Source organism: Catenuloplanes niger, from assembly GCF_031458255.1.
Lineage (GTDB): Bacteria > Actinomycetota > Actinomycetes > Mycobacteriales > Micromonosporaceae > Catenuloplanes > Catenuloplanes niger.
Genome location: NZ_JAVDYC010000001.1, coordinates 7,417,513 through 7,530,961, shown reverse-complemented (window position 1 = coordinate 7,530,961; position 113,449 = coordinate 7,417,513). Strand labels below are relative to the sequence as shown.

The window sequence follows — 113,449 nt, the reverse complement described above, 5'->3', positions numbered from 1 at the left end:
ACCACCACGAGGACGATGATGTGCCACGGCTTGAGGAACTGCATTTCGTTCTCCAACTCGGTGTCGAGGGCGACCCGTCGACGTCAGGCGCCGAGCCCATGGTACGTGCGGAACAGCCGGTTGCCATCGGGCCCGCACGCCTTCACAGGGTAAAGACAGCGTTGACATGAAAGACCTTGCTGGACGTAGTCTCTGCCACACCGAACCCGCACGTCAACAGGCTGCCAGCCACCAAAACAGCACGAAACCGGCTGTTTTCGCACCGGTCCTCGAGGGTTAAGGCTTGCCGGCCCGGATGACGGCGACCTGGTCGGCGGCCTCGCCGGCCTTCTCCGCGACCGCGAGCGAGCGTTCCTGCAACGCCTCGGCCTTGGCCTGCAGCCGCTCCAGGGCCTCCTGCTTGAGCATCAGCCGCCGCACGGCCCGGTACAGCTCGGGCACGCGGGCCAGCACCGGCCGGACCGCCAGCCCGAGCACGACGAGGGAGAACAACGCGACGCCGAGGATGATCCACAAAATCATGACCCAAACCCTATGCCGAGGGTACGGAGTACGCAGCCAACGCCGCCGCGGCCTGCTCGCGGATGCCGGTGATCAGCTCCGGTGGGCTCACCACGGTCACCTCCGGGCCGAGGCCGAGGATCAGCCGGCGCGCCCAGCCGAGGTCCGTGACCCGCATGGTGACCAGCCAGTCCTCGCCGGAGGCACCGCGCTCGACCGACTCGCACGGGTAGTACTCGGTGATCCACCGCTCGGACCGGCCGACCCGCAGGGTGATCAGCGGCAGCTCCTCGCCGGGGCGGAACACGCCGGCGCTCAGGTCGTGCGGGCGCGCCTCGGCCGGGGGTACGGCCGGCTCGTCGAGCTCGGTCCAGCCGTCGATCCGGTCCACCCGGAACAGCCGGGTCGCCTCAGCCCGGCGGCACCACGCCTCCAGGTAGGCCCAGCCGTCGACGTTCACCACGCGGATCGGGTCGATCACGCGGTCGGTGGTCTCGTCCCGGGACGCGGTGTAGTAGGTGATCCGCAGGGCCTTGCCGCTCTCCAGCGCGCCGCGGACCCGGTCCACCTTCTTCGCGTTGCCGCTCATCCGGACCGCGACCGGCGCGTCCGCGTCCGCGCCGGCCGCCGACTCTATCTTCGCCAGCGCGCGCTCGATCGCGTCGCGGTTGCCGGTGCCGGGCGTCTCCGCCAGCATGCGCAGCGCCACGACCAGCGCGAGCGCCTCGTCCGGCGTGAGCCGCAGCGGTTTGCCGATGCCCGCGTCGTAGGTGATGGTGACGTTGTCACCGTCGAACGCCATGTCGATCAGGTCGCCGGGGCCGTAGCCGGGCAGCCCGCAGACCCAGAGCAGCTCCAGGTCCTCGCGCAGCTGCTTCTCGGAGACGCCCAGGTCGGCCGCGGCCTCGACGATCGCGATGCCGGGCCGGGCCAGCAGGTAGGGCACCAGGTTGAGCACGCGGCCGAGGCGGTCGGCGGACGCGCGCGAGGCGGACGGCGCGGCGGTCACGCGGGCACCTCCTCGGTCCGGGAGACGATCTCCTTGAGCCGCTGGATGACGGCGTCGCGCAGCTCCGGCGGGTCCAGCACCTGCACCTCGGGACCGTAGCGGACCAGCGTGCCGGCCAGCCGCTCGGTGTCCCCGTACCGAATGGTGATCTTGTCTTTGGGGTGGTCGCCCTGCCCGGGCTCGATCACCCGTGCCCAGCGGCGCAGGCCGGCGCCGACACCCGGCGTGACCAGCAGCGTGGCCCGGCCGGTCCACTCGACCGGCCCGGAGAAGCGCGAGACGTGGCTGATCAGGTCGAGGTCCGCGGGCGGCGTGAACGCGCCCGGCCGGCCGGTCGACCGGACCTTGCCGAGGATGCGGGAGAGCCGGAAGCAGCGGACCGCGTCCCGGTCGAGGTCGTGACCCACCACGTACCACCGGCCGCGCCAGCAGACCACGCCCCACGGCTGCAGCCTGCGGGTGGCCGGCTCGTCGCCCTCGGGCGCGCGGTAGTCGAACGCGACCGCGCGGCGCCCCCGGGCGGCCGTGGTCAGCGGCGCGAACGCCGGGTCGACCGTGACGACCGGCTCGACGCCCAGCGTGGCCTGCGGATCCATGTCGATGCCGGCGGCGCGCAGCTTGGCCAGCCCGGAGGAGGCGGCGGCGGCGAGACCGTGGTGCTGCCACAGCCGGCCGGCGATGCCGACGGCCGCGGCCTCGTCCGGTTCGAGCGGGATGTCCGGCAGCGCGTAGTCGCGGTGGGCGATCCGGTAACCGGGCTCGGCGTCGAAGACGCTCTCCGTCCCGGTCTCCAGCGGCACGCCGAGCTCCCGCAGCTCCGCCTTGTCCCGCTCGAACTTGCGCTGGAACGCCTCGTGCTCCTTCGGGTCCTCCGGATCGTGCTCGTAACCGGGCACGGTCGCGGCGATCTGCGCGGCGGTCAGGAACCGGCGCGTGGACAGGAGGCAGATGACCAGGTTGACCAACCGCTCGGTGCGGATGCGCGACACGCCCGCAAAACTAGCAGTGCCGCCCGGCATGCCGCGCCCCGCGTCCGGTCAGCTTTCCCTCATCCGGGTATACGGGGCCCCCATGGTTCACGTTCGTCGCCGGGGCCGGGTTCTCGATCACGCAGGGTCGACTTCACCGACCCCGTGTCCGGCGCGGAGATCGAGCCCGTGCCGGCCGGGCCGTACGCGCGACCGCTACCCGAACATCGCGTACGCCTTCCTCGACCCGGCCCGGGGCGCTGTATAGGGTTGCTCCTCGTGATTCGGTGGCGGGCGGGGACGGTGACGGCGCTGCGGCGCAGCTGGGACGGGGCCAGCGAGCTGTCGGTGACGGTGGACGGCGACCAGGACTCGATCAAGGCGCTGGCGTACACGCCGCTGGTCGGCGAGCCCGCGGTCGGCGACCGGGTGCTGCTCAACGTGGGCGCGCTCGAGATGGGCCTCGGCACCGGCGGGTACGCGCTGGTGGTGGCGCTGCCGGACAACCTGCCGGCCTCGGACCTGGCGGACAGCCGGGACGGCGGCCACCTGGTCAAGGCCCGGTACACACCGCTGCAAGCGATCATGATGGGCGTGGACGAGGAGGCCTCCCCGCACCGCGCGGTGCTGGCCGAGGCGGACGACCTGGAGGGCATGCCGGTCGTGCTGGCCGACCTGCACTCCGCGCTGCCCGCGGTGCTCGCCGGGATCGGCACCGGCCCCCGCGTCGCCTACCTGATGACGGACGGCGGCGCGCTGCCCGCCTGGTTCTCCCGCACGCTGTCCGCCCTCAAACCCCACCTCGCCGGTACGGTGACCGTGGGCCAGGCGTTCGGCGGCGACCTGGAGGCGACCACCGTGCACAGCGGGCTGCTGGCCGCCCGGCACGTGCTCGGCGCGGACGTCACGATCGTCGCGCAGGGCCCGGGCAACCTCGGCACCGGCACGCGCTGGGGGTTCTCGGGCGTCGCGGTCGGCGAGGCGGTGAACGCGGTCACCACGCTCGGCGGCCGCGCGGTCGGCTCGCTGCGCATCTCCGACGCCGACCCGCGCCCCCGGCACCGCGGCATCTCGCACCACAGCGTCACCGCGTACGGCCGGGTCGCGCTGACCCGGGCCGACCTGGTCGTCCCCACTCCCCTGCCGGCATCGGTCGCCGAGGACGTGGAGTCGACGCTGCGGCTGCTGGCCGAACGCCACACGATCGTCCGCGTCCCCACCGCCGGCCTCGACGACGCGCTGCGCGCCTCACCGGTGCCGCTCTCCACCATGGGCCGCGACCTGGACGGCGACTACGCCTACTTCGTGGCGGCCGCGGCCGCCGGCCGGCACGCCGCCTCGCTCCTGCCGGCCGCCTGACCCGCGGGTCCTCCGCGACCCCGCGCGGAACCGGCAGGGAGGAGCGCCAGCGACGACCGGTGCCCGCGGGAGCACCGGGAGCCGGCCACGCCGGAAGCGGGAAAATCGGTTCTGCGCAGGTCGGTCCGAAGCGCGTCAGCGGTTCTGCGCAGGTGGTCCGGAGCGTGTCAGCGGTTCCGCGCGGTCGATCCGGAGCATGTCAGCCGAAGATGACGAACAGCGTCCAGCCGACCACGATCACGCCGAGGATCGCGGCGTAGACCCAGGTCGGCACGCGGTACTCACCACGCCGGTTGGCCTGCACCTCGGCGACGATCTTCGCCCGGCGCCGCTCGAACCGGTTCTGCTGGTGCTCAGGTGTGGTCATAGTCCTGCCAGCGTAAACGGGACCCCGGGTCCGGCACCCGGGGCCCCGCCTCGCTCACATGCTGGCGATCAGCCGTTCCACGCGCTCGTCGTGCGCGCGGAACGGGTCCTTGCAGAGCACGGTGCGCTGCGCCTGGTCGTTGAGCTTCAGGTGCACCCAGTCGACCGTGAAGTCGCGCCGCTTCTCCTGCGCGTGCTTGATGAACTCGCCGCGCAGCCGCGCCCGGGTGGTCTGCGGCGGCGTCTCCTTGGCCTCGTAGATGTCCAGGTCGTTGGCGATCCGGTCGACCTGCTTGCGCCGCTCCATCAGCCCGTAGAGGCCACGGCCGCGCCGGATGTCGTGGTACGCCAGGTCCATCTGCGCGATCCGCGGGTGGGACAGCGGCAGGTCGTTCTTCGCCTGGTAGCGCTCGATCAGCTTCAGCTTGCTGACCCAGTCGATCTCCCGCGCCACCGGGTCGAGGTTGCCGCTCTCCACCGCGTCCAGCACCCGGCCCCAGAGCTCCACGACCCGCTTGGCGGTGTCGTCGCCGCCGCGCCGCTCCACGAACTCGGTCGCCTTCGCCAGGTACTCCTGCTGGATCTCCAGCGCGGAGATCTCCTTGTTCGACGCCAGGCGCACCTTGCGGCGGCCGGTGACGTCGTGCGACACCTCGCGGATGGCCCGGATCGGGTTCTCCAGCGACAGGTCGCGCATGACCACGCCGGCCTCGATCATGCGCAGCACGATGTCCGCGGTGCCCACCTTGAGCAGCGTGGTCACCTCGTTCATGTTCGAGTCGCCGACGATCACGTGCAGCCGCCGGTACCGCTCCGCATCCGCGTGCGGCTCGTCGCGGGTGTTGATGATCGGCCGGGACCGCGTCGTCGCGCTGGAGACGCCCTCCCAGATGTGCTCGGCCCGCTGGGACAGGCAGTAGACCGCGCCGCGCGGCGTCTGCAGCACCTTGCCCGCGCCGCAGATCAGCTGCCGGGTCACCAGGAACGGGATCAGCACGTCCGCCAGGCGGCCGAACTCGCCGTGCCGGGACACCAGGTAGTTCTCGTGGCACCCGTACGAGTTGCCGGCCGAGTCGGTGTTGTTCTTGAAGAGGTAGATCTCGCCCGCGATCCCCTCGTCGTGCAGCCGCTTCTCCGCGTCGACGAGCAGGCCCTCCAGGATCCGCTCGCCGGCCCGGTCGTGCGCGACCAGATCGAGGACGGAGTCGCACTCGGGCGTCGCATACTCCGGGTGCGAACCCACATCCAGATAGAGCCGGGCGCCGTTACGCAGGAAGACGTTGCTGGACCGCCCCCAGGAGACGACCCGCCGGAACAGGTAGCGCGCCACCTCATCCGGTGACAAACGCCGTTGACCTCGGTAGGTGCACGTGACGCCGTATTCGGTCTCAAGACCGAAGATTCGCCGCTCCATGACCGAACATTAGCCCCACGTGACCCTGTTGTGGCACCTGTGTGACCCGCCTCGGGGGTGGGGCGCGAAAAAATCTGCTCGGTGGGGGGTTTTAGCCCACTTTGTCATGTGCGAGCGGCGCTTCAGCGTTCCCAGTCGAGCAGACGCAACAGGTATTCGCCGTAGCCGCTGCGGCGGAGCGGGGCGGCCAGCGCGCGAAGCTGATCGTCGTCGATGCGGCCGGCCCGCCAGGCGGCCTCCTCGATGCAGCCGATCTTGAAGCCCTGGCGCGCCTCTATGACGCGCACGTACTCGGCGGCGTGCACCAGGTCGGCGAACGTCCCGGTGTCCAGCCAGGCGGTGCCGCGGTCCAGGACCGTGACCGTGAGGTCGCCGCGCCGCAGGTAGGCGTCGTTGATGCCGGTGATCTCGAGCTCGCCGCGGGCGGACGGGCGCAGGCCCTTCGCGATGCGGACCACGTCCGCGTCGTAGAAGTAGAGGCCGGGGACCGCGTACCGGGACTTCGGCTTGTCCGGCTTCTCCTCGATGGAGATGACCTTGCCGGACTCGTCGAACTCGACCACGCCGTAGGCGGTGGGATCCGCGACGGGATAGGCGAAGACGCGGCCGCCGGCGTGGGCCGCGTTCTCCTTGAGCCGGGTCGGCAGGTCACCGCCGTGGAAGATGTTGTCGCCGAGGATCAGCGCGACGTCGTCGCCGGCCAGGAACTCCTCGCCGATCAGGAAGGCCTGCGCGATGCCCTCCGGGCGGGGCTGCTCCGCGTACGTCAGGGACAGGCCCCACTGCGTGCCGTCACCGAGCAGGCGGCGGAACTGGGGCTGGTCGTCCGGCGTCGTGATGATCAGCACCTCGCGGACGCCCGCGGTCACGAGCGTGGTCAGCGGGTAATAGATCATCGGCTTGTCGAAGACCGGCATCAGCTGCTTCGACACCGCCTGGGTGATCGGCCACAGCCGAGACCCGGTTCCACCTGCCAAAAGGATCCCGCGCACCGGCGAATAGTACTCACGTGGAGCCACTACCGGCAGTCACTTCGCAATGAAGCTGTAATCGACGCGAACCGGAGCGCGACCGGCACCGGCTCCGGTCCTGGTACCGTGGCTTGCGCTCCTGGCCGGAGCAGAGACAGAGCTTTCCTGGGGGGCCGGCACAATGACCCGTTGGCTGATCACCGGCGCGGGCGGGATGCTCGGCCGCGATCTCGTCGCCGCGCTGACCGAGCCGACCGCGCCCTACGGCCGGCACGCCCGGCGCAGCGAGACACCCGTCGAGATCACCGCCGCGACCCGCGACATGCTCGACGTCACGGACGCGGCCGCGGTCGCCTCCGCGGTCTCCGGCCACGACATCGTGATCAACACGGCCGCCTGGACCGACGTCGACGCCGCCGAGGACCACGAGGACGTCGCCACCGACATCAACGGCCGCGCGGTCAACAACATCGCGGCCGCCTGCACGGTCAACGGCGCGAAACTCATCCAGATCTCCACCGACTACGTGTTCGACGGCACCGCCACCACGCCGTACCCGGAGACCCACCCGACCGCGCCGATCAACGCGTACGGTCGCGGCAAGTCCCTCGGCGAGCAGCTCGCGCTCCGCACCGGCGGCTACGTGGTCCGCACCGCCTGGCTCTACGGCGACCACGGCCCGAACTTCGTCGAGACCATGCTGAAGCTGGCCGCGTCCCGGCCCACCGTCGACGTGGTCACCGACCAGATCGGCCAGCCGACCTGGACCGCCGCGCTCGCCGAGCAGCTCGTCCGCCTCGGCACCGCCGCGCTCGCCGGCACCGCCCCACCCGGCATCTACCACGGCACCGCCACCGGCGAGGCGTCCTGGCACGACCTGGCCCGCACGCTCTACGACCTGGCCGGCCTCGACCCGGACCGGATCCGCCCCACCACCGCGGAGAACTTCGCCCGCCCGGCCCCGCGCCCGGCCTACAGCGTGCTCAGCCACGACGCGTGGGCGGCCGCGGGCATCCCGCTCCAGCCCGACTGGCGCGTCCAGCTCGACCACGCACTCAGCGAACCCGGCTTCGCCGACCTGGCCAAGGCCGCACGGTCCTAGAGGCCCGCCGCCCGTCGCCAGCCGCAGCGCCCGGATAGTCCCTGCCGCAGCGCCCGGCTGATCGCCTACCGCAGCGCCCGGCTGATCGCCTACCGCAGCGCCCGGATGGTCGCCTACCGCAGCGCCCGGATGGTCGCCTGCGCAGGCGGCCGGATGATCGCCTGCCCAGGCGGCCGGAGCCGGCAACGCGCTACACGAGCCACGGAGCATGCAGGTCGTGGCATCGCCGCGTCGAAGCATGACCTGCCCCAAGAGTGTGATCCACCCCGGTAGGTGATGATCCTTTCAAACCTGTATTGCCGGTGTACGCGTCCGGAACAGCAATACAGGCTGGAAGGATCGTCACCCCGTTGATCAGCGGTAGCGATCCTCGCTCGAGGTATCCCTCTATGGCTGTTCCCGAGGATGCTCGGGCCCGTGACGCCGTCGGGACGCATGGAAACGGTGTGAGACCGGACCGGAAGCTGGGATCAGCCACTCCACGGGCCTGACATTCCGGACATTGGCGCTGAAGGCTCCACGGGCGAGCGAACGACGGGTCCTCCGTCGCCGGTAACTGTTTCCTGGGGCAGGAAACGACCGCCAGCGACACGGGAGCATCGTTCGGTGCCGTGCGTTGCGTCGCGTGGCAGCGCGCCGAAGCGGCCGGAAACAGCAGCGCGGTGGACGAGCGCCTGCAACAGCAGAAAAGAGCGGGAACTCGTCGACTCACCACGATCGAAACAGGCCGAGTGGCGTCGGGCACCGGTGGCGCGGAAACCCACACCGGCGCACCCGGGCGGCTCTCCGGGCCAGCGATCCCGGGCGGCACCGGCGCAGCTCTCCGGCCGCCAACCCGGGCGGCACCCACGCAACCCTCCGACCGCCAACCCGGGCAGCACCCACGCAACCCTCCGACCGCCAACCCCGCGCGATACCGGCAAGAGCCGATCCGGCCGCGGCCGGCGATCGCACCCGGCGATCGCACCCGACCATCGCACCCGGCGATCGCACCTCGCGATCGCCCGCAGCGGCGGCACGAGTCGAATCCGCCGAAGCCGCCCAGGCCGCAACCAGCGATCACACGCGACCAACCGCGCGCGACGCCGACACGAGCCGAACCCGCCGAAGCCACCCAGGCCGCAATCAGCAAGCACGCACGGCGGATCGCGCGTGGCGCCGGCGCGGGCCGAGCCCGGCGCGCGGGCCCGGAGTTTCGCGGTGCCGGCGGGCGGCCGGTGGCGAACCGTCAGGCGGGGAGCGCCGGTCCCGCGGCTGACGGCGGCACCGGTGGGCGAAAACACGCGGCGGCCGCCGGGGGCGACGGATTCGCCCCCGGCGGCCGCCGGTGGAACGCTTACTTCTCGGCCGGGCCGCCCTCGTCGACCGCGGCGGACTCGCCGGCGGTCTCCAGGTCGGCGGAGGCCGCCGACACCGTCGGGGTGTCCGGGCCCGGGGCCGGGTCGGCCGGCTTCTCGACCGCGTCGGCCGGGAGGTCGCCGCCCTCCAGGAGCGCGGTCAGTGCCTCGCCGGTGATGCGGCGGAACGTGCGGCCCCTGCGGGTGCGGTCCAGCACCGCGACCTCGAGCTGCTTGGACGTGATCGTGCGCGGCGACCCGTTCTCGCCGCCCACGCTGGCCAGGGACTTGACCGCGAGCTTCAGCGCGTCGGCGAGCGACAGCGTGAACGCGTGGCCGTCCTTGAGCGTGCTGGAGATGGCCTCGGCCTGGCCGCCCATGGCCATGAAGCCGGGCTCGTCCTGGACCGAACCGTCGTACATGATGCGGTAGATCTCGTCCTGGTCCGCGGACGCGCCGACCTGGGCCACGCACAGCTCGACCTCGAACGGCTTCTGCTGCTCCGTGAAGATCGCGCCGAGCACCTGCGTGTACGTGCTGGCGAGCGCGCGGCCGGTCACGTCCCGCCGGTCGTAGCTGTAGCCGTCGATGTCGGCCTTGCGCACACCGGCCCGGCGCAGGTTCTCGAACTCGTTGTAGCGGCCGACGGCGGCGAAGCCGATCCGGTCGTAGATCTCGCTGACCTTGCGCAGCGACGTCACGTTCTCCGCGACGAGGAGGACCCCACCCGCGTAGCTGAGGACCACCGCGCTGCGGCCCCGGGCGATGCCCTTACGGGCCAGCTCGGAGCGGTCGCGCATGATCTGCTCGGGTGAGGCGTAGAACTGCATTGCCACGGCGGCTCTCCTTCGTGATCTTTGGCGTCAGAAGCGGTGGGGAACCGCTTCTCAGCCGCCGGGGTTCTCGTGGCGGGCGTTGACGACGGCCTCGGCGATCGCGGAGACCTCCTCCTCGGTGAGCCGGTTCGTGCCCTCGGCCGACGCGGTCATCACCACCGGGTAGATCTTGCGGACCAGGTCGGGGCCGCCGGTCGCGGTGTCGTCGTCCGCGGCGTCGTAGAGCGCCTCGACCGCGAGCCGGGCCGCCTCCTCCGCGGAGATGCCGGGCCGGTAGCGCTTCTTCAGCGCGGCCTTCGCGAACAGCGAGCCGGAGCCGATCGCGTCGTAGCCGGTCTCCTCGTAGAGGCCGCCGGCCACGTCGAAGCTGAAGATCCGGCCGACCCGCGCCGGGTCCGTGCCGGCCTGGTCGTACCCCGCGAAGAGCGGGATGACCGCGAGGCCCTGCAGCGCCGCGCCGAGGTTCTGCCGGATCATGGCGGCGAGCCGGTTGGCCTTGCCGTCCAGCGAGAGCATGACGCCCTCGATCTTCTCGTAATGCTCCAGCTCGACCTGGAACAGCCGCATCAGCTCGATGCCGACACCGGCCGTGCCGGCGATGCCGATCAGCGAGTACGCGTCCGCGGGGTGCACCTTCTCGATGTCCCGGCTGGCGATCATGTTGCCCATGGTCGCGCGCCGGTCGCCGGCGAGCACGACGCCGCCCGCGAACGAGATCGCCACGATCGTGGTGCCGTGCGGCGCGACGTCACCGGCGGAGAGGCCGGGCGGCAGCGGCCGGCGGCCGGGCAGCAGATCGGGGGCGGCGACGCTCAGGAACTGGGTGAAGGAGGAGGTCCCCAGGTTGGTGAACGCATCCGGTAGGCGCCCTGATGGATCAAAACCCGTAGCCACGTATGTCCCTTCAGCTATGTCGATCGCCCTGGCGTGCTGGGACGCCGGAGCCGCCGTTGTGGTGGAAGCACCCTATACCGCGTGGGGTCACGCAGTGGTGATCATCTGTTACGTGTTCCGGGTCAGGTGCGTTACACACCCGACCCGGCAAGTCACCTTAAAAACGGACACAAACGGTCATTGACCGCCCTTTTGCACGTATCCCCTGACGAATTCCTCGGCGTTCTCCTCGAGAACCGAGTCGATCTCGTCGAGGAGGTCGTCGACCTCCTCGGTCAGTTCGGCGACGCGCTCGGCGGTCTCCGGGTTGGCCTCGACCGTGGCCTCGTCGACCTCACCCTGCTGGCTGCTCTTGCTGGATTGCGACTGTCCGCCGGTGTCCCTGGTAGCCATCCCGGTCCCTCCCTCGCCTCGTGCCGCGGGACTCGACCGCCCCGGCAACATCAGGTACCTAAAACCTACCCCGCCGTTATGACGAAAAGGCTCGCCCAAGCGCGTGTTTCGCGCTCAGCCGAGCCCTTTTCGATCATTCGCGGAAGTTCTACGTCGTGGGCTTCGCGTTGCCGGTGAGCGCCTCGAGCAGATCCTTGGCGCTCTCGCACCGGTCGAACAGCGCTCCGACGTGCTTCTTCGTGCCGCGCTCCGGCTCCATCATCGGCACCCGGACCAGCGACTCCCGCCCGATGTCGAAGATCACCGAGTCCCAGCTGGCCGCGACCACCTCGGACGCGTACTGCGCGAGGCAGCGGCCGCGGAAGAACGCCCGGGTGTCCTCCGGCGGCTCCACCATGGCGTCCCAGGTGTCCCGCTCGTCGAGCAGCGTCTTCATCGAGCCGCGCGCCACCAGCCGGTGGTAGAGCCCCTTCTCCGGCCGCACGTCGGAGTACTGCAGGTCGACGAGCTGCAGCTTGTGCGACGCCCAGCCGAGACTCTCCCGCTCGCGGTAGCCCTCCAGCAGCCGCAGCTTCGCCACCCAGTCCAGCTCGTCCGCACAGGACATGACGTCCCGGCCGAGCTTGTCCAGCACGTTCTCCCAGCGGTTCAGCACGTCCGTGGTGGCCTCGTCCGCGTCGGTGCCGAGCCGGTCGTCGACGAACTGCTTGGCCCGCTCGAAGAACGCCCACTGCAGGTCCAGCGCGGTCAGCTTGCGGCCGTCCCGCAGCCGGACCAGGTGCTGCAGCGACGGGTCGTGGCTGATGTGCTTCAGCTCGGAGACCGGGTCGGCGATGCCGAGCTCACCGGTGAGCGCCTTCTCCTCGATCATGGACAGGATCAGCGCGGTGGTGCCGACCTTGAGGTACGTGGAGATCTCGGACAGGTTCGCGTCGCCGATGATGACGTGCAGCCGCCGGTACTTGTCCGCGTCCGCGTGCGGCTCGTCGCGCGTGTTGATGATCGGGCGCTTGAGCGTGGTCTCCAGCCCGACCTCGACCTCGAAGAAGTCGGCGCGCTGGGAGATCTGGAAGCCGGTGCCGGAGCCGTCCTGCCCGATGCCGACCCGGCCGGCGCCGGTGACGATCTGCCGGGTGACGAAGAACGGCGTCAGGTACGCCACGATGTCCGCGAACGGCGTCTGGCGCCGCATCAGGTAGTTCTCGTGGGCACCGTACGACGCGCCCTTGTTGTCGGTGTTGTTCTTGTACAGATGGATCGGGTGCGTGCCCGGGATGGTGGCCGCGCGCCGGGCCGCCTCGGCCATCACGCGCTCGCCGGCCTTGTCCCACTTGACCACGTCGAGCGGGTTGGTGACCTCGGGTGTGGAGTACTCCGGGTGGGCGTGGTCGACGTAGAGCCGGGCGCCGTTGGTGAGGATGACGTTCGCCAGGCCCAGGTCCTCGTCCGCGAGCGCCTCCGCGGGGTCGTAGGCCGCGCCGGAGTAGGTGAAGCCGCGCGCGTCGCGCAGCGGCGACTCCTCCTCGTAGTCCCAGCGGGTGCGCCCGCCGCGGTTGAGCTCCGGCCGCGCCCCGTAGGCGTTGACCACCTGCGAGGAGGTCACCATCGGGTTGGCGCCCGGCTGTCCGGGCACGGAGATCCCGTACTCGACCTCGGTTCCCATGATCCGACGAACAGACATAAAGCGTCCTCCCCATTGACCCGTCGAGAGAAGCCTAGCCCCTACAAGGGGTGACGAAACGTGTCGGCGCATGGATAGTTGCGATCCTCGCCGAACCGCGACCGGCCGGTGCTGGCGGACAAAAGAAACGGGCGGCCCACCCGGGGCCGCCCGTTTCACACCGACTTACAGATATTGACCCGTGTTCGACGCGGTCTCGATGGACCGGCCGGCTTCCGCACCCTTGCCGCCGGAGACGAGCGTGCGGATGTAGACGATCCGCTCGCCCTTCTTGCCGGAGATCCGGGCCCAGTCGTCCGGGTTCGTGGTGTTCGGCAGGTCCTCGTTCTCCCGGAACTCGTCGACGCACGCGTCGAGGAGGTGCTGCAGGCGCAGGCCCTTGCGTCCGGAGGAGAGGAACTCCTTGATCGCCATCTTCTTGCCGCGGTCCACGATGTTCTGGATCATGGCGCCGGAGTTGAAGTCCTTGAAGTACAGGACCTCCTTGTCACCGTTGGCGTAGGTGACCTCGAGGAACCGGTTCTCCTCGGTCTCCGAGTACATCCGCAGCACGACCGACTCGATCATGGCGGCGACCGTGGCGGCCGTGTCGTTGCCGTGCTCGGCCAGGTCGTCCTCGTGCAGGGGCAGGCCCTCGAGGATGTACTTGCTGAAGATGTCCTTGGCCGCCTCGGCGTCCGGACGCTCGATCTTGATCTTCACGTCCAGCCGGCCCGGGCGCAGGATGGCCGGGTCGATCATGTCCTCGCGGTTGGAGGCGCCGATGACGATGACGTTCTCCAGCCCCTCCACGCCGTCGATCTCGGACAGCAGCTGGGGGACGATCGTGTTCTCCACATCGGAGGAGACGCCGGTGCCGCGCGTGCGGAACACCGAGTCCATCTCGTCGAAGAACACGATGACCGGGGTGCCCTCGCCGGCCTTCTCCCGGGCGCGCTGGAAGATCAGCCGGATGTGCCGCTCGGTCTCGCCGACGTACTTGTTGAGCAGCTCCGGGCCCTTGATGTTCAGGAAGAAGCTGGTGTGCTTCTCCTTGCCCTGCCGCTCGGCGATCTTCTTCGCCAGCGAGTTCGCCACGGCCTTGGCGATGAGGGTCTTGCCGCAGCCGGGCGGGCCGTAGAGCAGGATGCCCTTCGGCGGGCGCAGCTGGTGCTCCCGGAACAGGTCGGCGTGCAGGAACGGCAGCTCGACCGCGTCGCGGATCTGCTCGATCTGGGAGTGCAGGCCACCGATGTCGGAATAACCGACGTCCGGCACCTCCTCCAGGACCAGCTCCTCGACCTCGCTCTTCGGGATCCGCTCGTACGCGTACGCCGACCGGGGCTCGATCATGAGCGAGTCACCGGCCCGCAGCGCGGAGCCGATGAGCGTGTCGGCGAGGTGCACGATGCGCTCCTCGTCGGCGTGCGAGATGACGAGCGCGCGGTCACCCGGGCCGCCGTCCGGCGACTCCAGGATCTCCTTGAGCATCACCACCTCGCCCACGCGCTCGAACCCGAACGCGTCGACGACGTTGAGTGCGTCGTTGAGCAGAACCTCCTGCCCGCGCTGCAGCTCGTCGACCTCCAGAGAGGGTGACACCGCCACGCGGAGCTTGCGCCCACCGGTGAAGACGTCGACGGTGCCGTCCTCATGGCGGGTCAGGAAGACACCGTAACCGCTCGGCGGCTGCGCCAGGCGGTCGATCTCCTCCTTCAGCGTGACGATCTGGCTGCGGGCCTCCTTGAGGGTGGCCACCAGTCGCTCGTTGTTCTCGGACAGCCGGGAGAGCTGCGCCTGCGTTGCCGCGAGCCTCTCCTCGAGCTGCCTCACGTGACGGGGGCTTTCGGTCAGCTTGCGCCGCACCAGAGCGAGTTCCTCTTGAAGAAACGCGACCTGCGTGGAGAGATCGTGGGCCTCTTTCTCCCACCGTGCGGCGCGCTGGTCGGCGTCGTCGCTACGTGCCACGTCCCACCTCCCCGGGGGCTCGAACGTCTTGCCATAACACTAGCCGCAAACGCCGGGATTCCAACCCACGCAACACCCTCGTCACCGAAGCTTGATCAGATGTGTCCATGCGATCACAACCGGTCACCGAGGCCGGAACCTGCCCGCGGAGTGCGAAAACATCCCGCGCATGACGCGAAAACCCCCGAAGAACCCCAACCCACATCCTTGGTACGGAGTGAGTCCGCCCACGGCTGAATTCACGTGATTCACGCGGGAGAGTCCGCGGGCGTCACAGCGTCGGGCGGCCCACCAGCGACGCGATGACCCGGGCGAACTCCTCCAGGCGGGCGATCTGCCCGGCCCCGCCGTCGTCCATCGTCTTGCCGAACCGCAGCGCGTCGTGCCGGACCGGGGGCCGCTCGCCGTCCTCCAGCGTGCCGCCGCTCGGCGCCGCCTCGTCCATCGTGCTGAGCAGCAGGTAGACGTCGACGCTGCCGACCTGGGCCTGCCCGTTCGGCGTGCGGGTGAGCTGTCGCCGGCAGCCCACCTCGGTGACCGTGGACAACGGCACCACGCGCAGCGACGACGTCATCGAGCCGGGCGGGCCCTCACCGAGCGGTATGTCCTCACCGTGCCACAGTATGAGCCGGTTGCCGTCGCAGACGACGACCTCCTGCCACACGCCGTTGACCTCGTTGACGAACCGTTCCAGCGTGAAGCACAGCACGTCCGCGCCGCGCAGCACGCCGCCGAGCGACTCCAGCGCCACGTCGGGGTCGCGCAGGTAGGCACGGGCCGCCGAGTCGAGGTCGTGGTAGGGGGACCAGTCCGGGAAGACGGCCGGCAGGTCCCCTCCCCCACCCAGGCTGTGGCTCACTCGACCTCCGGGGAGTCGGGCTGGTCCGGGACGGCGGACGCCTGCATCGCGGCCTTGCGCACCGCGTACGCCTCGGCGCCCTTGGAGGGCTTGCGCCGCCGCGGCGGGGCCTGCACGCCGGGCGCGAGCTTGCGGGCGGAGACCAGGAACGCGGTGTGCGCGATCATGCGGTGGTCCGGCCGGACCGCGAGGCCCTCGGCGTGCCAGTCGCGCACCAGCGACTCCCAGGCGCGCGGCTCGGTCCAGCCGCCGCGCTCGCGCAGCGCCTCGACCAGCTCGGACAGCTGCGGGGTGGTCGCCACGTAGCCGATGAAGACGCCGCCGGGCACCAGGCACCGCTCGACCATGTCGAGCGCCTCCCACGGCGTGAGCATGTCCAGGATGATCCGGTCGAACCCGGTCTCCCGGTTGTCCGCCACGTCGCCGTTGTGCAGCTGCCAGGCCGGGTGCGGCGCGCCGAAGAACGCCTCCACGTTCTTCCGGGCGATGGCCGCGAAGTCCTCGCGCAGCTCCCACGAGTGCAGCTCGCCGCCGTCGCCGACCGCGCGCAGCAGCGAGCAGCTCAGCGCGCCGGAGCCGGCGCCGGCCTCGAGCACCTTCGCGCCCGGGAAGATGTCGCCCATCTGCACGATCTGGGCGGCGTCCTTCGGGTAGATGACCTGGGCGCCGCGCGGCATGCTGAGCACGTAGTCGGACAGCAGCGGGCGCAGCGCGAGGTACGCCGTGCCGTTCGCGGACGTGATCACGCTGCCCTCGGGCAGGCCGATCAGGTCGTTGTGCTCCAGCGCGCCGCGGTGCGTGTGGAACGACTTGCCGGGTTCCAGGACAACGGTGTGCATCCGTCCCTTCGGGTCTGTGAGCTGGACCCGGTCCCCGGCCCGGAACGGCCCGCGGCGCGCGGGCACCGGCTGGTCGGTCGGGACGACGGCGGTGGACGGTACGGTCACGGTGTTCCTCTTCCTCGGTCTTGCTATCTCTATTGATACGGGCGCGAACACCGTATCGGGGGTCAAACGGCCGGGTTGCCCCGGCCACGGCGTGGTTCGAGCACCTCGGCCAGGTCGATCAGGTGCAGCACGCCGACCACGTCCTCCCCGGCGGTCACCAGGTACTGCGCGCCCGGGTGAGTCTGCACCACGCGCACGACCTGCTCGCCGGTGAGGTCGACGGACATCGCCGGGATGCCCTCGACGCCGCGCGCGACCGCGTCCACACTGACCCAGGGCCGCCGCTCGGCCGGGACCGCAGCCGCCCGGGCGCCGTCGACCAGCGCGACCACCCGGCCGGACGCGTCCGCCACGGCCAGCGCGGCGTTGCCCGGCCCGGCCTCCTGGCCGCGGCGCTGCGCCTCGGCCAGCGGCGTGCCGGCCGGGACCGCGAAGACCGGCCGGGCCAGGTGCGACAGCTGGATCATCGGGAAGCGGCGGCTCATCCGGGCCAGCCGGATCGACTGCCCGGCCCCCTGCCACAGGGTCAGCGTGACCAGCAGCATGAAGATCACGCCGAAGATCGTCAGCCAGCCCAGCGCGTACGTCACGAGCACGCCGGCCGCGGTCAGGCCGGCCAGCGCCCGCCCGGACCAGCCGGCGATCTCGGTGGCGGTGTGCCGGTCGCCGTGCACGGCCCAGATCGCGGCCCGCAGCGCCCGGCCGCCGTCCAGCGGCAGGCCGGGCAGCGAGTTGAACACGGCCACCACCAGGTTGCTGACCGCGAGCTGGAACGCGATCTGGTCGGCGAGCGTGCCGTCCCGCAGCAGCAGCGCCGCGACCGTGGCGAGCACGCCGAGGACCAGCGACACGGCCGGGCCGGCCAGCGAGACCGCGAGGTCCACCCGCGGGCGCGGCGCGTCCCGGTCCATCTCGGTGTAGCCGCCGAGCAGCTCGAGCGTGATGCCGCGGACGCCGATGCCGAACCGCCGCGCGGTCAGCGCGTGGCCGAGCTCGTGCAGCAGCACGGAGCCGAGCAGGCACGCCACGAAGCCGAGGCCGACCGCGTAGCCGGCCGGGCGGGACAGGTCGAGCGCGCCGCGGACGAACTCGCCGTAGAGGACCGTGACCGCGACGGCCAGCAGCAGCATGGACGCGTTGAGATGGACGGGAACGCCGAAGACCCGCCCCACCGTGACGCCGGCGCGACGGCCCGGCTCGGGCGCCTCGTTGTCCACCGTGCCGATGCTACGTGGGATGTCCGCGGTGGCGCTGACCGCGTGCGCCCACTGAAACCGTCGTACCTCCGCCGTATCTTTGTGGGCATGACGACGGAGACGGAGGCGGCACACTTGCAGACAGGCCGTAACACTGCCACGCCCGCGGAGCTCGCCGAGCCGGACTGGACCGGCCCGTCGCTCTCCCCCTCCAGGGCCGGCGACTTCAAGACCTGCCCGCTGCTGTTCCGCTTCCGCACCATCGACCGTCTTCCCGAGCTGCCGACCGCCGACCAGGTGCGGGGCACGCTGGTGCACGCGGTGCTGGAGCGGCTCTACGATCTGCCGGCCGCCGACCGTACCCCCGATGCGGCTTTCGACCTGGTCGCCCCGTCCTGGGAGCGGTTGCTCGAGGAGGACCCCACGCTGTCCGTGCTCTTCGAGGCGCCGGCCGCGGCGGGGCCGCAGACCGAGGTCCTGATCGAGGTCCAGCCGGGCGAGGCGCCGGTGGCCGGGCTCGACGACTTCCTCGGCTCCGCGCGTGACCTGCTCAAGGGCTACTTCACGCTGGAGGACCCGCGCCGGCTGGAACCGGCCGAGCGCGAGCAGCTGATCTCCACGGTGATCGACGACCGGCTGCGGCTGCGCGGCTTCGTCGACCGGCTGGACGTCTCACCGGACGGGCAGATCCGGGTCGTCGACTACAAGACCGGCGGCGCGCCGCGCGAGGCGTTCGAGGCGAAGGCGCTGTTCCAGCTCAAGTTCTACGCGCTGGTGCTGTGGCGCACCCGCGGCGTGGTGCCGCGGGTGCTGCGCCTGATCTATCTCAAGGACGTCGAGGTCTGCGACTACTCGCCCGACCTGGAGGAGCTGCAGCGCTTCGAGCGCACCGTGCTCGCGCTGGCCAAAGCGATCGAGGCGGCCACCGCGGCGCGCGACTTCCGGCCGCAGCCGAGCAAGCTGTGCGGCTGGTGCAACCACAAGGCGCTCTGCCCGGCGTACGGTGGGACGCCCCCGCCGTACCCGGAGGCCGCCGCCCCCGTGCCCGCCGCCCCCGTGCCCGCCGCGCCGGCTCAGCGGGCGTAGGCGCGCCGCCGTTCCTGAGCCGCCACGTAGTCGGCGATCAGGTCCTCGGCCTGCGTGGTCAGGTTCATGAAGAGCAGCCGGTGCACGTTCACCGGGTCCAGGCCGGGCAGCACCTTCGCGTTCACGGTGACGAACTGGCCGGGCAGGTCCAGGCGCCCGGGCAGCGGCTCGCCCGGCTCCGGCCCCCGGCCGAACGCGAGCGCGCCACCCAGCGACAGGTTCCGGGTGGTCAGCGAGAACGGGCCGCCCTCCGGGCCGTTCAGCGTGAGCGGCACCGTGGCCGGCACCCGCAGGCTGCCCCGGCGCTGGATGCCGGTCTCCACCCGCGTCGCCCGGACCCCGATCGTCGCGTCCGTGGCCCGCACCACGCACCCGGTGCCCTCGCCGCCCCGCCCCTCCGCGGTCCACACCAGCTCGACGGTCGCGCCCTCCTCCAGGCCGCCCGGCAGCCGGAAGTTCCAGACCTTGTCCGGGGTACGGACCACGCTCAGGTCCCGGAACGTCCTCTCGCCGATCACCAGCGTCACCAGTTCGGCGTCCTCGGGCAGGTCGACGAACGCCTCGGCCTCCGGCATCCGCCGCTTCCAGGGCAGTCGCAGTGCCATCTCCGATCGCCTCCTGATCGCGGTGTCAACCCGTTGCGGTTCGGTGATCGGCACATTCCGCGGGATTGTTAGCGCTGTGTGCCAGATCTCGTCTCCTCCTCCAGCAGGAGGGGCGGGTCGGCGCGCGGGCCGATTCGCCGGGCGCCGCGGGCGGATAGGTTCCGACGTGATGAGAACAGTGCAGGACTGGTTCGCGGCCGGTCGCAGCCGGCGGCCGCGGCGCGCGTTCGTCTGGGACCTGCGGCTCGCGCTGCTCGCGCTGGCCGCGGACGTGCTCGTGCTCTGGATCGACCGCGAGGAGCAGGGCGACCCGCGTGCCGTGGTGCTGCTGACGGTGTGGCTCGCGGTGCCGATCGCGCTGCGCCGGGTGCTGCTCTGGCCGGCGCTGCTGATGCTGCTGCCGGCCGTCGCCGCCCCGGCGCTCGTCCCCACCCAGCCGCTGACGCTGCCGATCGCGTTCATCGTCCTGACGTACACGGCCGGCTCCCGGCTGTCGCTGCGCGGCGCGATCACCGCCGGCCTGCTGCTCTGGGTGCCGGTCGTGTTCGCCCCGCTGGCCGTCCCCATGATGGTCGACGGCTACCAGCTGCCGGTCGCCTACCTGGCCCTCAACAACACGCTGATCGGCCTGGTCGTCTTCCTGGTCGGCCGCGCCGTCCACGGCCGCCGGGTCACTGCCCGGGCCCTCGAGGACCGCGCGGTCACCGCCGAGGCCAACCAGCGCGCCCTCGCCGAACAGGCCGTCGCGGACGAACGGCGCCGCATCGCCCGCGAACTCCACGACGTGGTCGCGCACAACGTCAGCGTGATGGGCGTGCTCGCCACCGGCGCCCGCCGCGTCCTGCGCACCGACACCGACGCCGCGGACGGGGCCCTCACCACGATCGAGGAGACGTCCCGCTCCGCCATGCGGGAACTGCGCCGCATGCTCGGCGTGCTGCGCACCGAGACCGAGCCGGCCGCCGAACTCGCACCGCAGCCCGGCATCGCCGGCCTCGAGGCGCTCGCCGAACAGGTCCGCGACGCCGGCCTGCCGGTCACGCTGCGCGTCGACGGCACCCCGGCGGAACTGGAACCCGGCGTCGCGCTGACCGTCTACCGGATCGTGCAGGAGGCGCTGACGAACGCGCTCAAGCACGCCGGCCCCGCCACCGCCCAGGTCCGGCTCAGCTTCGGCGTCTACTGGCTGATCGTCGAGGTCTTCGACACCGGCCGCGGCCCGCTCCCCGGCTCCGAACACGGCGCCGGCCACGGCCTGGTCGGCATGCGCGAACGGGTCGCGCTCTACGGCGGCACGCTGCGCGTCGGCCCCCGCCCTGGCGGCGGCTTCCGCGTCTACGCGAAGATTCCCGTGGACTGAGCGTTCGCCGACCACCCCGGGCCGCGTACGCCCGACGCCAGGCCGGACAACGCTCATCAAGGAGGTATTTTCGTGACGGACGCACGGCCGGTGCGCATTCTGCTCGCCGACGACCAGCCGCTCCTGCGGACCGGTTTCCGCATGGTGCTCGGCGCCGAGGACGACCTGCACGTCGTCGGCGAGGCCGGCGACGGCGCCGAAGCCGTCGACCTGGCCCGCCGGCTGCTGCCCGACGTGGTCCTGATGGACATCAGAATGCCCCGCCTCGACGGCGTCGCCGCGACCAAGGCCATCGTCGACGCCCGGCTCCCGGTCCGCGTCCTGATCCTCACCACGTTCGACCTCGACGAATACGTGGTCGGCGCGCTCCGTGCCGGCGCCAGCGGCTTCCTGGCCAAGGACGTCCCCGCCGAGGACCTGGTCACCGCGATCCGCACGGTGGCCGCCGGCGAGGCCGTGGTCGCCCCCCGCATCCTGAAACGACTGCTGGACCGCTTCGCGGTCGTCCTGCCCGACCCGTCCGCGGAACCCCCACGAACGCTGAACTCCCTCACCGAACGGGAACGTGAGGTGCTGATCCAGGTGGCGAAGGGGCTCTCCAACGCGGAGATCGCCCGCGCCCTGACGGTCAGTGAAACCACGATCAAAACCCACGTCGGCCATGTACTGACGAAGCTGGGCCTGCGCGACCGGGTGCAGGCCGTGGTCCTCGCGTACGAATCCGGCCTGGTCCGCCCGGGCGCCTGACGCTCACGAGCCGCCTTCCGCCGCCGAACCGCCTCCGACGTTCCACGAAATGCATCGCAAAAGCGCAAAGTAGCCCACCCCGCCCCCGCCCCTCCTCCTTGAGGAGGAGGCACCCCCGTCCGGTGGGCGGGGTGCGGAACCGTCCGGCGGCGGACGGCCGGGGAGCTTCCGGCCCGTACCGTCGTATGGGCAGACCGGGAGCGGGGAGCGAAATGATGTCGGAGAGCAGCGTGGCGGCGGTTTCGGCCGTGGACGTGTGGAAGGTCTATGGCAGCGGTGAGGCGCAGGTGATGGCTCTCGCCAGCATCACCACGCGGTTCGAGAAGGGGCGCTTCACGGCGATCATGGGGCCGTCCGGGAGCGGTAAGTCGACGCTGATGCACTGTCTCGCCGGTCTGGACACGGTCACCCGCGGGATGATCCATATCGGTGAGACGCCGTTGACCGGGATGAATGACACGCAGCTGACGAAGCTGCGGCGTAACCAGATCGGCTTTGTCTTCCAGCAGTTCAACCTGTTGCCGACGCTGACGGCGGAGGAGAACATGCTGCTGCCGTTGTCGATCGCGGGCCGCAAGGTGGATCCGGAGTGGTTCGAGACGATCGTGACGACGGTGGGGCTGAAGGACCGGCTGGGGCACCGTCCGACGCAGCTGTCCGGTGGTCAGCAGCAGCGCGTGGCGTGCGCGCGGGCGTTGCTGGCCCGGCCGGACGTGATCTTCGCGGACGAGCCGACCGGCAACCTGGACAGCCGGGCGGGCGCGGATGTGCTGTCCTTCCTGCGGAACAGCGTGCACGAACACGGGCAGACGATCATCATGGTTACGCATGATCCGGTGGCGGCGTCGTACGCGGATCACGTGATCTTCCTGGCCGACGGGCGGATGGTGGACGAGCTGTCCGCGCCGACGGCCGAGGGTGTGCTGGACAAGCTGAAGAGCCTCGACACCGAGCCGGTGCACTGAGATGCTGCGCGCGACGATCAAGAGTCTGCTCGCCCGGAAGCTGCGGCTGGTCCTGTCCGGGCTGGCGATCGTGCTCGGTGTCATGTTCGTGTCCAGCGCGTTCGTGCTCACGGACTCGCTGGGCAGCCGGTTCGAGCGGTTGTTCCAGACCGTCAACCAGGACACGGCCGTGCAGGTGCGGGCCGAGGACGCCACGGACGGCCGGACGCTGACGGACGCGGACGTCGCGCGGCTCGGGCAGGTCGACGGGGTGGCGCGCGCGTCGGGGGACGCGTCCGCGCAGGGCGTCGTGCCGTTCCGGGCGCGGGACGGCAAGGCGGTGCCGTCGACGGGCGCGCCGCAGCTCGGCGTCGGCTGGACGGACGGCGGCGACCTGCTGGGCGTGGCCGAGGGGGCGACGCCGGCGAACGACTCGGAGGTGGCGTTGACCCGGTTCACGGCCGAGCAGGCGGGGGTGGGCGTCGGCGACCGGGTGAAGGTGTACGTCGGGCCGCGCTACGAGTCCCGGGAGTACACGGTGACCGGCGTGCTGGAGTACGCGGGCGGCCGGCCGTCGCTGTCCGGCGAGACCATGGTCGCGTTCACCATGCCGGAGGCGCAGCGGCTGTTCTACGGGCGGACCGGCGTGTACGGGGGCGTGTCGCTGACCGCGGTGGAGGGGATCTCCGACGCCGAGCTGCGGGACCGGGTCGCGTCCGCGGTGCCGGCCGGGTTCGAGGCGGTCACCGGCGCGGAGGTCGCGGACGAGCAGGCCAGCGCGTTCAAGCAGCTGCTGACGTTCGTGAACTGGTTCTTCCTCGGGTTCGCGCTGATCGCGCTGCTGGTCGGGATGTTCCTGATCTTCAACACGTTCAACATCATCATCGCGCAGCGGGCGCGGGAGCTGGCGCTGTTCCGCGCGCTCGGCGCCGGCTGGGGTCAGCTGACCGGGTCCGTGCTGGTCGAGGCGCTGGTGGTCGGGTTCGTCGCGTCCACGCTGGGGCTGCTGGCCGGCGTCGGCGTCGCGTACGGGTTGCAGGCCGTGGCCGGCGCGTTCGGGCTCCCGCTGCCCGAGGGGGACCTGGTCGTCGGCGTGCTCGCGATCGTGGTGTCGTACCTGCTGGGCATGCTGATGACGGTCACCGCCGCGCTGATCCCGGCGATCCGGGCCGCGTCCGTGCCGCCGATCGCGGCGATGCGCGAGGTGGTCCGGCCGGACAAGCCGATGCTGGGGCTGACCGTCACCGGCGCGGTTCTCACCGGGCTGGGCGTGGCCGCGATCGCGGCGGCGCTGCTCGGCGCGCCGCTGGCCGCGGTGCTGATCGGCGCGGGCGTGCTGCTGTCGATCATCGGGGTGGCGCTGCTGTCGCCGGCGCTGACCCGGCCGGTCGCGGGCGTGATCGGCCGGCTCGTCGCCTGGGGCACCGCCGGTGAACTGGGCCGCCGGAACGCGCTGCGCAACCCGCGCCGCACGTCCGTGACCGCGGTCGCGCTGATGATCGGCGTGGCGCTGGTCAGCACGGTCACCGTGATCGGCTCGTCGTTGCGCTCCACCGTACGGGACCTGGTGGAGAACGACATCGGTGCCGAGGTGATGATCCTGACGAACTCGCAGCAGCTGCCGGACGGCCGGGAGGGCTTCGACCCGGCCCGGCTCGCCCAGGTGGACGCGCTGCCGGGGGTGCGCGAGTCGGTCGCGTACCACTTCAGCATGGCGACCGTGAACGGGCAGCCGCAGCAGTTCGTCTCCGCGACGGACCTGACCCGGGCCGGGCCGATGTTCGCGCTGGTCGAGGAGTCCGGCACGGTCACCCCGGCCGGCGCCACGGACGCGCTGATCGACACGAACACGGCCGCGGCACTGAACCTGCGGGTCGGCGACACGGCCACGGTCGAGGCGGCGAAGGGCGGCCCGGTCGGCTACACGATCGCCGGGATCTACTCCAGCCAGCTCACGGCCGGACTGCTGCTGCCGGAGTCGGCGGTGCGGACCTTCGCCGGGCCGCTGGCCATGCAGGGGTTCGTGGCGCTGGACGAGGGCGCGGACACCGACGCGGTCGTCGCCGGCGTCGAACGGATCATGGCGGACTACCCGCTGGTCACGGTCGGCGACCAGGAGTCGTTCATCGCACAGCAGAACGCGCTGGTCGACGGCGTGCTCGCGGTCTTCTACGTGCTGCTGGCGCTGGCCGTGATCGTGGCGTTCCTCGGCATCGTGAACACGCTGGTGCTGAGCATCCACGAACGGACCCGCGAGCTGGGCCTGCTCCGCGCGATCGGCACCACGCGGCGCCAGGTGCGCGGCATGGTGCGGGTGGAGTCGCTGCTGATCGCGGTCTACGGCTGCCTGCTCGGCATCCTGCTCGGCGTGGGGCTGGGCGCGGCCGCGTCCCTGGCACTGCGCCAGCAGGACCTGCTGTCCGTCGTCACCATCCCGTACGCGCAGCTCGCCGGCCTGCTGGTCGCGGCCGCGCTGGCCGGCGTGCTCGCCGCGATCCTCCCCGCGCGGCGCGCGTCCCGGCTGAACGTGCTGGACGCCATCGCGTACGAGTAGCCGGCGCACGGGCCGGGGCGTCCCGCACGTCGCGGAACGCCCCGGCCCTCGGCGGGGTGACCGGTCGGCTGTGGACGAACCGGCGGGGAGCGGCTCCCGGCCGTACCCTCGGAGATGTGCGAAGACGTGTGGTGGCCACGCTGGTCACGGGTGCGGTGCTGGCGCTGGGCTGTGCGGTCGGCACCGCACCGGGCGACCGGCCGGAGGCGCCGGCCGGCGCGGCCGACAACCCGGGCGCCGCGGACACCGAGGACGAGTTCGCCGAGGACATCGAGTCCGCGGTCACGGTCGCGGAGCAGTACTGGGGCGACGTGTTCCGGCAGAACGGGCTGGCGTTCGAGCCGGTCCGCCGGGTCGCGCCGTACCGGGAGGACGGCGAGGTCGCCTGCGGGCAGGAACCGATCCCGGCGCAGAACGCGGTCTACTGCTCGGCCGGCGACTTCATCGCGTACGACATCGACTGGGCGTTCGGCGCGTTCCGGCGGATCGGTGACGCGTTCGTCTACTACCTGCTCGGCCACGAGTACGCGCACGGCGTCCAGGTCCGGTTCGGCCTGCAGTACGAGTACACGATCGAGCAGGAGTTGCAGGCCGACTGCATGGCCGGGGCCTACATCGGCGGCTCGGTGCAGGCCGGCCGGCTGCAGATCGAGGACGGCGACCTGGAGGAGCTGCGCGCCGGGCTGCTCGCGGTCGGTGACGACCCCGGCCAGCCCTGGTTCGCCCCGAACGCGCACGGCACCGCCGAGCAGCGCGCCGACGCGTTCTTCACCGGCTACGAGCGCGGCCTCGAGGCGTGCGACATCGGCTGAGCGCACCGCCCCGGGAGAACCTCCCGGGGCGGTAGTGTTCGCAGTGCGCTCCGCGGCGCCGTCCGCCCCGGCTCGCGGCCGCCCCTCGGGAGCGAGGCGATCCGGGCGTCGGTGCCGTGCTGCTCATCGGCCGCCGTCGCGGGGGCCTGAGCCGATCCGCTCACACTCCGTGGCAGTTGCCGCCGAAGATCCGGACAATGGGCGGGTGAGTGACTTGCGCACCGAGACCCAGTCCCCTGCCGTCCTCCGCCCGGCCGCCGTGCTCTTCGACATGGACGGCACCCTGATCGACAGTGAGAAGGTCTGGGAGATCGCGATCATGGAGCTGGGCCGCTCCTACGGTGGCGAGGTCTCCGAGCAGGCCCGCGCCGCGATGGTGGGCGCCGCCATGGCCGAGTCGATGCGGATCATGCACGAGGACCTCGGCCAGTCCTGGCGCGACCCGGAAGCCGGGGTTCGCGAGCTGGAGGACCGCGTCGCCGACCTGTTCACGTCCGGCCTGGTCTGGCGCCCCGGCGCGATGGTGCTGCTGGCCGCGGTCCGCGCCGCCGGCATCCCCACCGCGCTGGTCACGTCGACCAGCCGCCGCCTGGTCGAGGTCGCGCTGGACACGCTCGGCCGCGACTCGTTCGACGTGGTGATCTGCGGTGACGAGGTCACGGCGAACAAGCCGGACCCGGCACCGTACCGGATGGCCGCGGACGCGCTCGGCGTCGACGTCACCGCGTGCGTCGCGATCGAGGACTCCCCCGCCGGCATCGCCTCCGCCCGCGCGGCCGGCGCCACCGTCCTCGCCGTGCCCTGCGAGCTCGACCTCAGCCACCTGCACGGCGAGACCGGCATCCACCTCCGCAGCTCACTCGACGACGTCGACGTCCCGCACCTCGCCACGCTGCTCGTACCCTCGAAAGCCTAAAGGTCCATAAAGGCCAATTGCGGCATTGTACGCAATGCGCCCGGTCCGTCCCCGGCGGCGCGGCCGACAAGCCAGTTTCGGCGGCGGGACGTAGGCTGCTTGGGGTGAGCATGGAAAGGGTGATGGCGTGACGGAGTTCGACGGGCTGCCCATGCTGCGATCCCCGGTGGCGGTCGTGGCTTTCGAGGGGTGGAACGACGCGGCCGACGCGTCGACTGCCGCCGTCGAGCACCTGGAACAGGTGTGGGACGCACGCAAGGTCACCGAGCTTGACCCGGAGGAGTTCTACGACTTCCAGGTCAGCCGCCCGACGGTGACGATGACCGAGGGCGAGACGCGCAGCATCGAGTGGCCCAGCACCAGGTTCATGGTGGCCAGCCCGCCCGGTGCCGAGCGCGACGTGGTGCTGATCCGCGGCATCGAGCCGAGCATGCGCTGGCGCACGTTCTGCGAGCAGATCCTCGAGGTCTGCCACAGCATGGAGATCACCAAGGTGGTCCTGCTGGGTGCGCTGCTGGCCGACGTGCCGTACTCGCGGCCCCTGCCGATCAGCGGCGGCGCCACCGAGATCGGCGCGGCCGAGCGGTACAAGCTGGTCCCGACCCGCTACGACGGGCCGACCGGGATCGTCGGCGTGCTGCACGACGCGGCCACCCGGGCCGACCTGGAGGCGGTCTCGTTCTGGGTGCACGTGCCGCACTACGCGAACAATCCGCCCTGCCCGAAGGCGACGCTCGCGCTGCTGCACCGCATCGAGGACGTGCTCGACATCCCGGTCCCGACCGCGGACCTCGAGGAGGAGACCGCGGAGTGGGAGGAGCGCGTCCGCGCCGCCGCCGAGCAGGACTCGGAGCTCGGCGAGTACGTGCGGGAGCTGGAGGAACGCTCCCAGGACGCCGGCATCCAGCCGCTGTCCGGCGACGAGATCGCCAAGGAGTTCGAGAAGTACCTCCGCCGCCGCGGCGGGTCCACCGGCCCCACGGCCGGTTCCTGGTAACCGGGTCGCCCCGAACAACAGCCGGGCCGGCCGGGTCCGGCACCTCGTGATCAGGGCCGTTCCGCACGTCATCCGTGACGTACGGGACGGCCCTGATCGTGAAACCCGAACCGCAAACGAACGGCAGTCGCGGCACCCGCCGCGCAGTGGCGGCCCGGTCACGGGCGAGTCGCGCCGGGAGGCCGGCCGGTGCGGTCGCGCCGGCGGCCACGCCCAGGAACGCCAGCGTGATCGCGTGCGGACCCGGACCCGCCGGGAACGGGTGGAGGCGGAGCCGCCGGGCTCAGGGGTTGACCGGCTCCGGTTCGACGATGCCGTGGCGGGCCATGATCGTCGCGCGGCGGCGGGCGTTGACCGTGCGCACCCGGCGCCGGATGAAGAAGACGTCGGCCAGCGTCCAGACGCCGAGCCCGCCCAGCGTGAACAGCATCGCGGCCGACTGCGCGGTGTCGCCTAGGTAGAAGCGGTGGCCGCCGAAGACGCCGGTGACGACCCACAGCGCGAACGCGACGCGGGCGTCCTTCGCCACCGACGCGTACTCCGCCTCGGCTCGCGTGATCCTCAGCCGTTCCCACTCCGGCAGCATCACCGACAACCATAGTGGGTTCCCGCGCCCACCGTGAGCCTCGTGCGGACCCGTGACGCCTTCCGGGTCGGGCCCCGCGCGGAGCGGCACGATCACGAAACCGGCGCCCGGGGCCCTACCGAGCGTGTCGGGGTGGCGCCCGCCCGGGTGCGTACGGCATCCTAGGAACCTAGCCGCTAGCGAAGGGCAGGTCGCATGGCCCAGATCAATCCCGGCGCCGCCGAGTTCCCGCACCGGCAGATCGCCGACCAGCTGAGGGCGCAGATCCGGCGGGGTGACTGGCAGCCGGGCGAGCGCCTGCCGTCGATCCCGGGGATCGCCGAGCAGTACGGCGTGGCGAAGCAGACCGTGCAGCGGGCGATCGACCAGCTGCGCGTCGAGGGCATGCTGATCACCAAGCCGGGCTCGGGGACGTACGTGCGGGGAACGAAACGGCGTCTCAACCGGCTCTCCCGCGGGCGCTACGGCGGGCATCGCGGTTACCACGCGGACCTCGCGGCCCGGTACCGGCAGCAGCTGATCGAGGTGACCCGGGCGCCGGCGCCGGCCGAGGTGGCGGACGCGTTCGGCGTGCAGGACGGCGCCGACCTGATCGTCCGGCGGCACCTGGTGCGGGTCGACGACGCGCCGGTCGAGGTGGGCGCCGCGTGGTTCCGGCCGCAGGACGCGGCCGGCACCAGCCTGGAGCGGATGGAGGCGTTCGGCCGGCCGCTCTACCAGGAGGCCGAGGAGGTCATCGGCCGGCGGTACGCGTCGGCCAGCGACGTGATCAGCGCGCGGCAGCCGTCCCGCGAGGAGGCGATGATCCTGCAGATCCGGCCGGACACGCCGGTGCTGCACCTGCTGCACGTGGCGTTCGACCCGGCGCACAAGCCGATCGAGGTGTCCCAGGCGACCTGGCCGGGACCGCAGACCACGCTGACCGAGGAGTACACGATCCCGGGACCGGCACCGGACCCCGACCCGGATCCGGGACTCGCCCTGGCGTAGGTCCCCGCGAGGCCGCGCCCGTGGGTACGGGCGCGGCCGGTTCGCGGTACGTCAGAGACGCACGCCGAGCAGCGCGTCCACGGTCTCCGTGACCAGGCGCGGGGCCTCGGCGTCGGTACGGTCGCCGTGCAGCGCGGCCGCCGCCCACTCGTCCACCGCGGCCAGCGCACCGGCCGTGTCCAGGTCGTCGGTGACCCGGGCGCGCACGGCGTCCAGCAGCGCGGCGCCGGACGGGCCGCCGGTCAGCGTGACCGCCTCGCGCCACCGGGCCAGCCGCTGCTGCGCGGTCTTCAGCAGGTCGTCGGTCCACTGCCGGTCGGACCGGTAGTGGTCGGCCATCAGCGCGAGCCGGATCGCCATCGGGTCGACGTGGTCGGCGCGCAGCCGGGAGACGAAGACCAGGTTCCCCCGCGACTTCGACATCTTCTCGCCGTTCAGGCCGATCATGCCGGCGTGCGTGTAATGACCGGCGAACGGTTCCACCCCGGTCAGCCGCTCCGCGTGCGCGGCGGAGCACTCGTGGTGCGGGAAGATCAGGTCGTTGCCGCCGCCCTGCACGTCGATCCGGTCGCCGAGCAGGCCGAGCGCGATCACGGCGCACTCGATGTGCCAGCCGGGCCGGCCGGGGCCGAGCACGCCGCCGTCCCAGGCCGGCTCGCCCTCGCGGGTGCCGCGCCACAGCAGCGGGTCGAGCGGGTCCTTCTTCCCCTCGCGCTGCGGGTCACCGCCGCGCTCGGCGAACAGCGGGAGCATCTCGTCCCGGGTCAGCCGCGACTCGTAGCCGAACCGGGGCGCCGCGGCCGCGATGTCGAAGTACACGTCGCCGGTGCCGTCCGCCAGCCGGTACGCCGCGCCCTCGGCCAGCAGGCCGGAGACCTTCGAGGCGATCTCCGGGATCGACTCGACCGCGCCCACGTAGTGCCGCGGCGGAATGATCCGCAGCGCCTCCATGTCCTCGCGGAACAGCGCGGTCTCCCGCATCGCGAGCACCACCCAGTCCTCACCGTCGCGCTCCGCGCGCTCCAGCAGCGGGTCGTCGATGTCCGTCACGTTCTGCACGTAGTTCACGTCCCGGCCGGCGTCCCGCCACGCGCGGTTGACCAGGTCGAACGCGATCATCGTCGCCGCGTGCCCGAGGTGGGTCGCGTCGTAGGGGGTGATGCCGCAGACGTACATCGACGCGGGCTCGCCGGACGCCGTCACCGGAAAGACGCCCTGCCGGGACGCGTCGTACAAGCTCAGCGGCCGCCCGTCACCCGGCAGCCCCGGCACCTCGTGCCCGGTCCATGGATCCATGGCGCAAGCCTAACGACCGGGGTGCGCGTTCGGTCCATACCACCGGGTGATCAAGCGCTCAGCCGCACGGCGGAGGAGCGCAGCGCCCGCAGTTCCAGCGCGATCAGCCAGGTCCAGCCCAGCACGTCGGTCAGGCGCTGCCAGATACCCAGCGTGTCCGGGAACGCGACGCCGGCCAGGAAGACGAGGGGCACGGCGACGCCGACCGTCAGGCAGTACCGGCGCCAGGACCGGCCCGGGCGCCACCGGGCGGCCGTGAAGCAGGCCGCGATCAGGGCCACGGAGCTCACCGTGCCGGCGACGGTGTGGATCAGGCCGGGCCAGGTCATCACGGCGGCCGGCACGGGGTCGGTCGGGACGACGCCGGCCAGCGCGAGCCCGGCGCCGGTGAGCGCGACCAGCCGGCCGGTCCAGCGCGTCGACGTCCGGGACAGCGCGGCCGAGGACGCCGCGATCAGCAGCCCGGAGACGACGAAGTTGGCGCTCTGGAGCCAGCCGCCCGGCCCGATCGCCGCCTCGCTGACCGCGTCGCGTACCGGGTCGTAGTCCGGCTTGATCAGGTCGTTCAGCAGGAACAGCGCGATGAACAGCGCCGCACCGGCGGCTCCACCGGCGAGCATCCGCACGGGTGTCTCCCCTCGTCGCCCGCCCGGGGTCGGGCGGTCTCACCGACAAGGGGCCCGCGGCGAAGTGTTTCTGCGCCGCGGGGGATGTGAGACGTGCCTCAGATCGGCGGCCAGGGTACGGCGGGCCAGCCCTCGGGCGGGTCGGGGAACGTGCGGCGCGCGTTCAGGCGGGCGACACGGCGGCGGGTCGCGTCGACCTCGGCGGTGGTGAGGTGCTCGTCGAGCGCCTCGCCGAGGTCGCCGCGCAGACCGGACCTCAGCTCCTGCAGCGCGGCCAGCGCCCAGTCGGGCAGCCGCTTGCCGCTCCAACCCCACAGCACGGTCCGCAGCTTCTCCTCCGCGTGGAAGCAGATGCCGTGGTCGACGCCGTAGATCCGGTCGCCGGGGCCGAGCAGCACGTGACCGCCCTTGCGGTCCGCGTTGTTGAGCACCGCGTCCAGCACGGCGAGCCGGGCCAGCCGCTCGTCGTCCGCGTGCGCCAGCGCGTACCGCTCGCCGTCGTCGTCCTCGGCGGACGCCACCCGGAACCAGCCGGACGGCAGCTCCCACATCGGGATGAAGCCGACCACCTGCTCGGCGTCCTCCTGCTCGTCGATCCACAGCTGGCAGGCGCCGGGGCCGAGCGGGCCGTCGCGCAATATGGTCGGCGGGATCAGCGCGAAGCCCGGGTCCCGCTCGGCCATCCAGGACGAGACCAGGTAGGCCGAGACCTCGCGGCCCGCGAGGGTGCCGTCCGGGAAGTCCCAGAGCGGCCGTTCGCCGCGCACCGGCTTGTAGACGCAGCGGCGGGTGACGCCGTCGAGCGTCACGAATGCGCGCAGCGTGGTGTTGGAGGCGTCGACCAGGCGACCCTCGAGCTCCAGTTCACCGCGGCGCAGCAACCGGAGCGCGTCCGGCTCGTCGAGTACGCGGTCGATCTCAGTGGACGTCACGCAACGGCCCGGTCAGCGGTGGTAGCCGTTGTGGCGCGGGCAGAGGTGACCCTTCGGGTCGAGCGGCTGGCCGCACAGCGGGCACGGCGGCCGGCCGGCGGAGAGCACGCGGCGGGCCCGGTCGATGAACGCGCGGGTCGCCTCCGGCGTGAGCCGGACGCGGAGCCGGTCGAGGTCGTCGTCGGGCTCCTCGGCCTCGTCGTCCGCGTCGTCGTCGTCGCCGATCAGCTCCTGCTCGCCCTCACCGGCCGCGATCGCCTCGATGATCACGGTGGCGGTGTCCACGTCGAACGCGAGGCCCAGCGTGCCGACCCGGAACTCCTCGTCGACCGGGGTGTCCAGCGGGTCGTTGTCCGGGTCGCCGGCGGTGGCGAGCACGGGCAGGTCGACGCCGAAGCGACGGTGCGCCTCGGCGAGCAGCTCCTCGAGCTTCTCGGCGAGCAGGGACACCTGGACCTTCTCCAGCGCCACGCTGACCACGCGACCGCCACCGCGGGCCTGGAGGAAGAACGTCCGGTCCCCCGGCGTCCCCACAGTCCCGGCGACGAACCGATCCGGCGGTTCGAACGCATGCACCTGGTGGGTCATACGGAGAACCCTATCCGCCCGAACGGTCACGCGCGTAGCGCACAGGGCCGAATAAGACCGAACCGATCGGCGGATTCCGGGCATTCCGCGCCGTTTACGGAGGACCGCCCGGCGTACCCGTGGCCGTGATCACTCCGGGCGCGGAACCGGAGCGGCGAGACACGCCAGCGCGGACTCGCGGAACGCCTCGACGAGCGGATCGCGGTCCGCGCCGCGCGTGACGACCACCACCCGGCAGGGCGGCGCGTCGCCGATCGGCACGGCGGTCAGCTCCGGGTGCAGCGTCACGCGGCGGTCACCGGCCGGCACCACCAGCAGCGCGCGGCCGTCCGCGACCAGCTCCAGCGCCCGCGCCCGCGCCGGACGTTGAATCGATCCTGTCGTTCCGCACTCGAAAGGCAACGCAGATGAGCAGGTACGACGGGAAGCATGTGGTGGTCACCGGCGGCGGCAGCGGGATCGGTCTGGCCACCGCGCGGCTCCTGGCCGGCGCGGGCGCCCGGGTCATCAGCACCGGCCGGACGCAGGCGACGCTCGACGCGGCCGGACTGGACGGCACCGTGACCGCGGTGCGCAACGACTCCGGCTGGATGGCCGGCGTCGAGGCGCTGGCCGGCCGGGTGGCGGACGGGTTCGGCACGCTGGACGCGCTGGTCGTGAACGCCGCGATCGGCGGCTTCGTGCCGTTCGGCCGTCTCGGCCGGCCGGACGAGGCGGCCCGCGCGATCGCGTTCCTGGCCTTCGACGCCACCTTCACCACCGGCGCCGAGCTGCCCGTCGACGGCGGCCTCTCGCAGCTCTGAGCGGGCGGGCCGGGCGGGCCGGCCGGTGGGCGGCCCGCCGGACCGGCCGGTTCAGGGCCGGCCACGGCCGGACCGCGTCGTTCAGGGCAACCGGCCACGGCCGGACGGCGTCCTTCAGGGCAACCGGCCACGGCCGGACCGCACGCGGGTCAGGGCAGCTGGCCGCCGCCGGCGCCGCCGCCCACCGCGGCGTCCGACTCCGCGGGTGCCACGGCGCGCCGGGACCGGCGCTTCTTCACCGGCGGCGGCGGGACGAGCGAGGCCAGGTTGCCGCCGGTGTCGTTGGAGCGCAGCACGAACGGGCGGGTCGCGGTGTAGCGGATCGCGGTCACCGACGCCGGGTCGGCCACGATCCGCTGGAACTGGTCCAGGTGCAGGCCGAGCGCGTCCGCCGCGATCGCCTTGATCACATCGCCGTGGCTGCAGGCCAGCCAGACCGCCTCCGGGCCGTGCTCTGCGGTGATCTTCTCGTCCCAGCGGCGGATCGCGGAGACGGCTCGGGACGCCATCGTGGCCATCGCCTCGCCGCCGGGGAACACGGCCGCGCTCGGGTGCTGCTGCACCACCGGCCACAGCGGATCCTTGGCCAGTTTCTTCAGCTCCTGGCCCTCCCAGGAGCCGTAGTCGCACTCGACGATGCCGTCCTCCAGCTGCGGCAGCACGTCCGGCAGCGCGAGCGACAGCGTCTGCCGGCAGCGCAGCAGCGGGCTGCAGACCACCGCGGCCAGCGGCAGCCCGGCCAGCCGGGCGCCGACCGCGGCGGCCTGCGCGCGGCCGGCGTCGTCGAGCTCGACGGGCTGACGGCCGGCGAGCGCGCCGGAGGCGTTGGCGGTGGTCCGCCCATGACGAAGGAGAAGGACGGTAGCCACAGCGCTCCACACTACCCAGCCCGCCGCACCCGTGCCGCCCAGCCCGAGGTGCCGTCCGCCGCGCCCGACCGGTGCCTAGGCGACTCCCGCCGCCTCGTAGGCCTCGGCGACCGCGCGCAACGTGGTGATCGAGGACTCCCGGTCCGTCGCGAACAGGTGCAGCGACAGCGTGGTCACGCCGCTCTCGGCGTACCGCTGGATGTGGTCCTTGATCCGGTCCTTCGGCCCGAGCAGGGACGTGCGGTCGATGAAGTCCTGCGGGACCGCGACGGCCGCGTCCCGCTGCCGTCCGGTGAGGTAGAGCTCCTGCACCTCGGCCGCCTCCGCGGCGAACCCCATGCGGACCGCGATGCCGTTGTAGAAGTTCTGCTTCCGGCTGCCCATGCCGCCCACGTAGAGCGCGGCGTGCGGGCGGATCACGTCGGCGCAGGCCGCCACGTCGTCGCCGAGCACGGTCGGCACGGACGCGACCACGTCGAAGTCCTTGACGTCCAGGCCGGCCCGCGCGCGGCCGGCCGCGATCGAGGCGAGCTGGCCCTCGACCAGGTCCGGCGCGACGAAGATGCCGAGCCAGCCGTCGGTGACCTCACCGGCCAGTTCGAGGTTCTTCGGGCCGACCGCGGCCAGGTAGACCGGGATGTCCGCGCGCAGCGGCCGGAAGCCGAGCTTGAGCGCCTTGCCGGGCCCGTCCGGCAGCGGCAGCGTGTAGTGCTCGCCGTCGTACGCGAGGACCTCGCGGCGCAGCGCGCGGCGCACGATGTCGACGTACTCGCGGGTGCGGCCGAGCGGCTTGTCGAAGCGCACGCCGTGCCAGCCCTCGGAGACCTGCGGCCCGGAGACGCCGAGGCCGAGCCGGAACCGGCCGCCGGAGAACGTGTCGATGGTGGCCGCGGTCATCGCGGTCGCGGCCGGCGTGCGGGCCGGGATCTGCATCACCGCGGAGCCGACGTCGATCCGCGAGGTCTGGCCGGCGATCCAGGACAGCACGCTCACCGAGTCGGAGCCGTACGCCTCGGCCACCCAGACGACGGAGTAGCCGAGCCGATCCGCCTCCTGGGCGAGCGCGAGATGGTCCGCGGGCGTGCTCCACCGCGACTGGTAGCTCAGGCTGAGTCCGAGTTTCACCGCGTTCAACCCCTTTAGCCGATTTCGGATACCGACGAGTAACGTCAGAGTGCCGCCGAGGATATCCGTACGGCACAGTTCTTAATAAGGTTCACCCATGCAACAGCGACCGCTCGGCCGAAGCGGGCTGGCGGTTTCCCGGCTCGCGCTCGGCACCATGACGTGGGGCCGGGACACCGACGCCGACGACGCGGCCGCGCAGTTGAAGAGCTACCTCGACGCGGGCGGCAACCTCGTCGACACCGCGGACGTCTACGGCGACGGCGACGCCGAGGCGGTGATCGGCTCTCTGCTGGGCGGCCTGGTCCCGCGCGAGGACCTGCTCATCGCCACCAAGGCGGGCGTGCGCCCCGGCACCGGCCGCCGCCGCGACTGCTCACGCGGCCACCTGCTGCGCAGCCTGGACTCGTCGCTGCGCCGGCTCGGCACCGACTACGTCGACCTGTTCCAGGTGCACGGCTACGACCCGGCCACGCCGCTGGAGGAGACCATGTCCGCGCTCGACCACGCCGTGACCAGCGGCCGGGTGCGCTACGTGGGCCTGTCCAACTACTCCGGCTGGCAGACCGCCCGCGCCGCCGTATGGCAGGCCGCCTACCCCGGCCGCGCCCCCGTGGTCGCCACCCAGATGGAGTACTCGCTGCTGGAGCGCGGCGTCGAACGTGAGGTGCTGCCCGCCTGCGCCGCGCTCGGCCTCGGCCTGCTGCCCTGGTCCCCACTCGGCCGCGGCGTGCTCACCGGTAAGTACCGCAACGGCCGCCCCGCCGACTCGCGCGCGGTCTCGCCGCACTTCGCCGCGTTCGTGGAGAGCTACCTCGACCCGCGCAGCTCCAGCATCGTGGAGGCGGTGGTCACCGCGGCCGGTGGGCTCGGCGTGTCACCGCTGGAGGTCGCGCTGGCCTGGGTCCGCGACCAGCCCGGCGTGGTCGCGCCGATCCTCGGCGCGCGCACCGTGGGCCAGTTGCTCGGGGCGCTGCAGGCGGAGTACCTGGAGCTGCCCACGGAGATAACGCTGGCCCTCGACGACGTCTCCGCGATCGGCTACGCGTACCCGGAACGGGACGACTGACGTCCGGGACGCGGGTCACGAATCCCGCGCCGTCATGGGATGCGAGCGGGCCGGAGGGGTGCGCCGCCACGTGGCGGAAGAGCTTGTCGGTAGTCGCGCCGAGGGAGCATCCTGGTCGCCATGGACTACGAATACGCGCCGTTGCGGTTGCCGGCGAATGTCGATCGGATGACCGCCACGGCGCAGTTGGCGATCCAGGCCGAGTTCTCGGGCTGGGAGCTGGCCCGGGTGCGGCTGTACCGGGACGGGACGCGGCAGGTCATGCTGCGCCGCCGGGTCCGGGAGCAACCGCAACCGGGCCTGTCGATCTAGGGCCGAGGGCCTAGCGCTCCTCGTCCGGGGCCTCGAGGAACGGGTGCTCGTCGAGCCGGCCGAGCAGGCGGTCCTCCGGGCCGGGGGCGAACGGGCCGTCGCCGTCCTCCTCCTCGAACGCGTCGAGGTCCAGCGGTGCGGCGACCTCGGTCACGGTGACCAGGCCGTCGAGCGGCTCCAGCTCGGGGATGTCCAGCTCGCCGAGCGAACCGTCGCCGCTCTGCAGCAGCTCCAGCACGGCCTCGCCGACCGAGGTGATCGGCTCGCCCAGCTCGGCGTCGTCGGTGTCCGGGCCGGCGGCGGCGCGGCGGGCGGACTCGGCGACCCGGATGAGCGCGGAGACGCTCGGCACCCGGTAGTCGCGGCGCTGGCGGACCGCGATCGCGTGCGGGAACGGGTCGGACGGCGCGTCGTGGTCGTGGTCGTGGTCGTGCGCCGCCTCGTCCTCGTCGATCGGCTTCACGTCCCACGGGGTGACCTCGTTGAACGCGTCGAGCAGCAGCTCGTCGTACTCGAACGAGGCGTTGTTCAGCGCGACGTACGCCTTGCCGACGTTGTCGTCCTCGACCGCCCCACCGCTGGCCCGGACCGCCGCGAGGTGGGCCCGCGCCGCCTCGAACACCCGCTCCAGCGCGGCGTCGAGATCGGTCGATTGCACATCAGTCATTGAAATTTCCTCAGATCTAGGGGTGTACTCAGCAACCGCGCAGGAATCGGTCCAGCACTCGCGTGCCGAACTCTAGACCCTCCACCGGAACGCGCTCGTCGATGCCGTGGAACAGCGCGGAGAAGTTCAGGTCGGCCGGCAGCTTCAGCGGCGCGAAGCCGAAGCAGCGGATGCCGAGCCGGTTGAAGTGCTTGGCGTCGGTGCCCGCGGACAGCATGTACGGCACCGCCCGCGCGCCCGGGTCCTCCGCCTTCAGCGCGGCCGCCATCGCGTCCACGATCGCGCCGTCGAACGACGTCTCCAGCGCCGGCTGCGGGTCCCGGGAGTCGATCTCGATGTCCGGCCCGATCAGCTCGCGCAACTGCTCGTAGAAGAGCTCGTGCTGGCCCGGCAGCGTCCGGCAGTCGATGGTCGCGGACGCCCGGCCGGGGATCACGTTGTCCTTGTAGCCGGCGTCCAGCCGGGTGGGGTTCGCGGTGTTGCGCACCGTGGCGCCGATGATGTTCGCGATCGGGCCGAGCTTCGCGATCGCCTTCTCCGGGTCGTCCAGGTCCAGTTCGATGCCGAGCAGCTCGGTGGTCTGCTCCAGGAACGTGCGCACGGTGGGAGTCACGGTCAGCGGGAACTTGTGGTTGCCGATCCGGGCGACCGCCTCGGCGAGCGCGGTCACCGCGTTGTCGTCGTGCACCATCGAGCCGTGCCCCGGGCGGCCCCGGGCGTGCAGCCGCAGCCAGTCCATGCCCTTCTGCGCGGTCTCGATCAGGTACAGCCGCAGGTCGTCGTTGACGGTGAACGAGTAGCCGCCGACCTCGCCGATCGCCTCGGTCACGCCCTCGAACAGGTCCGCCCGCTCGTCGACCAGCGCCTTCGCGCCGTACGTCCCGCCCGCCTCCTCGTCCGCGGTGAACGCGAGCACGATGTCCCGGGGCGGCACGTACCCCTCACGATGCCACCGGCCGACCACGGCCAGCACCATCGCGTCGAAGTCCTTCATGTCGACCGCGCCGCGGCCCCACAGGTAGCCGTCCCGGATCTCGCCGGCGAACGGGTCCACGGTCCACTCGCTCGCGTCGGCCGGCACCACGTCCAGGTGGCCGTGCACGAGCAGGCCGCCGCGGCCGGGGTCGGCGCCCGGGATCCGCGCGACGAGCGAGGTGCGGCCCGGCAGCGTCTCGTGCACGACCGGCTCGATCCCGGCCGCGGTGAGCTTCTCCGCCACGTACTCCGCGGCCGCCCGTTCGCCCTTGCTGGTCTCCGGATCACCCGTGTTGCTGGTGTCGATCCTCAGCAGGTCCCGGCAGATCCCGACAACCTCGGCCGCTTCGCTCATGCGCCCTTCTTACCATCCCGCCCGACCGGGCCGGAGTTTGCCGGTTGAGCGCGCCGGGAATCACGCGTCCGCATCCGTCGCCCCCTCGAGGAGGACCCGTGACACTCCCACTCCCCCCGCTCCCCGACGTGCCCGGCGACGAGTCCTGGAAGCCGGCCGGCGAGGAGATCGTCACCGTGCTGACCGGCGAGCACCGGCGCATCGCCGAGCTGTGCGCCCGGCTGACCGACCCGGCCACGCCCGCCGAGGAGCGCACCCGCGTGGCCGAGGTGGTGATCGCCACGCTCACCCGGCACCTCTCCGCCGAGGAGCAGTACCTCTACCCCGCGGTCGCGGGCACGCTGGAGGACGGCCGGTCGCTGGCCGAGCGGGAGGTCGCCGAGGACCGGGAGATCCTGCTCACGCTGCAGACGCTCTCCTCGACCAAGCCGGCCGACCCGGAGTTCGACCGGCTCGCCGGGGACATCTGCGGCAAGCTCGCCCGGCACGCCGAGGTCGCGGACGGCCGGCTGCTGCCCGAGCTCGCGGACGTGGCCAGCGAGGCCGACCTGATCCGGCTCGGCAACCGCATCGAGGTCGCGGAGGAGGCGGCGCCGACCCGGCCGCACCCGGGCACGCCGGCCACGCCGCCGTGGAACAAGGTCGTCGACCCGGCGGTCGCGGTGGTCGACAAGGTCCTCGACGCGGTCACCGGCCGCCCGACGTACCCGAAAGACCTTTGAAATTCCCGTTTTCCCGCTTCCGGCGTGGCCGGGGCCCGCATGCTCCCGCGGGCACCGGTCGGCCGCGGGCGGCCTTCCTGCGCGATCCGTGGGCGGAGAAAGACCACGGCGGAGCACACGAATGTTACCGGCATTGACCTACTCGAATTGCATTCCGGATAATAGGTAGACGATCTAGAGCGCGACTACCGGTTGTCTCGGCAACGGTCTCGCTCGATGGGAATGGCGACACCGCAAGTCCCCGATCGAGTGATCCCCACCGTCCCACGGCGCGTCCGGACACCACGGAGATCAGCAGGTGGGAGCGGGATTTCCCTTGTTCTGAGCCGCCCGCCGAGGGTGCGGCGCGCGCTACCGGCGGGTTGGCGCAGCACATCGCGCTGGTGAACGGCTCAGCCGGACCCGACGATCCACGACTCGTATTTTCGGCCGGACTTCACCGCCTGAAACTCTTTCGCTTACCCCCCGATCGTCCTACCGTCACGCTATGAACCTGGAGCTGCGGCATCTCAAGGTGGTCTGCACGATTGCGGAAACGGGGAGTGTCACAAAGGCGGCCTCGACCTTGGGGCTCGCCCAGCCCGCGCTGACGGCGCAACTGCAACGGATCGAGCGCGCGCTCGGTGGCCCGTTGTTCGACCGGGACCGGCGCGGCGCCCGGCCGACCGCGCTCGGCGAGCTGGTGCTGGCCCGCGCGCGGGTGCTGCTGCCGGCGATGAAGGGCCTGCAGGACGAGGCGGCGCGGCTGGCCGGCAACGGCAGCGCGCTCACCCGGTACCGGATCGGCTCGACCATGGGGCCGATCGTCGGCGGACTGCTGCGCCGGCTCGCGGAGGACCAGCCCCAGGCGCAGATCACCACGTACTCCACGTGGCTGCGGGACGAGCTCTACGAGAAGCTGGCCGGCGGCCGGCTGGACTTCGCAATGCTCGGCATGTGCGGCGACTCGTCGCCGTCCGCCGAGTTCGGGCTCGCCTGGACCGCGGTCGCGGTGGACGGCGTGTGCGTGATGCTGCCGGAGAGCCACAAGGCGGCCGGTGCGGACGAGGTCGCGCTCGGCGAGCTCGCGGACGACAACTGGGTGGCCGCGCCCGGCGACGGCTGCTTCGCGGACTGCTTCGCCGCCGCGTGCGCGCGGGCCGGGTTCACGCCGCGCCAGGTGTTCGAGATCGACGTGCGGGCCGCGATCGACATGGTCGAGTCCGGCGCCGCGATCGGCATCTGCCAGCCCACCTTCCGGCCGCCGCCCGGCCTGGTGACGGTGCCGCTGGCCGGCACGCCGCTGCGCTGGCGGCACCTGGTCGGCTGGCACCCGGAGAGCGGCGCGGCCGGTTTCGCGCACCGCGTGGTCGAGCTGGCCACCGAGTCGTACCTGGACTCGATCGCCCGCAACACGCGGTACCTCGACTGGGTGGCCGGCAAGCCGCGGCTCGGCGTCCAGAGCCCCGGCCCCGCGGCCGCCACCGTCCCGCACGAGCCGGGCCGGCCGCACGTCGCCCTGGCGACATGAGGAACGTCCCGCTCCGGGTGCGCGGAAACGCGGGCCGCGCGGCCTAGGGTGGACCGCATGACGTTACTGCTGGTCGACGGGGCGAACGTGGTCGGCTCGGTCCCGGACGGGTGGTGGAAGGACCGCGCCGGCGCCGCCGTGCGGCTGCGGGAGCGACTGCGCCCGCTCGCCGCCGCCGGGCTGCCCGGCCTGCCGCCCCCGCTGGACGTGGTGCTGGTCGTCGAGGGCCACGCGACGGGCATCGGCGCCGCGCCCGAGGTGTCCGTCGTGGACGCGCCCGGCTCCGGCGACGACACCATCGTGGATCTCGTCCGGGACGCGGACGATCCCGCCGTCGTGGTCGTCACCGCGGACCGCGGGCTGCGGGAACGCGTCACCGCGCTGGGCGCCGAGGTGCTCGGGCCGCGCTCCGTCCGATGACTGATCCGGGATGAACAACTATTCACTTCGTTTCAAGTAGCACAACCAGACACTTGTGGTTACGGTTGCCACACGCAGAGTCGCGCAGACCCAAGTCCGGCGATTCGGGGTAAATGCCCTACGAGACCGCTTGGGGCGCTCCACGGACGATCTCGGTCTCCGTTAGGATCTCCCCGCAGAGTGGGAGGGGTTCGAGTGGCCAGTGTTGCTGAGGTTCGCGCCGCCATCGAAGCCGCGATCCAGCAGGTGACCGAGTCCCAGGTGGCGATCAGCGCGGCCAACGAGAAACTCTCGGAGGCGCAGATGAGTCTGGCGACGGCATGGGACGGCTCCGGCCATCAGGCCACGCAGGCGGCGTACGCGTCGCTGCAGCAGGCCACGGTGGACCTGGAGAACTGCTACACCGCCACGCTCGCCGCGGTGGAACAGGCGCAGACCTACACCGCGACGCTGTAGATCCACGTCATGTCTCTGCTCGAAGAGCTGGGCGCGCGCATCCGCGCCACCAACGACGAGCTCCCGGTCGGGCTGGTCCTCGCCGCGCTGGAGCGCCTCCGGGTCGCGTCCGAGCTGCTGGCCTGGGTCCGCCAGGCGTCCTCCCAGCCGATGGGCGTGCCGCAGCTGGCCAACGCCACCGAGCACGCCGAGCACGCCGCGTTCGCGCTGCGCAGCGCCCAGGACGCGATCTCCGAATACCTGGCCGCGATCGGCCTGAGCCACGACGCCACCCGCGGCGCGGACGGCAGCTGGCGGGACGCGGTCGCGTTCGAGGAGCGCGACCGTCCCCAGGAGACACCGCAGACGCCGGACGCGGCGCCGCTCGGCCGCTGGTGGAAGGCGCGCGTCACGGTGCTCACCGGTGGCGAGGCGAGCGAGGACGAGTCGGCCGGCGCGGCCGGCGGCCCCGGCCGTGCCACGCCCGGCGAGCGGGACCGGCACGACCGGGACGCGGCCACGGACAGCGCGGACCTGCTGCGCCGCGTCGCCGCCTCGGTCGGCTCGGACAGCCCCGGCCGCATGCGCCGCGAGCTGGGCGAGGTCGAGCCGCCGGTCGGGCTGGGCCTGGCCGCGCTCTCCCCCGCGCTGCTGCACCGGCTGACCGCCGACCTGCTCGGTCACGAACCCCGGCCCGAGGACCTGCCGCGGGTGCGCAAGGAGGCCGAGCAACTGCGCGAACTGCTGCCCGGCCTGCCCGCGAACACCATCGACGTGCTCGCCGAGCGCGTCTGCCGGGTCCCGCCGGAGCAGCGCAGGTCCCGGGAGAACGACAGCGGCGACGACGACGCGGAGCGCACCGAGGACGGCCGGCGCCGCAACGAGGCCGAGCGCGCGCACCCGGCGGACGCGGCCGTGGCCGGCGCGGTGCTCACCGGCGTGCTGCTCAAGCGCCTCGGCCGGGACCCCGGCTCGCTGAACGCGGCGGCACCGGAGACGGTGCCCACCTACCGGGAGCCGGACGCCGATGGCTGACTCGCGGGCCGGCGTCGCCGGTCAGATCCGCCGGACGCTGTCCTACGCGCTCGGCCGGGCCCGCGGCGACCTGGCCGAGGCGGAGCGCGAGCTGGACGCCGCGCTGTCCCGGCTGGACCGGCTCGCCGCGGCCGCGGACGAGGTGCCGGTCCGGGCCGCCCGGCAGCGCGACGCCCGGCTGGCCGAGATCGACCAGATGTACGCGGCCCGGCTCGCGCAGCTGACCCGCGCCGCGGCGGAGGCCGGGGACCGGGAGGCGCCGGGCGCGGCCGGGGACGGCTGGGACGAGTGGAAGCCGACACCGGCCGAGCGCGGGCACGTGGCACCGGAGCTGCGGATCGGCGCGGTCCGGATCGCGCGCACCGTACCCGTACCCGCGCTGGTCCCGCTTCTCGATCGTGCGCACGTGCACCTGTCCGACCTGCCCGCGGCGGAGGACGCGGCGACCGCACGGCAGATAGGGCCGGGCGACGCCGATCCCGCGCACGCGCCCGGTTACGCCGAGACCGGTGACCGGGTGGTCACCACGCTGCTGCTGCGCGCGCTCGGCAGCGCACCGCCGGGTCAGGTGCACATCACCGGGTACGACCCGGAGCAACTCGGCGGCGGGCTGGCCGGTTTCGCGCCGCTGGCGAACGCGGGCCTGCTCACGTTCGTCGGCCCCGGTGGCCTGTCCGCGCTGCTGGACGGCCTGGTCGACCACATCCGGCGGATCAACGAGAAGGTGCTCGCGGGTGCGCACACGTCGCTGCGCGAGCTGGCCGAGACCGAGGGCCGGCGCCCGGAGCCGTGGCGGATCGCGGTGCTGCTCGGCGCCGGCCGCAAGGACGAGCTGACCCCGCACGAGCAGGCGCAGCTGGAACGGATCGCGCGCACCGGCGTGGCCTGCGGCGTGCACCTGATCGTGCGCGGCCTGCCGATGCCGGCCGGCCCGTCCGTGGAACGCGTCCGCACCGGCGCGAACGGCCGGGTGCGCGTCGGCGGGCTCGGCGGCCTGCCGGTGGTGCTCGACCCGCCGCCCCCGCCGCGGCTGGTCACCGAGACGTCCGCGACGCTGGCCCGGCGCGCGGCCGAGGGCCCGGCCCCGGTGCGCTTCGGCGACCTGCTGCCGGCCGAGTTCTGGCGCGAGTCGTCCGCGGAGGGCCTGGTCGCGCCGGTCGGTGAGGACGCGCAGGGCCGCCCGGTGCCGGTGACGCTCGCCGACTACCCGCCGCACGCGCTGATCGCCGGCCCGTCCGGCACCGGCAAGACCAACCTGATCTACGCGTGGATGGGCGCGCTCGCCGCCCGCTACTCCCCAGCCGAGCTGGAGTTCTACCTGCTCGACTTCAAGGAGGGCGTGTCGTTCGCCCGGTTCGCGCCCGGCCGGCGGGATCCGAGCTGGCTGCCGCACGTGCGGCTGGTCGGCGTGAACGTCAACACGGACCGGGAGTTCGGGCTGGCGCTGCTGCGCTTCCTCGGCGAGGAGCTGCGTCGGCGGGCGGACGCGGCCAAGGCGTTCGACGCGACCAAGCTGCCCGAGCTGCGCGCGGAGGACCCGGCCGGGCACTGGCCGCGGATCGTCGCCGTGATCGACGAGTTCCAGGTGCTGCTCAACGGCCGGGACGCGGTGGTCACCGAGTCGGTCAACCTGCTCGACGACCTGGCCCGGCGCGGCCGCTCGCAGGGCATCCACCTGATCCTGGCCAGCCAGGACGTCTCCGGCATCGAGGCGCTGTGGGGCCGGCCGTCGCTGGTCGCCCAGTTCTCGCTGCGGATCGCGCTTCCCAAGGCGCGCAAGGTGCTGCCCGAGCAGAACACGGCCGCGGACACGCTGCCCCGGCACCACGCGATCGTCAACCCGGACTCCGGCGCGCCGGAGGCGAACCGCATCCTGCGCGTGCCACCGGCCGGCGACCGGGAGGCCTGGGGGTCGCTGCAACGCGAGCTGTGGACGTCCCGGCCGGAGGGGTCGCTGCCGCCGCGCCTGTTCGACGGCGACGCGATCCCGCGGCTCGAGACGGCCCCGGACTTCCTTGCGCTGGCCCCGGGCGCGGACCCGGCCGGGCGCCGGTGGAGCGCCGGCGCACCGGTCGCGCTGCTCGGCGAGGCGATCGACGTGCAGGCCCGGTCCGCGCGACTGACGCTGAACCGCGCGCCCGGGCGCAACCTGGCCGTGCTCGGCACGCGGCCGGACGAGGCCTGCGCGGTGCTGAACGCGGCCGCCCGGTCGCTGGCGGCCCAGTACCCGGACGGTGGCGCGCGGTTCTCGGTCGCGGTGCTGGACGCGTCCGCCGCGCTGGCCGTGGACGCGCTGCACGGCATCCTGCCGCCGGACCGGACCGCGGTCTACCACGCGGACAACGTGACCGCGCTGCTCCGGGCGACCGCGGCCGGACTGGAGGACGACGGCGACGAGCCGCACTTCCTGCTGCTCTACGCGGTGGACGCGGTCACGCCGCGACTGGCCCGCTCGGGGCCGGCCCCGGCGCAGCGGCGCGGCATCATCCCGCCGGTCGGCGCGCACGCGGGCGCCGGCGCGAGACCCGCCGGCCCGGAGCAGCCCGCGGCCGCACCCACCGGGCTGGACGACCTGCGCCGGATCCTGACCGCCGGGCCGGAGCACCACACGCACGTGCTCGGCTGGTGGCGGCAGCCCGGCCGGCTCCGCGACGACCTGGGCGGCATCGGCTCGCGTACCGACGCGATCGGGTCCTGGCTGGCGCTGGACGTGCACGGCAGCGAGCTGTCCCAGTTCTACCCGGACGGGCGCGGCCCGGCCTGGTACCCGCGGCCGTGGCGCGGGCTGTTCTTCGACCGGGCGGTGCACCGCGTCGCCGAGGCGATCATCCCGTACGGGTGGACCTGATGACGTCCTATCGCGAGCTGATCCGCAGCCTGGCCGGCATCGACGCGGAGGTCGACACGCACCGCGCCGAGGCCCGCGACTGGTACGAGCGGACCGTGGCGAACGCGGAGGCGAAGTACCGCGAGGCCGAGCAGCGCGCCGCCGCGGCCGACGCCCGGCTGCGCGACGCGAACCGGCACGCGGACGACATCGACATGCGCGTCTACGACGCCTGGGGCGAGACCACCGCGCGGTTCGGCCGGATCGGCGCCGCACCCTCGGCCGTGCTGCCGCCGGACGGCGACCGGCGCGGCGCGGAGGAGTGGCTGATGGACGCGCACGCGCAGCTGGCCCGCTCCGGCCGCCGCGCCGGCCTGCCGGAGCAGACCCGCAACATCCTGGTCGCGCTCGGCGTGCTCGGCGGCGTGCTGGCCGGGCTGGCCGGCTTCGGCGTGCGCGCGGCCGGCGACTCGGTCGGCGGTGACCTCGCCGTGGTGCTCCCGGTGCTGGCGCTGCTGCTCACGCTCGCGCTCGGCCCGATCATCGCGCTGCTCGCCGCGAAGGTCTACGCGGACCGCCGCGGCGCGGTGCTGGAGTCCGGCGCGGTCTCCGTGCTGGTGGTCTCCGCCCTGGTCACGGCCGGCCTCGCCATCGTCGTGCAGAACGTCTGACCCCGCAGCGGCCCCGGCCCCCGGCGTACCGTGGAGATCATGGGTTTCGCGGATGCGCTGGCCACCGGCCCGCTGGTGCTCGACGGTGGGCTGGCCACGCAGCTGGAGGCGGGCGGCGCGGACCTCTCCGGCGAGCTGTGGTCGGCCCGCCTGCTGCGCGACGACCCGGCCGCGATCGTCGCCGCGCACACCGCCTACCTGCGGGCCGGCGCGGACGTGCTGACCACCGCGAGCTACCAGGCCACGCTGCCCGGCTTCGCCCGTGCCGGGATCGCCGCGCCCGAGGCCGCCGCGCTGCTGCACCGCAGCGTGGCGCTGGCCCGGGAGACCGCGCGGGGGCGCGCGTGGGTCGCCGCGTCCGCCGGACCGTACGGCGCGATGCTGGCCGACGGGTCGGAGTACCGCGGGAACTACGGCCTGAGCGTGCGCGAGCTGGCCGCGTTCCACCGGCCCCGGCTGGAGATCCTCGCCGAGGCCGCGCCGGACGTGCTGGCGCTGGAGACCGTCCCGGACGCCCGCGAGGCCGAGGCGCTGCTGACCGCGCTGGACGGTCTGGGCGTACCCGCGTGGCTGTCCTTCACCGTCGCCGGCACCCGCACCCGCGCCGGCCAGCCGCTCGCCGAGGCCGTCGCGCTGACCGCCGGCGTCGACGCGATCGTGGCGGTCGGCGTGAACTGCTGCGACCCGGCCGACGCGGCCGCGGCCGTCCCGGTCGCCCGGCAGGCCAGCGGCGGGAAACCCGTGGTCGTCTACCCGAACAGCGGCGAGACCTGGGACGCGACGGCACGCGCCTGGACCGGGGACCCGCTCCCACCCGAGATCCCGCCGGGTGCCGCGCTGGTCGGCGGCTGCTGCCGCGTCGGCCCGGCCGCGATCGAGGCGGTCGCGCGCGCGATCGGCGCGGACCGGCGGTAGCCGGAACGGGGTAGCCGGAACGGGGTCGGCCGAACAGCGGGCATCCCGGGCGTGACAGCGGCCAATACGCTGCGTGGGTGGCCACCTCACGCCGCCTGTCCGTCGATGCGCTTCCGCACGGGTCCGGGCTGACCTTGCACAGCGTGCGGGACCTGCAGTACCGGGAGTGGTCCCGGCTCGGCTGGTCCTGCGACGGCCGGTTGCTGTCCGCGATCGGGCAGGACCTCGGCCTGTGCCTGTGGCTGGTCCCGGCCGTGCTCGGCCCGGAGTCGCACGTGGCGGAGCGGCCGGTGGCTCGGCAGACGCTGCTCCGCGCGTACTGCTGGTCGCCGGTGGCGAACCGGGAGATGGCGGTGGTCAGCTCCGGCCGGGTGACCATGCTGGACGTGCAGACCAACCGGGAGCGGTGGGACCAGAGCCTGCCGGACCGGGGCACGCACCACGCGGTGACGATCTCGCCGGACGGGCGCCGGGTCGCGGCCACCGCCGGGCACTCGGTGACCACGGTGGACAGCGCCACCGGCCGGGCCCGTTCGTCGTTCCGGGTGTCGCCGCACACCGAGGGGCTGTCCTGGTCGCCGCGCGGCCGGGCGCTGGCCAGCCGGCACCGGGACGGGGCGGGCGCGGTGCTGCTGCACCCGGCCGGCGCGCCGGAGCAGGCCACGACGCTGCACGCCGGCCCGGCCGACGCGATGATCTGGATGCCGAACGGTGTCGAGGTGTGCCTGGCCCTGGACGCGACGATCGGGGTGGCGAACAGTCACACCGGCACGCTGCTGTCCTGGGCCGAGGGGCACACCGCGCCGGTGATCGGGCTGGCCGCGTCCGCGGACGGCAGCCTGCTCGCGTCCGAGTCGGAGGACGGCGAGCTGCGGCTGTGGCGTACCGACTCGCTGGAGTGCCTGGCCGTGGTGGACCTGGCCGGCGGTGGCGAGGAGTCGGCCGACGGGCTGGCGTTCCACCCGGAGCGGCCGCTGCTGGCGTTCCGCAGCCACCGCAACCGGCGGCTGAACCTGCTGGAGCTGGACGTGGAGCGGCTCTACGACGCGCCCCGGCAGGACTCGTCGCGCTACCGCAACGCGAAGGTGGTGCTGCTCGGCGACACCGGGGTCGGCAAGTCCGGGCTCGGGCTGGTGCTGTCCGGGCAGCCGTACCGGGCGACCGACTCCACGCACGGGCGTCAGGTGTGGCGGTTCAGCGAGGAGACCGCGCAGCAGCCGGACGGCGGCACCGAGACCCGCGAGGTGCTGCTCTGGGACCTGGCCGGGCAGCCCGGCTACCGCCTGGTGCACCAGCTGCACCTGGCCGAGGCCGCGGTCGCGCTGATCGTGTTCGACGCGCGCAGCGAGGTGGACCCGTTCTCCGGCGTGCGCTACTGGGCGCGGGCGCTGCGGCACGGCCGCCGGCCGGTGCACACGCTGCTGGTCTCCGCGCGCGAGGACCGCGGCGGCCCGCAGGTCAGCCGGGGCCGGATCAACGACCTGGTCCGGGAGCTGAAACTGGACGGGTACGCGGAGACCAGCGCGCGGGAGCTCCGCGGCGTCGCGGACCTGACCGGCGTGATCGCGTCCGCCATCGACTGGTCCGCGCAGCCCCAGTCGATCTCCACGCGGCTGTTCGAGACGATCAAACGGTTCCTGATCGACGAGAAGGCGGACTGGCACGCGCTGTCCCGCGCCGACGACCTGTTCCGGCTGTTCCAGGCGCGGCACCGGGAGCTGGCCGGCGAGCCGGAGCTGCGGGCCGGCTTCGACACGTGCGCGGGCCTGCTGGAGAGCCGCGACCTGATCCGCCGGTTCACCTTCGGCGGGTACGTGCTGCTGCGCCCGGAACTGCTCGACGGGTACGCGTCCGCGCTGATCAACGCGGCCCGGGCGCAGCCGGACGGGCTCGGCTACCTGGCCGAGGAGGAGGCGCTGGCCGGCCGGTTCCCGATCCCGGAGGAGACCCGGCTGGCCGAGCCGGGCGAGGAACGGCTGCTGCTGATCGCCATGGTGGAGGAGCTGCTGCAGCACGACCTGGCACTGCGCGAGCCGAACGACGGCGGCGTGGACCTGGTGTTCCCGTCCCAGCTGACCCGGGACCGGCCGGACGCGCCCTACCTGGGGCCGGCCGACGTGGAGTTCCTGTTCGAGGGCGCGCTGCAGAACGTGTACGCCACGCTCGCGGTCCGGCTCTCGCACGCGGCCACGTTCGTCAAGCACGAGCTGTGGCGCGGCGCGGCCGTCTACGTGACCCGGGCCGGTGGCCGGTGCGGGTTCCGGCTGACCGAGCCGGACGAGGGCGTGGGCCGGCTGGAGCTGTGCTACGCGCCCGGCACCGCCGAGGAGACCCGGCTGATCTTCGAGGACTACGTGGCCGACCACCTGGCCAAGCGCGCGCTGCCGGACACCGTGGTCCGCCGCCGCGTGTTCACCTGCCCGCGCCCGGACTGCGGCTACCAGCTCGACGAGGAGCTCGCCCGCCGCCGGCTGGCCCGGGGCGACGCCGCGATGGAGTGCCCGGCCTGCCTGTCCGGTGAGATCTCGCTGCGCGAGCGGGACCGGATGGTGCCGGCGGTGGCGGACGAGGTCTCCGCGATGAACGCGAGCGCGGACCTGCGGCGCCGCCGGGAGACCGCGACCGCGACGGTCCGCGGCAAGCGCGCGGTCGGCGACTTCGACGTGTACCTGGCGTACCAGGCGACCGACCGCGGCACCGTGGAACGCCTGCGCCAGCAGCTGCTGGACGAGGGCCTGCTGCCGTGGATGCACGGCGAGGAGACCGGCGCCGGCCCGGCCGAGCGCGCCCGGATCGGCGTGGTCGTCATGGTGCTCGGCGCGCACGGCGGCCCGTGGGACGACGAGTCGCAGCTGGCGACCGTGAACGAGTTCATCGCGCGCCGGGTGCGCTTCGTGCCGGTGGTGCTGCCCACCAAGGCCGAGGAGCCGGACCTCCCGCCGTTCCTGCGCGACGTGCCGCCGGTCGACTTCCGCGTCGCCGAGCCGGACCCGGTACGCCGCCTGATCTGGCGCATCACCCGCGAACACCGGCGCGGCGAATGACCGGCCCACCGCATGCTCGGGGCGTCCCGCCCGCCGTTCCGGACGGCCCGCGGGACGCCGCCTCGCTCACGGCCGGGAGCGCAGCTGGTCCCGGAGCCAGCGGAAGCTGGTCTTGGGGGTGCGGGTGCCGGTCGGGTAGTCGATGTGGACCAGGCCGAAGCGGGGGCCGTAGCCGCGGGCCCACTCGAAGTTGTCGATCAGCGACCAGTAGAAGTAGCCGCGCACGTCCACGCCCGCGTCCATCGCCTCGCGCACCGCGGCCAGGTGGCCGGCGACGAAGTCGATCCGTTCCGGATCCGGCACCGGGCCCGGGGCCAGCTCGGCGCGGCCGTTCTCGGTGACGTAGACCGGCGGCAGTGCCGGGAAGCGGCCGGCCAGGCCGGTGAGCGTGGCGCGCAGGCCCTCCGGCTCGATCGGCCAGCCGAGGTCGGTGACCGGCACGCCCTCGGGCTTGAACGTGCGGACCGCGATGTCGTACGCGGAGCGCTTCGCCGGGTCCGGCTCGGCGAACGGCGCGTCCGCCACGTGGATGCGGTAGTAGTAGTTGACGCCGAGGAAGTCCAGCGGCGCGGAGATGATCTCCAGGTCGCCGTCCCGCCGGAAGCCGAAGTCGGTCACGCCGGCGTAGAGGTCGGTCAGGCCCGCGGGGTACTCCCCGGCCAGTACCGGGTCGGTGAACTGGCGGTTGACCAGCAGGTCCTGCCGGTCGGCCGCGGCTCGGTCGGCCGCGCTGCCGCTGGCCGGGACCGCGGGTGACAGGTTGAGCGTGATGCCGACGCGCGCGTCCGGGCGGCGCTCGCGCAGCACCCGGGTGGCCAGGCCGTGGCCGAGCAGCAGGTGGTGCACGGCCGCGAGCGCGCCGTGACCCTCGCGCGCGCCGGGCGCGTGGCGGCCCTCCGCGTACCCGGTGATGCTGGTGCAGTAGGGCTCGTTGAGCGTGATCCAGTCCTGCACCCGGTCGCCGAGCGCGTCCGCGATCACGCCGGTGTACTCCGCGAACCGCTCCGCGGTGTCCCGGGACCGCCAGCCGCCCAGGTCCTCCAGCGCCTGCGGCAGGTCCCAGTGGTAGAGCGTGACGAACGGGCGGATGCCGCGCTCGCCCAGCCGGTCGACGAGCCGCCGGTAGAAGTCGAGCCCGGCCTGGTTGACCGGGCCGGCACCGGTGGGCAGCACCCGGGACCAGGAGATCGAGAAACGGTACGCGTCCGCGCCCAGCTCGCCGAGCAGGTCCACGTCCTCGGCCCAGCGGTGGTAGTGATCGCAGGCCACGTCGCCGCTGCTGCCGTCCGCGATGGCGCCGGGCACCCGGGTGAACGTGTCCCAGATCGACGGCCCGCGCCCGTCCTCCGCGGCACCGCCCTCGATCTGGTACGCGGCCGTCGCCGCGCCCCAGACGAAGCCGGCCGGAACGTCCGGCAGCCTCGGCTTTTCACGCTCGTCTATCTCGATCAGACTCATGGCCCGATGGTACGCTGCCTGAAACCGGTTACATAGCCCCCGTGTGGTGAGGTGGCGTCATGGCGACGATCCGCGAACTGGCCCGGCACTGCGGCGTCTCCGTGGCCACGGTGTCCCGCGTGTTCAACACGCCGGAGGTGGTCAGCCGCGAGACCCGGCAGCGCGTCGAGGCCGCGGCCGTGGAGATCGGCTATCTGCCGAACGAGTCCGCGCGCACGCTCGCCACCAAGAAGTCGAACATGATCGGCCTGGTCTGGGACACCGACCACCGGCGCACCGGCTGGCGGCACCCGTTCCTGCAGGAGATCCTGGTCGCGCTGAAGACCGCGCTCTCCGCCCACGGCCTGCACCTGTTGCTGCTCGCCACCGGCGCGGACGAGCCGGACCGGCACCTGCGGGCGGTGCGGCGGCACAACCTGGACGGCGTGGTCCTGATCGACAACGGCAGCCGGGACCCGGCCGTGCTCGGGCTGGCCGAGGCGGGCATCCCGTGCGTGGCGCTGGACCTGCCGCTGAGCGGGCCGTGCTGCACGTACGTCACGTCCGACAACGCCGGCGGCGCCCGCCAGGCCGTCGACCACCTGGTGCGACTCGGCCACCGCCGGATAGCCACGATCGCCGGCCCGGCCCGCACCGGGCCCGGCACCGACCGGCTGACCGGCTTCCGTGCCGCGCTGGCCGCGCACGACGTCCCGCTGCCGCCGGAGTACGTGGTGACCGGCGACTTCTACCTGGACAGCGGCCGGGCCGCCATGCGCGAGCTGCTGCTGCTCGGCGCGCCGCCCACCGCGGTCTTCGCGGCCGGCGACGAGATGGCGATCGGCGCGCTCCAGGCCGCCGCCGAGGCCGGCCTGCGCGTCCCGGACGACCTCGCGATCGTCGGCTTCGACGACATCGAGCCGGCCGCGCTCATCCCGCCCGGCCTCACCACGGTCGCGCAGGACCGCGCCGGCTTCGGCACCGCCGCGGCCGAGGCGCTGATCGCGATGATCCAGGCCGCCCCGGACACGCCCGCACCGGCCCCGATCACGCTGTCCACCGCGCTGGTGCGCCGCGGCACGGCCTGAGCCCCCGAGTTTGGGTAACTCCAGTTACCATAAGTGGAGTTACCATAAGTGCGGTTACGGCCGGGGAGGTTCCGTGGCGCTGTCGAGACCGGCGGGCATGTTCGACCGGGAGCGCGAGTGGCGTGCGCTCACCGCCTTCGCGACCGACCCCGCCCCCGGCGCCACGCTCGGCGTGGTCTCGGGCCGGCGCCGGCAGGGCAAGACCTACCTGCTGCGGGCGTTGTGCGCCGCGACCGGCGGCTTCTACTTCGGGGCCGACGAGGCCACCGACCGGGACTCGCTGAACCGGCTCGGTGCCGCGCTCGCCGAGCACGGCGGCGCACCCGCGCCGTTCGTCTTCGACGGCTGGCACACGGCGATCGACGCGCTGCTCGCGCTGGGCCGGGAGCGCCGGGTCCCGGTCGTCATCGACGAGTTCCCGTACCTGGCGCGCGCCAACCCGCAGCTGCCCTCGATCGTGCAGAACGCGTTCGCGCCGCTGCGCCCGGAACGGGACGACAGCCGGGCCGCGCTGCTGCTCTGCGGCTCCGCGATGTCGTTCATGGGGAAGCTGCTCAGCGGCAACGCGCCGCTGCGCGGCCGGGCCGGGCTGGAGCTGGTCGTCCCCACCCTCGACCATCGGCTCGCGGCCGAGTTCTGGGAGGTCGCCGACCCGGTGACCGCGCTGCGGGTCAACGCGATCGTCGGCGGCACCCCCGCGTACCGGCGGGAGTTCGTCCGGGACGACACCCCCGCCGGGCCGGACGACTTCGACGACTGGGTGCTGCGCACGGTCCTCTCCCCCACCAGCCCGCTGTTCCGCGAGGCCCGCTACCTGCTGGCGGACGAGCCCGAGCTGCACGACATATCGCTCTACCACTCCGTGCTCGCCGCGATCGCGTCCGGCAACGCGCAGCGCGGGGGCATCGCGAGCTATCTCGGCCGGAAGAGCAGCGACCTGGCGCATCCGCTCAACGTCCTGGAGGACAGCGGGCTGGTCACGCGCGAGCCGGACGTCTTCCGGGACAACCGGACCACGTTCCGGATCGCGGAGCCGCTGGTCACCTTCTACCACGCGGTCATGCGCCCGATCTGGTCCGACCTCGAGCACACGCGCGACGCGACCCGGCTGTGGCAGCGCAGCCAGCGACGGTTCCTGGGCAGCGTGCTCGGGCCGCACTTCGAGCAGGTCTGCCGGAGCTGGGCCCGGCACATGGCCCCACCCGACCTGTTCGGCGACTATCCGAACGTGGTCGGCACCGGCGCCGTGCACGACCCGGCCGGGCGGACGTCGCACCAGGTCGACGTCGTGGTGTTCGGCCTGGACGACGACGACCGCCGGCCGTTGCTCGCGATCGGCGAGGCGAAGTGGGGCGAACGGATGGGCCTCGGGCACCTCGACCGGCTGCGCCGGATCCGCACGCTGCTGACCGCGCAGGGCCGGTTCGGCGCGGAGCACGCCCGGCTGGCCTGCTTCAGCGGCGTGGGGTTCCACGACGACCTGCTCGAGGCCGCCCGCCGGGACGACAGCGTCGTCCTGGTCACCGCGGCCGACCTCTACCGGTCCTGACCGATCCACCCGGGGCGCGGCGGAGCGCGGTGACCGGCGGGTGATCTGCCGGACCACCCGGGAACCGGAAGGGAGGCCGCCCGCGGCCGACCGGGGCCCGCGGGAGCATGCGGGCCGCACCACGCCGGGAGTGGGAAAATCATGATTTGTGGGTAATCACCGAAGGTGATCGTCGTCGGGACGTCCGGGTGGCAGTACAAGGACTGGCGGGGCCGGTTCTATCCGATGCGGCTGCCGCAGCGGCTGTGGCTGGAGCACTACGCGGAGCGGTTCGGGGCGGTGGAGGCGAACGGGGCGTTCTACCGGCTGCCGGAGCGGGCGACGTTCGCGGACTGGCGGGCGCGCACGCCGCGGGACTTCCGGGTGGCGGTGAAGATGAGCCGGTACCTGACGCACGTGAAGCGGCTGCGGGAGCCGGCCGAGCCGGTGGCGCGGTTCATGGAGCGGGCCGAGGCGCTCGGCGAGAAGCTCGGGCCGGTGCTGCTGCAACTGCCACCGACGCTGCGGGCCGACCACGACGCGCTGGACGAGACGCTGCGGCAGTTCCCGCGCGGCGTGCGGGTGGCGGTGGAGCCACGGCACCCGAGCTGGTGGACGCCCCGGACCCGGCAGCTGCTGGAACAGCGGGGCGCGGCGCTGTGCTGGGCGGACCGGCGCAGCCGCCCGCTGACGCCGCGCTGGCGGACCACGGACTTCGGCTACCTGCGGCTGCACGAGGGGCGGGCGGCGCCGTGGCCGCACTACGGGCGGGACGCGCTGGCGTCCTGGGTGCGGCGGCTGACCGAGACGTTCGGGGACGAGGACGCCTTTCTGTTCCTGAACAACGACCAGGGCGGCGCGGCGGTCGGCGACGCGATGACCGCGGCCCGGGCCGCGGCGAAGGCGAGCAGAACCGGAGTAAAAGGCTCAGGCCGCGCCTGAGCGGGCCGATGGGACACGCGGTGGATACCGCGAACGGCCCGGAGGGGACCCACGTGAAGCATCGGCTGGTGACCCGGAGCGACTTCGACGGCCTGGTCTGCGCGGTGTTGCTGCGCCGGCTCGACATGATCGACGACGTGCTCTTCGTGCACCCGAAGGACGTGCAGGACGGCGTCGTGGACATCCGGCCGACGGACATCCTGACGAACCTGCCGTACGCACCGCAGGCGCACCTGGTCTTCGACCACCACCACTCCGAGACGCTGCGGGTCGAGGGCAAGCCGGACAACCACATCATCGACGCGAGCGCACCGTCGGCCGCGCGGGTGGTCTACGACTACTACGGCGGGGTGGCCCGCTTCCCGGACCTGTCGTTCGACCTGATGGACGCGGTCGACAAGGCGGACTCGGCCGCGTACAGCGTGGACGAGATCCTCCGGCCGACCGGCTGGACGCTGCTGAACTACCTGATGGACAGCCGCACCGGGCTGGGCCGCTTCCAGAACTTCCGGATCTCGAACTACCAGCTGATGATGCAGCTGATCGACGCGTGCCTGCACCACCAGGACGTGGAGCAGATCCTGGCGCTGCCGGACGTGGCCGAGCGGGTGCGGCTCTACCGGGACCAGTCGGAGCTGTTCGTGGCGCAGCTCAAGCGCGTCACCACGCTCCGGAACGACGTGGTCGTGGTCGACCTGCGCGACGAGGAGATCATCCACGCCGGCAACCGGTTCATGGTCTACGCGCTCTTCCCGGAGGCGCGCGTCTCCGTGCACGTGATCTGGGGCCGGCAGAAGCTGAACACCGTGTTCGCGGTCGGCAAGTCGATCGTGGACCGCAGCTCGCCGGTGGACGTGGGCGAGATCTGCCTGCGGTACGGCGGCGGCGGTCACCTCGCGGCCGGGACCTGCCAGGTGCCGCACGACGACGCGGAGCGGGTGCTCGGCGAGATCATCGCCGCGTGCAGCGCCCCGCGCGTGCCCGCCTGACCCCCGAGCACGTCACTCCCGAGCACGGTTACTCCCGAGCACGTTTAAGGCCCCGGGCGCGACGCCCGGGGCCTTCGTACTGCGTGATCTCAGAACGCGCGGCGCTCGCGGTTGCTCTTGCAGGCGACGCAGGTGGTGGCGGACGGGAAGATCGCCAGCCGCTCCACCGCGATCGGCTTCGCGCACGACTCGCAGTACCCGTACGTGCCGGCGTCCAGCGACTCGAGCGCGCGGGCGAACTGGTCACGGCGGTCCAGCACGGTCTGCAGCAGCAGCGCCGCGGCCTCCCGCTCGGCGACCTTGGTGCCGCTGTCCGCGCTGTCGTCACCGGCCGCGTCGTCCATCTCCGCGAGGCGCAGGGCCTGGCTGTCGGCGAGCGCGGTCTCGTACTCCGCGGCCAGCTCGTTGAACCGGTCCTGGAGACTCTGCCGGATCTGGTCGGTCTCGTGCTCCGGCCGCGCGGTCTTGGTGCCACCGGTCATGACGCTGTTGACGAGCATGGTCCCCCCTCTTGCCTTCGGTGTGGGTTGATGTGTCGCCTCGGCCTTCGTCCCCCGCACGAGGAGCCCGCATGCCGTCGCTGTTGTGAGGTCGGCCAGGTACCCCGCGTAATCGTCCTCCAAACCGGATCTCCCGGGGAAAGATCACGCATTCTCGACCAGTGCGGGGTGCCGGGGATCGTCCATCCGGACAACGACGTCGGCGAACGTGGCGGGCGCGACCTCGTCGTCGTACCGGGCGAACGCCGGCACCGTCCACAGCTCACTCGCGGGGGTCCGCCGCGCGAGTGCCGCCGCGGACTGGGTCAGATGCACGGCCACGTCGAACGCGAGCAGCCCGCCGAGCAGGAACTGGCCGCTGACCAGGACGATCCCGTCCGCCGGGAGCTCCCGGTAGGGCGCGCGGGTGGCCCGGTCGGTCACCGGGTCCCACAGCGACGGCAGGATCCGGCCGGGATCGACCGGGTCCAGCACCTCGCGCATCAGCCCCGCCTCGTCCAGCCAGCCCTCGTAGAACGCGTCCGGGTTGTGCCGCCCGAACTCGAACCGCAGCGACGCGGGCCGCAGGAACCCGCTCGCGGGCACGTGCACGGCCGCCCGGCCCCGCACCCGCAACGGATCGACCAACGCCGCCGCCAGCGGGTCCGGCCCCGCCGACGCCGGACCGTCCACGGCGACACGCAGGCGACCACCGGGCGCGTCCGCCGCGAGACGGTCGGCGAGCTCCGCCACCAGCTTCGCCGGGGAGATCGGCCGGATCATCATGCGCAACATCGTGCCCGCCGAACCTGATGATTACCTGTGCCGCGGCCCTGACTTCCTCCCCAGGGGAGGACCACACAACCCTCCTTCTTCCCACTCCCGGCGCGGCCCGGCCCGCATGCTCCCGCGGGCACCGCTCGGCCGCGGGCGGCCTCCCTTCCACGTCCGCGGTGGTCACCGAGAACCGGGGCGCCGCGGGCGGGATGGGCGGGCTCGGCTCCCGGCGCCGGGCGGGCCGGTGGCGGCCACGGCCGGAGCCGTGGCCGCCACCGACCCGTGTTTCCCGGCCCGCGCTGTCCGGCCAGTGTTTCCCGGCCCTGGTTGTCCGGCCGGGGTTATCCGGCCGGGATCGGGGTGGGGCCGGCCTCGTCGGGTGGGTGGTGAGGGCGGTGGGTCATCCGTTCAGCGCGGTGGTGGGTGGTGTGCGGGCGGCCCGGACGGCCGGGTAGAAGCCGGCCACGGCGCCGATCAGCAGCGTGGCCGTGACCGCGATCGCGAGCGTTGCCGCCGGCAGCGCGAACGGCCACGTGTTGAGCAGCGCCACGGATTGGGTCACGGCCGCGCCGAGTGCGCAGCCGGTCAGGCCGCCGAGGACGGACAGCAGCAGCGCCTCCGTGAGGAACTGGGCGCGGATGTGGCCGCGGGTCGCGCCGAGCGCGCGGCGCAGGCCGATCTCGCGGCGGCGCTCCAGCACCGAGATGATCATCGTGTTGGCCACGCCGATGCCGCCGACCAGCAGCGCGACCGCGCCGATGCCGACCAGCAGGCCGGTGAAGGCACGGTCGGCCGCGTTCCGGGCGGCGAGCGCGTCCGAGGGCCGGGACACCTCGACCCGGTCCGGTGCCTGCGGGAGGACGGTGCGGGCCAGCAGCGTCCGCACCCGGTCCACGGCCTCGTCCGCGGACCGCTCGTAGATCGTCGTCGGGTTGCCCTCGAAGCCGAACAGCGCGGTCGCCGGCGCGGCGCCGATCAGCGCGGCGTCGTCCAGTTCCGGTGCCAGCGCCACCGGGTCCAGGATGCCGGTCACGGTGAACATGACGCCGCCGAGCGAGATCTGGGTGCCGGGCGAGACCACGCCGAGCCGGCGCGCCGCGGCGTCGCCGAGCACCGTGGCCGGGAACTGCGCGGTCGCCGGGTTCAGCCAGGCGCCGGTCCGGACGCTGCCGGACACCACCTCGAGCAGGGACAGGTCCGCGACCGTCGCGGTGATCCCGCCGGTCTCGTTGCGGTCGGTGAGCGTGCTGCGGTAGACCGGCTCGGTGAGCGCCGCGGTGCCGCTCGCCGACTCCACCCCCTCGATCATGCCGACCGCGGCGACCGCGTCCGGGCTCAGCACGGCCGGTTCCCCGGTCAGCCCGGTCCCGGCCGTCGCGGTGAGCAGGTTCGTGCCGAGCCGGTCTAGTTCCGCGTTCAGCCGCGCCTGGCTGGACGCGGAGATGCCGACCACCGCGATCATCGCGGCGATACCGATCGCGATGCCGAGCGCGGAGAGGACCGCGCGGGCCGGCCGGGCGCGCAGGCCGGTCGTGCCGAGCCGGAGCAGGTCCGGGCCGCGGAGCCGGGATCTCATTCGATCACCCGCCCGTCCCGCACCGTGATCCGGCGGGGCAGCCGCGCGGCCAGTTCGACGTCGTGGGTGATCACCACGATCGTCGTACCGTGCCGGTTCAGCTCGTGCAGCAGCGCGACCACGGACGCGCCGGCCTCCGTGTCCAGGTTTCCGGTGGGCTCGTCCGCGAGCAGCAGCGGCGGGTCGCCGACCACCGCGCGCGCGATCGCGACCCGCTGGCGCTCGCCGCCGGAGAGCTGGTGCGGCCGGTGGGTGAGCCGGTGTTCCAGCCCGACCCGGCGCAGGGCCTCGGCCGCGCGGCGGCGGCGCTCCGCGACCGGCGTGCCGGTGTAGAGCAGCCCGTCCGCGACGTTCTCCACCGCGGTCGTGCCCTCCGCCAGGTGGAACTGCTGGAAGACGAAACCGATGCGGTACGCCCGGAGCGCCGCGAGGGCCCGGTCGTCGAGCTCCGCCACGTCCCGCCCGTCGATCCGGGCGACGCCCGCGGTCGGCCGGTCGAGCGTGCCGATGATGTTGAGCAGCGTGGACTTGCCGGAGCCGCTCGGCCCGACGATCGCGCACAGCTCGCCGCGCGCGATCGTCAGCGAGACGCCCGCACAGGCGAGCACCGGCGGGTCGCCGTACGCGCGTTCCACGCCCTCCAGGGAGACGATCGTGCTCATCGGCGCGGCACCACCACGCGCTGGCCGGCGGAGACGCCCTCGCCGGAGATCTCCACCCGGCCCGCGGCGAACAGCCCGGTGGTGACCGGCACCCGGCGGGTGGTGCCGTCGTCCGCGACGATCTCCACGCCGAACCGCTGCGCGTCGATCGCGAGCAGCGCGCCGACCGGCACGGAGAGCACGTCCGTGCGGCGCTCGCTCGGCACGCTGACCGTCACGGACGCGGCCTGCAGCGGGCCGGCCGCCGCCGGGTCGTCGAGCGCCACGACCACCGGGACGACGGTCTGTTTCGGTTCGCCGCTCTCCACCGGCGTACCGACCGAGGAGATCTTTCCGGTGGTGCCGGTGCCGCCGGGGAGCTGGAGGCCGACCGGGGTGCCGACCACCGCGAGGCGCTGGTCGGCGAGCTTGAGGTTCATCTCCACGATCTGGGTGGTGCCGGTCGCGGTGTAGAGGCCGGTGCCCGGCCCGACCAGGTCCCCGATCCGCGCGGTCGCGGCGCCGGCCCGCAGGTCGCCGTCCGCGAAGAGCACGGAGCCGAGCGGGAGCGTGCCGGTGCGGTCCAGGCCGGCCGACTTCTGCCACCGGTCGATCGCGTCCGCGGTGGCCCAGGTGAACGCGGGGCCGGGCGGGCGGCGCAGGTGTCCGAGCCGGTGCAGGCCCCGCTCCAGCTGGGTGACGTCCGGGCCGTCGGCCATGCCGATCACGAAGTCCCGCCACGCGGGCAGGGCGCCGTGCAGCAGCGGCACCGGCACGTTGTCGACCGCGTAGAGCCGGCCGCCGAGCCGGATCACGGTGCCGGGCGCGGGCAGGCCGGTCAGCGTACCCGCGCGGGCGGCCTGGACGGTGCGTTCGCCGGCGAAGCGCAGCGTGCCGGTCGCGGCCGTGCTGCCGGCCAGGTCGCCCCGCACGATCGTGTCGGTGTCGCCCCGGAAACCGGGGGCGGTGTCGTCCGGCTCCCGGCCGGACGCGCGTGCGGCGCGGACGCCGGCGCCGGCCGCGGTCGCGGCCACCCCACCGGCGACGATCCGGACCAGGGTGCGGCGGCGCATCAGTTCGCCCCGGGGACGGGCAGGCCGCAGGCCTCGAGCGCCTCGGCCGGCCAGCTCAGGTCGAATGCCAGGCCCTGCCCGGGCTGCGGGTCCGGCACGTCGACGCCGTGCTCGCGGAGGCACTGCACCATCTTGAGCTGCTGTTCCTCCCGCTCCTGGTCGGTCTTCGGCGCGCCCTCGGCCGCCGGCGGATCGCCGAGCCGGGCCCGGCAGGCCTGCGACGCCTCGACCGTGGCGTCCGCGCCGGGTCCGCCCATCGGCATCGACAGGCCCTCCCCCGGCTTCGGGTCGGGCATGTCGACGCCCTGCTCCCGCATGCAGGTCGCGTAGGCGAGCGACCATTCGTGATAGGTCGCCGGGGGTCCCGCGTCCCGGTCGGGCTCCGCGGCCCCGTCCCGGCCGCCGCACGCGCCGAGCAGCGCGATCGCGGTGGCGAGGGTGGCGATCATCAGCGTCCGCTGTCTCACAGTCGGGCTCCATCGTGTTCTCGGCCGCGGCGGGGATGCCGCGGCGCCGACCAGTCGAGCACCGCCCGCATTGTCAGGATGTTCAGGAATTCCTTTACGTTTTCTCAATGCCTGGTGTGGTTGGCTGCCGGTCATGCGGGTCCTGATCGTCGAAGACGAGCCCTATCTCGCGGACGCGATCCGCGCCGGCCTGCGCCGGGCCACCATCGCCGCGGACGTGGTGCACGACGGCGCGGCGGCGCTGGACGCGGTCGCGGCCGGCGGGTACGACGTGGTGGTGCTCGACCGTGACCTGCCCGTCGTACACGGCGACGAGGTCTGCGCGCGGCTCGCGGCCGGCCACCCCGAACTGCGGGTGCTGATGCTCACCGCGGCCCGCACGCTCCGGGACCGGGTGGCCGGCTTCGAACTGGGCGCGGACGACTACCTGGCCAAGCCGTTCGAGTTCGCGGAGCTGGTCGCGCGGCTGCGGGCGCTGGAACGCCGGATCGCGCCGGCCCGGCCGCCGGTGGCCGAGTCGCACGGCGTGCGGCTGGACCCGTTCCGGCGCGAGGTCTACCGGGACGGCCGGCTGGTCCGGCTCACCCCGAAGGAGTTCGCGGTGCTGCACGTGCTGATGAACGCGGCCGGCGGCGTGCTCAGCGCGGAGACGTTGCTGGAGAAGGCGTGGGACGCGAACGCGGACCCGTTCACCAACACCATCCGGGTGACGATCTCCAACCTGCGCAAGCGCCTGGGCGAGCCGTGGGTGATCCGGACCGTGCCCGGCGCCGGTTACCGGTTCGGGGACTGACCGGTGCCGCGCCTCACCGTCCGGGCCCGTCTCACGCTCACCTACGCGGCGCTGGTGGCCGGCTGCACGGTCGCGCTGACCGCGGCGGTCTACCTCTTCATGCGGTACGTGCCCGCCTACCACGTCGCGCTGGCCGTACCGGGCGTGGACAGCGGGACGGCGGCACCGGCGGGGGCCACGCGGGTCCGGCGGCTCGGCGAACTCGACGGGATCTCGATCGCCACCGCCGGCGACTTCCTCAACACGCTGCTGCTGGCCTCGTCCGGCGCGCTGGTGCTGCTGACCGCGGCCGGCGTGCTGGCCGGCTGGATCATGGCGGGCCGCATCGTCCGCCCGCTCGCCACGATCAACGCGGCCGCCACCCGCGCCGCGACCGGCACGCTGGACCACCGGATCGCGCTGTCCGGCCCGCGCGACGAGATCCGTGACCTGTCCGACACGTTCGACCGGATGCTCGCCTCGCTCGAACGTTCCTTCGCCGCCCACCGCCGCTTCGCCGCGAACGCCTCGCACGAGCTGCGTACGCCGCTGGCCACCACGAAGACCATGCTGGACGTCGCGCTGGACGACCCGGGCACCGACGCCGCCGCGTTCCGGCAGCTCGCGGAGCGGCTGCGGGAGGTCAACCGGGCCAGCATCGAGACCGTCGACGCGCTGCTCGACCTCGCCGACGCGCAGTCCGGCACGACCGTCCGCGAGCCCGTCGACCTCGCCGCCGTCGCCGCGTCCGCGGTCGCGGAGCTGCGCGCCGAGGCGTCCGCCGCCGCGGTCACGCTCGCGGACCCGGCCGGCGCGGCCACCGCGATCGGCGACCCGGTCCTGCTCCGCCAGGCCGTCTCCAACCTGCTGCGCAACGCGATCCGGCACAACCACGCCGGCGGCCGGGCCGCGATCGTGCTGCACCGTGCCGGCCGGCACGCCCGGGTCACGGTCACCAACACCGGCCCGCGGGTGCCCGAGTCCGCCGTGGCCACGCTGACCGAGCCGTTCACCCGCGCGGCCGGCCGGGCGCTGACCCGCGGCGCCGGCCACGGCCTCGGCCTGCCCCTGGTCGCCGCGGTCGCCTCCGCGCACGACGCCGTCCTCACGCTGCTGCCCAATCCCTCCGGTGGCCTGACCGTCCTGCTGGACCTGCCCGTACCGGAATCGACCGCTCGCTGAGCGGGCCGGGGTTACGCTACGACGATCACGCATCGACAGGTGTCGCGATCGCCGCGGCGCCGGAACACGGAGGTTCCGATGTCCGGTCTGCCCATCCACGGCGGGCGCTCCGCGATGACCTGCCGCTACCGGTGCGGGAACGCGTGCGCGCACGCGGCGCCGAACGGTTCCGGCAACCCCTACTTCGGTGACCTCGTCGCGAGCCGCCGCACCCTGTTCCGGGCCGGCGCAGCGGGCGCGCTGGTCCTCGGCGCGGGTGGCGCGCCGGGGCCGGCCGGGGCCGCACCGGCCGGCGGGACCGGTTCGGCCGGCGGCGCGCTGACGTTCTCGCCGGTGCCGCCGAACGTGCTGGACCGGGTCCTGGTGCCGGCCGGGTACGAGTCCGCCGTGGTGATCCGCTGGGGCGACCCGATCCTGCCGGACGCGCCCGCGCTCGACGTGCACCGGCAGACACCGCGACGGCAGGAACGGCAGTTCGGCTTCAACAACGACTTCCTCGGCGTGCTGCCGCTCGGCCGGGACCGGGCGCTGCTGGTGGCCAACCACGAGTACACCAACGAGGAGCTGATGTTCCCCGGCTTCACCTCGCTGGAGGCGATGACGGTCGCGCAGGTCGAGGTCGCGATGGCGGCGCACGGGATGTCCGTGGTGGAGATCGAGCGGGCCGGCCGGAGCGGGCGGTGGCGGCCGGTGCGCGGGCGCCGGCCGTACAACCGGCGGTTGACCATGCTGTCCACGCCGTTCCGGTTCGACGGGCCGGCCGCGGGCAGCGCCTGGCTGCGCACGGCGGCGGACCCGGCCGGGCGCACCGCGATCGGCACGCTGAACAACTGCGCGGGCGGCGTCACGCCGTGGGGCACGGTGCTGTCCGGCGAGGAGAACGTCAACCAGTACTTCGTCGGTGGCGACGCGGCCCCGGAGGCGCTCAAGCCCCGGCTGGCCCGGTACGGCTTCCCGGTCGCCACCCGGTTCCCGGAGGACTCCCGCCGGTGGGAACGCGCGCAGGAGCGCTTCGATCTGGCCCGGCACCCGAACGAGGCGCACCGGTTCGGCTGGATCGTGGAGGTCGACCCGTACGACCCGGGCAGCGTGCCGCGCAAGCACACCGCGATGGGCCGGTTCAAGCACGAGGGCGCGAACGTGATCGTGTCCCGGCGCGGCAACGTGGCGGCGTACATGGGCGACGACGAGCGCTTCGAGTACCTCTACAAGTTCGTCTCCGCGGGCCGGTACCGGCCGGGCGACCGGCGGCACAACCTGTCGCTGCTCTCCGCCGGCACGCTCTACGTCGCGCGGCTCACCGGTGACAGCCCGCCGTCCGAGATCGACGGGACCGGCACGCTGCCGTCCGACCGGGCGTTCGACGGCACCGGCCGGTGGATCCCGCTGGCGTCCGGGAACCGGTCGTTCGTGCCCGGGATGACGGTCGAGGAGGTGCTCACGTTCACCCGGCAGGCCGGGGACGCGGCCGGCGCGACCAGGATGGACCGCCCGGAGGACGTGCAGCCCAGCCCGCGCACCGGCAAGATCTACGCGGCGCTGACCAACAACGTCGAGCGGGGCATCGGCGGGCGCCCGGACGTGGACGAGGCGAACCCGCGCCGGGAGAACCGGCACGGCCAGGTGCTGGAGATCGCCGAGGACCACGGCGACCACACCGGCGAGACGTTCACCTGGTCGCTGCCGATCGTCTGCGGTGACCCGGACGACCCGAACACCTACTTCGCCGGGTACGACAAGTCCGCGGTGTCCCCGATCTCCTGCCCGGACAACGTGGCCTTCGACGCCGCCGGCAACCTCTGGCTGGCCACCGACGGCAACGCGCTGGGCAGCAACGACGGCCTGTTCGCCACGCCGGTCGAGGGGCCGGAGCGCGGTCACCTGCGGCAGTTCCTGACCGTGCCGCCCGGCGCGGAGACCTGCGGCCCGTTCCTGACCGGCGACGGCCGCTCGGTCTTCGTCGCGGTGCAGCACCCCGGCGAGGTCGACGGCGCGACGCTCGACTCGCCGGCGTCCCGCTGGCCGGACGGCGACTTCGCCAAGCCCGCGGTCACGGTCGTCTGGCGCCCGGACGGCGGGCGGGTGGGCAGCTGACCGGTCCGGACCGTTCGGCTCTGCCGTTCCGGGCGCCGGTTCACTAAACTCCGTCGATGGCGTCGGGGACGACTCCCGCGTGGGAGCGCTGGCTCGAGGCGGGACGCGACCGCCTCGCCGCCGCGTTCCTGAGTGGCCAGTACACGGTGTGCCGGAACATCGCACGCGACCTGATGGACACGCCGGAGTTCGCGAACCTGGACACGGCCAGCGGTAACCGGCAGACCACGGCGTTCACGCTGGCGCTGGCGGACCAGGAGCAGATCGCGGCCGACACCGAGACCGTGCGCAACCAGCGTCCGCTGGTCCTGGTGGTGCCGATCGCCGCGATCACCGCGGTCCTGCTGCTGGAGGCCGGTCAGGCGGTCTGGGCCGACCTGCGGGTCCTCGCCGACGCGGCGCTCTCCCCGGCCGACAGCGTGGCCGCGCACTGGCACTGGGCGGACGCGGTGCGCGCGTCCGGCCTCGGCGTGCCGGACCTGGTGGCCGGCACGGCGTGCCTGGCGTACTGGTGCTGGCGCTGGTTCCGGTTCGCCGGGCGGGTCACGCTCGCGGCGGTCCGCGCGGCGCGGCGCTGGCGGGCGGCGCTGACCGAGCTGATCGCGGAGCGCCTGCGCGCGGCGTACCACCAGCTGATCAACTCGGCGGAACAGCGGGTCCTCACGTTGCAGACCGCGCGTGGTCTCGGCGGCGGTGCCGCGCAGGCGCTGCTGATCCGCCGCGAGATGCGGCGGGTGGAGACGCTCGCGCAGCACCTCGGCGCCGGCGCGATCGCGATCAGCGGCGGCCGCGGCGTCGGGAAGACCACGCTGCTGTCCATGCTGGGCTCCGCCGACCGGTCCGGCCCGCTCCTGGTCGGCGTCGCGGCGCCGGTGCACTACGACGCACGGGATTTCCTGCTGCACCTGTACGCGGAACTGGCGCGCGCGGTGCTCCGGCGCTCCGGCGTCCCGCCCCGGCGCCGGTGGGTGGCCCGCCTCCGGGTCCTGGCCGTGCGGTCGGGGACGGCGGTGCTCCTGGCGGCCGCGGGCGCCGCGATCCTCGGCGTGCTGTCACCGGCGTTCGCCGGCTGGCTCGCCACCGGCCGGCCCGCGCCGACCGCCCCGGTGGTGCTGCTCCTGCTCGCGGTGACCCTGCTCCGGGTGTCGCTGCGCGGCGGCCCGCCGCGCCTGGTCCGCGACCATTCGCTGGCCGCCGAGGCGGTGCGGCGGCTGGAGCAGACCCGGTTCCTGCAGACGCTGTCGATGGAGCATCAGGCCGCGCTCGCCCGCGGCGTCCTCCAACTGGGCAGCCGGCGGTCGCGGCAGCTCGCGGAGCAGCCGCTCACCCTGCCGGAGATCGTGGCGAGCTACCGCGAGTTCGCGGGCCTGGTCGCCGCCGGGCGGCCCGGCGCGCCGGAGGCCACCCGCCTGGTCATCGCGATCGACGAGATCGACCGAATCGTCGACGCCGACCTGGCGGAACGATTCCTCAACGAGATCAAGTCGATCTTCGGCGTGCCGGGCTGCGTGTACGTCGTCTCCGTCTCCGAGGAGGCGCTGGCGAACCTGGAACGCCGGGTGCTGCGCGTGCGGACCGCGTTCGACAGCGCGTTCGACGAGGTGGTGCGGCTCAACCCGCTCAACGCGAACGACTCGGTCGAGCTGCTGCGGCGGCGGCTCACCGGCGTGCCGGACTCCTTCCTGGTGCTCTGCCACTGCCTGGCCGGCGGGATGCCGCGGGACGTGGTCCGCGCGGCCCGGCGGATGATCGACCTGAGGGCGGAGCACAACCGCCCGCTGTCGCTGCCGGACCTGACGCGCAGACTGGTGCACGAGGAGGTCACCTCGGTGCGCCGGGGCTTCCTCCAGGACGCGCAGAACCGGGACGTGGACGCGGAGCTGCTGGCCCGCATCCACCTCGACCCGGAGTGGCCGGGCACCGATCCGGACGGCATCCGGACGGCCGCGGCCGCGCTGCCGGATCTGCGGCCCGTCGCGGTCGCGCTGCACTTCTACGCCACCGTGCTGGAGATCTTCACGGAGCGGCCCGGCACGGTCGACGAGTGGGCGATCCTGCTGCGCCGGCCGGCCCGGCTGGAACCGCCGGCGCCGCCGATGCGGGCCGCGGCGTCGCTCCCGCCGGAGGAGTTCGCGAGCTGGCTGGCGGCCGCCGTCGGCGTCCCCGAGTCGGCGCTGCCGCCCGGCTCCCTCGTGGAACTGGACCTGCTCTGTTCCGTGCACCGGCTGCTGACGCTCCACCCGGCCGCCGCGATGACGCTGCTGACCTCGGTCCGCGACCGGCTGGGCCTGCCCGCGACGACCGGTCCGGCCACCGGCCACGGCGAGCCGGGCACCGGCCCCGGCGGACCGGCCGGCGGATTCGACGCACCGGGCGACGACCCCAGCGCGCCGGACGACGACCCCGGCGGACCGGTCAGCGCGACCGGCGCGCCGGCCGATCGCGACCGGCCGGCGCCGGTCGTGGCGGCCCGTGCGCCGGTCGGGGCCGACCGGTCCTCAGAGCGCGCCGGCGCCGGTGGTGATCAGGGCGACGCCGATCGTGAGGAGGCTGAGGGCGAGGACCGCGGCGCCGGCCCAGAGCAGGGCGATCAGCGGGCCGGGGCGCCGCGGATCACGGCCGAGCACGCTGAGGAAGAAGCCGGCCGGGATGAGGATCGCGGCGCCGAGGACTCCGACGTAGGAGTAGGACCACGGGCCGGTGACGTCGCCGGCGGTGAGCAGCAGCGCGCAGACCAGACCGAGCGTGACCAGCACGCCGGCGTGGGCGTGCCCGGCTCGGAAGAACGACCTCTGCAGGTCGTTGGCGGGGTGGCCGCCGGTGACGACGCGCAGCACGAACGTACCGCCGAACGCGATGGAGACGACGGTGAGGACGGTGGCGCCGGTGATGATCAACGAAATCGGAGACATGGCGGATGAACCCCTTCGGATAGCCGGACTATCCAATTATGGATAGTTCAGCTATCCGGGGCAACCCCGGGGCTCAGCCGTCCGTGCGAATCGTGACCCGGGCCTCGTCGGCGAGGCGGTAGCCGACGCCGTAGACCGTGGTGATCAGCGGGAACTCGGTGCCGAGCTTCATCCGAAGGCGGCGGACGTGCACGTCGACCGTGCGGACCCCGGCGTGCTCGTATCCCCAGACCGCGGAGAGCAGCTGCACCCGGCTGAAGACGCGGCGTGGGTTGTCCGCGAAGAAGTGCAGCAGGTCGAACTCGAGGCGGGTGAGCGCGAGCGGCTCACGCCCGGCGAAGGCGGTCCGGGACCCGGCGTAGACGGTCAGCTCCGCCGGGTCCGCGACCACTCGCAGCTCCGGCTCGGCCACCGCGCCGCCGAGGTCGGCGAGCGCGGCTGGCCCGCCGGACTCGGCGAGCGCGGCGGGGCCGGGCGCGTCCAGCACCGACACCTGGCCCCCGCCCAGCGCGGCCAGCTCCCGGATCACCTCCAGCAGGCGCGTGTTGTCACCCGCGCCCAGCGGGATGGAGAGCGTGACGGTCACGGCCGGGCGGCGGGCGCCGGGGGTGGTGGCGCGGCCGAGACCGGCGGCGGGCCGCTGGTGACGGGGGGCGAGAGCGATGACCGACATGTCTCCTCCTACGGGAAACGGCGAACGTCAGGCGGGCTGATAGCTGGGTTGCAACCGGGGTGCGTTGGCGGGCGGGAACGCGGGCAGCCCGGCGTTGCGCCAGGCGCGGAAGCCGCCGGTGAGGTCGGTGGCCAGGTGCAGGCCGAGCTCCTGGAGCGCGGCCGCGGCCAGCGAGGACGTGTAGCCCTCCTGGCAGAAGACGATCACCGGCAGGTCGTACCGGTCGGCGAACGGCAGACGGGCGTCGGAGCGCGGGTCGAGCCGCCACTCCAGCACGTTCCGCTCGATGGTCAGCGCGCCGGGGATCTCACCGGTGGCCGCGCGCTGGGCGGCCGGCCGGATGTCGACCAGCAGCGCGCCGGCCCGGGCGGCCAGGTGCGCGGCCTCCGGCTCGAGGCGGCGGAGCCCGCGGCGCGCGTTCTCCAGCACGTCCGCGATGCCGACCGAGCCGCTCGGCGGGGTGTGGTGGGCCGGACACGAACCGAGGACCGAGCTGTTCCAGGGCGTGATCACCAGGCCACCCCCGCGCGGTCGATCTCCAGCACGCGCAGCGCGCCGTCCGCCAGCCGGTACCGCGTCATCTGCGTGAGCGCGGGGCCGTAGACGTGCAGGCTGATCGCGGGCCCGGCGGAGGCGTTGACGATCCGGTGCACGTGCTGCGACCCGAACGGCCGCACGTCACCGGCGGTGAACGACGCGCTGCGGAGCACGGCCGCGCCGCCGGCACCGGCGCGCACGGTCTCCTCGGTCAGCTCGCCCGCGACCACCGCGAACGCGCCGGCCGAGCCGCCGTGGTCGTGCAGGTCGGTGGACTGCCCGGGCAGCCAGGTCAGCAGCCAGGCCTCGTGGTCGGCCGCGGCGAACAACCGCGTGTACCACCGGCTGACCGGGTCGAACCGCGGCGTCACGCCCCACGACTCCGGGGCGGCGGAGACGTGCCGGGCGATATCGCGCAGGCGGCCGACGCGGCCGGGCGTTTCCAGGTCCAGTGCACTCATCGTTGAGGTCCCTCAGGGCTCGTCGGAACAACCGAAGTACACCGAGTGTAGCCGATAAAGCCTATCGGTTTGATAGGGATGCGGGACACAAAAACGGAGGCGCCCGCACGGGTGACCGGGCGCCTCCGCTCAGCGACTCAGGCGCCGCCCTCGGTCAGCGTCACCGTGGCCGGCGTGAAGCCCGCACCCACCACGTCGGTCCCGGCACCGGCCAGCGAGTCGAGCGCCTTCTGGATGAACTCGTTCGTGTACGCCGTGCCCTCCGGCCGCGTGGTCAGCACGGTCTGGCCGTCCTGGTTCCGCGTGGTCATCGCCAGGTCGACCGTGGCGTTCCAGGCCGCCTCGTCGATCAGGCCGGCGCGCGACGCGGACGGCCAGATCAGCTTGTTGACCTCGTTCATCTGCCAGAGCTGGTGGCTGGCGCCGAGCTTCGACCCCTTGGCCACCACGATGTCCCGGCACTTCTCCGCGTTGTCCCGGCAGAACGCCCAGCCCCGCACCGTACCGGCGAGGAACTTGACGGTCGTGTCCTGATAGGCCGGGTCGGTGAGCCGGTCCGTGGACGCCCACACCGCGTCCTGCAGCATCGCGGTGCCGACCGTGTTCCAGTCCAGCACGGTGAAGTCGGACGGCTGGTAGAGCTGCCCGGTCCGCGGGTTCCTCGCCTCCAGCAGCTGGGCGTACTCGTTGTAGCTCATCGCCTGGGCCGCGTCGATGTCGCCGGCGAGCAGCGCCTGCATGTCGAACTGCTGCTGCACCAGCGTGACGTCCCGGCCGGGGTCCAGGCCGGCCTTCGTCATGGCCGCGAACAGCTCGAACTCGTTGCCGAAGCCCCAGTTGCCGACCTTCTTGCCGCGCAGGTCGGCCGGGGCCTTGATGTTCGACGACGCGAACGACACCTGGTACGTGCCGGACCGCTGGAAGACCTGCGCCACCTGCGTGATGCCGGCGCCCTGCTCGCGGGAGGCGAGCGCCTTCGGCACCCAGGCGATCGCGTAGTCGGCCTGCCCCTGGGCGAGCACGGTCTGCGGCACGATGTCGACGCCGCCCTCGAGAATCTGCACGTCGAGGCCCTGCTCGCGGTAGAAGCCCTGGTCCACCGCGGCCAGGAACCCGGCGAACTGGGCCTGCACGAACCACTGCAGTTGCAGCTTGACCGGGGTCAGCCCGCCGCTGCCGCCGGGCGCGGGACTGCCCTGGTCGGCGGTCCCGCAGCCGGTCAGGGCCAGGCTCGCGGCCAGCACGGCGCTCATCAACAGACGTTTCCTCATGAATGTCCTCCGGGGGAAGTCAGCGGGAGCGCCACGGCGTCGCCAGCCGCTCCAGCAGCAGCGCGATGAGGTAGAAGACGAGTCCGAGCACGCACGCCCCGAGCACGAACGCCCATGCCCTGGGGTACGCCGTGTTGGCCGCCGCCGAGGTGATCCGCGAGCCCAGGCCGTCCTGCAGACCGCCGAAGTACTCACTGACCACCGCCGCGATCACCGCCAGGGAGGACGCCTGACGCAGACCGGTGAAGACGAACGGCAGCGCGCCGGGCAACCGCACCAGCCGGGTGAACGCCACACCGCTCGCGGCGTAGCTGTCCATCAGCTCCCGGTGGACGGGGTCGACCTCGCGCAGCCCGCGCAGCGTGTTGATGAAGACGGGGAAGAACACCACGATCGCGACCACCAGCCGGCGCGGGATGTTGCTGGTGGCCGAGAACATGTTGTTCAGGATCGGGGCCAGCGCGATGATCGGCAGCGCGTTGAGCGCGGCCGCGACCGGCACGGAGGCGTCGGCGAGGAACCGGGACTGCGCGGCGGCCATCGCGGCGAGCAGCGCGACGATCGTGCCGAGCACCAGGCCCACCAGCGCGTTCGTACCACTGGCCAGCCCGGTCTTGATGATCGTGTCCAGATTGCGGGTGAACTGCTCCCCGATGGCGGACGGCGCGGGCAGCACGAACGGCGCCACCCGCCCGAGCGTGACGACCGCCTCCCACGCGGCCAGCCCGGCGACCGCCACCAGCAGCGGAGGCACGACAACCCACAGGCCATCAGCGGTACGCCGCCGGCCGCGCGACGGCCCGGCCGGGTCCGCCGCGAGCGCCCTGTCGACCGGCGCCGTCACCGGTCCGCCCCCACGATCCCCGCCGTCGTGCGGGTGCCGCGCAGCGCCGCGCGGACCGTGGTGATGCCGGTGAAGAAGGCGGGTGACTGCCGGGTGGCCTCGGTGCGCTCCCCCAGGTCGATCGGGACGACGTCGGTGATCCGGCCCGGCCGCGCGCTCATCACCACCACGCGGTCGGCCAGGTAGACCGCCTCCGGGATGGAGTGGGTCACGAAGATCGTGCTGGTGCCGGTCGCGCCGCAGATCCGCAGCAGCTCGTCCTGCAGCCGCTCGCGGGTCATCTCGTCCAGCGCGCCGAACGGCTCGTCCATCAGCAGCAGCGGCGGGTGCACCGCGAGCGCGCGGGCGATCGCGACCCGCTGCTGCATGCCGCCGGACAGCTGCGCCGGACGGTGCCGCGCGAAGTCGGCCAGCCCGACCAGCTCCAGCATCTCCTCCGCGCGGGCCCGGCGCTCCCGGCGGCCGTGACCGCGCAGTTCGAGCGGCAGCTCCACGTTGCGCAGCACGGTCCGCCACTCGAAGAGCCCGGCCTGCTGGAACGCGATGCCGTACTCCTGGTCCAGCCGCGCCTGCCGAGCCGGCTTGCCGGCCACGGTGACCGTGCCGGAGGTCGGCGCGATCAGGTCCGCGACCAGGCGCAGCAGCGTGGACTTGCCGCAGCCGGACGGGCCGATCAGCGCGACGAACTCGCCGCGCGCGATGGTCAGGTCGACGCCGGTGAGCGCGGGTACCTCGCCCGTGCGCCCCTCGTTGAAGATCTTGTTGACGCCGCTCAGCTCCACGGCCGTCTCGGGTGCGGTCATCTGTCTGCGCCTTCCGTGGCGAGCCGGCGGGGATCGGTCAGCGCGCGAGCGCTGGGTGCCGCGGGGTTCAAGCGCGGGAGCGCTGTGCGGCGGGTGGGTCAGCGCGGGAGCGCTGTGCGGCGGGGTTCGGTGGGCCAGCGCGGGAGCGCCGTGCGGCGGGGTCCGGTGGGTCAGCGCGGGAGCGCCGTGCGGCGGGTGAGGAACAGCTCGGCGAGCGCGAGCGCGCCGGCCACCGCGAGGCCGAGCAGTGCCGCGCCGATCATGGCGGTGTAGACCTTCGCGGGGTCGCCGGTCGCCTCCCGGGAGTACTCGATGATCAGGCGGCCGATGCCGCCGCGGGTGCCGGTGGAGATCTCGCCGACCACGGCGCCGACCACCGCGGACGCGCCGGCCAGCCGCAGCGCCGGGAACAGGTACGGCGTGGACGCGGGCAGCCGGAGCTTCCACAGCGTGCGCCACCAGCCGGCCGCGTAGCTGCGCATCAGCTCCTCCGCGATCGGCGCCGGGCTCTGCAGACCGCGCAGCGCGCCCACCGCGATCGGGAAGAACGCCAGGTAGGCCGCGATCACCGAGACCGACATCCAGGGCTGCCACGGGTACGGCCCGAGCGACAACCGCCCGCCCCAGCCCGCGATCACCGGTGCGAGCGCGATCAGCGGCACGGTCTGCGACAGGATCACGTGGGGCAGCAGGCCGCGCTCGGCGATCCGGAACCGCTGCATCAGCACCGCGAGCAGCATGCCGATCGCGCCGCCGGCGACCAGCCCGGCCACCACGCCGCGCAGCGTGAACAGGCAGGCGGCCAGCACGACCAGCCAGAGCGGGTCGCCGCCGGCCAGTTCCGCGCGGCCGAAGCGGGCCAGGACGTCCCAGACGTGCGGCATCGCGGCGTCGCTCGCGCGCGGCAGCAGCCGGACGCCGAACAGCTCGGTGCCCCGCGGGTCGCCGATCGCCTTGTAGCCCTCCCAGAGCACCACGCCCACGACCAGCCCGGCACCGGCCGCGAGCGGGGTCCCGGCCCTCATCCGGCGAAGGCCGGGACGACGTGCTTGCCGTACTCGGCGAGCGTGTGCTCCTGGTCGTCGTGCTGCAGGTAGAGCGCGAACTGGTCGACGCCGAGCTCGCGCAGCGCGGTGAGCTTCTCCAGGTGCGCCTCGATCGGGCCGAGCACGCAGAACCGGTCGACGATCTCGTCCGGGACGAACTCCGCGTGGCTGTTGCCGGCCCGCCCGTGCTCGGCGTAGTCGTACCCCTGGCGGCCCTGGATGTAGTCGGTGAGCGCCTGCGGCACCGCGCCGGCCGCGCCGTAGCGCGCCACGATGTCCGCGACGTGGTTGCCGACCATGCCGCCGAACCAGCGCGTCTGCTCCCGCTGGTGGGCGAGGTCGTCGCCGACGTAGGCCGGGGCCGCCACACAGAACGTGATGGCCATCGGGTCCCGGCCGGCGTCCGACGCCGCGTCCCGGACCGACTTGATCATCCAGGCCGCGATGTCCGGGTCGGCGAGCTGCAGGATGTAGCCGTCCGCGACCTCGCCGGTCAGCTTCAGCGCCTTCGGGCCGTAGGCGGCGACCCAGACCTCCAGCGCGGCCCGGTCCGGGATCCACGGGAAGTGCACGTCGTTGCCGTTGATCGTGGCGGGCCGGCCGTTGCCCAGCGCCTGGATCACCTGGACGCACTCGCGCAGCTCGGCCAGCGTGGTCGGCTTCAGGCCGAGCGTGCGGACCGCGGAGTCGCCCCGGCCGATGCCGCAGACCGTCCGGTTGCCGTAGAGCTCGTTGAGCGTGGCGAAGGTGCTGGCCGTGACGGTCCAGTCGCGGGTGCTCGGGTTCGTGACCATCGGGCCGACGATCACCCGCTCGGTGGCGGCCAGGATCTGCGAGTGGATGACGTAGGGCTCCTGCCAGAGCAGGTGCGAGTCGAAGGTCCAGACGTGACTGAAGCCGGCGGCCTCGGCCTGCTGGGCCAGCTCCACCACGCGGCGGGCCGGCGGGTCACATTGGAAGACGACACCGATGTCCATGTACCACCCTCTCAGTGCAGGTAGGTGGAGAGTCCGCGCTTGACGTACCGCCCGTGGCCCTTCCGGCCGTGGTACTCGCCGTTCGCGACCAGGACGGTCCCGCGGGAGATGACCGTGTCGACCCGGCCGGCGATCTCCCAGCCCTCCCAGGCCGAGTGGTCCATGTTCATGTGGTGCGTCGCCGCGCTGATCCGGGTGCGCCCGGCCGGGTCGTAGAGCACGATGTCCGCGTCGGAGCCGGGCGCGATGACGCCCTTGCGCGGGTAGAGGCCGAACATCCGGGCCGGCGTGGTCGCGATCGTCTCCACCCAGCGCTCCAGCGACAGCTTGCCGTCGACCACGCCCTGGTAGAGCAGGTCGACGCGGTGCTCGACGCCGCCGATCCCGTTGGGGATCTTGGAGAAGTCGCCGACGCCGAGCTCCTTCTGGTCCTTCATGCAGAACGGGCAGTGGTCGGTGGAGACCACGGCCAGGTCGTTGCTGCGCAGGCCCGTCCACAGGTCGCGCCGGTGACTCTCGTGCTTGGACCGCAGCGGCGTGGAGCAGACCCACTTCGCGCCCTCGAACCCGGGCGCGCCGAGCTGGTCCTCGAGGGAGAGGTAGAGGTACTGCGGGCAGGTCTCGGCGAACACGTTGCGGCCGGCGTCGCGCGCCTCCGCGACCGCCGCCAGCGCCTTGCTCGCGGACAGGTGCACGATGTAGAGCGGGCAGTCCGCGGCCACGCCGGCCAGCCAGATCGCCCGGCTCGTCGCCTCCGCCTCGAGGGCCTCCGGCCGGGTCACGCCGTGGAAGTACGGCGCGGTCTCACCGCGGGCCAGCGCCTGCTGGACCAGCACGTCGATGGCCGGGCCGTTCTCCGCGTGCATCATGATCATGGCGCCGTTGTCCCGGGCCTTCTGCATCGCGCGCAGGATCTGCCCGTCGTCGCTGTAGAACACGCCGGGGTACGCCATGAACAGCTTGAAGCTGGTGATGCCCTCGTCCGCGACCAGCACGTCCATCGCCTTGAGCGCGTCGTCGTCCACGCCGCCGAGGATCATGTGGAACGCGTAGTCGACGTGCGCCTCGCCGGCCGCCTTCGCGTGCCAGGCGGCCAGTCCGTCCTGGACCACCTCACCGGTGCGCTGCACCGCGAAGTCGACGATCGTGGTGGTGCCGCCGAACGCGGCCGCGCGGGTGCCGGTGTCGAACGTGTCGGACGCGTGCGTGCCGCCGAACGGCAGCTCCATGTGCGTGTGCGCGTCCACGCCGCCGGGGATGACGTACTTCCCGGTCGCGTCGATGGCCGGCACGTCCGCGGGGCCGGTGCCGGGCGCGAACAGCGCGACGATCCTCTCGCCGTCGATCAGCACGTCCGCGGGGTGCCGGCCGGTCGCGGAGACGACGGTGCCGCCGGTGATCAGCGTGGTCACGGCGCCACCAGCCCGTCGTAGGTGTCCGGCCGGCGGTCGCGGTAGAACTGCCACCGGTCGCGGACCGTGTCGAGCAGGCCCAGGTCCAGGTCGCGGACGATCAGCTCGGGCTGGTGCGCGTCGCCGACCGCGCCGACGAACTTGCCCTCCGGGTCGACGAAGTACGACGTACCGTAGAAATCGTTGTCTCCGAGCTCTTCGATTCCGGTGCGGTTGATCGCGCCGATGAAATACTCGTTCGCCACCGCGCTGGCCGGCTGTTCCAGCTGCCACAGATAGGCGGAGAGACCACGACTGGTGGCGGACGGGTTGAATACGATCTTGGCGCCGGCCAGGCCGAGCGCGCGCCAGCCCTCCGGGAAATGCCGGTCGTAGCAGATGTAGACACCGATCCGGCCGACCGCCGTGTCGAAGACCGGATATCCCAGGTTGCCGGGACGGAAGTAGAACTTCTCCCAGAACCCCTTCACCTGCGGGATGTGGTTCTTGCGATATTTACCGAGGTAACTGCCGTCCGCGTCGACCACGGCCGCGGTGTTGTAGAGGACGCCGGGCTGCTCCTGCTCGTACATCGGCAGCACCATGACCATGCCCAGCTCACGGGCCAGGGCCTGGAACCGCTCGGTGGTCGGCCCGGGGATCGACTCCGCGTACGAGTAGAACTCCGTGTCCTGCACCTGGCAGAAGTACGGCCCGTAGAACAGCTCCTGGAAACAGATGACCTCGGCGCCCTGCGCGGCGGCCTGCCGCGCGTACTCCTCGTGCGCTTTGATCATGCTTTCTTTGTCGCCGGTCCAGTTCGTCTGGACGATGGCGGCGCGAACGACGTTTCGGCTCGAAGGATCAGAGTCTGCCATGCTTCCCCCCAAGGGTCGCTGATATATGCAGTCTTGTGTTCGTAGAGGCCGATGGCGTAGGACTTTAACGACACAAGTTGAGGCGGACAATGGCGAATTTGTTACAGCCTATTGCGGAGAAGTAACATGCTGCAGCTCATTGCCGGAGCGGTCAATGACCGCTCCGCGCGCGGAATAGCCGCCGCGGTCAGCCGGCTCGTCCACACCGGGGAGATCCCGGCCGGCACCCGCCTGCCCACGGTCCGGTCCGTCGCGCGCGAGCTGGGCATCAGCCCGACCACGGTCAGCGAGGCCTGGCGCAGCCTCGCCGGCGCCGGCGCGATCCAGACCCGGGGCCGGTCCGGCACGTTCGTGCTGACCCCCGGCCGGCCCCGGCAGAAGCTGCGGTACGCGCGGGTCACGGCCGGGCCGGCCGTGCTGCCGCACGACTTCTCCACCGGCGTACCCGACCACGACCTGCTGCCCGACATCTCCGGCGCGCTGCGGCGGATCGGCGACACCCGGTTCACCACGTCGTACCTGGAGGAGCCGGTGCTGCCCCGGCTGGAGGCGGTGCTGCGCGACCGCTGGCCGTTCCCGCCGCACCAGCTGACCGTCGTCGACGGCGCGCTGGACGCGATCGACCGGCTCACCTCCGCCGTGGTCCGGTTCGGCGACCACGTGCTGGTCGAGAACCCGGCGTTCCCGCCCGTGCTGGACCTGCTCGAATCCGTGGGCGCGATCACCGTACCGGTGGCGATGGACTCGGTCGGGTTGCTGCCACCGGCCCTGCGGGCCGCGCTCGACGCCGGTCCGACCGCGCTCTACCTGCAGCCCCGGGCGCACAACCCGACCGGCGCGTCGATGACCTCGGAACGGGCCGAGCAGCTCGCCGCCGTGCTCGCCGCGCACCCGCTCGGCCGCGGCGTGACGGTGGTGGAGGACGACCACGCCGGTGACATCGCCACCGCGACCGCGGTCAGCATCGGCGCGTGGCTGCCGGACCAGACCGCGCACGTGCGCAGCTTCGCCAAGTCGCACGGCCCGGACCTGCGACTCGCCGCGATCGGCGGGCCGAGCGCGCTGATCGCGGCGGTCGCGGACCGGCGGCTGCTCGGCCCCGGCTGGTCCAGCCGCATCCTGCAGGCGGTGCTGCTCGACCTGCTCACCGACTCGGCCACGGCCCGGCAGGTGGCGGTGGCCCGGCGGGAGTACGCGGCCCGGCGCACCACGCTGCTGGCCGCGCTCGCGGAGCGGGACGTGCGGGCGACCGCGGCGGACGGCATCAACATGTGGGTGAGCGTGCGGGACCAGCAGGTGGCGATGCTGAGCCTGGCCGCGCACGGGATCGGGGTGGCGCCCGGGACACCGTTCGAGGTGGAGCCGCGGGACGGTGACCACATCCGGATCACGGTCGGGCTGATCCGGGACGGCTTCGACGACCTGGCGGACATCGTGGCGGAGGCGGCCGGCGCCCGGCACCGCACCAGCGGCCGCCGGACCCGCTCACTGCGCCGCGGCACCCGCTGACCCGGGCCGTCCCGGGAGTGCCGGGTGCGATCCCGGGTACGTCGGCGGATCGTCCGTCACTCTGCGCAATGTTCGGCGTGTCGGTGCCGGGCTAAGATCCCGGTCCATGGATGCTGGCGGCCAGGTCATGGCGCCCGCGAGGTCGCTCGGTGAGCGGCTGCGCGCGGCGCGCGACCGCTTCTTCGTCGGCCGGGAACGCGAGCTGGACGCGTTCCGCACCGTGCTGCGCGACGGCGGTCTCCTCGGGCTGCACGGCCCCGGCGGCATCGGCAAGTCCACGCTGCTGCGCCGGCTCGCGGACGAGGCCCGGGACGCGGGCCGGACCGTCGCCGAGGTGGACGGCCGGGCGATCGAGCCGACGCCGGTCGCGTTCGCCGCGGAGGTGGACCGGGCCGGCGGCTCCGTGCTGCTCGTCGACGCGTTCGAGCACTGCCAGGGCCTGGAGGGCTGGCTGCGGGACGTGTTCCTGCCCCGGCTGCCGGCCGGCAGCGCCGTGGTGATCGCGGGCCGGGAGCCGTGCGTGCCCGGCTCCCGGGAGCTCGGCGACCTGAGCCCGGCGGAGGCGGACCGGCTGCTGGAGCTGCGCGGCGTGCCCGCGGAGTCGCGGCCGGCCGTGCTGTCGTTCGCCGGCGGGCACCCGCTCGCGCTCAGCCTCGCCGCCACGCTCCCGGACGGCTCGCTGCCCGGCCGCGCGACCTTTCCGGCCGGCCCCCGTCACCCGGCCACCGACCCGGCGCCGCCGGCCGGCCGTTCGGCGCCCGCAGCCGGCGGCCCGGTTCCGTCCGCCGGTGGCGCGACCGCGCCGGATGATGCCGCTGCGCCCAGCGATTCGGTCACGCCCGGTGATCCCGCTGCGCCCGGTGATCCCGCTGCGCCCGGTGATCCCGCTGCGCCCGGTGGTTCCGCTGCGCCCGGTGACGCGGGTGCGCCGGGTGCGCCGGGCAGCGTGCCTTCGCCGGGTGGTGCGGTCTGGCGACCGGCGCCCGAGGTGCTGGCGTCGCTGCTCGGCGCGCTGATCGGCGACGTGCCGTCCGAGCGGCACCGGCGTGCCCTGGAGATCTGCGCGCACGCGCCGCACACCACGGAAGCGCTGCTCACCGCGGTCCTCGACGGGCCGGCCGGTGTCGGCCTCCCGGGCGGGCCGGACCCGGCCGACGCCGGAGCGCTGGTGCGCTGGCTGCGGGCGCTGCCGTTCGCCGAGGCCGGACGGCACGGCGTGGCGCTGCACGAGATGGTGCGCGAGGCGGTCGACGCGGACCTGCGCTGGCGCGATCCGGCCGCGTACGAGCGGATGCACCACGCGATCGGCGACCACCTGCTCGCCCGGGTGCGGGCGGCGGGCACCCCGGCCGAGTCGCTCGCCGCCGCCCGCGCGCTCGCCCACCTGCAGCGGTACGGCCCGGCCGCGGAGTGGCTGACGCTGCTCCCCCGGCACGGCGACGGCTACGAGGACGGCCTGCGCCCCGGCGACCACGCCGCGATCGTGGCGATGGCCCGGGCGGCCCAGGGCGACGAGGCGGCCGCGGTCGTCACGCACTGGCTGGGCGTCCAGCCCGAGTCGTTCCGGGTCTACCGTCGCTCCACCGACGACTCCGCGGCCGGTTTCCTGCTCTGGCTGCGCCTCCCGGCCGTGGGCCCGGACGGCTCCCCGGACCCGGCCGTGCTCGCCGCGGACCCGCTCGCCGCCGCCGCGCTGGCGCACGCGGAGCGCACCCGTCCGCTCGGCGCGGGCGAGCACGTCGGGATGATGCGCTTCATGCTGGACGGCACCGGGCACGACGAGATGACGTCCGCGATGCACACGCTCCAGCTGCGCGTCTACGCGCTGTGGATCCGGTCCGACCGCCTCGCGTGGACGTACGTCCCCGCGGCCGGCGCGCACCGGTGGGAGCGCCTGCTCGGCCTGGTCGGGCACCGCCCGGTCGACGGCACCGTCACGGTCGGCGGCCGGGCGTACACGTTGTTCGCCTGCGACTGGCGGGTGACCCCGCACGACGTGTGGTTCTCGCTGGCCCCGCCGCCCGCGTCGCCGCGACCGCCGGCCGTGCCCGCGCTCGCCCGGCCGGACTTCGACGCCGCCGTCCGTGCGGCGCTGCGGGACTTCCACCGGGCCGCCGCGCTGGCCGCCAGCCCGCTGCTGCGCACCCGCATGATCGTGGCGGCGTCCGGCGGGACCGGTGACCCGGTCGAGGCGCTCCGTGAGCTACTGACCGACGCGGTCGACACGCTCCGCGACGACGCGCGGGAGGCCCGCCTGCACCGCGTCGTCGCCACCACGTACTTCCACCGGCTCCCCACCCAGGCCGCCGCCGCGGATCGGCTGGGGCTGTCGTTCAGCACCTACCGCCGGCACCTGCACCGCGGCCTCGACCTGGTCTGCACCCACCTCTGGCGCCACGAGTCGGCCGCTCCGTAACCGGTTACCCCACCGGCCGGGACGGACCCCGGTCTCCCGCAGGAACACGGCCGAGAAGTGGGCGGCGCTGGAGTAGCCGCAGCGTGCCGCGACCACGGTGACGGTGCGGCCGCGTTCCAGCAGCCGGCACGCCGCGTCGATCCGCAGCAGCGTGAGATGGCGGTGCGGGGTGCGGCCGACCTCGCGGGTGAAGACCCGCACGAAGTGGTACGGGCTGAGCAGCGCCTCGCGCGCCAGGTCGGCGACGGTCAGCCGGTCGCCGAACCGCGCCTCCATGCAGGCGACGGCCCGGCTCACCCGGAGGTCTGTGGTGGACACGTCCCGATCGTGGCCGCGGGCACCGCCGCCGCACAGCCCGCGCGGTGCCCGTCCGGTGCCCGGCGCCGATCACTCGTGCGGGCGGATCTCCCGTTCCCACAGCCGGTCCGCGATCCGGGCGACGGCCCGGTCCCGGTGCCGGCGGTAGGTGTTGAACGACAGGTGCAGCCGCTGCGCGACCCGCTCCTGCGTGGTGGTGCGGCGCAGGAACGTGTGGTCGACGAGCCGGGCCAGTGCGTCCGGCAGCGTCGCGGTCGCCGCCTCGATCAGCCCGCGGAGCGCGGCCGCCGGGTCCGGGCCGGCCCCGCGCACCAGGCGCGACCGCAGCAGCGGGTTGCCGTCGAGCCGGTCCAGGTCGCGCAGCGCGGCCCGGACCGCGTCACCGAACTCGGCGCGGGAGAGGACCGGGTCGCCGGCGTCCACGGCGGCGGGCGGCGCGGACGCACCGGCGTGGCGGGCCCGGACCCGGCGCATCCACTCCGGGACCCCGGTGCGGCGCCAGTCGTGCGCGTAGACCGGGTACCGCGTGCCGCCGACCCGGTAGGAGCCGGCCCGCCAGAAGCCGAGGTTGTCCAGCGTCGCGTCCCAGCGCTCCGGGTCCGCGTAGGCGCCGACGAGCGTCCAGGCGACGTCGTCCGAGGTGAGGATGTCCAGCGTCTGGCAGGCCGCGAAGAGCGTCACCGACGGGGACGGCGACTGGCCGTGCTCGCGGTCGAGGTAGAAGCGCCAGGCCCGTACCCGCTCCCCGTCCCGTGGCGGCGCGTGCTCCCGCACGTACCGCCACATCGCCTCGGCGCCCGGGTCACCGCCGGAGTCCGCGGTCAGGTCCAGGCAGGCGGCGTAGCCCCGGACCGCGCCGGACGGCGTGCGGAAGACCCGGAACGCACCGGGGTCGCGGTCCATCCAGGACGCCACCAGTGTGGCCTGCTCCGCGCCCTGCCACCGGGCGGTCATCTCGGCGATCGGGGCCCGGTCGCCGTCGCGCAGGTCGTCGACGTACGCCCGGGCGGCCGGCGACGGCGTCCAGCAGCTCTCGATCCGGGAGCGGGCGCCGGCGACGACGATGTGGTCGACGATCAGCCGGAGGCGTTCCCGCCGGTCTCCGGCCGCGCGGATCCGGGCCAGCGTCGCCGCGGAGAGCGCCCGGTCCAGTTCGGCGTAGCGGTCCGGGTCGCGCCAGCGCAGGTCGGCGTCGAGCACGTCACGGACCACGTCGTGCGGATACAGCCCGTACGGGCCCTCCGCGACGAACGGCAGCGTGCGCAGCCAGGCGAACAGTTCGCCGGCGTCGTCGCCGGTCACCGCGCGCAGCAGGTCCTCGGTGGTGGCCGGGACGTGCGCGCACACCTCCAGCGCGGCGCGGTGCCGTGGGCTCGGTGCCGCCTCGACCAGCTGCGTCAGCAGCGCGCCGACGACGTCCGGCAGGTCGGCGAGGGTACGGGTCTGCGCACCCCGGTGCACCGCGTCGGCCAGCATGGACAGCGTGAGCGGGTGGCCGTGGCCGATCTCCAGCAGCCGCTCCCGGGCGGGCTCGGGGACGCCGCGCGCCGCGAGGTACCGCCGGCCGTCCGCCGCCGGCAGGTTCCCGAGCGCGACGATCCGGAGCAGCTCGTGCCACGCGGGATCGGCCCGCCAGCGGACCCCCGGCGGGCGCCGGCCGGCCAGCACCACCAGCGTGTCCGCCGGCAGCGACGGCAGGTACCGCTCGCGGACCCAGTCGTCGGCCGGTTCCAGCAGCTCGTACGTGTCGATCAGCACCACGGCGGGCCGGCCGCCGGCCGGGGCGGGCAGCCGGTCCGGGCCGAGCTCGAGGTGCCGTGCGTCGACCCGGTGCAGCTCCCGGCCGGTCTCCGTGGCGATCAGCGCGAACCGGTCGAGCAGCGTGCTCTTGCCGACGCCGCCGGGCCCGTGCAGGAAGATCACACCGGAGGTGACCTGCCGGAACAGCGCGAGCTCGCCGTCCCGGCCGACGAACGCCCGTCGCCGCAGCTCACCGAGCCGCTGCCCCAGAGTGATCACCGGGGGAAGGCTACTCCGCAATTTTTCGCATCGATCCGGCGCGCGGACCGGCCTACCGTCCACCTGCATGATCACCCCGTTCCCGATTCACGTTCCCGACGACAACCTGGCGGACCTGCGCGACCGCCTCGACCGGACCCGGCTGCCGGAGCCCGCGACCGACGACTCGCAGGGCATCGGGCTGGACCGCCTCCGGTCGCTGCTGGACGTCCTGCGCGGACACGACTGGCGCGCACTGGAGCGCCGCTGGAACGCGATCCCGCACTTCCGCGCGCGCGTCGACGGGCTCGGCGTCGCGTTCTGGCACGTACGCTCGCCCGAACCCGGCGCGCTGCCGCTGGTGCTGACGCACGGCTGGCCCGGCTCGGTGCTGGAGTTCGAGGACCTGATCGGGCCGCTGACCGACCCGGTCGCGCACGGCGCCCCGGCGGCGGACGCGTTCCACCTGGTGGTGCCCGCGCTGCCCGGCTTCGGGTTCAGCGAGCGGCCGGCCGAGCCGGGCTGGAACGTCGGGCGTACGGCACGGGCCTGGGCCACGCTGATGAGCGAGCTCGGTTACCCGCGGTTCGGCGTGCACGGCGGCGACTGGGGCTCGCACGTCAGCACGGAGTTGGCCCGGATCGCGCCGGATCGGGTGGTGGGCCTGCACAGCACGATGCCGCTCGCCGCACCGCTGCCGGCGGACCTGGCCACCACCGACCCGGCGGAGCGGCGGATCATCGAGAAGCGCGAGCTGTTCATGCGGGGCGGCATCCCGCACGTGATGTTCCAGGGCGCGCGCCCGCAGACGTTCGGCTACTCGCTGGTCGACTCGCCGGCCGGGCTCGCCGCGTGGCTGGGCGAGCACCTGGACGCGTTCGCCGAGAACCACGGCGTCAGCCAGGAGCGGCAGGTGGACACGATCGCGCTGTACTGGTTCACCGCCACCGGCGCCGCCACCGCGCGCTGGTACTGGGAGAACCTGCGCTGGGGGCCGCGCACGGCCGAGGAGATGAACGCGCAGCCCGTCACCGTGCCCGCCGCGTTCACGCTCTTCCCCGGCGAGCCGCACCCGACGGCCCGGCGATGGGCCGAGCGCCGCTACCGGAACATCGTCGCGTGGCACGAGATGGACCGCGGCGGCCACTTCCCCGGCTGGGAGCGGCCGGGGACGCTGGTCGCGGAGCTGCGGGACGCGTTCCGGCACGCGCGCGGGCGGTGACCCGGCGTGCTGCCGGCCGGCGCTACCAGGTCGCGCCGGCCAGCAGCACGCGCAGCCTGGCGGCCACCGTGTCCGGGCTGGCCTGCACGGACATGTGGTCCAGGCCGGGCAGCTCGAGCACGGTGAAGCCGCAGTCCGCCAGCTCGGCGCGGGTCTCGCGGAGGCGGCGGGCCAGCCGGATGCCGGGCCGGGCCTCGTGCAGCAGGCAGCCGGGCTCGCCGTCGTCCGCGCCGAACCAGACGATCTTCGGGCCGGTCAGCGCGGTCAGCGCCGGGCGGTCGTCGCGCTCGTGCCAGGCCCGGTACATGAGCGCGGTGGCGAACGCGTTGTCGGCGAGCGCGCGCAGGCCGGCGGTCAGGTAGGCGAGCCGGGCACCCTCGGACGAGCCCATCCAGTACTCCTTGGGGCCGAGGATCGGGAAACCGCCGGCGAGCAGGCCGGCCGCGCGCGGCGTGAGCGGCGCGAGGAACGCGGCCAGCGCGGCCGTCCCGGAGTAGCCGGCCAGTACGAACCGGTCGGCTCCGGCCTCGTCCGCGACCCGGTGCAGGTCGGCGACCTCCAGCTCGACCGGGAAGTCCTCGATCGGCTTGCCGCCCCAGAACGCCGGGCCGTCCTCCTGCTCCTCCCAGGTCACCCAGTCCTCGGCATCGCCCTCGGGCGCGTCGATGCCGGTGACGTGCCGGGGCATGTAGCGGACCACCCGGAACCGGTCGGCCAGCCGTTCGGCGAGGTCCGCGTGCTCCTTGCGGGTCCGGCACGGGAAGATGATCACGGGGCCGGCGCCGCGCGCCTCGTACCAGACCGGAAGTCCGTTCATGCGTCCTAATTTAGGCGCATTCCGCGGACTCCACAGCCGACGGCGCGATCACCCCGGCAACCGCCACCCGGGTACGGACGGCCAGCGCACCGTGCACACCACGGCGTCCCGCGGCGCGTGCCAGGTGTGGTCCTCGCCCGGGCCCCAGACCACGTAGTCGCCCTGCGCGGCCAGCGTGACCGCACGGTCCCGGAACTCCAGCGTGAACTCGCCGCTGACCAGGAGCAGCAGCGCGGTCCGGGTCTCACCGGTCGCCCAGGCCGCGCGCCGGTCCCCGGCCGGATGGACGCCCCACTTCACCTCGACGTCCGTGCTGTGCCGCGGGTCGCCGGGCGGCATGAAGTGGCCGAGCAGCCACCCGCGCTCGGCTGGCGCGTCCGTGTGCGCGTTTCCGACGTAGACCGGCATCCGCCGACTCTCGCCGATCACCCCGGACGGGTACGGCCGACACGCCGCGAGGGAACGGGACACCGCGCGCACGCGTACGGGGCTACGCTGCGAGCGACGAACATCCGCGCAGCTCAGGGGGCATGGCATGGTGGCTCGGCTCAACCCGTACATCAACTTCCGCGGCCAGGCGAGGGAGGCGCTGGAGTTCTACCGGAGCGCGCTCGGCGGCGAGGTCGAGGTGATGACGTTCGGCCAGTACGGGCAGGACGGACCGCTCGCCGACCAGGTGATGCACGGGCAGCTGGAGACGCCGTCCGGGATGACGCTGATGGCCGCGGACACGCCGCCGGAGATGGAGGTCACGCCGGGCTCGGTGATCACGATCTGTCTCAGCGGCGACGAGGCGGAGCTGCTGCACGGGTACTGGGAGCGGCTGTCGGACGGCGCGACCGTGCACACGCCGCTGGCCAAGCAGATGTGGGGCGACGAGTACGGGCAGCTCACCGACCGGTTCGGGATCGGCTGGATGGTCAACATCGGCGCGCCCCGGGAGTAGGCCCTAGGGTGGTGGGCGTGACGACGCACGAGCTCGACGAGGCGACGCTGGAGTTCGCCCACCGCATGTTCGACCTGGCCCGCACCGGGGCCACCGAGGAGCTCGCCGCGAACGTGGACGCCGGGGTGCCGGCGAACCTGACCAACGGCAAGGGCGACACGCTGCTGATCCTCGCGGCCTACCACAATCACCCGGAGACCGTGGCCGCGCTGCTGGCCCGGGGCGCCGACCACGCGCGGGTCAACGATCGCGGCCAGACCGCGCTCGCGGCCGCGGTCTTCCGGCAGAACGCGACGACCGTGACGATCCTGCTCGACGCGGGCGCGCGGCCGGAGGCCGGCTCACCCAGCGCGCTGGCCACGGCGGACTTCTTCACGCTCGCCGAGATGCGGGCGCTGCTGGAGACGAAGAACCGGTCGTGAGGTGACCTCACGACCGGTTTCCGGTGAGCCGCGTCAGAGGACGGCCATGGCGAGCAGGTAGCCGAGGAGCAGGGCCACGGCGCCGGCGGCCGCGGCGTACCAGCCGAGCGGCTTGTCGCCCATGGACGCGCCGACCGCGCCGAGCACGATGGCCGCGAGGCCGAAGATCAGCGGCGAGATGAACAGGGCGAGCGCCGCGCAGACGAAGGCGATGATCGTCAGGATGCGGGCGGTCGAGACGTTGCTGCGGCGACCGGTCTGGTAAGCCATGGGTGCGGCCCTCCTCAAGGGGTGCGAGTGCGTCCGTTGAGGAGGGTGTACCCGGAGCTGCCGGATCCCTAAACTCAGCGCCGCCGTGGCGCGGGTTTCGGCTTGCCCTTGTCCCGGTCGTTGCCGCCCTTGTCCAGGTGCAGCGCGAGCGCCGGGCAGACCAGGATCGCCTTCTTCGCGGCCGACTCCAGCCAGATCGGCACCGGCGCGTCCGGGAACGTCGGGTAGCCGTTGCCGTCCAGTTTGATCAGCTCGGGGAAGACCTCGGCGCAGAGGCCGTGCCCGTCGCAGCGCGCCCAGTCCAGCTTGAGCTTGCCGATGCTCGGGCCGCCGGGCAGCTCGTTCGGGATCGGCAGCAGCTTCTTGACCGGCTTGCCGCAGCCCTCGCCCAGCCGGTGCCGCTTGATGTCCTCGGCGAAGACCTCCAGCGCGGTGAGCGCGAACCGGGACGTGCCGTCCGGGTGGCTGCACGCGCCGCGGCCGCGGACCATGCCGGCCGCGTTGCGCACCGCCTGCTCGGCCGCGGCCGAACCGGACGCGGTGAGCAGCTGGAACTGGTTGGCCACGTCGGGCAGGCCGAGCCGGCACGGGCCGCACTGACCGGCGGACTCACCGGCCAGGTAGCGAACGATCCGGCTGGCCTCGCCGAGCGGGCAGGTGTCGTTGCCCAGCGGGATGATCATGCCGGCGCCCAGCGTGCCGCCGATCGCGGCGAAGCTCTCCCGGGAGATCTCCGCCTTCTGCGCGTTCTCCCAGGTGATCCACTTGCCGTGGTAGCCGCCGACCAGGATGCCGGGGCCCTCGGTGGCGCCGCAGATGTCCAGCACCTCGCGCAGCGGCACGCCGGTCGGGCACTCCAGCACCATGTGCTGCGCGGCCGAGCCACCGACCGTGAGCAGCACCGTGCCCGGTTCCTTCTTCGTGCCGACCGCGGCGTACTCCTCCGGGCCCAGCCGGGCCGCGACCGCGATCTGCGAGTACGTCTCCGCGTTCGACAGCAGCGTCGGCTGGCCGTTGACGCCGCTCTCCGACGAGCGCTGCTTGATGCCCGGCGGGATGTGCGCCTCGCCGTTGATGCCGCGGACCAGCGCGCCGCCCTCACCCGCGATGAACCGGTGCGGGACGGTCACGATGCGGGTCGGCGCCGGCATGCGGCGCTCGGCGAGCGCCTCCTCCAGCGAGCTCTGGCCGACGCCGTCGTCGGCCACGCCGATGACGATCTCCTCGGCCTCCAGCGCCCACGCGGCGAGCGCGGCCCCGTCCAGGATCAGATGCGGTGCCCGGGTGAGCAGCATCTTGTCCTTCCACGAGGGCGGCTCACCCTCGGTGGCGTTGACCACCACGACCGGCGCGCGGTCCTGCCGGTCGGCGGACTCGACGACGGCCTTCACCTTGCGGTGGAACGGGAAGCCCGCCCCACCGCGGCCGGTGAGTTTGATCTTCTCGGCGAGGTCGATCAGATCGTCGGCGGACAGCGGGCGCAGATCGCCGTGGACCTCCAGGTGGGCATAGAGGTCCAGACGGCCGAAGTCCTCGAATCCCGCCGTCAACCGGGCCGGGCCGATGCACCCCACCGGAGGCACAACGCCTGTGCTCACCGCTTGTCTCCTTCACGTGCTGTACGGGTCGTGCGGGGAGTGGGCTCCCCCGGGAAGAGAAAGCGACTCTACTTGGCCTCGCCACGCATGCGCGCCCAGAACTCCTCGTCGGAGACCTCGTCGGCGGCGGCGCGGCCCGGGCGGCGGGTCTTGGCGTCCTTCGCCGGACGGGCCGAACGGGCGGCCCGGCGGGCGGTCAGGTCGACCAGCGTCGGGGTGTCGTCGCCGTTGAAGTCCGGGCGGGTCTCCTCCGCCTCGTACCGGCTGACCGGGTTCGCCGGCGGGCGCCAGTACTCGTCGACGACCGCCTCCTCCTCCTCCGGTTCCGGTGCGACGGCCCGGCGGGCCCGGCGCGGCGCGGCGACCTCGGCCACCTCCGGCTCCACGTCCTCGGTGGCGCGGTGCGAGCGGCGCGGGCGGGCGTCCTCCTCGTCCTCCTCCTCGACGGCGCGGCGGGCGCGGCGCGGCCGGGTGGCGATCGCGACCTCGTCCTCCTCGTCCTCCTCGACCGCGCGGCGGGCGCGGCGCGGCGCGGTGGCGGCCGCGACCTCGTCCTCCTCGTCCACGGCGGCGCGGCGGCTGCGGCGGGACACGGTCTCGTACTCGCCGGTCACGTACGCGTCGTCGTCGTCCTCCGCGGCCCGGCGGGCGCGGCGCGGCGCGACGGTCTCCTCCGGCTCCTCCACGGCCCGGCGGGTCCGCCGCGGCGGCGTGGCCGCGGCCGAGATCTGCGCCTCGCCGAACTCCTCCTCGTCCTCGGTACGCCGGGACCGGCGCGGCGCGGGCTTGCCCGGGGCCTCCGCGGTCGGCCGGCGGGTGCGGCGCGGCGCGGGGGCCTCGTCCTCGTAGTCGTCGTCGAACTCCGGCTCCGGGTCACGTCCGGCGCGGCGAACCGGCACCGGCGCCTCGTCGTAGTCGTCCTCGACCGGCGGCGCGGGGCGGCGGGGCCGGCGGACGGCCGGGGTCTCCTCCTCCACCAGCTCGGGGACGAGCGGGCGGCGGCCCGGGCGGCGCGGCGCCTCGTCCTCGTAGTCGTCGACCGGCTCCGGCTCGCGCGGCGCGGGCGTACGGCGGACCGGCCGCGTCTCGATCAGGTCCTCGTCCAGCGTGGCCGTGGCCGGAGCCCGGCGGGCCGCTGCCTGGACCAGCTCCTCCGCCTCCTCCACCACGTCCCGGGAGATCTTGGACATCAGCTGCGTCTCCTCCAGCGCGTTCACCGGCAGCGGCGACTGGCGCTGGCGGCGCTGCTCGGCGCCCTCGTCGGAGAAGCCACCCCAGGCGGCGCCGCGCGGCGCGCTGAGCGACTCGTCGGCGGACGGCTGGTTGCGGACCGCGCCGCGGTACATCGGGCGGTTCCCGGTGGCACGAGCGCCGTTCGCGGCCTCCAGCGGTCCGGCCTGTGCCTTGCCGGCGGCCTTCGCGGCGGACGGCACGGCCTTCGGCTGCGAGATGCGCTTGTTGTAGACGCCGACCACCCGGACCAGCATCGCGATGACGACGCCGACCACGCAGAGGATGTAGGAGACGACGACCCAGGTGGCGGCCGCGCGGCCGGCGAGCAGGCCGTGGCCGAGCGCGGGCGGCCAGGCGAGGTACCCGACGGAGTGCACCGCGCGCCACATCCACGGCTTGCCCTTGCCGGCGAACTTGACCCGGGCGACGCCGCTCCAGAACGTGCCGACCAGGCACCACGCCGCGATGGTGCCCATGCCGACGTACAGCGTGTTCGGGTTGAGGAACGGGATCACCAGGTCGATGACGGACGCGTGCGCCTCGAGGATCTTCACCATGACGTGCAGCAGCAGGAACGACACAGCGATGGTGCCGGTGGTGCGGTGCACGCCCTGGACGAGCACCCGGTGCTTGGGCGTGAGGATCAGCCGGTCGGTGGCGGCCAGGCCGACCATGACCGTGATCGACAGGGACACCAGCACCACCACGCCGGCGTAGAAGTCCAGGTACGCGAAGAGGTACGCGGCCGGGACGACGCCCGCGTTGGTCAGCGCGCCGATGGCCCACAGCGAGGCGACGACGCCGAGACCGATGATCAGCCAGGACATCCCGGCCGACATGCCCTTCTTCTTCTCGCCGTCAGCCGGGGCCACGACGGGACCGGTCTCGCGGGTGGACCGTTGAACCTGCTTGCGTTTAGCCATCGCTCCTCGATCTTCTGCATTCGCGCCACCACCGTTGCGCGCGGCCGGATCCCTGACGGCCAGCGCGTTCTTCGTACGGCCTCAGCTATGAAGTCGTTTCGCGCAACCCACGGTCATTCCTGCTGTCCCCATCGCCCGGTCGAACTCGGAACCTGCGTGAACCGGCCGGCGCGCGGGGCTCATCCGCACGCCTGCTGGGTTCGCCACGATGTACGCACCGGTAGCCACAGAAGGATTAACGGATTCTGAGAATTTTCATGAGGCGGCAACCACATCACGCTGGGCTTCTACCCGCGATGCGGTGGGTGATGAGTGAGACAGCACGAAGCCCGCCTTACCGGCTCAATACCGGACAAGGCGGGCTTCACCCGAGCGTGGTATGTCGTTTATTTCCGGCCGGTGACGAGGCGACGGCCGACCGCGGCGATGAGCCGGTCGAGCTCGGAACCGAACGGGTTGTCGTGCACCAGGTACGTCCACGTCGCGGACGGGCGGACCAGGTTGGCCTGGGCCGGCTCCCAGGTGTCGGTCACCTCGTCGATCTCGGCGAACGTGTCGACCGTCCGGTCCTCGATCTCCGGCATGATCTTGCCGAACGCCGGCACCGCGGCCCGGTGGAACTCGTCCAGCGGGTCCAGCTTGCCGAGCGCCCGCAGGTGCACGCCCTCCCGCACCTCGGACAGGTAGGACAGGTGCTCGGCCCAGAGCCGGTCGAGGTGGTAGAGCGCGATCGACCGGGAGACCTTGCTCAGCACCTCGTCGTCGACCTCCGCGGTCTCCTCCGGGAACTTCGACCGCAGCATGTCCGCCGCGACGTCCGTGGTGAGCAGGCGCTCGCGACGCTCGGAGAGCGCCGCCCGCTGCTGCTCGATGACCACGTTGTAGCGCCAGGTGTTGCGGTGGATCTCGTGACCGACGCCCTCGGCGACGCGCTGCGCGTGCCCGACCGCGTAGTCCACCCGCTCGTCGGTGACCACGCCGTCCATGTCCATGTGCGGCGACGGCGGGATCATGTCGCCCGCGTTCCGGACGATCAGGTCGTCCTCCAGGCTGCCGTAGAAGACGGACGTGCCCGGGTCGCCCTGCCGGCCGGCGCGGCCGCGGAGCTGGTCGTCGATGCGGCCGCTGTCGAACCGGCCGGTGCCGATCATGTAGAGCCCACCGAGCTCGGCGACCTCGTCGTGGTCGGCCTCGTCGCTGCCGCCGAGCCGGATGTCGACGCCGCGGCCGGCCATCTGGGTGGAGACGGTCACCGCGCCGCGCTTGCCGGCCTCCGCGATGATCGCCGCCTCCTCCGCGTCGTTCTTCGCGTTCAGCACCACGCACGGGACGCCGGCGGCCTCGAGCGCGGCGGCCAGGCTCTCCGACTCCTTCACGTCGCGCGTGCCGATCAGCACCGGGCGGCCCGTCTCGTGGGCCTCCTGGATCTCCTTGACCAGCGCGTCCTCCTTCTCCTGCCGCGTCGCGAAGATGCGGTCGGGAAGGTCCTCGCGAATGTTCGGCTTGTGCGGCGGGATGACCGCGACCTCGAGCTTGAAGAACTCGCGGAGCTGGTCACCGACGAGCACCGCGGTGGCGGTCATGCCGCAGACCGTCTTGTAGAGCGCGATGAAGGACTGCACCGTGATGGTCTGCAGCACCTCGCCCTCGCTGGTCGCCGACAGCCCCTCCTTGGCCTCGACCGCGGCCTGCAGCCCGTCCGGCCAGCGGCGGCGCTGCGCGACCCGGCCGCGCGACTCGTCGACCAGCTCGACGGCGCCGTTGCGCACGATGTAGTCGACGTCGCGGTGCAGCAGCGCGTGCGCGTGCAGCGCCACGTTGAGCGCGGAGAGCTGGTCGAAGTTCTCGTCGGCGTAGAGGTCGATGCCGTCGAGCTTCTTCTCGATCTTCTCGGTGCCCTCGGTGGTGAACGCGACGCTGCGGCCGTCCTCCGCGATCTCGTAGTCGCGGTTCCGCCGCAGGCCCTTGACCAGCGCGGCGGCGGCGTGCACCGGGTCCTGCTCGCCGGGCACGGTGCCGGCCAGCACCATCGGCACGCGCGCCTCGTCGATCAGGATCGAGTCGGCCTCGTCGACGATCGCGGTGGACAGCTCGCGCTGCACCCGGTCCTCGATGTCGACCACGAGCTGGTCGCGCAGGTAGTCGAAGCCGGCCTCGGAGACGGAGACGTAGGTGACGTCGCAGCCGTAGGCGGCGCGCCGCTCCTCCGGCGTGGACGCCTCGGTGACCGAGCCGACCGTGAGGCCGAGCAGCGTCAGGACCGGGCGCATCCAGTCCGCGTCGCGGGCCGCGAGGTAGTCGTTGACGGTCAGCACGTGCACCGGGCCGCGGCCCTGGCGGACGTGGCCGTAGGCGGCGATCGCGGCGGTCAGCGTCTTGCCCTCGCCGGTGGCCATCTCGGCGACCTTGCCGGAGAGCAGCGCCATCACGCCGAGCACCTGCTCGTCGTACGGCCGCTGGTCGAGGCCCCGGCGCGCGGCCTCACGGCCGATCGCGCAGATCTCGACGATCTCGTCCGCCGCGCCGGCCCGCTCGGTCAGCTCGGCGTCGTCGAGCTCCTTGAGCTCCTCCTCCAGCGCCTCGACCGCCGGCAGCCGCTTCTGCAGCGGCGCGAGATCGACGGTCGTCCCTGGGCGCTGCAGGAACTTCTGGAAGCGGCTCTTCAACCGTGACGACACACCCATGGTGCGAAACGCTACTTCATCACGCCGCAGAGTGGTGAGGGGCACCGGTCAGATCAGCCCGGTTTCCGACCCGACCATGCCGCGCCGGACCGGAGCGACTCCGCCTCCGGAACCAACAGTTGGTGCGCGGCCAGCTCGCGATAGAGCGGACTCGACTCCACCAGCTCCTCGTGCCGCCCGGTCGCGACCACCCGCCCGGACTCCATCACCACGATCTGGTCGGACTCGACGACCGTGGAGAGGCGGTGCGCCACCACCAGCAGCGTGCGGGTCGCGGCGGCGGCGTCGATCGCGCGGCGCAGCGCGGCCTCGTTGCGCGCGTCCAGGTTGCTGGTCGGCTCGTCCATCAGCAGGATCGGCGCGTCGGTGAGCAGCGCGCGGGCGATCGCCAGCCGCTGCCGCTCGCCGCCGGACAGCAGCACGCCGCCCTCGCCGACCTGCGCGTCCAGCCCGAGGCCGGTGCGCGTGACGATGCCGGTGAGGTTGACCGACTCCAGCACCTCCAGCAGCCGGGCGTCGTCCGTGTCCGGCGCGGCCAGCAGCAGGTTCTCCCGGATCGTGCCGGCCAGCACCGGCGCCTCCTGCTCGACGTAGCCGAGCCGGGACCGCAGCGCGTCGCGGCTCTGCTCACGCACGTCCCGCCCGTCCACCCGGATCGTGCCGGCCGTGCTCTCGTAGAACCGCTCGACCAGCGCCAGCAGCGTGGACTTCCCCGCGCCGGACGGACCGACCAGCGCGGTCCGCGTCCCGTACGGCACGGTGAAACTGACGTCGCTCAGCACCGGCCCGTCCGCCGCCGGATAGCCGAAACCGACGCCCTCGAACTCCACCGCGGTACGGCCGGGGGCCGCGCCCGTGGCGTCGGCACCGTTCTCCTCCGCCGGGATGCGCAGCACCTCCTCGATCCGCTCCAGCGCGCCGAGCCCGGTCTGCAGCTGGGTGTACGCCCCGATCGCCTGGCCGAGCGGCATCACCAGGAAGAAGAGGAAGAGGATGAACGCCACCAGGTCACCGACCGTGATGTCGCCGGCCGCGACCCGCGCGCCACCCACGCCCAGCACCGCCAGGAACGCGCCCTGGGTGGCCGTGGTCGCCACCGGGGAGATCAGCGCCTGCAGCCGGGCCACCCGCAGACCCGCCGCGTACGCCCCCTCGGCGCTCGCCACCACCAGGTCGGCCTCGCGCCCCTCGGCGCGGGCGGCCCGGATCGTGCGCGCCGCGGAGATCGCCCGCTCCACCGTGGAGGTCATCTCGCCGATCCGGGCCTGGGTGGCGCGGGACAGCGCGCGCACCCGCCGGGACGCGGTGATCGCGATGCCCATGCCCAGGACCAGCGCGAGCAGCGTGACGCCGAGCAGCAGCGGATCGAGCAACGCCATCGCGACGATCGCGCCGACCACCATCACCACGCCGGCCGCGATGTCGAACAGCCCGGACGTGACGACCGCGCGCAGCAGCGTGGTGTCCGCGCCGACCCGGGAGAGCAGATCGCCGGTGCGCCGGGCGTCGTACTCCGCGATCGGCAGGCGCAGCAGGTGGTGGGCGAGCCGGCGGCGGGTGCCGAGCACCACGCCCTCGGCGGTGCGCTGCAACAGGTAGTCCCGGACCGCGTTGATGCCGGCGGCGGCCAGCACCAGCACGGCCAGCAGCACGACCAGGCCGCCGATCGTCTCGGACGCGCCGATCGCGTCCAGCAGGTCGCGGGTGAGCAGCGGCTGGACCAGCGAGGCGGCCGCGCCCAGCATGGACAGCAGCGCGACGACCGTCAGCGTGGGCCAGTGCGAGCGCAGGTGGGGCGCGAGCGCGCGCAGCCCGACCGGCGGTGTGGTCTCCCCCGTCATGCGGTCAACGCTAGCCACGGAGGGCCCGGATCGGCCCTCCGCCCTCAGCGAAACCTCAGATACGACGAGCCATCAAGAAAGCACTCAAAGTTACTTTATGACGGATTGTTTCACGTTCCGTCATCGTGGGTATTGGTCGCCTGCTACGAACGCGTACCGCCGAGCGGGAAGACCGTCGCCAGTGATGACAGCCCAGCCCTCGCACCATACGGTCCGGGCCTCGCTGCCGCCGGTCGCGGACTCCAGTCGGGCAGCCCGGCACCTGGTCGTCGACGCCTGCACCCGGTGGAACGTGCCCGCGGTCGCGGACACCGCCTGCGTGATCGCCAGCGAGCTGGTCACGAACGCGGTCCGGCACGCCGGCACCCCGATGGACATGACGCTCGCGATCGCGGACGGAAAACTGCTGCTCGCGGTGCGCGACGGCAGCCCACGGCCGGCCGTGCCCACCCACCCGGACCCGCACACGCCGGGCGGCCGCGGCCTGCTGCTGGTCGGCGAGATGTCACAGGCGTGGGGCAGCCTGGCGCTGCCCGACGGCGGCAAGGTCGTCTGGGCGGCGCTGCGGACCGACGCGGAGTAGCCGCGGGTCAGGCGACCGCGCGCACCGAGGTCGGGTCCGGCCATGTCGGCGGGCCGGCCGGCGACGTGGGCGCACTCCGGTCTGCGGCCGGCGCACCCACGGCCGCCTCGACCGGCTCCCCCTCCGGCACCGCACCCTCGGACCGGCCGGTCAGCGCATCCTCGGGCAGCGCGCCCTCCGGCAGCCCGGGCAGCGTCGCCTCGGGCAGGCCGGGGAGCGTGGACCTCGAGGCGCCGGGCAGCGTGGCACCGGACGGCGGCCCGGCCGTGCGGCCCAGCGCCGCCTCGGCCGCGGCACGGCGCGCCTCGGCGCTGCCGGCCGGGTAGACCGGCAGGCCCGCCGCCTCGAGCACCGGGATCGCGTTGCGCACCGGCGGGCAGGGCAGCGGCTGCTGGCAGCGGTCACACATGGTGTCGTCCGAGGCCCCGTTCTCCGGTCCGTGGGTCGCCACCATCTCCAGCGCCGTCTGCGCGAAGACGCTCTCCGGATTGATGTACGAGTGGCTGCTCAGCACTGTTCCCCCAGATGATCCGCGGCCTATGCCCGATATCTTCCCTCGAAACCGGGGGTCGGCGCGGCGGAAAGGCCCATCCGCGCGCGGCGTACCCGTACCGTGTGGGCGTTTTGGGGTTGTTGGAGCTTGTTCTCACGCGCGATTCACTCAATGTCGCCTATCGGCTACGAAAAGTAGAATCGAAGGGTGCCACGCTCATCCGGCGTTCCATCGGTGGCAGCAGAAACGGAGTGACACCCATGCCCGAGGCAGTCTGGGACAAGGAGCTCTTCCCGGAGCCCGTCGTCCGCCGATTCGGTCCCGTGGTGACCGGCCGGTTCCTCAACTACCTCGCCGGCTACACCCGCGAACTCAAGGTCGACCAGCCGATCCTGATGCTCGTCTTCGTGGCCGCGACCACGGCCCAGCTGGTCGGCACCGCGCTGCTCTCGCTGGTGCGCGGCGCGGCCGGCAGCGGCGCGACACGGCGCAAGTTCAAGGAACTGAAGAAGGGGCCGGAGTTCCTGGTCACGCCGATGCGCATCCGCGGCGACGACGGCCAGCTCTACGAGATGGAGCTGCACGGCCACGTCGGCCAGAGCACGATCCTCCGGCAGGACCACATCCAGGTCAGAGTGCGCCCGCAGAAGGACCCGCAGCTTCAGCCGCGGGTCGAGCGGATCGTCAACATCACCACGCAGCAGGTGATCGTCCCGCACCCGCCGACCATCTGGTCACACCTCGGCCCTGGCATGCTGCTCCAGGCCGCCGCCGGCCTCGTCATCATCGGGCTCGCCGTGACGCTGTGGGTGGTTCTGCAGTAGTCCCCGGCGCCGCGCCCACCGCTCGAAGGCGAGCGTGGCCAGCGGCGGGATCGAACAGGCCAGCGCGACCAGCGCGGTCGTCCAACGCCACCGGTTCAGCCAGGCGACCGCCAGGGTCAGCACCACGTAGGCGGTGAACAGCGCGCCGTGGATCGGCCCGAAGATCTTCACGCCGATCTCGTTGCCGACCACCACGTACTTGAAGAACATGCCGATGAGCAGCCCGGTCCAGGAGCATGCCTCGGCGATCGCCACGATCGAGAACAGGGACAACGCGGCGCGTCGCATGATTCCTCCCCCGGTTGGAAATGATGAGTAGCAGATCGTAATAAGAGGTGCCTGGGACGTTTCTGGAAGGCGGCGGCGCTCATGGGCGAGGAGGTCGGTCCGCGGGAGTTCACCCGCGAGGACCGTGCGAGGTACCGGCAGAAGATCCGGCGCTGCCTGGACGTCCTGGCCGAGATGCTGGCCGAGCACCGCTTCGACGCGGAGCGGCCGCTCACCGGCCTGGAGATCGAGTTCAACCTGGTGGACCCGGGCGCGGACCCGGCCATGCGCAACGCGGACGTGCTCGCCGCGATCGCGGACCCGGCGTTCCAGACCGAGCTGGGCCAGTTCAACATCGAGATAAACGTACCGCCGCTGGCGCTGTCCGAGGGCGGACTGACCGGCTTCGAGAAGCATCTCCGGGACAGCCTGAACGAGGCCGAGTCCAAGGCCCGGGCCGTCGGCGCGCGGATGGCGATGATCGGCATCCTGCCCACGCTGCGGCCGGAGCACCTCACGCTCGAGTCGCTCTCGGTGAACCCGCGCTACCAGCTGCTCAACGAGCAGATCTTCGCGGCCCGCGGCGAGGACCTGGACATCCGGATCGACGGCGCGGAACGGCTGGAGCTGACCGCGGACACGGTCGTGCCGGAGGCCGCCTGCACCAGCACCCAGTTCCACCTCCAGGTCAGCCCGGACGACTTCGCCGCGTACTGGAACGCGGCGCAGAGCATCGCGGGCGTGCAGGTCGCGCTCGGCGCCAACTCCCCCTACCTGCTCGGCCGGGAGCTGTGGCGGGAGACCCGCATCCCGCTCTTCGAGCAGGCCACGGACACCAGATCAGAAGAGATCAAGGCCCAGGGGGTACGGCCACGCGTGTGGTTCGGCGAGCGGTGGATCACCTCGGTGTTCGACCTGTTCGAGGAGAACGTCCGGTACTTCCCCGCGCTGCTGCCGGTCTGCGAGGACGACGACCCGGTCGAGACGCTGTCCCGCGGCGAGACGCCCAGCCTGCCCGAGCTGCGCCTGCACAACGGCACCATCTACCGCTGGAACCGCCCGGTGTACGACGTCGTGGACGGCGTACCGCACCTGCGCGTGGAGAACCGGACGCTGCCGGCCGGCCCGACCGTGGTCGACACGCTGGCGAACGGCGCGTTCTACTTCGGGCTGGTCCGTGCGCTGGCCGAGGCGGAACGCCCGCTCTGGTCCCGGATGTCCTTCGGCGCCGCGGAGGAGAACTTCCACGCCGCGTCCCGGCACGGCATCGGCGCGTCCGTCTACTGGCCGGATGCGGGCACGCTGCCGGTCACCGAGCTGGTGCTGCGCCGGCTGCTGCCGCTGGCACACCAGGGGCTGGACGCCTGGGGCGTCCGCGCGGACGAACGCGACCGGCTGCTCGGCGTGATCGAGGCGCGCTGCCTGGCCTCCGCGAACGGCGCCACCTGGCAGGTCGAGACGGTGCGTGACCTGGAGGACCGCGCCAACCTCTCGCGGACCGACGCGCTGCACGAGATGCTCGGCCGCTACCTGGACCACATGCACACGAACCGTCCGGTGCACGAGTGGGACTGAGGCGACGTCATCCTCAAGGATGATGGTCACAATCTGAGGTATGACACGTGCTCTACGCAACAATCACTCGTTATCCGGACGACTGCCGCCGATCAATGGGGGATCGTTGAGAGCATGACGACGCATGGTCCGGTCTGGTCAGCGATATGAACGCCCTGGCGATAGCCATCACGCTCAGCATCGCCTCCGCGAGCGCCTACGCCGCGGGCGCGGTGGTCCAGGAGCGGGTGGCCGCGCACGGCACCGGCATCCTCGCGTCGCTCCGCATCCCGCACTGGTGGCTCTCCGTGGCGCTCAACGGCGCCGGCGCCGGCCTGCACGTCGGCGCGCTCGCGTACGGGCCGCTCAGCATCGTCCAGCCGCTCGGCCTGCTCACGCTGGTCTTCGCGCTGCCGATGGGCGCGGCCGTGATCGGCCGCCGGGTCGCCGCCGTGCACTGGCGCGGCGCCTCGCTCACCATCGCCGGGCTCGGCCTGCTGGTCATCACCGCGCCGATGGGCAGCGCCCGGGAGCTGGACTCCACCGAGGTGCTGACCGTGGCCATGCTCGGCGGCGGAGTCGTGCTCGGCCTGACGCTGCTGGCCCGGCAGATCCACGCGGCCACGTCGTCCGGGCTGCTCTACGCGGTCGCGTCCGGCATCGCGTTCGCCTGCTCGTCCGCGCTCACCCAGACCGTGTCGCTGCAGGTCACCTCCTCCGGCCCGCTCGCGATCCTGTCCCCCGCCGCGTTCACGCTGGCCGCGTTCATGTCCGCCGGGGTGCTGCTCTCCCAGGCCGCGTACCGCGACGGCGGGCTCGGCGCGCCGCTGGCCACGGTGTCGCTGACGAACCCGGTCGCGTCCGCGGTGATCGGCATGCTGCTGCTGGACGAGCGGTTCGTCGGCGGCGTCGCCGGCGGCGGTGTGGCGGCCACCGGTGGCGTGCTGGCGATCGCGGGCGTGCTGCTGCTCACCCGGCCGGCCGACGGCGAGGACACCGAGATCACCGAGACGCCGGAGACCGACGCGGCCGGCACCCCGGCCCCGGCGACCACCAACGCCACCGCTTCGGGCGACACCGCTTCCGGTGCCGCTGCTTCCGGTGCCGCTGCTTCCGGTGCCGCTGCTCGGGGCGCCGCCGATACCGCTTCGCAGGGTGCCTCGGCCCGCGGCACCGGTTCCCGGGCTGCCTCCGCCGGCAACACCGGTTCCCGTGATCCCGGTGCCGGTGCCGGTGCCGGTGACATCGGCTCGCGCGCCGCCGCGGCCACCCGTGGCCCGGCCGTCCCGCACGAGGCCGGTGCCGCGTCCCGCGACGGCGACCCGGCGCCCGCCCCACGCGACGGCGCCGCGTTGCCGGACGCGGCCGCGGTCATCCCGGGCCGCCGCCGGGCGCAGATCGCGGTCGGCGACCGTGGCGTGCCGTCATGCGCGGTCCCCGGCGGCCCGCGCCGCCGCCTGATCCGCCCCGGTCGCGGCTTCTACCCCCGCCCGGGCCGCCGCCCCAACAACTGACGCCGCAACCCGGCGACGGCGGAATCCGGCGCGATCCCGCCGAGACCGCCGCGCACCGGCGCCGCGCGCCGGGTTCCACCACACCGGAGCCGGCCGGCGCCGCGTCCCACAGCCCCGGCGCACCCGCCTGCCGGCGGATGCCGCGCACCGGACGCCTCCCCGGACGCGAACCCGGCACGCGCCCAGCTCGGCGCCTCGTCGTCGGGACGCGGGGCCGGGCGAGCAGCGCGCGACGAAGCGGATGCCGCGTCACCGGGACGCGAGGGCCGGGCGAGCGGCACTCACCGGGCGGCTACCGCATCACCGGACGCGAGCGCCGACAGCACGCGCGCGACGAAGCGGATGCCGCGTCACCGGGACGCGAGGGCCGGGCGAGCGGCACACGCCGAGCGGCTACCGCATCACCGGACGCGAGCGCCGACAGCACGCGCGCGACGAACCGGTTGCTGCGTCACCGGGACGCGGGGCCGGGCGAGCGGCACACGCCGAACGGATGCCGCGTCACCGGACGCGAGCGCCGACAGCACGCGCGCGACGAACGGGTTGCTGCGTCACCGGGACGCGGAGCCGGGCTGAGCACATGCCGGGGCGGGCAGCGCGCGTGCGGTGGGCTGGGTGCTGCGTCACCGGGGTGCGGGGCCGGGTGAGCGGCGGGTGGGCGGTCTGGCACTGTTCGTGCGGTGAGCAGCGTGCAGCGCCGGCGGGGTCCGGCGGACATCGGGGACGAGTTCCGGGAGTTCTGGACCGAGCGGCACCTGTGCACGCTCACCACGCTGCGCCCGAACGGCACACCGCACGTGACCCCGGTCGGCGCGGTGATCAACTGGGCGGCCGGAACCGCGCTGGTGCTCACGTCCGCCACCAGCACGAAGGCCCGCAACGCCGCGGCCACCGGCACGGTCGCGCTCTGCTCGGTCGACGGCCGCCGCTGGTCGACGGTCGAGGGCCGCGCGCGGGTGCGCACCGAGCCGGACTTCGTGGCGGACGCGGAACGCCGCTACGCCGAGCGCTACCGCGTCCCCCGGGTCAACCCGAACCGCGTCATCCTCGAGATCACCCTGACCCGGGTGCTGGGCAACGTCCGATGAGCGGCGCACCGAGCACCCCGCGCCGCGCCGGCCGCAGCCGCCCGGCGACGGCCTCGCGGCGGACCGGCGGGTGCACCACGCCGGCCCCGTGCGACCAGCGCGGCCCGTGCGACCAGCGCGGCCCGGGCAACCAGCGCGGCCCGGGCGACCAGCGCGGCCCGGGCGGCCCGGGCGGCCCGGCGTGAGCGTCACCGTGGTCGGGATCGGGGCCGACGGCTGGGACGGGCTGGGGCCCGCCGGCCGGGCCGTGATCGCCGACGCCGGCGTGCTGCTCGGCGGCGACCGGCAGCTCGCGCTGATCCCGGCGGAGATCGCGGCGCACCGCGTACCGTGGCCGTCGCCCCTGATGCCCGCGCTGCCCGGGCTGCTGGACTCGTTCGCGGACCGCGCGGTGTGCGTGCTGGCCAGCGGCGACCCGATGCACTTCGGCATCGGCGGCACGCTCGCCCGGCTGGCCGGCGCACGCGCCTTCCGGGTCGTGCCGCACCCGTCGTCGATCTCCCTGGCCTGTGCCCGGCTGGGCTGGCCGGTCGAGGAGACCGCGGTGGTGAGCGTGGTCGGCCGGCCGCTCGACGCGCTGCACGCGACGATCCAACCCGGCCGGCGGTTGCTGGTGCTGAGCGCCGACGGCCGCTCGCCCGCCGCCGTGGCCGGGCTGCTGACCGCCCGGGGGTACGGCGACAGCGCGCTCACCGTGCTGGAGAACCTGGACGGGCCGGACGAACGGGTCGTCACCGGCACCGCCGCCGGCTGGCCGCTGGCCGAGGCCGCGCCGCTGAACGTGCTCGCGGTCCGCTGCGTCGCCGGCCCGGACGCGGCGCTGCTGCCCACGGTCCCCGGCCTGCCGGACGACGCCTACGAGCACGACGGACAGCTCACCAAGCGGGAGATCCGCGCGATCACGCTGGCCCGGCTGGCCCCGATCCCCGGCCAGCTGCTCTGGGACGTCGGCGCGGGCGCGGGCAGCATCGCGATCGAGTGGATGCGCGCCGCCCCGTCCTGCCGGGCCGTGGCGATCGAGGCGGACGAGGCGCGGGCCACGCGCCTGACCGGGAACGCGGCGGCGCTCGGCGTACCGTCGCTGGTCCTGGTCCGTGGAGCGGCACCGGCCGCGCTGGCCGGCCTGGAACCACCGGACGCGATCTTCGTCGGTGGCGGCGTCACCGCACCCGGCATGATCGATCACTGTTGGGCGGCGCTGCGCCCCGGCGGCCGGCTGGTCGTCAACGCGGTCACGCTCGAGTCCGAGCGCGTGGTCACGGCCGCGCGCGACACGCTCGGCGGCGACCTCACCCGCATCGAGATATCCCGCGCCGGCGCGGTCGGTGGCTTCACCGCCTGGCGTCCCGCACTCCCGGTCACCCAATGGACGGTACGCAGATCATGACCGTGCACTTCATCGGCGCCGGCCCGGGCGCCGCCGACCTGATCACCGTGCGCGGCCGCGACCTGATCGCGGCCAGCCCGGTCTGCCTCTACGCCGGCAGTCTGGTCCCGCCGGAGATGCTCACCTGGTGCCCGCCCGGCGCCCGGCTGATCGACACCGCCCGGATGTCGCTCGACGAGATCGTCGACGCGCTCGTGGCGGCGCACGCGGCCGGTCACGACGTGGCCCGGCTGCACTCCGGTGACCCGTCGGTCTTCTCCGCGATGGCCGAGCAGATGCGCCGCCTGGACGCGGCCGGCATCCCGTACGACGTGGTGCCCGGCGTGCCCGCGTTCGCCGCCGCGGCCGCCAGCCTGCGCCGCGAGCTGACCGTGCCGGAGGTCGCGCAGACCGTGATCCTGACCCGCACCGCCGAGCGCGCCACCGCGATGCCGCCGCGCGAGCAGCTGCCCACGCTGGCCGCGTCCGGCGCCACGCTCGTGCTGCACCTGGCCGTCCAGCGGATCGACCACCTGGTCACCGAGCTGATCCCGCACTACGGCGCGGACTGCCCGGTCGCGGTGGTGGCCCGGGCGTCCCGGCCCGACGAGCAGATCCTCCGCGGCACGCTGGACACGATCGCGCCGCTGGTCCACGACGCCGGCATCCGGCGGACCGCCGTGATCGTGGTCGGTCCCGCGCTGACCGCGTCCGCGTTCCCGGACAGCCACCTCTACAGCCCGGATCGCTGCCGCACCTGAGCGGGATCCGGCGCTTTCCGGCCGGCTGGCATGTTTCGGGGATTCGGCGGGGGCGGCGCTTCGCGAAGCTGTTGCGGACCCCGATCACGAGGAGCCGAACGATGTCGTACGGATATGCGCAGCCCCACTACGCGGCGTACCCGGCCGTGCCGATGCAGCAGCCGATGCGGCGGTCGGCGCCGCCGAGCGTGCACGTGCTGGCGATCCTGCACTACCTGGGCGGGCTGGTGCAGCTGGCGGGCGTCGCGCTGATCCTGTGGGTGGCACCGGCGGACCTGTTCGCGGGCGACGAGCAGTTCGTCGACCCGGCCCGGCTGACCCCGGTGTCCTACGTGGTGGCCGGCGTACTGGCGACGTCGGCGCTGCTCTCGTTCGTCATCGGACGGAAGCTGCAGCGCGGCCGCCAGTGGGCACGCGTCCTTATGATCATTTTCAGCCTGGTCGCCGTCGCGGGCGTCGCGGTCACGGTCGCGTCGACCGGCGAGCCGTCCCAGGCGTCCGGCCTGGCCGGCCCGGCCCTCTACCTGCTGCTGCTGAACACCCGCGCGGCACGCTCCTGGTTCCGCTCGCACACCTGGTAACCCACCGGCACCACGCCACCCGGCCCGCCGGCCGGGTGGCGCGAGGCTGCCCGCCGTCCGGGCAGTCACACAGCCGCTCAGATCGACGTAGCCCCTCTCGGAACGCGTGAAGCGGCCCGGCCGGGTTCAGGTCAGTGGGAGGTCGAGGGTGACGGTCTCGCCGGGGACGACCGTCACCGGCAGGGTGGCACGGGTGGTGGCGGTGACCGCGGTGAACTCGTAGCGGCCGGCTCGCAGTCGCCATTCGTAACGGCCGTCGGTGCCGGTGATCACGCCGGTCTCCGGGATCGGGAGCGGCGGGTCGTCCAGGGACGCGACCTGGACGCTGACGCCGGGGACCGGGGCCCCGCCGCTGTCGGTGACGACGCCGGCGACCGTGCCGGTGACCGGCGGGCCGGCCGGTGGGGCGGGCGGGCCGGTGTCGGAGAACGGGCTGTCACCGTCGGCGACGACCAGCGCGAGACCGAGCAGCAGCGGCACCGCCGCCAGCAGAATCACTGTCATCGGGCGGGAAACACGCACGGGAGCCTCCTCGGTCGGGGACGAGCCGGGTCTACCGGTCGGACGGGCGGCGCCGGGACACCGGTTCCGCACAGCCGGTGCCAGCCACCGGTCCCGGCCACCGGCTCCGGACAGCGTGTCCCAGCCACCGGTACCGGGAGCAGCTGCCAGCCACCCGTGGCGGCTGGCTGGTGGCCGCCTTCCGGATCGCGGCAGGGTCGCGGTGAGCGGACCGGCGCCGATCCGCGCGACCGCATGCGGGGCGAGCCGGCGAACGGCGGCCCGGACGGCGGAGGGGGCCCGCCCGGTGCGGGCGAGCCCCCTCGGGTGCGGTCAGCCGCGCCAGGAGATGAGGTTGTTGTAGACCGGCTCGGTGATGCGGGTGCCGGAGTTGCTGGACCCGCCGTAGGCGTGGATCGCCATCGTGCACTGGCCGACGCAGAACGAGCTGCCGGCCGCCCGGTTCTGGTAGACCGGTGCGCCGCTCTGGCAACCGGCCGTGTCGTTCTGGTAGTAGACGCGACGGGCCGCGGTGGACGTCACCGACATGCCCGCGTGCCGCCACTGCTCGCCGAACGTCTTGTCGCAGGGGTAGCCGGAGACGGTGGTCGCGGTGCCGTTCAGCGACGCGCTCTGCCACCAGAAGCCGAACGTGCCGGTGCTGGCGCCCGCGTTGCAGCTCAGCCGGATCGCGCCGTAGTCGTAGTCGGCGCTGCCGTCGGCCATCCAGCCGTTGACGGACATCAGCTGCGTCGCGGTGCAGGTGCCGTACGGGTTGGTGCCGCCGTTGCGCGCCGGGACGATCGTGTAGTTGGCGCGCGGGTAGAAGCCGTTGCCGCCGCCGCCGTCGGCACCGCCGCCCGGGTGCACGCAGTGCCCGGCCGTCGCGATGATGTTGGGCCCGTAGACCCAGCCGGTGCAGCCCCAGGTGGTGCTGCCGTCGACGCGGATGATCTGCACGATCGCGCTGGTCGGGTACGTCGTGGTCGGGTTGACCCGGGTGCGGTTGTCGGTGCCGATCACGCTGTCCGCCCCGAAGCCGCCGGACAGCCCGGCGCCCGGTGCCCGCGCGCCGGTGACCGCGGGTGACGTGCTGGGCGTGAGCGCGCCGGAGCCGGTGGTGCCGGAGAACCCGGCTCCGCCGGCGGCCGTGGCCGCGCGTGCGGGGACGACGGCGCGCGGCGGCGCGTTGTCGTCCGCGCCGGTGGTGTGCGGTGAGACCGGCGCGGCGGCCGAGTCGGCCGGCACCGCGGCGGCGGGTGCGCCGAACCCGGTCAGGACCAGGCTGAGCGCGGCCCCGCCGATCAGGGCCGCGGACCGCAGCCGGCGGGTCGGTGTGGTGAGTCGCATGGATGTAACCCCCCTCCGGGCCCGGCGCAGTACCGGACCCGGAGGGGAACGTATCGAGGTATTCGATTTCCTGTATCTGATACGTCCGCGTTCTTACAGGCGGCCGCCGGAGCATGCGGACCGCGCCGGAAACGGGCCCGCGCGTCCTAGCCGGGCAGCGACTCGATCGGTCCCGGTGCGACGAGCCCCAGCGTCTGGGTGGCGCGGGTCAGCGCGACGTAGAGGTCGCCGTCGCCGCGCGGTGATTCCGCGACGATCCGGTCCGGGTCGTAGACGATGACCGCGTCGAACTCGAGCCCCTTGGACTGACGCACGGTGAGCACGACGACCGGGCTGGTCAGGTCCGCGCGGACACCGGAGGCGGCGTCGGGCAGCGCCGCGGTGGCCTCGCCGAGCAGCGACGTCGGGACGATGACGCCGAGGCGCCCGTCGCCGGACCACTCCGACACCGCCTTGGCCAGCGTGGTCAGGTCGCCGGTCAGGCGCCACGGCGGCAAGCCGGTGTGCCGGACCGCGCGGGGCACGGCCAGGTCCGGATTGACCCGGGCCAGGACCGCGGCCGCGACGTCCATGATCTCGCCGGGGGTACGGTAACTGACGGTGAGCTCGGCGAGGCGGTAACGACGGTCCAGGTAGGGTGCGAGCGCGTCGTCCCAGGACGAGGTGCCGCCGAGGTCGCCGGTCTGGGCGACGTCGCCGACGATCGTCATCGAGCGGCTCGGGCAGCGGCGCATGAGCAGCCGCCAGGCCATCGGGCTGAGTTCCTGCGCCTCGTCCACGATGACGTGCCCGAACGCCCAGGTCCGGTCCGCGGCGGCGCGCTGCGCGGCGGTCAGCGCGGCGTCGAACTGCTGACGTTCGGCCATCCGGCCGGCGTCCAGCAGGTCGGTGCCCATCAGCAGCTCGGGGTCGTCCTCGTCCTCCAGGTCGACGCTGCGCGAGCCGAGCGCGATGTCGATGGCGCCCTGCGCGTACTCCAGCTGGAACAGCCGCTCCAGTTCGGCGACGCGCTCGCGCCGGGAGTTCTCCTCCTCGCCGAGCAGTTCCGCGGCCTCGTCCAGCAGCGGTACGTCGGCCGGGCTGAAGCCGCCCTCCGGCTCGCGCAGCAGCGCCTCCTGCTCGTCCAGCGTGAGCAGTCCGGACGCGGCGGCGGTCATCCGGGAGAGCGAGGCGTAGAGGCCGGCGACGATCTGCTGCGGCGTGAGGACCGGCCAGAGCCAGTCGAGCACGGCCAGCACCTCGGGCTCGCGACGCAGTTCGCGGCGGATCTGGGCGAGGTCGGCCTCGTCGAAGATGATCGGGTCGCCGGGCGCGTCCTCGCCGCCGAGCGAGTCGTTCGCGTACGGGTCGGTGCCGATCTTCTCCGCCAACTGCAGCGACAGCGCGTGAATGATCTCGGTGTCGAAGTCCGGGCGGGCCAGGTTGTGCAGCTTGCCGGTGCGGCGGACCTGGTCGCGGGCCGCGCGGATGGTGGCCGGCCGCAGCAGCAGCTGCGTCTCGCCCTCGACATTGATCTCGACGGGCTCGTCCGGGACGCGCTGGCGGTCCGCGACCGCGGCCGCGATCACGTCGGCCATCACGGCCCGGCCCTTGATCTCCGCGACCTCGTCCGGCTCGGCGCGGCGCGCGTTCACCCCGGGGAACATGCCGCCGAGCGTGCGCAGCAGCACGCCGGTCTCGGCCAGCGACGGAAGGACCTGGCCGATGTACCGCAGGAACGTCGGGTTCGGGCCGAGGATCAGCACGACCTGCTTGGACAGCTGCTGACGGTACGTGTAGAGCAGGTACGCCGCGCGGTGCAGCGCGACCGCGGTCTTGCCGGTGCCGGGCCCGCCCTGCACGACCAGCGTGCCGGACAGGTCCGCGCGGATGATCCGGTCCTGCTCGGCCTGGATCGTCTCGACGATGTCCCGCATCCGCCCGGTCCGGCGCGCGTCCAGCGCGGCCAGCAGCGCGGCCTCACCGGTCAGGTCGTGCGCCCCGGTCCCGGCGTCGTCCAGGTCGAGCACCTCGTCGTCGAGCGCGACCACGTCCCGGCCGGCCGTGCGGATGTGCCGGCGGCGCATCACGCCGAGCGGCGCGGCCGCGGTGGCGAGGTAGAACGGGCGGGCCGCCGGGGCACGCCAGTCCACCAGCAGCGGTTCGTAGTCGCCCCGGTCGTCGAAGATCCCGATGCGCCCGACGTACCGCTTCTCGGCCCCGTCCTCGAAGTCGAGCCGGCCGAAGCAGAGCCCGTTCTCCACCGCGCCGAGGACCGTGACCTGGTCGGTGTACATGGTGACCGCGCTGTCCCGCTGGGACCGCTCCTGCGGGGTGCCGCCCGACTCCTTCATCTTCTCGGCGAGCCGCGCGGACGCCTCGGAGCGCATGCCGTCGAGCCGGCGATAGAGCCCGTCGAGGTAGGCCTGTTCCTCACCCAGTGAAGATTGCTGCTCCACGGTGCTTGACAAAACCGCCCCCTGTAAGTCTAATATGCAACGGGCGGCGCGCCTTTATTTAGCGTGCCTTGAGATGCCCGACGCGCAAGCCTACCGCATGCGCTCGCGCCAATCGCGCACGATCTCTTCCGTGTTCAGCCGCTTGATGGTCGTCGGCGGTCCGGAGAGCAGCCCGCGGTGGTTGTCGGCGATCCGCTCGTTCAGCTCCGCCACGATCCGCCGGACGTCGCGCTCCTGCCGCACCCGGGTCAGCGTCCGCGGCAGGTCCTCGATGTCCTTGCGCAACGCGAGCGTGCCGGGCAGCACCGCGCCGCCCACCTGCTCACGCTCGACGAGCTCCTTGACGTACCAGTCCTCGTCGTAGTCGCCGCCGTGGCCGGGCAGCGGTTTCCCGGCGCCGCGCAGGTTGTCGAACTCGCCGCGCTCCAGCGCCTCACGGATCTTCCTGTCGACCAGCGATTCGAAGAAGTGCGCCATCCGCCGATGCTACTGGGCAGCCGGCCGGCGGTGCCCTACTCCGCCCAGGGCGGTGGACCGTCGAACCGCAGCGCGTGCACGTCGAAGAGCACCGCCGCCGTCGCCCCGATCGCCGGGCCGGCCCGGTGGGCGGCCCAGGTCAGCAGCTGCCGGGCCGGTGGTGCGCCGGTGTCCGCACCGAGCCCGGCGAGGTACGCCGCGTGCGCCTCCAGGGCCGCGATGCCCCGCTCCAGCGGCTCGCCGGTGACGTCGACGCCGTGGGTGGGGGTGTCCTCGCCGTCGGCGCAGACGTAGCGCACGCCGCCCCAGGGTTCACCGCCCTCACCCGGAAAGATCCAGCGGTTGCCGGCGTCGCGCGCCGCGTCCAGGGTGGCCAGCCCGACCGCGCGATGGTCGGCCTGGTTCGTCATGCCGCCGAACGCGCGGACGCCGAACGCGCCGGTGACGATCACGTCGGGCCGCCGCCGGCGGATCTCCCGGACGATGTCGCGGCGCAGCGCCGGACCGTACTCGACCACGCCGTCCGGGTGGTCCAGGAAGACCACGTCGTCGACGCCGACCACGCGGGCCGCGCGGCGCTGCTCCTCCTCGCGGAGCGGGCCGGCCCGCTCCGGCGGGATCGCGTCGATGCCGGCCTCGCCGCGCGTGACCAGCAGGTAGGACACGGTCTTGCCCTGCGCGGTCCAGCGGGCGACGGCGGCGGCGCTGCCGTACTCGATGTCGTCGGGGTGCGCGACCACGGCCAGGCACCGCTCCCAGTCCTCCGGCAGCACGGGCAGCTCAGCCATGCGGGTGAGCATAGTCTCGGAGACGTGCATCCACAGGCCGCCGCCGCGCTGCGACTGCAACGCCGCGCCCCGCTGACGATCGACAACCTTCCGGCGGTACGGGAGAGCATGCGCGCCGCCACGCGTGACGAGGTCGGCCCGGGGCCGTCGGTGCCGGTCGCGGACGTGCCGGGTGGCCGCCGCTACGGCGCGGACGGCCCGGCGGTCATCGTCTACGCGCACGGCGGCGGCTGGGCGCTCGGCGATCTGGACACGCACGACGGGCTGTGCCGCACGCTGGCCGCCGCGACCGGCTGCCCGGTGCTGTCCGTCGACTACCGGCGCCCGCCGGAGCACCCCTACCCGGCGCCGCTGGACGACGTGTCCCGGGCCGTCGCCGGGGTGCGCGCGGAGGGCCGCCGGATCGTGCTGGCCGGCGACTCCGCCGGTGGCCACCTCGCGGCCGCGGCCGCGCGACGGGAGCGCGACGCGGGCCGCCCGGTCGCGGCGCAGGTGCTGATCTGCCCGGTGATCTCGCCGGCGACGGACTATCCGCCGCTCGACGAGTTCGGGCTGCACCGCGACGAGATGCGCTTCTTCTGGGACGTGTACGCGCCGGTCCGTACCCACGAGGATCTTGATCTGTTCGCCGCCGACCTGCGGAAACTGCCGCCGGCGATCGTCATCTCCGCCGGGCTGGACATCCTCGGCCCGGAGGCGGAGCGGTACGCGGAGGCACTGCTCGAGGCGGGGGTGCCGACGACCGCGGTGCGCTACGCGGGCCTGCCGCACAACTTCGTCCGCAAGCTCGCGGTGTTCGACGCGGCGCGCGCCGCGATCGCGCAGATCGCGGCGCTGCTGCCGCCGCTAGTCCAGTGACTCCCACGCGGCCAGCGCCAGCAGCAGGCCGCGCATGTCGGTGACCTCGCCGGACATCCGGTTCATCGCGTAGGCCAGGACCGCGCGGCTGTCCAGGTCGACCGCGACGAACGCGCCGCCGGACCCGCCCCAGCACATGGTGCGCGGACGCGGCAGGAACGTCTCGCCGAGCGCGAACCCGAGACCCCAGCGGATCGGCATGCCGAGCACCAGGTCCGTACCGGCGGAGTGTTCCCGCAGGGCCTGGACCGTCAGGTGCTCCCGGGCCGGGTCGGTCAGCGTGGACAGCGCCAGCGCGACCGACCGGGCGTTGCCGTGCCCGCCACCGGCCGGGATCTCCGCGGCCCGCCAGGCGCGCGTGGCGGTGACCTCCGGCGGGATCGGCGGGTTGTGCGCCGCGTTGCGCTGGATCTCGGTCAGGTCGCCGCCGCTGAACGGCGGCGTCTCCGGCGGCACCAGTTCGGCGACGCGCGCGTCCTCGCCCGCCGGCAGTCCGATGTGGAAGTCGGCCGGGACGCGCTGGGCGAGGACCGCGCCGACGGTGTCACCGGTGATCCGCCGGACGACCTCGCCGAGCAGGTATCCCTGGGTGACCGCGTGGTACCCGGGCGCGGTGCCGGGCGCCCAGAACGGCTCCTGCGCGGCGAGCAGCGACGTGCACTTCTCCCAGTCGTAGAGGTCCTCGGTGGCGAGCGGTTCCCGCCATCCGGACAGGCCGGACGAGTGGCTGAGCACGTGCGCGAGCGTGACGTCCCGTTTCCCGGCCGCCGCGAACTCGGGCCAGAACCGGGAGATCCGCTCCTCCGGCGCGATCCGGTGCTCGTCCGCGACGAGCAGCGTGATGAGCGCCGTGACGGTCTTCGTGACGGACCAGACGTTGACGATCGTGTCGCGCTCCCACGGGCGGGTGCGCGCCCGGTCCGCGTGGCCGCCCCACAGGTCCAGCACGACCTCGCCGTGCCGCACCACGCAGAACGACGCACCGACCTCGTCACCGCCGGTCAGGCCGGCCTCGAACATCTCGCGCGCCTTCTCGAACCCCATGCCGGGAGTATTCGCGCCCCGCCGCCGCGCGAGCCACCGGTTTTCCGGCTCGTGTCGAGGCGGTAACGTCGCGCAAAACCGGATTGAAGGATCCCGATGATCGTCTTCTTCGACGACCCCGGTGACGGGGTGCGCGTCACGGCCGACACGATCACCACCGGCGGGCGTTCCTGGCCGCTCGCCGAGCTGCGCACGCCACGCACCACCCGGCCGCCGCTGCCCCGCGCGCTTCCCCGGCTGGTGTCGCTCGGGCTGCTGACCGCGTTCGCCGTACCGGTCGCCTGGATCGCCGCCGGTGGCCGGGTGGCCGGCCCGCTGCTGTGCGCCGCGGTGCTGCTGCTGGCCGCCGCGCTGCTGGTCGCCCGCCGGCCGCGGGCCTGGGAGCTGTGGGCCGACCACCGCGGCTCCGCCGTCAGGATCTTCTCAACCACCGACGCCGGGCGGTACGGCCGGGTCACGCGCGCCCTGATCCGCGCCGGGGACTGGCGGGTCCTGGCCGACCACGGTCCCGGCCCGGTCGATGACGATCACGTCGACCTCGACCGGCGCCCCGCGCAGGACGCCGATCGCGGTACGCCGCGCCCCGGCCGCGATCAGGTCACCTAGCGGGAAACCGTGCCGCCGGCTCTGCTGCAGCGCGTCCAGCGCGGTGTTCGCGCGCTCGATCCCGGCCGCCAGCTCCGCCGGGCCGTGGTGCGCACGGACCAGCGCGGCGAGCGCGGGCAGATTCACCTGGCTGCGGCCGCTGTGCAGGTCGAGATGGCCGTCGGCCAGTTTGGACAGTTTGCCGACGCCGCCCGCGATGGTCAGCCTCGGCACCGGGTGCCGCCGCAGGTACTTGAGCACCGCGCCGGCGAAGTCGCCCATGTCCAGCAGCGCGTCCTCCGGCAGGTGGTGGATCCGGGCCGCGACCCGCTCGGACGTGCTGCCGGTGCAGCCCGCCACGTGCGTCCGGCCGGCCGCGCGCGCCACGTCCACACCGCGCCGGATGCTGTCGATCCAGGCCGCGCAGGAGTACGGCACGACGATCCCGGTCGTGCCCAGGATCGACAGGCCGCCGAGGATGCCGAGCCGCGGGTTCCAGGTCCTCCGGGCCAGCTCGGCGCCGTGCTCGACGGAGATCTCGATCTCCACGTCGCCGGGGTCGCCGTACCGGGCGGCCAGCTCCGCGACCGCGGCGGTCATCATCGCGCGCGGCACCGGGTTGATCGCGGGCTCGCCGACCGCCAGCGGCAGCCCCGGTTTCGTGACCGTGCCGACGCCCTCGCCCGCCCGGAACGTCACGCCGCTGCCGGGCCGCGCGCGGCGCACCGTCGCCTGCACCAGCGCGCCGTGCGTGACGTCCGGGTCGTCG

Annotated in this window: 105 protein-coding genes and 2 pseudogenes (2 of these 107 running past the window's edge); 46 read left to right on the top strand and 61 right to left on the bottom strand. The window is 73.4% G+C overall.

The window, feature by feature from the left end:
• From tatA to J2S44_RS32910, 4 genes are all read right to left on the bottom strand, one after another.
• Window positions 1–44, bottom strand: partial view of a Sec-independent protein translocase subunit TatA gene (tatA, locus tag J2S44_RS32925; protein ID WP_307246371.1) — the beginning only. The gene continues 235 nt to the left of window position 1, outside the view; 44 of the gene's 279 nt are visible here — the first part of the coding sequence; it begins with the start codon at window positions 42–44; its stop codon lies off the left edge, out of view.
• Between the two features lie 232 nt (window positions 45–276).
• On the bottom strand, window positions 277–522 hold the full coding sequence (locus tag J2S44_RS32920) for a hypothetical protein (RefSeq protein WP_310421851.1): 246 nt from the start codon (window positions 520–522) through the stop codon (window positions 277–279).
• A gap of 10 nt (window positions 523–532) precedes the next feature.
• Complete coding sequence (locus J2S44_RS32915; RefSeq protein WP_310421848.1) at window positions 533–1,510, bottom strand: helix-turn-helix transcriptional regulator; 978 nt, start codon at window positions 1,508–1,510, stop codon at window positions 533–535.
• Window positions 1,507–2,499, bottom strand: coding sequence for a helix-turn-helix transcriptional regulator (locus tag J2S44_RS32910; RefSeq protein WP_310421845.1), 993 nt, complete (start codon window positions 2,497–2,499; stop codon window positions 1,507–1,509). Before J2S44_RS32910 ends, J2S44_RS32915 begins: the two co-directional genes overlap by 4 nt.
• A 258-nt stretch (window positions 2,500–2,757) precedes the next feature.
• On the opposite strand from J2S44_RS32910, the gene J2S44_RS32905 reads away from it, so the two are divergent.
• The gene (locus tag J2S44_RS32905; protein ID WP_310421842.1) at window positions 2,758–3,837 is read left to right on the top strand and encodes a DUF3866 family protein; all 1,080 of its coding nucleotides are present in this window, start codon (window positions 2,758–2,760) and stop codon (window positions 3,835–3,837) included.
• 199 nt (window positions 3,838–4,036) lie between these two features.
• Here the strand turns inward: J2S44_RS32905 and J2S44_RS32900 are convergent, their stop codons facing one another.
• The 3 genes from J2S44_RS32900 to rfbA all read right to left on the bottom strand — a co-directional run bounded on the left by J2S44_RS32900 (window position 4,037) and on the right by rfbA (window position 6,609).
• The gene (locus J2S44_RS32900; protein WP_310421839.1) at window positions 4,037–4,204 is read right to left on the bottom strand and encodes a hypothetical protein; all 168 of its coding nucleotides are present in this window, start codon (window positions 4,202–4,204) and stop codon (window positions 4,037–4,039) included.
• 54 nt (window positions 4,205–4,258) lie between these two features.
• Window positions 4,259–5,617 carry a Pup--protein ligase gene (gene pafA / locus J2S44_RS32895; protein WP_310421836.1) on the bottom strand — a complete coding sequence of 453 codons (1,359 nt, stop codon included), beginning with the start codon at window positions 5,615–5,617 and terminating at the stop codon, window positions 4,259–4,261.
• Window positions 5,618–5,739: 122 nt separating this feature from the next.
• Complete coding sequence (rfbA, locus tag J2S44_RS32890) at window positions 5,740–6,609, bottom strand: glucose-1-phosphate thymidylyltransferase RfbA (protein WP_310421833.1); 870 nt, start codon at window positions 6,607–6,609, stop codon at window positions 5,740–5,742.
• Window positions 6,610–6,769: 160 nt separating this feature from the next.
• Between rfbA and rfbD the strand changes: the two genes are divergently transcribed.
• Entirely contained in the window at window positions 6,770–7,690 is a 921-nt protein-coding gene (gene rfbD, locus J2S44_RS32885) for a dTDP-4-dehydrorhamnose reductase (RefSeq protein WP_310421830.1), read from the top strand.
• A 1,336-nt stretch (window positions 7,691–9,026) separates the two neighbouring features.
• Here the strand turns inward: rfbD and prcA are convergent.
• The 8 genes from prcA to J2S44_RS32845 form a co-directional block, all read right to left on the bottom strand.
• Entirely contained in the window at window positions 9,027–9,863 is an 837-nt protein-coding gene (prcA, locus tag J2S44_RS32880; RefSeq protein ID WP_310421828.1) for a proteasome subunit alpha, read from the bottom strand.
• 51 nt (window positions 9,864–9,914) lie between these two features.
• Window positions 9,915–10,757, bottom strand: coding sequence for a proteasome subunit beta (gene prcB / locus J2S44_RS32875; RefSeq protein WP_310421825.1), 843 nt, complete (start codon window positions 10,755–10,757; stop codon window positions 9,915–9,917).
• Between the two features lie 177 nt (window positions 10,758–10,934).
• On the bottom strand, window positions 10,935–11,150 hold the full coding sequence (locus tag J2S44_RS32870) for a ubiquitin-like protein Pup (RefSeq protein ID WP_307246347.1): 216 nt from the start codon (window positions 11,148–11,150) through the stop codon (window positions 10,935–10,937).
• A 148-nt stretch (window positions 11,151–11,298) separates the two neighbouring features.
• A complete protein-coding gene (gene dop / locus J2S44_RS32865; protein WP_374727929.1) occupies window positions 11,299–12,831 on the bottom strand; it encodes a depupylase/deamidase Dop in 1,533 nt (510 codons plus the stop codon).
• Between the two features lie 165 nt (window positions 12,832–12,996).
• Window positions 12,997–14,778 carry a proteasome ATPase gene (gene arc, locus J2S44_RS32860; RefSeq protein WP_310421821.1) on the bottom strand — a complete coding sequence of 594 codons (1,782 nt, stop codon included), beginning with the start codon at window positions 14,776–14,778 and terminating at the stop codon, window positions 12,997–12,999.
• A 271-nt stretch (window positions 14,779–15,049) separates the two neighbouring features.
• The gene (locus tag J2S44_RS32855; RefSeq protein ID WP_310421818.1) at window positions 15,050–15,637 is read right to left on the bottom strand and encodes a hypothetical protein; all 588 of its coding nucleotides are present in this window, start codon (window positions 15,635–15,637) and stop codon (window positions 15,050–15,052) included.
• A complete protein-coding gene (locus J2S44_RS32850; protein ID WP_310421815.1) occupies window positions 15,634–16,584 on the bottom strand; it encodes a tRNA (adenine-N1)-methyltransferase in 951 nt (316 codons plus the stop codon). Before J2S44_RS32850 ends, J2S44_RS32855 begins: the two co-directional genes overlap by 4 nt.
• 62 nt (window positions 16,585–16,646) lie before the next feature.
• Window positions 16,647–17,714: a M50 family metallopeptidase gene (locus tag J2S44_RS32845; protein ID WP_310430046.1), complete on the bottom strand. Its 1,068-nt coding sequence runs from the start codon at window positions 17,712–17,714 to the stop codon at window positions 16,647–16,649.
• A 174-nt stretch (window positions 17,715–17,888) separates the two neighbouring features.
• On the opposite strand from J2S44_RS32845, the gene J2S44_RS32840 reads away from it, so the two are divergent.
• Window positions 17,889–18,866, top strand: coding sequence for a RecB family exonuclease (locus J2S44_RS32840; RefSeq protein ID WP_310421814.1), 978 nt, complete (start codon window positions 17,889–17,891; stop codon window positions 18,864–18,866).
• Here J2S44_RS32840 and J2S44_RS32835 read toward each other — a convergent pair.
• The gene (locus tag J2S44_RS32835; protein WP_310421810.1) at window positions 18,854–19,471 is read right to left on the bottom strand and encodes a PilZ domain-containing protein; all 618 of its coding nucleotides are present in this window, start codon (window positions 19,469–19,471) and stop codon (window positions 18,854–18,856) included. The two genes, J2S44_RS32840 and J2S44_RS32835, sit on opposite strands and share 13 nt — an antisense overlap.
• Window positions 19,472–19,640: 169 nt before the next feature.
• Here J2S44_RS32835 and J2S44_RS32830 point away from each other — a divergent pair, with 169 nt between their 5' ends.
• The 7 genes from J2S44_RS32830 (at window position 19,641) to J2S44_RS32800 (ending at window position 27,801) form a co-directional block, all read left to right on the top strand.
• Entirely contained in the window at window positions 19,641–20,831 is a 1,191-nt protein-coding gene (locus J2S44_RS32830; protein ID WP_310421807.1) for a sensor histidine kinase, read from the top strand.
• Window positions 20,832–20,897: 66 nt separating this feature from the next.
• On the top strand, window positions 20,898–21,578 hold the full coding sequence (locus tag J2S44_RS32825) for a response regulator (protein WP_374728042.1): 681 nt from the start codon (window positions 20,898–20,900) through the stop codon (window positions 21,576–21,578).
• 212 nt (window positions 21,579–21,790) lie between these two features.
• Complete coding sequence (locus tag J2S44_RS32820; RefSeq protein WP_374728041.1) at window positions 21,791–22,543, top strand: ABC transporter ATP-binding protein; 753 nt, start codon at window positions 21,791–21,793, stop codon at window positions 22,541–22,543.
• A gap of 1 nt (window position 22,544) precedes the next feature.
• Entirely contained in the window at window positions 22,545–25,076 is a 2,532-nt protein-coding gene (locus tag J2S44_RS32815; RefSeq protein WP_310421800.1) for an ABC transporter permease, read from the top strand.
• Window positions 25,077–25,192: 116 nt separating this feature from the next.
• Window positions 25,193–25,888 (top strand): neutral zinc metallopeptidase, encoded by a 696-nt coding sequence (locus J2S44_RS32810; RefSeq protein ID WP_310421797.1) that lies wholly within the window; start codon window positions 25,193–25,195, stop codon window positions 25,886–25,888.
• Between the two features lie 259 nt (window positions 25,889–26,147).
• Window positions 26,148–26,804, top strand: a complete 657-nt coding sequence (locus tag J2S44_RS32805; RefSeq protein ID WP_310430042.1) for an HAD family hydrolase — start codon at window positions 26,148–26,150, stop codon at window positions 26,802–26,804.
• A 127-nt stretch (window positions 26,805–26,931) separates the two neighbouring features.
• On the top strand, window positions 26,932–27,801 hold the full coding sequence (locus J2S44_RS32800) for a PAC2 family protein (protein ID WP_310421794.1): 870 nt from the start codon (window positions 26,932–26,934) through the stop codon (window positions 27,799–27,801).
• 283 nt (window positions 27,802–28,084) lie between these two features.
• Here J2S44_RS32800 and J2S44_RS32795 read toward each other — a convergent pair whose 3' ends face one another.
• A complete protein-coding gene (locus J2S44_RS32795) occupies window positions 28,085–28,387 on the bottom strand; it encodes a TM2 domain-containing protein (RefSeq protein WP_310430040.1) in 303 nt (100 codons plus the stop codon).
• 195 nt (window positions 28,388–28,582) lie between these two features.
• Between J2S44_RS32795 and J2S44_RS32790 the strand changes: the two genes are divergently transcribed.
• Window positions 28,583–29,377: a GntR family transcriptional regulator gene (locus J2S44_RS32790; protein WP_310421790.1), complete on the top strand. Its 795-nt coding sequence runs from the start codon at window positions 28,583–28,585 to the stop codon at window positions 29,375–29,377.
• A gap of 51 nt (window positions 29,378–29,428) precedes the next feature.
• Here J2S44_RS32790 and mshC read toward each other — a convergent pair whose 3' ends face one another.
• From mshC to J2S44_RS32765, 5 genes are all read right to left on the bottom strand, one after another.
• A complete protein-coding gene (mshC, locus tag J2S44_RS32785; protein WP_310421787.1) occupies window positions 29,429–30,673 on the bottom strand; it encodes a cysteine--1-D-myo-inosityl 2-amino-2-deoxy-alpha-D-glucopyranoside ligase in 1,245 nt (414 codons plus the stop codon).
• Window positions 30,674–30,723: 50 nt separating this feature from the next.
• Window positions 30,724–31,293, bottom strand: a complete 570-nt coding sequence (locus J2S44_RS32780; protein ID WP_310430038.1) for a DUF998 domain-containing protein — start codon at window positions 31,291–31,293, stop codon at window positions 30,724–30,726.
• A 104-nt stretch (window positions 31,294–31,397) separates the two neighbouring features.
• Window positions 31,398–32,231, bottom strand: coding sequence for an Rv2133c family protein (locus J2S44_RS32775; RefSeq protein ID WP_310421785.1), 834 nt, complete (start codon window positions 32,229–32,231; stop codon window positions 31,398–31,400).
• 12 nt (window positions 32,232–32,243) lie between these two features.
• Entirely contained in the window at window positions 32,244–32,819 is a 576-nt protein-coding gene (locus J2S44_RS32770) for an Rv2134c family protein (protein WP_307246316.1), read from the bottom strand.
• 129 nt (window positions 32,820–32,948) lie between these two features.
• Entirely contained in the window at window positions 32,949–33,221 is a 273-nt protein-coding gene (locus J2S44_RS32765; protein ID WP_310421781.1) for a hypothetical protein, read from the bottom strand.
• Window positions 33,222–33,226: 5 nt separating this feature from the next.
• Here J2S44_RS32765 and J2S44_RS32760 point away from each other — a divergent pair, with 5 nt between their 5' ends.
• Window positions 33,227–33,622: an SDR family oxidoreductase gene (locus tag J2S44_RS32760; protein WP_310421779.1), complete on the top strand. Its 396-nt coding sequence runs from the start codon at window positions 33,227–33,229 to the stop codon at window positions 33,620–33,622.
• 149 nt (window positions 33,623–33,771) lie between these two features.
• Here J2S44_RS32760 and J2S44_RS32755 read toward each other — a convergent pair whose 3' ends face one another.
• Window positions 33,772–34,491 carry a histidine phosphatase family protein gene (locus J2S44_RS32755; RefSeq protein ID WP_310421776.1) on the bottom strand — a complete coding sequence of 240 codons (720 nt, stop codon included), beginning with the start codon at window positions 34,489–34,491 and terminating at the stop codon, window positions 33,772–33,774.
• 75 nt (window positions 34,492–34,566) lie between these two features.
• Entirely contained in the window at window positions 34,567–35,616 is a 1,050-nt protein-coding gene (locus J2S44_RS32750) for an LLM class F420-dependent oxidoreductase (RefSeq protein ID WP_310421774.1), read from the bottom strand.
• Between the two features lie 97 nt (window positions 35,617–35,713).
• Between J2S44_RS32750 and J2S44_RS32745 the strand changes: the two genes are divergently transcribed.
• Both J2S44_RS32745 and J2S44_RS32740 read left to right on the top strand, forming a co-directional pair.
• On the top strand, window positions 35,714–36,685 hold the full coding sequence (locus tag J2S44_RS32745) for an aldo/keto reductase (protein WP_310421769.1): 972 nt from the start codon (window positions 35,714–35,716) through the stop codon (window positions 36,683–36,685).
• 120 nt (window positions 36,686–36,805) lie between these two features.
• Entirely contained in the window at window positions 36,806–36,997 is a 192-nt protein-coding gene (locus J2S44_RS32740; RefSeq protein WP_310421766.1) for a DUF5703 family protein, read from the top strand.
• A gap of 10 nt (window positions 36,998–37,007) precedes the next feature.
• On the opposite strand, the gene J2S44_RS32735 is transcribed toward J2S44_RS32740, so the two are convergent.
• Both J2S44_RS32735 and J2S44_RS32730 read right to left on the bottom strand, forming a co-directional pair.
• Window positions 37,008–37,664, bottom strand: a complete 657-nt coding sequence (locus tag J2S44_RS32735; protein ID WP_310421763.1) for a hypothetical protein — start codon at window positions 37,662–37,664, stop codon at window positions 37,008–37,010.
• 28 nt (window positions 37,665–37,692) lie between these two features.
• Entirely contained in the window at window positions 37,693–38,994 is a 1,302-nt protein-coding gene (locus J2S44_RS32730) for a M20/M25/M40 family metallo-hydrolase (RefSeq protein WP_310421760.1), read from the bottom strand.
• Between the two features lie 98 nt (window positions 38,995–39,092).
• Here J2S44_RS32730 and J2S44_RS32725 point away from each other — a divergent pair, with 98 nt between their 5' ends.
• The 9 genes from J2S44_RS32725 to J2S44_RS32685 all read left to right on the top strand — a co-directional run bounded on the left by J2S44_RS32725 (window position 39,093) and on the right by J2S44_RS32685 (window position 50,573).
• A complete protein-coding gene (locus J2S44_RS32725) occupies window positions 39,093–39,716 on the top strand; it encodes a hemerythrin domain-containing protein (RefSeq protein ID WP_310421757.1) in 624 nt (207 codons plus the stop codon).
• Window positions 39,717–40,203: 487 nt separating this feature from the next.
• Window positions 40,204–41,226 carry a LysR family transcriptional regulator gene (locus J2S44_RS32720; RefSeq protein ID WP_310421754.1) on the top strand — a complete coding sequence of 341 codons (1,023 nt, stop codon included), beginning with the start codon at window positions 40,204–40,206 and terminating at the stop codon, window positions 41,224–41,226.
• A gap of 48 nt (window positions 41,227–41,274) precedes the next feature.
• The gene (locus J2S44_RS32715) at window positions 41,275–41,646 is read left to right on the top strand and encodes a PIN domain-containing protein (protein WP_310421750.1); all 372 of its coding nucleotides are present in this window, start codon (window positions 41,275–41,277) and stop codon (window positions 41,644–41,646) included.
• Window positions 41,647–41,841: 195 nt separating this feature from the next.
• The gene (locus tag J2S44_RS32710; RefSeq protein WP_306831782.1) at window positions 41,842–42,102 is read left to right on the top strand and encodes a hypothetical protein; all 261 of its coding nucleotides are present in this window, start codon (window positions 41,842–41,844) and stop codon (window positions 42,100–42,102) included.
• Between the two features lie 9 nt (window positions 42,103–42,111).
• A complete protein-coding gene (locus tag J2S44_RS32705) occupies window positions 42,112–43,116 on the top strand; it encodes a hypothetical protein (protein ID WP_310421747.1) in 1,005 nt (334 codons plus the stop codon).
• Complete coding sequence (locus tag J2S44_RS32700; RefSeq protein WP_310421744.1) at window positions 43,109–45,964, top strand: FtsK/SpoIIIE domain-containing protein; 2,856 nt, start codon at window positions 43,109–43,111, stop codon at window positions 45,962–45,964. Before J2S44_RS32705 ends, J2S44_RS32700 begins: the two co-directional genes overlap by 8 nt.
• Window positions 45,964–46,614 carry a hypothetical protein gene (locus tag J2S44_RS32695; protein WP_310421742.1) on the top strand — a complete coding sequence of 217 codons (651 nt, stop codon included), beginning with the start codon at window positions 45,964–45,966 and terminating at the stop codon, window positions 46,612–46,614. Before J2S44_RS32700 ends, J2S44_RS32695 begins: the two co-directional genes overlap by 1 nt.
• Before the next feature lie 39 nt (window positions 46,615–46,653).
• A complete protein-coding gene (mmuM, locus tag J2S44_RS32690) occupies window positions 46,654–47,529 on the top strand; it encodes a homocysteine S-methyltransferase (protein WP_310421739.1) in 876 nt (291 codons plus the stop codon).
• 77 nt (window positions 47,530–47,606) lie between these two features.
• The gene (locus J2S44_RS32685; protein ID WP_310421737.1) at window positions 47,607–50,573 is read left to right on the top strand and encodes a TIR domain-containing protein; all 2,967 of its coding nucleotides are present in this window, start codon (window positions 47,607–47,609) and stop codon (window positions 50,571–50,573) included.
• Between the two features lie 66 nt (window positions 50,574–50,639).
• On the opposite strand, the gene J2S44_RS32680 is transcribed toward J2S44_RS32685, so the two are convergent.
• Entirely contained in the window at window positions 50,640–52,031 is a 1,392-nt protein-coding gene (locus J2S44_RS32680; RefSeq protein ID WP_310421734.1) for a GH1 family beta-glucosidase, read from the bottom strand.
• Window positions 52,032–52,090: 59 nt separating this feature from the next.
• Here J2S44_RS32680 and J2S44_RS32675 point away from each other — a divergent pair, with 59 nt between their 5' ends.
• The 4 genes from J2S44_RS32675 (at window position 52,091) to J2S44_RS32660 (ending at window position 56,557) form a co-directional block, all read left to right on the top strand.
• The gene (locus J2S44_RS32675) at window positions 52,091–53,098 is read left to right on the top strand and encodes a LacI family DNA-binding transcriptional regulator (protein ID WP_310421731.1); all 1,008 of its coding nucleotides are present in this window, start codon (window positions 52,091–52,093) and stop codon (window positions 53,096–53,098) included.
• Window positions 53,099–53,171: 73 nt separating this feature from the next.
• A complete protein-coding gene (locus tag J2S44_RS32670) occupies window positions 53,172–54,647 on the top strand; it encodes an ATP-binding protein (protein ID WP_310421728.1) in 1,476 nt (491 codons plus the stop codon).
• A 165-nt stretch (window positions 54,648–54,812) separates the two neighbouring features.
• Window positions 54,813–55,568, top strand: coding sequence for a DUF72 domain-containing protein (locus J2S44_RS32665; protein WP_310421725.1), 756 nt, complete (start codon window positions 54,813–54,815; stop codon window positions 55,566–55,568).
• 53 nt (window positions 55,569–55,621) lie between these two features.
• On the top strand, window positions 55,622–56,557 hold the full coding sequence (locus J2S44_RS32660; RefSeq protein WP_310421722.1) for an exopolyphosphatase: 936 nt from the start codon (window positions 55,622–55,624) through the stop codon (window positions 56,555–56,557).
• Between the two features lie 89 nt (window positions 56,558–56,646).
• On the opposite strand, the gene J2S44_RS32655 is transcribed toward J2S44_RS32660, so the two are convergent.
• The 6 genes from J2S44_RS32655 to J2S44_RS32630 all read right to left on the bottom strand — a co-directional run bounded on the left by J2S44_RS32655 (window position 56,647) and on the right by J2S44_RS32630 (window position 61,570).
• Window positions 56,647–57,057 (bottom strand): TraR/DksA family transcriptional regulator, encoded by a 411-nt coding sequence (locus tag J2S44_RS32655; RefSeq protein WP_310421719.1) that lies wholly within the window; start codon window positions 57,055–57,057, stop codon window positions 56,647–56,649.
• Window positions 57,058–57,201: 144 nt separating this feature from the next.
• Window positions 57,202–57,822 carry a nucleoside/nucleotide kinase family protein gene (locus J2S44_RS32650; RefSeq protein WP_310421717.1) on the bottom strand — a complete coding sequence of 207 codons (621 nt, stop codon included), beginning with the start codon at window positions 57,820–57,822 and terminating at the stop codon, window positions 57,202–57,204.
• Window positions 57,823–58,213: 391 nt separating this feature from the next.
• On the bottom strand, window positions 58,214–59,389 hold the full coding sequence (locus J2S44_RS32645) for an ABC transporter permease (protein WP_310421715.1): 1,176 nt from the start codon (window positions 59,387–59,389) through the stop codon (window positions 58,214–58,216).
• On the bottom strand, window positions 59,386–60,051 hold the full coding sequence (locus J2S44_RS32640; protein ID WP_310421712.1) for an ABC transporter ATP-binding protein: 666 nt from the start codon (window positions 60,049–60,051) through the stop codon (window positions 59,386–59,388). Before J2S44_RS32640 ends, J2S44_RS32645 begins: the two co-directional genes overlap by 4 nt.
• Window positions 60,048–61,103 (bottom strand): peptidoglycan-binding protein, encoded by a 1,056-nt coding sequence (locus J2S44_RS32635; protein WP_310421710.1) that lies wholly within the window; start codon window positions 61,101–61,103, stop codon window positions 60,048–60,050. The genes J2S44_RS32640 and J2S44_RS32635 overlap by 4 nt, the downstream gene beginning before the upstream one ends.
• Complete coding sequence (locus tag J2S44_RS32630; protein ID WP_310421709.1) at window positions 61,103–61,570, bottom strand: hypothetical protein; 468 nt, start codon at window positions 61,568–61,570, stop codon at window positions 61,103–61,105. The genes J2S44_RS32635 and J2S44_RS32630 overlap by 1 nt, the downstream gene beginning before the upstream one ends.
• Before the next feature lie 133 nt (window positions 61,571–61,703).
• On the opposite strand from J2S44_RS32630, the gene J2S44_RS32625 reads away from it, so the two are divergent.
• The 4 genes from J2S44_RS32625 to J2S44_RS32610 are packed head-to-tail and all read left to right on the top strand — an operon-like array spanning window position 61,704 to window position 68,539.
• Window positions 61,704–62,363 carry a response regulator transcription factor gene (locus tag J2S44_RS32625; protein WP_310421707.1) on the top strand — a complete coding sequence of 220 codons (660 nt, stop codon included), beginning with the start codon at window positions 61,704–61,706 and terminating at the stop codon, window positions 62,361–62,363.
• Between the two features lie 3 nt (window positions 62,364–62,366).
• Window positions 62,367–63,524: a sensor histidine kinase gene (locus J2S44_RS32620; RefSeq protein WP_310421705.1), complete on the top strand. Its 1,158-nt coding sequence runs from the start codon at window positions 62,367–62,369 to the stop codon at window positions 63,522–63,524.
• Between the two features lie 39 nt (window positions 63,525–63,563).
• Complete coding sequence (locus J2S44_RS32615) at window positions 63,564–65,618, top strand: PhoX family protein (protein WP_374727928.1); 2,055 nt, start codon at window positions 63,564–63,566, stop codon at window positions 65,616–65,618.
• Window positions 65,619–65,674: 56 nt separating this feature from the next.
• Window positions 65,675–68,539 (top strand): P-loop NTPase fold protein, encoded by a 2,865-nt coding sequence (locus J2S44_RS32610; RefSeq protein ID WP_310421701.1) that lies wholly within the window; start codon window positions 65,675–65,677, stop codon window positions 68,537–68,539.
• Between the two features lie 64 nt (window positions 68,540–68,603).
• Here J2S44_RS32610 and J2S44_RS32605 read toward each other — a convergent pair whose 3' ends face one another.
• From J2S44_RS32605 to J2S44_RS32560, 10 genes are all read right to left on the bottom strand, one after another.
• Window positions 68,604–69,194, bottom strand: coding sequence for a winged helix-turn-helix domain-containing protein (locus J2S44_RS32605; RefSeq protein WP_374728040.1), 591 nt, complete (start codon window positions 69,192–69,194; stop codon window positions 68,604–68,606).
• A 36-nt stretch (window positions 69,195–69,230) separates the two neighbouring features.
• Window positions 69,231–69,641 carry a rhodanese-like domain-containing protein gene (locus J2S44_RS32600; RefSeq protein WP_374728039.1) on the bottom strand — a complete coding sequence of 137 codons (411 nt, stop codon included), beginning with the start codon at window positions 69,639–69,641 and terminating at the stop codon, window positions 69,231–69,233.
• 71 nt (window positions 69,642–69,712) lie between these two features.
• Window positions 69,713–70,201 carry a cysteine dioxygenase gene (locus tag J2S44_RS32595; protein ID WP_310421696.1) on the bottom strand — a complete coding sequence of 163 codons (489 nt, stop codon included), beginning with the start codon at window positions 70,199–70,201 and terminating at the stop codon, window positions 69,713–69,715.
• Window positions 70,202–70,338: 137 nt separating this feature from the next.
• Window positions 70,339–71,472, bottom strand: a complete 1,134-nt coding sequence (locus tag J2S44_RS32590; protein WP_310421694.1) for an ABC transporter substrate-binding protein — start codon at window positions 71,470–71,472, stop codon at window positions 70,339–70,341.
• A 19-nt stretch (window positions 71,473–71,491) separates the two neighbouring features.
• Window positions 71,492–72,316, bottom strand: a complete 825-nt coding sequence (locus tag J2S44_RS32585; protein WP_310421691.1) for an ABC transporter permease — start codon at window positions 72,314–72,316, stop codon at window positions 71,492–71,494.
• The gene (locus tag J2S44_RS32580; protein ID WP_310421689.1) at window positions 72,313–73,119 is read right to left on the bottom strand and encodes an ABC transporter ATP-binding protein; all 807 of its coding nucleotides are present in this window, start codon (window positions 73,117–73,119) and stop codon (window positions 72,313–72,315) included. The genes J2S44_RS32585 and J2S44_RS32580 overlap by 4 nt, the downstream gene beginning before the upstream one ends.
• A gap of 170 nt (window positions 73,120–73,289) precedes the next feature.
• On the bottom strand, window positions 73,290–74,144 hold the full coding sequence (locus tag J2S44_RS32575; RefSeq protein WP_310421687.1) for an ABC transporter permease: 855 nt from the start codon (window positions 74,142–74,144) through the stop codon (window positions 73,290–73,292).
• Window positions 74,141–75,142, bottom strand: coding sequence for a TIGR03842 family LLM class F420-dependent oxidoreductase (locus J2S44_RS32570; protein WP_310421684.1), 1,002 nt, complete (start codon window positions 75,140–75,142; stop codon window positions 74,141–74,143). Before J2S44_RS32570 ends, J2S44_RS32575 begins: the two co-directional genes overlap by 4 nt.
• An 11-nt stretch (window positions 75,143–75,153) precedes the next feature.
• Window positions 75,154–76,554 carry a dihydropyrimidinase gene (gene hydA / locus J2S44_RS32565; protein WP_310421681.1) on the bottom strand — a complete coding sequence of 467 codons (1,401 nt, stop codon included), beginning with the start codon at window positions 76,552–76,554 and terminating at the stop codon, window positions 75,154–75,156.
• Window positions 76,551–77,411: a nitrilase-related carbon-nitrogen hydrolase gene (locus tag J2S44_RS32560; protein WP_310421679.1), complete on the bottom strand. Its 861-nt coding sequence runs from the start codon at window positions 77,409–77,411 to the stop codon at window positions 76,551–76,553. Before J2S44_RS32560 ends, hydA begins: the two co-directional genes overlap by 4 nt.
• Window positions 77,412–77,537: 126 nt before the next feature.
• Between J2S44_RS32560 and J2S44_RS32555 the strand changes: the two genes are divergently transcribed.
• Together J2S44_RS32555 and J2S44_RS32550 are read left to right on the top strand one after the other, a co-directional pair.
• Window positions 77,538–78,920 carry an aminotransferase-like domain-containing protein gene (locus tag J2S44_RS32555; RefSeq protein ID WP_310421676.1) on the top strand — a complete coding sequence of 461 codons (1,383 nt, stop codon included), beginning with the start codon at window positions 77,538–77,540 and terminating at the stop codon, window positions 78,918–78,920.
• A 106-nt stretch (window positions 78,921–79,026) separates the two neighbouring features.
• Entirely contained in the window at window positions 79,027–81,336 is a 2,310-nt protein-coding gene (locus tag J2S44_RS32550) for an AAA family ATPase (RefSeq protein ID WP_310421673.1), read from the top strand.
• A gap of 15 nt (window positions 81,337–81,351) precedes the next feature.
• Here J2S44_RS32550 and J2S44_RS43020 read toward each other — a convergent pair.
• Both J2S44_RS43020 and J2S44_RS32545 read right to left on the bottom strand, forming a co-directional pair.
• A pseudogene (locus tag J2S44_RS43020) lies at window positions 81,352–81,612 on the bottom strand (helix-turn-helix domain-containing protein); the annotation flags it as partial.
• A 111-nt stretch (window positions 81,613–81,723) separates the two neighbouring features.
• Complete coding sequence (locus tag J2S44_RS32545; protein ID WP_310421670.1) at window positions 81,724–83,673, bottom strand: hypothetical protein; 1,950 nt, start codon at window positions 83,671–83,673, stop codon at window positions 81,724–81,726.
• 67 nt (window positions 83,674–83,740) lie between these two features.
• Here J2S44_RS32545 and J2S44_RS32540 point away from each other — a divergent pair, with 67 nt between their 5' ends.
• Window positions 83,741–84,874, top strand: coding sequence for an epoxide hydrolase family protein (locus J2S44_RS32540; RefSeq protein ID WP_310421667.1), 1,134 nt, complete (start codon window positions 83,741–83,743; stop codon window positions 84,872–84,874).
• A gap of 22 nt (window positions 84,875–84,896) precedes the next feature.
• Here the strand turns inward: J2S44_RS32540 and J2S44_RS32535 are convergent, their stop codons facing one another.
• On the bottom strand, window positions 84,897–85,691 hold the full coding sequence (locus J2S44_RS32535) for an alpha/beta fold hydrolase (RefSeq protein WP_310421664.1): 795 nt from the start codon (window positions 85,689–85,691) through the stop codon (window positions 84,897–84,899).
• 48 nt (window positions 85,692–85,739) lie between these two features.
• A complete protein-coding gene (locus J2S44_RS32530; protein WP_310421661.1) occupies window positions 85,740–86,099 on the bottom strand; it encodes a cupin domain-containing protein in 360 nt (119 codons plus the stop codon).
• Between the two features lie 127 nt (window positions 86,100–86,226).
• Here J2S44_RS32530 and J2S44_RS32525 point away from each other — a divergent pair, with 127 nt between their 5' ends.
• Both J2S44_RS32525 and J2S44_RS32520 read left to right on the top strand, forming a co-directional pair.
• A complete protein-coding gene (locus J2S44_RS32525) occupies window positions 86,227–86,637 on the top strand; it encodes a VOC family protein (protein ID WP_310421658.1) in 411 nt (136 codons plus the stop codon).
• Window positions 86,638–86,702: 65 nt separating this feature from the next.
• Window positions 86,703–87,059 carry an ankyrin repeat domain-containing protein gene (locus tag J2S44_RS32520; RefSeq protein ID WP_310430037.1) on the top strand — a complete coding sequence of 119 codons (357 nt, stop codon included), beginning with the start codon at window positions 86,703–86,705 and terminating at the stop codon, window positions 87,057–87,059.
• A 33-nt stretch (window positions 87,060–87,092) separates the two neighbouring features.
• Here J2S44_RS32520 and J2S44_RS32515 read toward each other — a convergent pair whose 3' ends face one another.
• From J2S44_RS32515 to J2S44_RS32495, 5 genes are all read right to left on the bottom strand, one after another.
• Window positions 87,093–87,329, bottom strand: coding sequence for a hypothetical protein (locus tag J2S44_RS32515; RefSeq protein WP_310421654.1), 237 nt, complete (start codon window positions 87,327–87,329; stop codon window positions 87,093–87,095).
• Between the two features lie 74 nt (window positions 87,330–87,403).
• Complete coding sequence (locus J2S44_RS32510) at window positions 87,404–88,927, bottom strand: NADH-ubiquinone oxidoreductase-F iron-sulfur binding region domain-containing protein (RefSeq protein WP_310421651.1); 1,524 nt, start codon at window positions 88,925–88,927, stop codon at window positions 87,404–87,406.
• Window positions 88,928–88,995: 68 nt separating this feature from the next.
• Entirely contained in the window at window positions 88,996–91,083 is a 2,088-nt protein-coding gene (locus tag J2S44_RS32505; protein WP_310421648.1) for a hypothetical protein, read from the bottom strand.
• 386 nt (window positions 91,084–91,469) lie between these two features.
• On the bottom strand, window positions 91,470–93,767 hold the full coding sequence (gene secA2, locus J2S44_RS32500; protein WP_310421645.1) for an accessory Sec system translocase SecA2: 2,298 nt from the start codon (window positions 93,765–93,767) through the stop codon (window positions 91,470–91,472).
• A 53-nt stretch (window positions 93,768–93,820) separates the two neighbouring features.
• Window positions 93,821–95,608, bottom strand: coding sequence for an ABC transporter ATP-binding protein (locus J2S44_RS32495; protein WP_310421644.1), 1,788 nt, complete (start codon window positions 95,606–95,608; stop codon window positions 93,821–93,823).
• A gap of 184 nt (window positions 95,609–95,792) precedes the next feature.
• Here J2S44_RS32495 and J2S44_RS32490 point away from each other — a divergent pair, with 184 nt between their 5' ends.
• Entirely contained in the window at window positions 95,793–96,191 is a 399-nt protein-coding gene (locus tag J2S44_RS32490; protein WP_310421641.1) for an ATP-binding protein, read from the top strand.
• A gap of 7 nt (window positions 96,192–96,198) precedes the next feature.
• On the opposite strand, the gene J2S44_RS32485 is transcribed toward J2S44_RS32490, so the two are convergent.
• Entirely contained in the window at window positions 96,199–96,705 is a 507-nt protein-coding gene (locus J2S44_RS32485; RefSeq protein ID WP_310421638.1) for a hypothetical protein, read from the bottom strand.
• Between the two features lie 239 nt (window positions 96,706–96,944).
• Here J2S44_RS32485 and J2S44_RS32480 point away from each other — a divergent pair, with 239 nt between their 5' ends.
• Complete coding sequence (locus J2S44_RS32480; protein WP_310421636.1) at window positions 96,945–97,508, top strand: hypothetical protein; 564 nt, start codon at window positions 96,945–96,947, stop codon at window positions 97,506–97,508.
• Here the strand turns inward: J2S44_RS32480 and J2S44_RS32475 are convergent.
• Window positions 97,419–97,796 carry a DUF3817 domain-containing protein gene (locus tag J2S44_RS32475; RefSeq protein WP_310421634.1) on the bottom strand — a complete coding sequence of 126 codons (378 nt, stop codon included), beginning with the start codon at window positions 97,794–97,796 and terminating at the stop codon, window positions 97,419–97,421. The two genes, J2S44_RS32480 and J2S44_RS32475, sit on opposite strands and share 90 nt — an antisense overlap.
• 81 nt (window positions 97,797–97,877) lie before the next feature.
• Between J2S44_RS32475 and J2S44_RS32470 the strand changes: the two genes are divergently transcribed.
• From J2S44_RS32470 to J2S44_RS32445, 6 genes are all read left to right on the top strand, one after another.
• The gene (locus J2S44_RS32470; protein WP_310421631.1) at window positions 97,878–99,350 is read left to right on the top strand and encodes a glutamate-cysteine ligase family protein; all 1,473 of its coding nucleotides are present in this window, start codon (window positions 97,878–97,880) and stop codon (window positions 99,348–99,350) included.
• 146 nt (window positions 99,351–99,496) lie between these two features.
• Window positions 99,497–100,843 carry a DMT family transporter gene (locus J2S44_RS32465; protein ID WP_310421627.1) on the top strand — a complete coding sequence of 449 codons (1,347 nt, stop codon included), beginning with the start codon at window positions 99,497–99,499 and terminating at the stop codon, window positions 100,841–100,843.
• Between the two features lie 680 nt (window positions 100,844–101,523).
• Window positions 101,524–101,931, top strand: a complete 408-nt coding sequence (locus J2S44_RS32460; RefSeq protein ID WP_310421624.1) for a TIGR03618 family F420-dependent PPOX class oxidoreductase — start codon at window positions 101,524–101,526, stop codon at window positions 101,929–101,931.
• Window positions 101,932–102,112: 181 nt separating this feature from the next.
• Window positions 102,113–103,318, top strand: coding sequence for a precorrin-6y C5,15-methyltransferase (decarboxylating) subunit CbiE (cbiE, locus tag J2S44_RS32455; RefSeq protein WP_310421622.1), 1,206 nt, complete (start codon window positions 102,113–102,115; stop codon window positions 103,316–103,318).
• Entirely contained in the window at window positions 103,297–104,058 is a 762-nt protein-coding gene (gene cobM / locus J2S44_RS32450; RefSeq protein WP_310421619.1) for a precorrin-4 C(11)-methyltransferase, read from the top strand. Before cbiE ends, cobM begins: the two co-directional genes overlap by 22 nt.
• A gap of 101 nt (window positions 104,059–104,159) precedes the next feature.
• The gene (locus J2S44_RS32445; RefSeq protein ID WP_310421616.1) at window positions 104,160–104,639 is read left to right on the top strand and encodes a hypothetical protein; all 480 of its coding nucleotides are present in this window, start codon (window positions 104,160–104,162) and stop codon (window positions 104,637–104,639) included.
• A gap of 126 nt (window positions 104,640–104,765) precedes the next feature.
• On the opposite strand, the gene J2S44_RS32440 is transcribed toward J2S44_RS32445, so the two are convergent.
• The 5 genes from J2S44_RS32440 to J2S44_RS32420 all read right to left on the bottom strand — a co-directional run bounded on the left by J2S44_RS32440 (window position 104,766) and on the right by J2S44_RS32420 (window position 110,193).
• Window positions 104,766–105,143: a carboxypeptidase-like regulatory domain-containing protein gene (locus tag J2S44_RS32440; RefSeq protein WP_310421612.1), complete on the bottom strand. Its 378-nt coding sequence runs from the start codon at window positions 105,141–105,143 to the stop codon at window positions 104,766–104,768.
• A gap of 330 nt (window positions 105,144–105,473) precedes the next feature.
• On the bottom strand, window positions 105,474–106,490 hold the full coding sequence (locus J2S44_RS32435; protein WP_310421608.1) for a trypsin-like serine peptidase: 1,017 nt from the start codon (window positions 106,488–106,490) through the stop codon (window positions 105,474–105,476).
• 146 nt (window positions 106,491–106,636) lie between these two features.
• Complete coding sequence (locus J2S44_RS32430) at window positions 106,637–108,928, bottom strand: HelD family protein (protein WP_374727927.1); 2,292 nt, start codon at window positions 108,926–108,928, stop codon at window positions 106,637–106,639.
• A gap of 90 nt (window positions 108,929–109,018) precedes the next feature.
• Window positions 109,019–109,405 (bottom strand): DnaJ family domain-containing protein, encoded by a 387-nt coding sequence (locus J2S44_RS32425; protein WP_310421604.1) that lies wholly within the window; start codon window positions 109,403–109,405, stop codon window positions 109,019–109,021.
• A gap of 35 nt (window positions 109,406–109,440) precedes the next feature.
• Window positions 109,441–110,193: a PIG-L deacetylase family protein gene (locus J2S44_RS32420; protein ID WP_310421601.1), complete on the bottom strand. Its 753-nt coding sequence runs from the start codon at window positions 110,191–110,193 to the stop codon at window positions 109,441–109,443.
• A gap of 24 nt (window positions 110,194–110,217) precedes the next feature.
• On the opposite strand from J2S44_RS32420, the gene J2S44_RS32415 reads away from it, so the two are divergent.
• Entirely contained in the window at window positions 110,218–111,051 is an 834-nt protein-coding gene (locus J2S44_RS32415; RefSeq protein ID WP_310421598.1) for an alpha/beta hydrolase, read from the top strand.
• Here J2S44_RS32415 and J2S44_RS32410 read toward each other — a convergent pair.
• Window positions 111,040–112,095 (bottom strand): serine hydrolase domain-containing protein, encoded by a 1,056-nt coding sequence (locus J2S44_RS32410; RefSeq protein ID WP_310421594.1) that lies wholly within the window; start codon window positions 112,093–112,095, stop codon window positions 111,040–111,042. The two genes, J2S44_RS32415 and J2S44_RS32410, sit on opposite strands and share 12 nt — an antisense overlap.
• A gap of 96 nt (window positions 112,096–112,191) precedes the next feature.
• Here J2S44_RS32410 and J2S44_RS32405 point away from each other — a divergent pair.
• Window positions 112,192–112,512 (top strand): annotated as a pseudogene (locus J2S44_RS32405) (DUF6232 family protein); the annotation flags it as partial.
• A gap of 6 nt (window positions 112,513–112,518) precedes the next feature.
• Here the strand turns inward: J2S44_RS32405 and J2S44_RS32400 are convergent.
• A protein-coding gene (locus tag J2S44_RS32400) for a cobalt-precorrin-5B (C(1))-methyltransferase (RefSeq protein WP_310421591.1) crosses the window boundary here: on the bottom strand, window positions 112,519–113,449 show its 3' portion. Its footprint extends 209 nt past the window's final position; only the last 931 of its 1,140 coding nucleotides appear in the window; its start codon lies off the right edge, out of view; its stop codon occupies window positions 112,519–112,521.

Excerpts from the sequence above, each read along its gene's own strand:
- J2S44_RS32920 (WP_310421851.1), bottom strand. The coding sequence starts at position 522 with ATGATTTTGTGGATCATCCTCGGCGTCGCGTTGTTCTCCCTCGTCGTG.
- J2S44_RS32900 (WP_310421839.1), bottom strand. The coding sequence starts at position 4,204 with ATGACCACACCTGAGCACCAGCAGAACCGGTTCGAGCGGCGCCGGGCG.
- pafA (WP_310421836.1), bottom strand. The coding sequence starts at position 5,617 with ATGGAGCGGCGAATCTTCGGTCTTGAGACCGAATACGGCGTCACGTGC.
- rfbD (WP_310421830.1), top strand. The coding sequence starts at position 6,770 with ATGACCCGTTGGCTGATCACCGGCGCGGGCGGGATGCTCGGCCGCGAT.
- J2S44_RS32870 (WP_307246347.1), bottom strand. The coding sequence starts at position 11,150 with ATGGCTACCAGGGACACCGGCGGACAGTCGCAATCCAGCAAGAGCAGC.
- dop (WP_374727929.1), bottom strand. The coding sequence starts at position 12,831 with ATGTCTGTTCGTCGGATCATGGGAACCGAGGTCGAGTACGGGATCTCC.
- J2S44_RS32845 (WP_310430046.1), bottom strand. The coding sequence starts at position 17,714 with ATGCTGCTGCTGGCCGTCGCGGTCACGGTCCTCTACGGCGAGTTCGTC.
- J2S44_RS32840 (WP_310421814.1), top strand. The coding sequence starts at position 17,889 with ATGACGACGGAGACGGAGGCGGCACACTTGCAGACAGGCCGTAACACT.
- J2S44_RS32835 (WP_310421810.1), bottom strand. The coding sequence starts at position 19,471 with ATGGCACTGCGACTGCCCTGGAAGCGGCGGATGCCGGAGGCCGAGGCG.
- J2S44_RS32830 (WP_310421807.1), top strand. The coding sequence starts at position 19,641 with ATGAGAACAGTGCAGGACTGGTTCGCGGCCGGTCGCAGCCGGCGGCCG.
- J2S44_RS32820 (WP_374728041.1), top strand. The coding sequence starts at position 21,791 with ATGATGTCGGAGAGCAGCGTGGCGGCGGTTTCGGCCGTGGACGTGTGG.
- J2S44_RS32815 (WP_310421800.1), top strand. The coding sequence starts at position 22,545 with ATGCTGCGCGCGACGATCAAGAGTCTGCTCGCCCGGAAGCTGCGGCTG.
- J2S44_RS32795 (WP_310430040.1), bottom strand. The coding sequence starts at position 28,387 with ATGCTGCCGGAGTGGGAACGGCTGAGGATCACGCGAGCCGAGGCGGAG.
- J2S44_RS32790 (WP_310421790.1), top strand. The coding sequence starts at position 28,583 with ATGGCCCAGATCAATCCCGGCGCCGCCGAGTTCCCGCACCGGCAGATC.
- mshC (WP_310421787.1), bottom strand. The coding sequence starts at position 30,673 with ATGGATCCATGGACCGGGCACGAGGTGCCGGGGCTGCCGGGTGACGGG.
- J2S44_RS32780 (WP_310430038.1), bottom strand. The coding sequence starts at position 31,293 with ATGCTCGCCGGTGGAGCCGCCGGTGCGGCGCTGTTCATCGCGCTGTTC.
- J2S44_RS32770 (WP_307246316.1), bottom strand. The coding sequence starts at position 32,819 with ATGACCCACCAGGTGCATGCGTTCGAACCGCCGGATCGGTTCGTCGCC.
- J2S44_RS32760 (WP_310421779.1), top strand. The coding sequence starts at position 33,227 with ATGAGCAGGTACGACGGGAAGCATGTGGTGGTCACCGGCGGCGGCAGC.
- J2S44_RS32745 (WP_310421769.1), top strand. The coding sequence starts at position 35,714 with ATGCAACAGCGACCGCTCGGCCGAAGCGGGCTGGCGGTTTCCCGGCTC.
- J2S44_RS32740 (WP_310421766.1), top strand. The coding sequence starts at position 36,806 with ATGGACTACGAATACGCGCCGTTGCGGTTGCCGGCGAATGTCGATCGG.
- J2S44_RS32735 (WP_310421763.1), bottom strand. The coding sequence starts at position 37,664 with ATGACTGATGTGCAATCGACCGATCTCGACGCCGCGCTGGAGCGGGTG.
- J2S44_RS32730 (WP_310421760.1), bottom strand. The coding sequence starts at position 38,994 with ATGAGCGAAGCGGCCGAGGTTGTCGGGATCTGCCGGGACCTGCTGAGG.
- J2S44_RS32720 (WP_310421754.1), top strand. The coding sequence starts at position 40,204 with ATGAACCTGGAGCTGCGGCATCTCAAGGTGGTCTGCACGATTGCGGAA.
- J2S44_RS32705 (WP_310421747.1), top strand. The coding sequence starts at position 42,112 with ATGTCTCTGCTCGAAGAGCTGGGCGCGCGCATCCGCGCCACCAACGAC.
- J2S44_RS32700 (WP_310421744.1), top strand. The coding sequence starts at position 43,109 with ATGGCTGACTCGCGGGCCGGCGTCGCCGGTCAGATCCGCCGGACGCTG.
- J2S44_RS32695 (WP_310421742.1), top strand. The coding sequence starts at position 45,964 with ATGACGTCCTATCGCGAGCTGATCCGCAGCCTGGCCGGCATCGACGCG.
- mmuM (WP_310421739.1), top strand. The coding sequence starts at position 46,654 with ATGGGTTTCGCGGATGCGCTGGCCACCGGCCCGCTGGTGCTCGACGGT.
- J2S44_RS32680 (WP_310421734.1), bottom strand. The coding sequence starts at position 52,031 with ATGAGTCTGATCGAGATAGACGAGCGTGAAAAGCCGAGGCTGCCGGAC.
- J2S44_RS32675 (WP_310421731.1), top strand. The coding sequence starts at position 52,091 with ATGGCGACGATCCGCGAACTGGCCCGGCACTGCGGCGTCTCCGTGGCC.
- J2S44_RS32655 (WP_310421719.1), bottom strand. The coding sequence starts at position 57,057 with ATGCTCGTCAACAGCGTCATGACCGGTGGCACCAAGACCGCGCGGCCG.
- J2S44_RS32650 (WP_310421717.1), bottom strand. The coding sequence starts at position 57,822 with ATGATGATCCGGCCGATCTCCCCGGCGAAGCTGGTGGCGGAGCTCGCC.
- J2S44_RS32645 (WP_310421715.1), bottom strand. The coding sequence starts at position 59,389 with ATGAGATCCCGGCTCCGCGGCCCGGACCTGCTCCGGCTCGGCACGACC.
- J2S44_RS32640 (WP_310421712.1), bottom strand. The coding sequence starts at position 60,051 with ATGAGCACGATCGTCTCCCTGGAGGGCGTGGAACGCGCGTACGGCGAC.
- J2S44_RS32635 (WP_310421710.1), bottom strand. The coding sequence starts at position 61,103 with ATGCGCCGCCGCACCCTGGTCCGGATCGTCGCCGGTGGGGTGGCCGCG.
- J2S44_RS32625 (WP_310421707.1), top strand. The coding sequence starts at position 61,704 with ATGCGGGTCCTGATCGTCGAAGACGAGCCCTATCTCGCGGACGCGATC.
- J2S44_RS32610 (WP_310421701.1), top strand. The coding sequence starts at position 65,675 with ATGGCGTCGGGGACGACTCCCGCGTGGGAGCGCTGGCTCGAGGCGGGA.
- J2S44_RS32595 (WP_310421696.1), bottom strand. The coding sequence starts at position 70,201 with ATGAGTGCACTGGACCTGGAAACGCCCGGCCGCGTCGGCCGCCTGCGC.
- J2S44_RS32590 (WP_310421694.1), bottom strand. The coding sequence starts at position 71,472 with ATGAGGAAACGTCTGTTGATGAGCGCCGTGCTGGCCGCGAGCCTGGCC.
- J2S44_RS32580 (WP_310421689.1), bottom strand. The coding sequence starts at position 73,119 with ATGACCGCACCCGAGACGGCCGTGGAGCTGAGCGGCGTCAACAAGATC.
- J2S44_RS32575 (WP_310421687.1), bottom strand. The coding sequence starts at position 74,144 with ATGAGGGCCGGGACCCCGCTCGCGGCCGGTGCCGGGCTGGTCGTGGGC.
- J2S44_RS32570 (WP_310421684.1), bottom strand. The coding sequence starts at position 75,142 with ATGGACATCGGTGTCGTCTTCCAATGTGACCCGCCGGCCCGCCGCGTG.
- J2S44_RS32560 (WP_310421679.1), bottom strand. The coding sequence starts at position 77,411 with ATGGCAGACTCTGATCCTTCGAGCCGAAACGTCGTTCGCGCCGCCATC.
- J2S44_RS32555 (WP_310421676.1), top strand. The coding sequence starts at position 77,538 with ATGCTGCAGCTCATTGCCGGAGCGGTCAATGACCGCTCCGCGCGCGGA.
- J2S44_RS32550 (WP_310421673.1), top strand. The coding sequence starts at position 79,027 with ATGGATGCTGGCGGCCAGGTCATGGCGCCCGCGAGGTCGCTCGGTGAG.
- J2S44_RS32540 (WP_310421667.1), top strand. The coding sequence starts at position 83,741 with ATGATCACCCCGTTCCCGATTCACGTTCCCGACGACAACCTGGCGGAC.
- J2S44_RS32535 (WP_310421664.1), bottom strand. The coding sequence starts at position 85,691 with ATGAACGGACTTCCGGTCTGGTACGAGGCGCGCGGCGCCGGCCCCGTG.
- J2S44_RS32530 (WP_310421661.1), bottom strand. The coding sequence starts at position 86,099 with ATGCCGGTCTACGTCGGAAACGCGCACACGGACGCGCCAGCCGAGCGC.
- J2S44_RS32525 (WP_310421658.1), top strand. The coding sequence starts at position 86,227 with ATGGTGGCTCGGCTCAACCCGTACATCAACTTCCGCGGCCAGGCGAGG.
- J2S44_RS32520 (WP_310430037.1), top strand. The coding sequence starts at position 86,703 with ATGTTCGACCTGGCCCGCACCGGGGCCACCGAGGAGCTCGCCGCGAAC.
- J2S44_RS32515 (WP_310421654.1), bottom strand. The coding sequence starts at position 87,329 with ATGGCTTACCAGACCGGTCGCCGCAGCAACGTCTCGACCGCCCGCATC.
- J2S44_RS32505 (WP_310421648.1), bottom strand. The coding sequence starts at position 91,083 with ATGGCTAAACGCAAGCAGGTTCAACGGTCCACCCGCGAGACCGGTCCC.
- secA2 (WP_310421645.1), bottom strand. The coding sequence starts at position 93,767 with ATGGGTGTGTCGTCACGGTTGAAGAGCCGCTTCCAGAAGTTCCTGCAG.
- J2S44_RS32495 (WP_310421644.1), bottom strand. The coding sequence starts at position 95,608 with ATGACGGGGGAGACCACACCGCCGGTCGGGCTGCGCGCGCTCGCGCCC.
- J2S44_RS32490 (WP_310421641.1), top strand. The coding sequence starts at position 95,793 with ATGACAGCCCAGCCCTCGCACCATACGGTCCGGGCCTCGCTGCCGCCG.
- J2S44_RS32480 (WP_310421636.1), top strand. The coding sequence starts at position 96,945 with ATGCCCGAGGCAGTCTGGGACAAGGAGCTCTTCCCGGAGCCCGTCGTC.
- J2S44_RS32475 (WP_310421634.1), bottom strand. The coding sequence starts at position 97,796 with ATGCGACGCGCCGCGTTGTCCCTGTTCTCGATCGTGGCGATCGCCGAG.
- J2S44_RS32470 (WP_310421631.1), top strand. The coding sequence starts at position 97,878 with ATGGGCGAGGAGGTCGGTCCGCGGGAGTTCACCCGCGAGGACCGTGCG.
- J2S44_RS32465 (WP_310421627.1), top strand. The coding sequence starts at position 99,497 with ATGAACGCCCTGGCGATAGCCATCACGCTCAGCATCGCCTCCGCGAGC.
- cobM (WP_310421619.1), top strand. The coding sequence starts at position 103,297 with ATGGACGGTACGCAGATCATGACCGTGCACTTCATCGGCGCCGGCCCG.
- J2S44_RS32445 (WP_310421616.1), top strand. The coding sequence starts at position 104,160 with ATGTCGTACGGATATGCGCAGCCCCACTACGCGGCGTACCCGGCCGTG.
- J2S44_RS32440 (WP_310421612.1), bottom strand. The coding sequence starts at position 105,143 with ATGACAGTGATTCTGCTGGCGGCGGTGCCGCTGCTGCTCGGTCTCGCG.
- J2S44_RS32435 (WP_310421608.1), bottom strand. The coding sequence starts at position 106,490 with ATGCGACTCACCACACCGACCCGCCGGCTGCGGTCCGCGGCCCTGATC.
- J2S44_RS32425 (WP_310421604.1), bottom strand. The coding sequence starts at position 109,405 with ATGGCGCACTTCTTCGAATCGCTGGTCGACAGGAAGATCCGTGAGGCG.
- J2S44_RS32420 (WP_310421601.1), bottom strand. The coding sequence starts at position 110,193 with ATGGCTGAGCTGCCCGTGCTGCCGGAGGACTGGGAGCGGTGCCTGGCC.
- J2S44_RS32410 (WP_310421594.1), bottom strand. The coding sequence starts at position 112,095 with ATGGGGTTCGAGAAGGCGCGCGAGATGTTCGAGGCCGGCCTGACCGGC.